This is a genomic window from Pseudomonas sp. GW822-FHT02G04, from assembly GCF_058802085.1.
Window position 1 is genome coordinate 56,509 of the sequence record NZ_JBXANU010000015.1, and the last position, 98,636, is coordinate 155,144.

The following is a 98,636-nucleotide window of genomic DNA, read 5'->3' on the forward strand; positions in this document are numbered from 1 at the left end:
CCTGGGCTTCCTGCAACGCCTCGGCGCCCACCAGGCGTTCGGCTTGCAGGCGGCGTTCATTGCCGGTGTCGCTGATGCGGGCGATCTGAGTCATTGCGAATCTCCGTACGGGCTGGCCACCCGTCTTGGGTTGCAGCCGATCGACTTTCTTTATGCAGCCGTGTTGTGCAAAGTCAGGCTATGTAGCCCCGGTGTCATCGCCATGAAGCTTTGGTGATGCTTATATGACAGCCCACAAGGAGCCTCTTATGCCCTGGCAAACCCTGTTGAACCGCAGCGATCGCTTGCCCGCCGACCCAGACCTTGGCGAAGGCTTTGCGACCTTGCTGCACCGGTTGGGCACGGTCACGCCGTTCGAACTGGCGGTAGCCGGCGGACGGCTGATGGCGACACCGGGGTTGGCGTTTCTGGTGGGGTATCAAGCGGCGCTGCGGATGCTCTGGCCGAGCGCGCCGCTGAGCCTCGGTGCGTTGTGCGCAACCGAACAGCGCAGCTTGCGGGTGGCGGACATGCAGACCCGGCTGCGCGATTTGCGCTTGAGTGGGCGCAAGGATTTCGTCACAGCGGGCGATGCCGCCGACTGGCTGCTGGTGGCCGCTCGCAGTGAAGAGCCAGGCAGCGACCCGCGCCTGAGTCTGGCGGTGGTTTACCCCGGCGAACCGGGCGTGCGTCTGGAAAAACTCGCACCGATGCCGCTGATGCCGGACATCGGCCACGGCCGGTTGTTTCTCGACAACGCACTGTGCGAATTGCTGGCGGGGGATGGCTGGGATGCTTACGTCAAACCGTTCCGCACCCTGGAAGACATTTATGTGCTGAGCGCGATGACGGCGTGGCTGTTCGGCATTGGCCAGGACAACGACTGGCCGCACACCTTGCAACTGCGTTTGCTGGCCGGGTGCGCGGAAGTCAGCCGCCAGGCGCCGAACAATCCGGCCGGGCATGTGTTGCTGGGCGGGTTGTTTGCGCAGTTCGATGGACTCAAGGCTGAAGTGAATCAGGCCTTGGCCGATGGCCCGCCGCAATGGGCGGCGATGTGGCAACGCGATCAGGCCGTGATGGATCTGGCGGCAGGGGCGCGGGGCAAGCGGTTGGCCAAGGCGTTGGCGGGATCTTCGTTGGGGTGACGGGCCTCCCAAAACTGTCATCAACCTCGACTAGGCTCAGCAGGTTCATCCTCCGAGCGTCCCTCCATGTTCAAAGGCTTGTCCCTGACGTTCATCCTGCTGCTCAGCCTCACGGCCCAGGCCGAAAACTGGCCGGCCGAGCAGTGGCCAACTGGCCCGACAGTCACCGGCCCAGCCCTTCAAGCACTGGAGAACTACGCTTTCCCACCCCGCAACGACACCACCCGCGAGGGCATCCGCACCGATGCCTTGCTGGTGATCCATGACGGCCAACTTGTCTACGAGCGCTACGCCGACCCGACCCGCGCCGACACCCCGCACCTGACCTGGTCGATCAGCAAAAGCCTGATGGCCACGGTGCTCGGCGTAGCCTATGGCGAAGGCCTGTTCAACTTGCAGGACCCGGTGGTGCAGTTCTATCCGCCGCTGGAAAAACACCCCGCCATGACCATGGCCGACTTGCTGCACTGGGCCTCGGGCCTGGATTGGCAGGAAGACTATGAGTACGCACCGTTGAAGTCCTCGGTGGTGGCCATGCTCTACACCCGAGGTCATCGCGACATGGCCGCGTTTACCGCCGACCACGACGCGTACGCCAGACCCGGTCAGGCCTTCCGCTACTCCAGTGGCGACAGCAACCTGCTTTCCGCTGCGTTGAAAAACATCGTCGGTCCCGCCCGTTATCCGGATTATCCGTGGACCGCGCTGTTCGAACCCTTGGGGATTCGCGGCGCGGTTTGGGAAGCGGATGCCACGGGGACGTTTGTCGCATCGTCCTATACCTACCTCACCGCCCGGGACCTGGCGCGCGTCGGCCTGTTGATGGCGCGCGACGGTCGCTGGCGCGAGCGGCAACTGCTGCCCAAGGACTGGGTCGACTTCAGTCGTGAACCGTTCGCCCACTACCAAGCCAACCAGGATGAAGCGGTTCCCGGCGGCCATTGGTGGCTCAATCGCGCGGTGGACGGTGCGGCACAACCCTGGCCCGATGCGCCCGTCGACACCTTTGCTGCGCTGGGCCATTGGGGCCAGGCGATGTATGTGATTCCCAGCGAAAAACTGGTGATCGTTCGCTACGGTGATGATCGCGACGGAAGTTATCGGCACAACGAATTGCTCAAACTCGCGCTCAAGGCGTTTGCCATGAAGGTGCAACCATGAGCTGTCGCAGTTTTGTTCGCCGTCGGCCGTTCAGCACGCTGTTGCTGGTGCTGCTGATTGCTTTGCTCGGTTGGGGCTGGCAGGAACGCGTCGCGCTGTGGGCGTTCCCGGACATCATCAGCGCTTACACCGCCAAGGAGTACTGCTCGTGCCGCTATGTGATGAACCATCCGGCGGAGTATTGCCAGGGTTATGTGAAGCAGTATTTGCCCACCAGCGGGTTCGTCGATGATGCCGCGAGCAAGCGGGTGACGGTCGGAGGAATGGGGCGCAGCAACAGCGCACAGTGGATCGGCGAGCGCCAGGGCTGCCGCCTGCAACCCTGACAGTGGTCATGCTCTTTGTGGCGAGGGAGCTTGCTCCCGCTCGGCTGCGCAGCAGTCGTAGTGCCGACGGCTGAGATCTGACTGGAAGAACTCATTGTCTGATTTTGGGAGCGCTTCGCACTCCAGCGGGAGCAAGCTCCCTCGCCACAAAGGTTGGGGCGAAGCCACAGAAAGTTTGCAACCTGCTTCAGGACAGTTAAGGTTCGCTCAAGTTTATCTGCCCCCGAGTTTCTATGTTCAAGCGGTCCATCTTCAAACCCCTGGCTTTCCTGCTGGTGGCCGGTGTCACTATGTCGGCCCAGGCCAATTGGTACCTGGACGGCGAGTCCTCGCGGCTGTCGTTCATCAGCACCAAAAACGCCAACATCTCCGAAGTGCAGCGCTTTCTGGTGCTGCACGGCAAGGTCGACCCCAAGGGGCTGGCCGAGGTAGAAGTCGAGCTGGAGTCGGTCAACAGCGGCATTCCGCTGCGTGACGAACGCATGCGCAAGGAGCTGTTCGAGATCCAGACGTTTCCCGAAGCGCTGATCACCACGCAGATCGATTTGCGGCCAATCAACGACCTGGCGCCCGGTGCGCAACTGGAATTGCGCTTGCCGGTGACCGTCAACCTGCATGGCAAACAACACCAATACAACGCCGAACTGCTGGCGACCCGTCTCGATGACCGGCGCTTTCAAGTGGTGACCCTCGAACCGTTGGTGATCAACGCCGAGGATTTCGACCTGGCCCCGGGCCTGGAAAGCTTGCGCAAGCTCGCCGGTTTGTCGGCCATCAGTCTGTCGGTGCCGGTGGGTGCGGTGCTGATTTTCACGGCGCGCTGACATGCGTGGCGCAATTTTTCCGTGGCGCGACGGCAACCGCTTTGAATTGCTGATCGACGGCCCGCAGTTTTTCCCGCGCATGTTGGTGGCGATTGCCCGCGCCGAAGAACAAGTCGAACTGGAGCTGTATCTGGTGGAGGCGGGAGCCTGCGCCGAGGCGATGGTTCAGGCGCTGGTCCAGGCGGCCGAGCGCGGCGTGCGGGTGCGTTGTCTGTTCGATGACTATGGCAGCCTGGCGTTCACCCTGACCTTGCGTCAGCGCCTGATGGCCGCCGGTGTCGAGTTGCGTTTCTACAATCGCCTGAGCTGGCGGCGCTGGGTGGGCAACTTCTATCGCGATCACCGCAAGTTGCTGCTGGTGGATCAATCCCTCGCGGTCGTCGGCGGCACCGGGGTCACCGATGAGTTCTGGTCACCGGGTGAAGACACCTGCGAATGGCACGAAGTGATGGTGGAAATCACCGGCCCGTTGGTGATCGACTGGCAATTGCTGTTCGACCGCCAATGGATCGCCAACCGCTATCGGCGCGCCTGGAAACCCGTTTCGCACTTCGGTCTACCGCGTCTGCCGCGAGTGCCGGTGATGGGCGAGGGCATGGGCCGGGTCGCTTATGCCGACGCCCGTCAGCATCGGGACATTCTGCAATCGCTGGTTCGCGCACTGAACAGCGGCAAGCAGCGAATCTGGCTGGCCACGCCGTATTTCCTGCCAACCTGGAAAGTCCGCCGCTCGCTGCGTCGGGCGGCGAATCGCGGCGTTGACGTGCGTCTGCTGCTGACCGGGCCACGCACCGATCACCCGTCGGTGCGCTACGCCGGGCATCGTTACTACCCGCGACTGCTCAGGGCCGGGGTGAAGATCTTCGAATACCAGCCGTGTTTCCTGCACCTGAAAATGGTGTTGATCGACGATTGGGTGAGCATCGGCTCGTGCAACTTCGATCACTGGAATCTGCGTTTCAATCTGGAGGCCAACCTCGAAGCCCTGGACCCTGGGCTGACCCGGGCGGTGGCGGCGAGTTTCGAGAATGACTTTGCCCAGAGCCAGGAGGTCAGCCTCGAAGCGTGGAAGCGCCGACCGTTGTGGCGGCGGGTCAAGCAAAGGGTATGGGGATGGGTGGATCGGGTGGTGGTGAATCTGCTGGATCGGCGGGGCTGATCGTTCAGATCGTTCCCACGCTCTGCGTGGGAATGCAGCCCGTGACGCTCCGCGTCACTGGACGCGGAGCGTCCCTTGAGGCATTCCCACGCGGAGCGTGGGAACGATCAATTACAGCAATTCAAAGCTCTGCTGCGTCACGTCCTGGGAATCCAGGCCGATCTCCACGTTGAACTTGCCCGGTTCCGCAGCGTACTTGAGCTGGGCGTTGTAGAACTTCAGGTCATCCTCGGTGATGGTGAAGTGCACGACTTTCTGTTCGCCGGCCTTGAGCAGCACTTTCTGGAAGTTCTTCAATTCCTTGACTGGGCGGATCATCGAACCGGTCACGTCCTGGATGTACAACTGCACCACGGTTTCACCATCACGTTTGCCGGTGTTCTTCACCACGACGCTGGCATCGAGCTTGCCGGTCTTGTTCAGCGTGGTCGACGACAGCGCCATGTCAGTCAGGCTGAACTGGGTGTAGCTCAGGCCGTAGCCGAACGGGAACAGCGGCCCGGTGGTGTCTTCGAAATACTGCGAGGTGTAGTTGCCCGGTTTGCCGGGGGTGAACGGCCGGCCAATGCTCAGGTGGTTGTAGTAGGTCGGAATCTGACCCACCGAACGCGGAATGGTGATCGGCAGTTTGCCCGACGGGTTGTAGTCGCCGAACAGCACGTCAGCGATGGCGTTGCCGCCTTCGGTGCCGCTGAACCAGGTTTCCAGAATCGCGTCAGCCTGCTCTTTCTCTTCGAGAATCGACAGCGGACGGCCGTTCATCAATACCAGCACCAGCGGTTTGCCGGTGGCTTTCAACGCCCTGATCAGCTCGCGCTGGTTGCTCGGGATATTCAGATCGGTGCGGCTCGACGATTCGTGGGACATGCCACGGGATTCGCCCACCGCAGCCACTACCACATCAGCATCCTTGGCAGCTTTTACCGCTTCATCGATCAATACGTTGGCCGGGCGCGGATCATCCACCACTTCCGGTGCGTCGAAGTTGAGGAAGTTCAGGTAATCGAGGATTTTCTTGTCGTCGGTGATGTTCGCGCCACGGGCGTAGATCAGTGTCGATTGCGCGCCGAGGGCATGGGTCATGCCGTCGAACAGGGTGACCGATTGTGCAGGACGGCCAGCGGCGGCCCAGCTGCCCATCATGTCGATCGGCGCCTTGGCCAGTGGGCCGACCAGGGCGATTTTTGCGGCTTTCTTCAATGGCAGGGTGTCGCCCTGGTTCTTCAGCAGCACCAGGCTGCGGCGCGCGACATCACGGGCCTCGGCGCGGTGCAGGCGGCTTTCGGCGTAGGTGTCGGCCGGGTCATCCTCGGCCTTGCCGATGCGCAGGTACGGGTCCTTGAACAGGCCCATGTCGTACTTGGCGGCGAGCACTTCGCGCACGGCGTTGTCGATGTCTTTCTGTTCGATTTCACCGGCCTTGAGCAGCCCCGGCAGTTCTTTGCCGTAGAGCGTGTCGTTCATGCTCATGTCGATGCCGGCCTTGATCGCCAGCTTCGCTGCTTCACGACCGTCGCGGGCGACGCCGTGCTTGATCAGCTCGAAAATCGCCCCGTGGTCGCTGACCGCCAGGCCCTTGAAGCCCCATTCCTTGCGCAGCAGGTCGTTCATCAGCCAGGTGTTGGCGGTGGCCGGCACGCCGTTGATCGAGTTCAGCGCAACCATCACCCCGCCGGCACCGGCGTCGATGGCGGCGCGGTACGGCGGCAGGTAATCCTGGTACATCTTGACCGGGCTCATGTCGACGACGTTGTAGTCGCGACCGCCCTCGACCGCGCCGTACAAGGCAAAATGCTTGACGCTGGCCATGATGCTGTCGGCCGCGTTCGCACCGCTGCCCTGGAAGGCCTTGACCATCACACCGGCGATCCGTGAAACCAGGTAAGTGTCTTCACCAAAGCCTTCGGACGTGCGGCCCCAGCGCGGGTCGCGGGAGATGTCGACCATCGGCGCGAAAGTGATGTCGAGGCTGTCAGCTGCGGCTTCCTGGGCGGCGATGCGCCCGGACCGGCCAATGGCGTCCATGTCCCAGCTCGAGGCCAGGGCGAGGGGAATCGGGAAAATGGTCCGGTGACCGTGGATCACGTCGTAGGCGAAGAACATCGGGATCTTCAACCGGCTGCGCATGGCCGCGTCCTGCATCGGACGGTTTTCCGCGCGGGTGATCGAGTTGAAGGTGCCACCGATATTGCCGGCCGCGATTTCCTTGCGGATCAATTCCCGAGGCATTTCCGGGCCGATGCTGATCAGGCGCAACTGGCCGATCTTTTCATCGAGGGTCATCTGCTTCATCAGGTTGCTGATGAAGGCGTCCTTGTTCTCTATCGGTGCGGGCGTCGTGGCGGCCAATACGGTATGACTGGCCAGGCTGACGAACAGGCCCAGCAAACACAGCTTCTTCATGGATGTTTTTCTCAAAAGGCCCAAGCGGCAGTAAATACGCGCCGGTCAGCCAAAATTTTGGGAGCGACTATTGTTGTTCGGGTGTTGCCCAGAAAAATGCAGCACACTTCTCACTGTTTTTTCGCTGGGCATCTTTTAGCCCATTGGCTCGATGCAATCCAGTAGCGGCGCAGATTATGCCCCAAGAGCCGGGGTCAAAGTTCGCCGGTTGTTTTATCAACGTAGTGTGCAAGGGAGCATCAACCAGATGAATGTACGACACCCCTATCGGTCGAGCCTGCAGGTTGCAGCCTTGATGTTGCTGACCACACTGCTGGCCGGTTGCGGCATCAACACGATCCCGACCCTCGACGAACAGGCCAAGGCTGCCTGGGGCCAGGTACAGAACCAGTACCAGCGCCGTGCCGACTTGATCCCCAATCTGGTGGAAACCGTCAAGGGCTATGCCCAGCACGAACAGGAAACCCTGACGGCGGTGGTTGAAGCCCGGGCCAAGGCGACGTCGATTCAGGTGGATGCCAGCACGCTGGACAATCCGGAAAAGCTCAAACAGTTCCAGCAGGCGCAGGATCAGCTGACCGGCGCGCTGAGTCGGTTGATGGTGGTGTCCGAGCGTTATCCGGACCTCAAGGCCAACCAGAATTTCCTGGCGCTGCAATCGCAACTCGAAGGCACCGAGAACCGCATTGCCGTGGCGCGTCGCGACTTCATCCTCGCGGTGCAGAAATACAATACCGAGCTTCGCACCTTCCCCGGTCGCTTGTGGCACATCGTGATGTACAGCGATTTGTCGATCCGCGAAACTTTCGAGGCCACCAGCCCCGGTGCCGAGAAAGCGCCTGAAGTGAAGTTCCAGTAAGCGCCGGACCGGGTTTGAAGTGCCACCAAGGATGAGGTTGCCAATGCGTGTGTTGAAAGTGGGCCTGGTGCTGTTGTTCTGGGTGTTTACCCTGACGGCCCGGGCCGAGTTGAAGTTCCCGGAATTGACCGGGCGGGTAGTGGACAACGCCCAGATGATTGAGCCAGCGGTGCGCGAGCAGCTTGTTCAGCAGCTTAATACCCACGAAAAAACCACCGGCGAGCAGTTGGTGGTGGTCACGTTGCCGGACTTGCAGGGCGCCGACATCGCGGATTTCGGTTATCAGCTGGGACGCTACTGGGGCATTGGCCAGAAGAACAAGAACAACGGCGCGCTGCTGATTGTCGCGCGTGCCGAGCGAAAATTGCGGATAGAAGTCGGTTATGGCCTGGAAGATCGCCTGACCGATGCGCAGAGTTCGGTGATCATCAATCAGGTGATCACGCCCGCGTTCAAGGCTGGCAATTTCAGCAAGGGCATCAGCGATGGCGTCTCGGCAATGCTGGTGGTGCTGGGGGGCAATCCACTGGACGAGCCATCGACGGTGTATGGCGCGCGCGGTGATCAGGAAGGAGACTTTGTCTCGCGGCATCCGGGAGTTTTTGTGTTCCTGGTGCTGCTTTTCATCCTGACGATCTTCGTCGGCCAGATGTTCGGTATTCTGCCGAGCGGCGGCGGGGGAGGCCGGGGCCGTTCGGGAGGTTTCGGCGGTGGAGGTTTTGGCGGCGGTGGAGGCGGGGGCTTCAGTGGCGGCGGGGGCAGTTTCGGGGGCGGCGGTTCGTCGGGCGGCTGGTGATCACTCTGCAGGTAACACAACAACAATAGCGAGCAGGCACTCATAAACATGGCATTACTGACTGAACACGAACAACGCAAAGTCGCCGAGGCGATTGCCCGGGTCGAGCGCGACACCGACGCCGAACTGGTGACGGTGCTTGCGGCCCGCGCCGATGACTATGCGTATATCCCGCTACTCTGGGCCAGCCTGTTGGCGCTGGTGGTGCCGGGTATCGTGCATTACCTGACCGGTTGGCTGACCATGCACAGTCTGTTGCTGGTGCAATGGCTCAGCTTCATCGTGTTGTGCCTGGTGTTCCGTATTCCGAAAGTCACCACGCGCCTGATCCCGCGCTCGGTCCGTCACTGGCGCGCGTCGAACCTGGCGCGTCGGCAGTTCCTGGAGCAAAACCTGCACCACACCGTGGGCAGCACCGGCATGCTGATTTTCGTCTCCGAGGCCGAGCGCTATGTGGAGATTCTGGTGGATGAAGGGATTTCCCAACGGCTGGATAACAAGAACTGGGACGCGATTGTGGCGGCGTTTACGCAGCAGGTGAAACAGGGGCAGACGTTGCAGGGTTTTGTGACGTGCATCGAGGCGTGCGGCGAGTTGCTCAAGGTGCATGTGCCGGTAACCCATGTGCGCAATGAATTGCCGAATCGGTTGGTGGTGTTGAGCTAAAAAGATCGCAGCCTTCGGTAGCTTTTGTGGCGAGGGAGCTTGCTCCCGCTGGGCTGCGAAGCAGCCCCAAAACCGACAAACGCATTCTGTCAGCCAAACCTCGTTGTCTGCTTTGCGACTGCTACGCAGCCGAGCGGGAGCAAGCTCCCTCGCCACAGAATCTTTGCCGTTCAGCAAATAACCGCGTGTTCCTGAACTCCATCCCCCCTAAAATACCCGCCATTCCCCGATTCGCACCGCCCGAGGCCGTTTTTTCCATGTCTGTCACCGCCACTCCCGCCAGCCTCGCGCCGGATCACCACACCCAGTTCATCGACCTGCTGCAAACCAGCCTCGACGCCAACGCCTTCATCAAACTGGTGCTGGCCAAGTACGTCGGCGGCGAAGCGGACTTGCAGCGGCTGATCATCAAGCAGCTGACGGTCAAGGATCAGCCGTGCCTGTCCTTCGTCTATCGCTACAAGACCCGCGACATCACCAAGAACCTGCCGATTGCCGAAGGCGTGGCGACCATTGCCGCACTGTTGCCGGCGTCGTTCAAAAATGCGCATTTACTGTCATTGACCGACGAAGCCCAGCTCGAATACAGCAAAAAGGGCAAATCTTCGCTGTTCAAGAGCAAGCCTCAGCAATTGCGCGAAGTACCGTCCGCCGAGCACAACCGCGAGAAGAACCGCTTCCTCGACCTGAGCCGGCCGTTCCTCAAAGACCTCGGCGTGACCAACGCCCAGCATGAGCTGATCCCGGCGATGTCGCGCAAGTGGAAGCAGATCAACAAGTTCATCGAAGTCTTCAGCCATGCGCTGACCTCCTCGCCGCTGGCGCTGGACAAACCGGTGCGGGTGGCGGATTTCGGCTCGGGCAAGGGTTACCTGACGTTCGCGATCCATGACTACCTGCGCAACACCTTGAAAGCCGAGGGCGAGGTGACCGGCGTCGAGCTGCGCGAAGACATGGTCAAGCTGTGCAACAGCGCAGCGGCGAAGCTGGAGCATCCAGGGCTGGTGTTCAAATGCGGTGACGTGCGCAGCGTGGCGCCGAGCGAGCTGGACGTGATGATTGCGTTGCATGCCTGCGACATCGCCACCGACTATGCGATTCACACCGGCATTCGTTCCGGCGCTTCGATCATCATGTGCTCGCCGTGCTGCCACAAGCAGATCCGTCTGCAGATCCAGAGCCCGGCGCTGCTCAAGCCAATGCTGCAATACGGCCTGCACCTGGGGCAGCAGGCGGAAATGGTCACCGACAGTTTGCGTGCGTTGTTCCTGGAAGCCTGCGGCTACGAGACCAAGGTGTTCGAGTTCATCTCACTGGACCACACCAATAAGAACAAGATGATTCTGGCGGTCAAACGCGCCGAGCCGGTGGACCCGGCTCAGCTGTTGGTGAAGATCCAGGAACTGAAGGATTTCTACCACATCAGCGAGCATTGCCTGGAAACCCTGCTGCGGGCTGACGGGTTCCTGGTCACTAAGGCTTGAGCTGAACCCCCGCCGGTAACGTGCCCGGTTGCGCCGGGCGCACTGCTGTCTTGCGCCCCAACATCACCGTCACGATCACGCCGGCCGCAAACAGCCAGGTAATCGGTTCGACGTGCTCACCGAAGAACAACGCCGAAAACGCGATGGTGAAGAAGATCTGCAGCAGCTGGATCTGACTGACCCGGGCAATGCCGCCCATGGCCAGCCCGGCGTACCAGGCAAAGAACCCGATGAACTGCGAAAACAGCGAGACGTAACCGAAGGCCCACCAGGTCCTGGCCGAAATCTCGCCCTGATGTTGCAGCGCCAGGTACAGCACCGGCCCGATCAGTAGCGGCGTCGACAGTACCAGTGCCCAGCAGATCACCTGCCAGCCGCCCATCTCCTTGGCCAACCGGCCGCCTTCGGCATAACCCAACCCGCCCACAGCAATCGCCCCGAGCATCAGCAAGTCACCAGCCTGAATGCTGCCAGCGCCGCTGATCAGCGCATAACCGAGCACCAGCGCACTGCCCAGCGCGGCGCAGGCCCAGAAGGCCTTCGATGGACGCTCATGGGACAGCCACGCGGCATACAGCGCCACGCACAGCGGTTGCAGGCCGTTGACCAGTGCGCCGTGGGAGGCGGGCAACGTCTGCATGGCCCAGGCCGACAGCACCGGGAAGCCGAGGATGACGCCCGCTATCACCAGTGTCAGGCCTTTGATCTGTTTCCAGGTGGGCCATTTTTCCCGGCGCCACAGCAATAACAGCGCTGCCGGAATCGCCGCGAACAGCGCCCGGCCCAGGCCGTTGAGCAGCGGATGGAGTTCCTGCACGACGATCCGTGTGAAGGGCAGGGTCAGGCTGAAGATAACGACGCCGAGCAGGCCGAGGGCCATGCCGGTGTTTTCGCGCGAAGACATGATGGGTGACCAGAATTCAGGATGGCGGGAAGTTTCTTTATCTAGCCATAAACCGCAGGCGCTGCTCTGTTACAGATAGGCGCAGAGTTATCCGTACAGTTGAGCGCGGTCCCTGTGGCGAGGGAGCTTGCTCCCGTTCGGCTGCGCAGCAGTCGCAAGACCTGCTTGCACGATATGACTGGAAAAAATGCAGGGGGCCGCTTCGCAACCCAGCGGGGGCAAGCCCCCTCGCCACAAAAACCATTGTGTTCGTAGTAGTCGGTTATTACCCGACCCGCCGGATAAGGACTACCTTGAATACTCCTGCAGGCCCACGCATTTTCCAGAGGAGTCCTCCCCATGGCGGCTAAAAAAATTCTGATGCTGGTCGGCGATTACGTCGAAGACTACGAAGTGATGGTGCCCTTCCAGGCGCTGCTGATGGTCGGCCACACGGTGCATGCCGTTTGCCCGGACAAAACCGCCGGCCAGACCGTACGCACAGCGATCCATGACTTCGAAGGCGACCAGACCTACAGCGAAAAACCCGGTCACCTGTTTGCCCTGAACTTCGATTTTGCCAAGGTCGATGCGGCGGACTACGACGCGCTGCTGATCCCGGGTGGTCGTGCGCCGGAGTACCTGCGCCTGAACGAAAAAGTCCTGGCGCTGGTGCAAGCGTTCGACAAGGCTGGCAAACCGATCGCCGCCGTGTGTCACGGCGCGCAATTGCTGGCCGCCGCCGGGATTCTTGAAGGTCGCGAATGCAGCGCCTACCCGGCCTGTGCCCCGGAAGTGCGCCTGGCTGGCGGCACGTACATCGATATCCCGGTGACGGAAGGCCACGTTCAAGGCAATCTGGCCACAGCCCCGGCCTGGCCGGCGCACCCGAGCTGGCTGGCCGGTTTTCTCGGGTTGCTGGGCACCAAAATCACGTTGTAACGAGGGACCTGTCCATGTGCGAGCTCTACGTCAAGGCCGACCCGATTCTCTACGAGTCGCGCTCCCGCTCGCTGCGCATCTGCGGGGTGGTCACCACCCTGCGGCTGGAGAATCAGTTCTGGGACATCCTCAGCGAAATCGCCGAGGTCGACGGCATGACCACCAATCAGTTGATCGCCAAATTGTATGAAGAGGTGATGGACTACCGCGGCGAGGTGGTGAATTTCGCCTCGTTCTTGCGGGTCAGCTGCATGCGCTATTTGAGTCAGCGTCGGATGGCTGTGTCTCAGATGAGCGTGGTGCGCTCGGCCTGAACATCAAAAGATCGTCCGAACGCGGCCCGAGCCTTCGGACGATCTTTTGATCTTTTGATCTTGCGGTTGAGGTGGTCTTTACTCTGAAGCGCGAAACCTCTCAATCGCCAAGGAGAACAAGCATGTCTGGATGGTACGAAGTGAGCAAAACCAGCAATGGTCAGTTCAAGTTTGTGTTGAAAGCGGCTAACGCCGAAACCATTCTGGTCAGTGAGCACTACACCACGCGCGGTGCGGCCGATAGCGGTATCGCCTCGGTTCAGGCCAACAGCCCCCTGGACGAACGCTACGAGAAAAAAACCACCAAGGATGGCCATCCCTACTTCAACCTCAAGGCTGCCAACCATCAAATCATTGGCAGCAGCGAGTCTTACTCATCCGATGCCGCGAGGGAAAAAGGCATCGCCAGCGTCAAGGCCAACGGCCCGACCACGGTGATCAAGGACAAGACCTTGCCGGTGCTCTAAACACACCGCATACCCAATGTGGGAGCGAGCCTGCAGGCTCGCTCCCACTGTTGTTTTGTGTGTTCCCGACGATCAGCGCAACGCGTTCAACAAACCCTGCAACTGACTGCGGCCAGTCTCGCCGAGTGCAAACACCGGCAACCGCGGGTCGCCCGCTTCCAGCCCGGTCAGGCGCAAACCAGCCTTGATGGTCGCCGGCAGACCGCCCTTGAGGATGAAGTCCAGCAACGGCAACTGGCGGTAGAACAGTTCGCGAGCCTTGCTCAGATCATTGGCCAATACCGCTTCGTACAAGTCGAGATTGAGCTGCGGGATCAGGTTCGGCGCCGCTGTGCACCAGCCTTTGGCGCCGGCCGCAAACGCTTCCAGCGCCAAGGGATTGCAGCCGTTATAGAACGGCACCCGGCCTTCGCCCAGCAGTTGCAGTTTGTGCATGCGCTGAATATCGCCGGTGCTTTCCTTGACCATGGTGACGTTGTCGACCGCGTTGAAAATCCGCAGGATCAACTCCACCGACATGTCGGTGCCGCTGGTGGCCGGGTTGTTGTAGAGCATGATCGGCACGCCGATGCTCTCGCCGATGGCGCGGTAATGGGCGAGGATTTCCGCCTCGCTGAGTTTCCAGTACGACGCCGGCAGCACCATCACCACATCGGCACCGTGGGCCTCGGCGAAACGCGCACGGCGCACGGCTTTGGCGGTGGTCAGGTCGGACACGCTGACGATGGTCGGGACGCGTTTGGCGACGTGGCGGAGGCTGAATTCGCTGACTTGATCCCATTCCGCGTCGCTCAGGTAAGCGCCTTCGCCGGTGCTGCCCAATGGGGCGATGGCGTGGACACCGCTGTCGATCAGGCGGTCGATGGAACGCCCGAGCGCGTCGAGATCAACGCCTTCGCCCTGGGCGGTGAACGGGGTGATGGTGTAGCCGATGATGCCGTGAATGTTTACGGTCGACATGGCGTCTCTCCTTTCAAGAATGAGTGGGGTCAGTTCAGGCAATCGGCGTGTTGGCGCAGATTCTGCCGGGCGTAGTAGTTGAACGCGGCGGCGTGGCGCTTGGGCTTGGATATCCAGTCGTGGGCTTCACGGCCCAGCTCGGGAAGAATCGGTTTGATCGAACCCGCGGCCATGGCCAGCAACTGCAACTTCGCTGCTCGTTCGATCAATTGCGCAATGACACAGGCTTCTTCAATGGTCGCGCCGGTAGATAACTGGCCGTGGTGGGAAAGCAGGATCGCCCGCTTGTCGCCCAAGGCCCCGGCAATCAGTTCGCCTTCTTCATTGCCCACGGGCACCCCCGGCCAGCCTTCGAGAAACGCGCAGTCGTCGTAGAGCGGGCAGAGGTCCATGTGGGAAATCTGCAGCGGTACTTCCAGCATCGACAGCGCCGCGACGTGAGTCGGGTGCGTGTGAATGATGCAGTTCACGTCCGGCCGGGCGCGGTACACCCAGCTGTGGAAGCGGTTGGCCGGGTTGGGCATGCCGTGGCCTTCAAGCACTTCCAGGTCTTCGTTGACCAACAGCAGATTGCCTGCGGTGATCTCGTCGAAACCCAGGCCCAGTTGCTGTGTGTAATAAGTACCCGGCTGCGGGCCGCGGGCGGTGATTTGCCCGGCCAGGCCGGAGTCGTGGCCGTTTTCGAACAGAATGCGGCAGGTCAGGGCCAGCTTTTGCCGGTCGGTCCACGTATTATCCGCCAGGGTGTTTTGCATCTGTGTCAGCGCTTGCTTGACCAGTTGCTCTTTGGGTAGTGCTAATGTCTTGGCCATATCGGTGTCCTTTGGGTGGGGCATGCAAATGACACTAAAGAGGCTATATGACACTTTGTGTCATTGGCAAGGACAAATCGTTGCCTCCTTGATGGATTAATCGCTCTACATGTCTATCCGTTTGAAATTACTGAGAAAAAAACTCGGCGTGACGCTGGAGGCCCTGGCCGAAAAATCCGGCATGACCAAGAGCTATCTGTCGAAAGTCGAGCGCGGGTTGAATACCCCCTCGATCGCCGCTGCGTTGAAACTGGCCAAGGCGCTGAACGTGAAGGTCGAGGAATTGTTTTCCGAAGACAACGTCAGCCTCGACAGCTATAGCCTGGTGCGCAGCGACGAACGCCAGTCCCTGGCCGCCAACGACCAGAGCCCGGGTTATGCGGTGTTGGCCCATCAGGTCAGTGAGCGCAGCCTGTTGCCGTTCATCATTTACCCGCCGAGCGAGTTCACCGACAAAACCTTCAAGGAACACCTGGGGGAAGAGTTTCTGTTCGTCCACGAAGGGCAGGTGGAAGTGGACTTCATGAACGAGCGGGTGCTGCTCAACCGTGGCGACGCGCTGCACTTCAATGCGCAGAAACCGCATCGCCTCAGGTCAGTGGGCGAGGTGCAGGCGCAGTTGTTGGTGGTGGTGCATAGCAGCGAGGAATGAGGTTATCGGGCTTTTGTGGCGAGGGGGCTTGTCGGACCGCCGCACCGCCCCGTTCGGCTGCGCAGCAGTCGTAAAACCTGCCAATCTGGTTTCCCTGAAAGAATGCTGGGGCCGCTTCGCAGCCCAACGGGGGCAAGCCCCCTCGCCACAGGTCAGACTTCGACCGGTACGGTCAGCTTAGGGTTACCGAGCGCATGCGTCTTCGAATCAAAAAACCGCAACGCCACACCCGTCCCCTCGAACACCTTCGCGTAATGCCGCTTCTGATGCTGGATGAACGCCTTGCTGCGCGGGTAAATCGAGATCGCTACGACTTTCGGCTTTGCCTGGCGCAACGCATGAGCGATGTGACTGTCCTGCTCGCCAAGGGCATGCCCGAAGATGCACAACCCGTCGCCATGGCCGAGTAACTGGTCGTAGCAGAACGACAGGTAATCCGAACTGCGAATCGTCTTGAGTTTGTCTTGCGCCGGGCCTTCGTTGACGAACAGCGGCACGTCGTCGAGGGTCTTGATCGTATTGTTGATCGCGAAATTGCCGAGCAACGTCCCTTCGGTCGACATCAGTTTGCGTGCCGTGCCGTCCTGATTACGCACCAGATGCAAGCCACCGTGCAGGTACAGCAAGCGCGGCTTGTCGGAGGCGCTGGCGCTCAGATCGAAGCTCAGATCGGAGCCCGGCTCGGCACCCTGGAACAGATCGGTAACGACGTCCGGCCGATGCTGGATCGCCCAATAGCTGAGCAAGTCGTAGTTGGTGGTGAACACCGTCCGATAGCTGCCCAGTTCCTGATTGATCGTCGCCAGCGTCGAAGGCTTCACCAGCCGCCACGGGATGTGTACCGCGTGCACGGTGTTGATCAGCGCTTCCTTGATCGCGTAGTAGCGATTGCGCGGTGCTGCGGAGCTGACGGCCAGGGCCTTGTTGACCCGACTGGTGGTTTTCAGCGCGCCGAGAACCTGCTCGAAACTGCGCGTCTGCATCGCGTCGAACACGCTCAGCTCGGACTGGCTCAGCGGCTTTTCTTCGACGGTGCGGGCATTTTCGAACAGCGAGTCGTAGCCGAAGTCGTCCCACACGGCGCGGCTGGCGCCGTTACCCACCAGCAGGCCGCCGAACGAGGCGGTGGTGCGCAAGGCGTTCCAGTCTTCAAGTTGGGCATCGACATCCTGGAAATCGGTCATTGCGTTTGTCGTCTCGAAGCAAAAGGTCTGATGGACGGCGACTTTATCACGCCCGGGCGTTGAGCCAGATCAACATACCGCGTGACTGATCGGTCGACCCTGTGTGCACCCGCCGAATCGGCATTGCCGATTCGGTTTCAGCCAGGAGACTCGCGCATGAGCAGTACGTTTTTTATCCCCGCCGTGAACATCATGGGCACCGGTTGCCTCGACGAAGCCATGGACGCCATTGGCAAGTATGGTTTTCGCAAGGCGCTGATTGTCACTGACGCCGGGCTGGCCAAGGCTGGCGTGGCAACGAGGATTGCCGAGAAACTGGCGTTGCAGGACATCGACTCGGTGATCTTCGACGGCGCCAAGCCGAATCCGAGCATCGCCAACGTCGAGCGCGGCCTGGGCCTGCTCAAGGAAAGTCGCTGTGATTTCGTGGTGTCTCTGGGCGGCGGTTCGCCTCACGACTGCGCTAAGGGTATCGCCTTGTGCGCCACCAACGGTGGGACGATCCGTGACTACGAAGGTGTCGATCGGTCGGCCAAACCCCAGCTACCGCTGGTCGCAATCAACACCACCGCCGGCACTGCCAGCGAGATGACCCGTTTTTGCATCATCACGGATGAATCGCGCCACGTAAAAATGGCCATCGTCGACCGCAACGTTACGCCGCTGCTGTCAGTCAACGATCCGGAGCTGATGGTCGCCATGCCCAAGGGCCTGACCGCCGCCACGGGCATGGACGCATTGACCCATGCCGTCGAAGCCTACGTCTCCACGGCAGCCAACCCGATTACCGATGCCTGTGCGCTGAAAGCCGTCACGTTGATCAGCAACAACCTGCGCCAGGCCGTACAGGACGGCAGTGACATGAACGCGCGGGAAAACATGGCCTACGCGCAATTTATGGCGGGCATGGCGTTCAACAATGCGTCCCTTGGTTACGTTCACGCGATGGCCCACCAGTTAGGCGGGTTCTACGACTTGCCCCATGGTGTGTGCAACGCAGTGTTGCTGCCTCACGTGCAAAGCTTCAACGCGCTGGTTTGCTCCCCTCGCCTGACCGACGTTGCCCGCGCGATGGGGGCCGACATTCGCGGGCTCAGCCCGGAAGAGGGCGCGCAGGCGGCGATCGCGGCGATCCGCAGCCTGGCCAGGGATGTGGACATTCCCGCCGGTTTGCGTGAGCTTGGTGCCAGGCTCAATGACATCCCGGTCCTTGCCAGCAATGCCCTCAAAGACGCCTGCGGACTGACCAACCCACGGGCGGCGGATCAGCGGCAGATCGAGGAGATTTTCCGCAGCGCGTTCTAAGCGGTTCGACGGCCGGGCGCGAGCACTACGCAAAGCAACGCGCCCAAGGCCAGCAAGGTGCATAACAGCGACAACGGCCATGCCTGCTGGCTGGCTATCAGGCTGGCGATACCGCCGATAACGGCGGCCATCAGTTGATGAATGAAACCGCTCAACGCCATCGCATAAGCACCGCCGACCGGCGAACCGTGGTTGGCCAGGGACAGGCTGATCGGGTAAATCAGCGATTGGCCGAATACTGCAAAACAATAGGGCAACCAGAACAGCAGCGCGATAGACGTGCCTGCGAGGCTACCCAGCAACATGACCGCGCTGCCGGCCAGTATCAGCCCGACGCCCGCCGTCATCAGCCATCGCTGACCGGTACGCAGTACGAAGCGATTGACCGCCACGGCCCCGAGAAAGTACGCCGCGCTGATTGGCCAGCCCAACAAGCCGTATTCCACTGCCGACCACTTGAAGGCGCCTTGCAGAATCAGCGGCGCAGCGGTGTTGAACGCGACGATCACACCGTACCCCAAGCCACCGGCGAGGGCCGGTAACAGGAAGGCCCGATGACGCAGAATGTGCCCGTAGCTCGTCCAGGCGGATGATGGTGTGTTCTCTTCTGCCAGCATCGGGAACGTGACCCGCGCCACCACCAGCGCCATCAACAGGCTTGCACAGCCTAACAAGTAGAAAATCGCTGACCAGCCCAGTGTCACCTGGATGATCGACCCCAGGTATTGGCCGATGCCCAGCGCCACCACAAAGGAAATCGATATCCAGGACAACGCCTTGGCCAGCAGATCGCCGCGAAAACTGTCGCGGATCAGCACTCGGGCCATGACTGAAATCCCGCTGGCGCCAATCCCTTGAATCAGGCGAAAAACCAGGAATGATTCAAGCGTCTGGCCCAGGGGCAGGGCCAGGTTGCCCAGCCCATAGAGGCCGAGCGCCGCGAGCAACACCGGCTTGCGGCCAATGCGCTGGCCCAGGCTGCCCCAGAACAGCATCGGCAGCGCCATGCCGATCAGATACACCGCCAACCCCCATGAAACCTGTGAGGCATCGGCGGACAGATCCCGGGCAATATCCGGCAGCGCCGACAGATAAATGCTCATGCCCAATTGAGCGAGAAAAACCGTGCAGCAGGTGATGAGGAGGGTGGTGCTGCTCTTCATTTAATCTTCCCTGTTTTTTTCAACCGCCGATGTCCCGGCCGTGCGTGCGTAAAAGCTCGGTGATGAGTTCACAGAAATGGCGGATCAGCGTCGTCTCCATGTCGGCGCGCAGGGTGATTCTGATGGCTGCCTTGCCTTGTGCAACCACCGGGAAAAAGACTGCCGAGGTGAAAAATCCGTGATTGGCCAGTTCAATGGCGATGTTGTTGGCCAGCGATGCCTCACCGCAATTGACCAGTCGAATTGCCATGTTGCTGTTGTGTTGTCCGGTTCGTATGAGGCTGTCAAAGAGGCGGATATTAACCTGAAGCTTTTCCTGCAGCGCGGCGAATTCCAGGGTGTGGTGTAGCTGGATGGATGCCCGGCCCGCGCCAATGGCCGCACTGTTGAGGCTTTGCGACCAGTTGCTGGGGCCGCCGTAACGCGCAATGAGTTTCTTCTGCCGTTCACTGCCCAGCATCACCAGACCGCCGCTGGCGCCGAACGACTTGGCCAGCGAGGCGACGATGAGGCAGTCATCATCCAGGGTATGCAGCCTGGGACGCACAAGACCGGCGCCGAATGTTCCTACAGAGGAAAGCGCGTGGGAATCGTCCAGATAGAGAAACAGCCCATAGCGGTCCTTCAGATACAAAAGGCTGTCCATGTCCGCAACCCCGCCCATGCTGTAGGCGCCGTCGGCGACATACGCGACTCTGGTGTGCTGTTGACACAGCGTCTCGAGGAAATCCATGTCGTTATGCGGGCACGTCACGACCATGGTTTCATCGGCGCAGGCGGCTTTGAGGTGATTCATCGAGTAATGCGCCAACCGGTCGAAAGCCATCACGGGAGGGCGATTTTCCGTGAATACGCCGCTGGCCAGCAGCGGCAGAATCCCGGCACTCGCCGCGCTGCACGACAAAGTGCTCAGGCAACTGGCGCCGAACAACTCGGACAGTTCGGTTTCGTATTGGTCCAGAATCGCCAGCTTGCAGCGGTTCTTTGAATTGGCGATGCGAAGTGTGCCGGTTTCCCACAGCGTGGTCATGGCACCGTCAAGAATATCGGGGTGGTGATCCAGACCCAGGTATGACGTCGTACAGAAATGATGAAACGCTCTCCCGTACTGATCGAGCATGCGGTTGGCACTTTTTATATCAACGTTGAGCCCCGCGATTTTTCCGGTTTCGGCGGTCTCCCAATCATGGTCAGCCAATGAAACGAGTTTGCGGTAGTTGGTGAAGGTGTGCGCCGTGTACGGTATCTGGCTCATGTGTGAGTGACATTCCTTGAGTGAATCTATCCGTGGGTTTGTTGCAGTTTGTGTGTGTTGCCAGACTTTACAGAGAGTCCCGATAGGCTTTGAATCGGCTGTTTCCGGTAGTACTGAGAGTTGTAAGAGAATTAGTTGTAGGGCGATGCCCCGGAGTGCTGTGGGTAATTGGATGGCGGGCACGAATCTAATCCGGGCTATCCTGCCGACTCTCGAACCGAAATCATCGGTTCCATCAACATGCGCACCCATGCGCACCCATGCGCACCCAAGCGGCCGCGTGCAAGGGCGGCAAGGTGCTGAGGCTGCGGATTCATGTGCCGGGGTTCGACGCCATGTGCCGGATGGTCCAGGCCCAACTGGTGGGAATCAGGTGTGAACGGCTTGAGTCGGGGATAGGGCTCGGTTGATGTTCCACCCAGTGCTACCACGTAGTGGGTGGAAGACGCCGTGTATGGAAGACTCGTAGTACCTGTAAACGCCCTTGGCGAACTCGATAGGGAATCAGATAGGGCCGGTCTGGCAAGACCCATTCCCGAGTGCCCGGTAGTCGGCCTTCGCGGCCTGTAGCCGGGAAGCGAGCAAGGTGATCGACGGTGGTGAGAATGGCCCTGACGAAGTCTGCTGCAGCCTTTGGATTTTCCATCGCTATGTAGGTGGCTTCGTCATCCAGATTCTTTAATGCGGTACGCAACCACTCAACGCGCATTGGTTGTCCACTTGTCGGCGATTGCTTTCACTTCCTCTGGCGTTGCGAAGTCACCCGCGTCGGCTTCTTTCAGAGCTTTCTGAATCTCTTCGATTTGCCAGGCTTCCCGTGCCAGATATTCACGCAGCGCATCCACGGCCAGAAATGACTTACTGCGGCCTGTCGCTTTGGCAAGATGGGCTAGGGTATCGGCGATTTCGTCTGGCAAACGCAGCGACATGATGGACATGACAATCTCGATGTAGTGGTTTGTAATACAACATACTACAACGTAATAAGGGGGTAGAGACCAGCCCGTTCGTCTGTCGTAACAATTGATTGAGCGGTCAAAAGCCGCGTCAGGCTCACTCTGAGCAGGCATCGTTGCAAAAGCACTTATCGAGTACCAAACCCATGCTGACCGGCCTCAACCACCTGACCCTCGCTGTCACTGACCTGAACCGCAGCGTGGCGTTCTATCGCGATCTGCTGCAACTTCAGCTTGCAGCCACTTGGGACGCCGGCGCCTATCTCTCGTTACCGGGTCTGTGGCTGTGCCTTTCTCTCGATCCACTGCGCGAGTCCGCGCCCGCCGCCGACTACACCCATTACGCCTTCAGCCTCGAAGCTGCGGATTTCCTGCCGTTCGTCGAACGCCTGCGATCCGCCAAGGTGCGGGAATGGCGGGACAACCGCAGCGAAGGTGCGTCGTTCTATTTTCTCGACCCGGACGGGCACAAGCTCGAGGCGCATGTCGGGTCTCTGGCATCGCGGCTGGCGGCTTGTCGGCAGTTGCCCTATGCGGGGATGAAGTTCTTCGACGATCAGTGAGTCGATGTTCGGGGGCCTGAGATAGACTTGCGCCACTTCACCCGGCGTTCACAGGAATTCCCATGACTCCATCGCGACTAATGGCCGTTCTCGCCTCGGGCTTCATTTATGGCATCACGCCGGGACCGGGTGTGCTGGCAGTGTTCGGCATCGGTGCGGCGCGCGGACGGCGGGCGGGGGCGGGGTTTCTGTGCGGGCATTTGCTGGGCGACGTGGTCTGGTGCAGCACTGCACTGATCGCGATTGTCGGTGCGCGGGAAATCGGCAGCACTGCGTTCGATGTGCTGGGTGTGCTCAGCGGGCTTTATTTGTTCTGGCTGGGCCTGCGCGCGGTTCGCGCTCGTCGCGCCAGTGCCGAGGCGCCTCAGGGCCCGGCGCGGCAGCCGTTCTGGCACGGCATCCTGTTCGGCCTGACCAACCCCAAGGCATACCCGGTGGCGGTAGCGACGTTTACAGCGCTATTGTCCAGCCGTGCAGAGTTGCTGCATTGGTCAATGTTGCCCTGGTTGATCATCTTGAGCTTCATTGGTGGCCTTTTGGCCTACGCTATTCTCATTGGCATCGTCGGTGCGCGTCAGGTGCGCACGTTGTATCAGCGTCATGAACTGGCGATCACCCGCTTGTGCGGGGTCATGTTCATCGGTTTCGCCATCAATGCCCTGGTGCATGCGCTGCCGGGGCTGGTGACGAACAAGGCTTGAGGCTGAACGCAGGGAAGCGTCGGCTGCACAGTCATCGCTCGGGCGTATGACCGGTCAGGGAGGGTTGTTCAATGTTGCATTGTCCGGACATGCTCTCGGCATCATGGAAACCAGAAATTCCGCGCCACTGGCGAGCTACATCGACCTCTTGCTGGACGCCGTCTGTGCGGTGGACAAACAAGGTCGCTTCGTATTTGTCAGCGCGGCCTGCGAGCGTATTTTCGGGTACACCCCCGACGAACTGATCGGCCAGTCGATGATCGACCTGGTACATCCCGCCGACCGACAGCGTACTCTCGACGCCGCGCGCGAGATTATGGGGGGGGAACCCAAGCTCAACTTTGAAAATCGTTACCTGCGCAAGGACGGCCGGGTGGCACACATTCTCTGGTCGGCACGCTGGTCGGAAGTCGATCAGTTGCGTATCGCCGTGGCTCGCGACATCACCGAGCGCAAACAGGCCGAGTCCCGACAAGCGGCGCTGTATGCGATCTCCGAAGCGGCCCACGCGGCGGAGGATTTGCTGGCGCTGTTCAAACGCATCCATTCGATCATCGGCGAATGGCTGCCGGCGTTGAATTTCTCCGTGGCGCTGTATGACGAGCACTGTGCACAGCTGAATTTCCCCTATCACGTCGACGATCATGAGCCGCAACCCGAACAGCCCGGGACGGTTACCGGGCGTTTGTGCACCGAAGTAATTCGCAGTGGCTTGCCGATCCTGCTGACCCCGGATCAGGACAATCCGCCTGAGGGGTTTGCAGCGCTGGTCGAGGGCCAGGATTCACCCTGCTGGCTGGGCGTGCCATTGAATTCGCAGAACGGCACCATTGGCGCGCTGATCGTCAAAAGCATGCCGGGCGGCGAACGTTACACCGAGCAAGACAAGGAGTTGCTGCAGTATGTTTGCGCTCAGGTCGCGACCGCGATCGAGCGCAAGCAATTGCATACCCGGCTCCAGCGCATGGCCCAGTACGACCAACTGACTCAGTTGCCCAATCGCGAGTTGCTGCGCGAACGCCTGAAAGCCTCGCTGGCGCTGGCCCGGGCAGACTCCGGTCGAATGGCGTTGCTCTATGTCGACCTTGACCGCTTCAAGCAAGTCAATGACACCTTCGGTCATGCGGTCGGTGACATGCTGTTGCAAGCGGTCGCCAATCGGCTCAAGGGCTGCGTGCGCGAAACAGACACGGTGGCGCGCATTGGCGGCGATGAATTTGTCGTGTTGTTGCACAGCATTCACGCCGCCGAAGACGCCGAGAATGTGGCGGGGAAAATCCGCCAGGTGCTGGTTCAGCCCCTGCGTCTGGACGGGCACAACCTGACGATCCAGCCGAGCATCGGCGTCGCGCGATACCCCGAACATGGCACCGAAGAAAAGCAGCTGTTCAGGCATGCCGATGAGGCGATGTACGCCGCCAAGCGCCAGCACCATTCACGTCTCGGGGTCTGAAAATCCGTCACCGTTCGTCGCGGCGTTGCCAGGTTTTCTAAACCTTTTTGGGCATGGAAATTCATATCCTATGCGGGCGATTGCTCGCTGTGATCATCACCAAGAGGATGAGAACCATGCCTACTTCAAAGAATCCGAACCCGGGAGGCTTCGCCAACGATCGAACCAAGGCGTCTGAAGCGGGTCGCAAAGGTGGGAAAACCACCACGACGACCGTTGATAAAGACCCTGCGAAAGGCGGCATGGGCCGCAAGGGCGGTCAGAAGTCTCGGTAATAGGTGAAGGTGGTTTTGTTTAATAGACGGGGGCGCAAGCTCCCGTTTGAATTTCAAGAAGGAGGGCGCGACCATGAGCCGGATGGCCACCCGTTTACGCAATGCCGGTTTTGCCACGTTACTGGGCCTGTGCGCCAGCAGTGCCTTTGCCCAGTCTCCCGCCGAATTCGTCAATGAGGCGTCGGCCCAAGGCATGGCCGACATCGAAGCCAGCCGCCTGGCGCACCAGAAAACCGCATCCAAAGAGGTCAAGGATTACACCATCGTGGTGATCAACGATCGCACCACCGCCAACCAGCATCTGGCGAAAATTGCCAAGCAACTCGATTTACCGGTCGCACCACGCGAAGAGGTGGTCGACAAGGCCAAAGCCTTGATACCGGAGATTAAGGACGATACCTCTTTCGATCAGGCGTACGTCGACAGTCAGGTAAAAACCACCCAGGAAGCCATCGAGCAACTTCAACAACAAGCGCAGACCACGGACGTGCCGCAAATCAAAGCGTTCGCCGAAGAAACCCTGCCCAAGCTGCAAAACCATCTGCAAATGGCCAGGGCGCTGCAAGCCAGTCGTTAGTCAGCCTGTTGCGCGGGTGATCGGCTTTCGTAGGAGTCAGGCTTGCCGGCGAAGACGCACTTAAGGACGCCTTCGCCGGCAAGCCTGGCTCCTACAACTGACTGGCATTCGCCTCAAAGGCCTTTTTTGTGCAAATCCGTTCACGCCGACAGCGTCACCTCGGTCTTCCAGCTGAAGTAGCCGAGCGCTTCGCAGCGCTGGTTGATCAGCATGAAGCTCAGTTCGCAGGTTGCCACGCCCGTGCTCAGTTGTGAGCACTCCCAATAATGATCATCGGCGCTATGGCTGCCTGGTTGGGTCGGGTTGGCGGGGTCGGGTGCGGGGACGGTCTGGTCGCCGTGGACGATCAGTTTGGGCGGCGAAAGGATCCCGGCATCGTCCACCGTCATGTTGTGGAATACCACGGTGTGTTCGGCCAGCAAACTGACGGTCCTGCCGCGAAGATGAAAGATTTTTCCGTTGTTGGTGGTTAGCGCAATTTTGTTGTCATTTTTAACACTTTCTGCTGCCGTCGTAGCACTGATGGCGAAGATGAAGCCATTTTCAATCACCGTCGGCTTTTGCGGGTCAAGGCTGGGTTGCGGATAGCGGGAAAGCAGCGATTCGGCATCGACGATCAGCAGCACGCTATTGGCAGTCACGGTACTCGCCGAAGGGGGGGTAATCGGTTCGGAAGTCATCATGGATTCCTTTCATGATGTTGACGCAAAACGGTAGCCGCTTCGGTTTCAAGCAAGACATCCTGTTCCAGCCGAGGCGGCAACGAACTGGGGTGACCCCTTGTTGCCAAGGGGTCGATTCCATCATCAGTTATGGATGGAAATGAACGGGTCCCACGAGCAGCAGCCGATAATCTGGCAGTTGCGGTCGACGATCAGGAAGTTGAAGTGATAGGTCACACGACCACACGCCAGGGTTTCCGAGGACCAGTAATGGTTGTCGACTTTCTGGCAGCTAGGCACTGACGGATTGCTGGTGTTGGGTACCGCAACGCAAGCGGTAGCGCGGCGCGGTGAAGGTGGGGAGATCAGGTCGTTGCCTGCGTTGCCGATGAACTTGTAGAAAATTACGGCGGTTTCGAAACTCTGGGACAGGCTGGTTTCACGCCAGCGAATCAGATCGCCAACCTGGGCCTTGAGGTCCAGCTCGCCACCGGCCTGGCCGCTGACCACGTTATCCTGATTGGTGACCATGTAGACGTGCTTCCAGTCGATCAGAGTCGGCGAAGCAGGGTTTTTGCTGATGTTCGGGTAGTTTTTCAGAATGGTTTCAGTGTCGATGGAAACAAGTACATCCGTGACTCGAGACATAGTGAAGCTCCTTTTAACATAGTGATTGTCTGGCTACTTACCAGGCACGACAACGCTTGCTTGCCTTGCGGCCGTTGCGAACACACTACTGGGGAACCCACTCGATCTCGGGGGACGAGCTGGCCTTGCTCCTTGCCTTGAAATGACGGGTTGGGTTCCTTCCAACAGGCCGCGATAGGACTATAGATGCCATTTTTATACTGTCAAAAATGCTTTGGTTGTCGTCGACGAACGGTCATTTCGGTTATGGCTTCCAACGATTTGGCGATAAAAAAAGGCTCATCCAGATCCCCTGTGTTTTCCGATCGTCAAGTGATCCGGGTTCAGGCAATAGACAGACAAGACCTGTTAAAAAAGCAGTGAACCAGGCAGGAGCATGGTGGAAAAGGGGGCGTTTTTTTGCTGGTTCACTCGACTTGGCTTTCAGCCAGAGGAGGCGGCATGTTGTTACGTTACGTGGTGTTGCTGGCGGTGATGGTGGCCGCTGCAGGTTGTGTGCAGGAACGGGTCGTTCATGACCGGCGTCCGGTGCTGCGTGAATATGTCGAGGTCATCGCACCGCAGCCGCCACCGGAACGCGTTATTGAGGTAGAGCCAGCGGGGCGGCCGGGTTACCTCTGGTCCAGGGGGTACTGGCGTTGGGAAGGTGGGCGTTATGTCGCGGTTCGTGGCCATTGGGTCCCGGAACGACCGGGGTATCGTTATGTGCATCCACACTGGGAGCAACGTAACGATGGCTGGCATTGGCGGGTGGGGGCGTGGGTTAACTGACGCGGACGATGTATCGTAGCCAATCGGTTGTCTGCCCCTGGCGGCAACAATGCACCCGACAGGAGAGCGATATGAGTTGGTCCGCCAAACAATACGTTGCTTTTGAAGATGAGCGCACGCGCCCGGCGCGTGACTTGCTGGCCGCTATCCCCGCAGTGGACGTCCGTTCGGCCATCGACATCGGTTGTGGCCCCGGTAATTCGACCGAGTTGCTGGTGCAGCGTTTTCCCAATGCTGCGGTGCGTGGGTTGGACAGTTCGACCGATATGATCGAGGCCGCCCGCAAGCGTTTGCCCCAGGTACGTTTCGATACCGCTGACATTGATACCTGGAACGAGACCGGCCCGTTCGATGTGATTTTCGCCAATGCGGTGCTGCAGTGGGTGCCGGATCACGCCAGGTTGCTGCCATCACTGGTGAACAGGCTCACGCCCGGCGGCAGCCTGGCGATCCAGATGCCCGATAACCTCAACGAACCGTCGCACCGGTTGATGCGCGAGGTGGCAGCGAACGGTCCTTGGGCTGACAAGCTGGCAAGGGCTGCTGGCCAGCGAACGGAGATGGAGGGGGCAAGCGGCTACTACTCAATGCTGCGTGCTCACTGCACCCGTGTCGATGTATGGCGCACCACTTACTATCATCCGCTCGCGGACGGTACGTCAGGTGTGGTCGAGTGGTTCAAGGGCTCCGGTTTGCGGCCTTTTCTCGAACCACTGGATGATGCGGAGCGGGTGCACTATCTCAAGCAGTATCAGGCAGCAATCGAGCAGGCCTATCCGGTGCTGAGCGATGGTTCGGTGCTGTTGCCGTTTCCGCGGTTGTTCATGGTGGCAACGCGCTGACGAACAAAGGGACACGTTTGGTCGGTTGTCCCATTGGTGGGTTTCGTAAAAGCATTCAAATGCGAATACGTATCAAAGGCTAACGATACGGTATATCATGCGCCGAAAATTATTGGCACGTATGCCGTCCCATTTGGCCTCTCCACCAAGGTTCATCATCAATGCGTCGTACTCTGTTTTCTATCTGTGTGCTCCAGGCGTTTTCTCCGTCTGCATGGGCAGAGCAAGCCGCTACGGAAAACACCAGTCTGGAGTTGCAAGCGACTGACATCATCGGTACGACGGACTATGAAACGGCACAAGGGCCGGTGAAGGGGTATCACGCAACGCGGTCGGCCAGTGCGACACGAACCGACACTGCGATTCACGAAACGCCGCAGTCCATTAGCGTGGTGTCCAAGGATGTTGTAGAGGACCTCGGTGCAACTCGCCTTCAGGACGCACTCGATTATGCTGGCGGAGTGGGGCGGGCCAACAACTTCGGTGGTCAGGGGCTGACCACCTTTACGGTGCGTGGATTTACTACCGGAGAGTTTTATCGCAACGGTTTTCCGATCAACCGTGGTTATCCGAACATGCCTGACGCAAACACCATCGAGCGACTGGAGGTGCTGCGCGGCCCAGCGACCATGCTCTACGGTCGAGGCGACCCGGGCGGCACGTTTAACGTGGTCTCCAAACAGCCGCTGGCTGAGCGCTCTGTCACTCTGGGGAGTCAGCTCGACGACCAGGGTATGCAGCGCGGTACGCTGGATGCCTCAGGCCCGCTCGATGAAGAAGGTCGTCTGGCGTATCGCCTGAATGTGGTGGGCGAGGGCGGGGAAACCTTCCGTGATCATGTCGAAACCGAACGTTATGGAGTGACGCCGGTTCTTTCCTGGCAGGCCAACGACGACACCAAGGTGATTTTCGAGGGCGATTTCATGCGCAACAATCACCCTCTGGACCGCGGTCTGACGCGCTATCCGAATCAAATTGGCACAGCGTCCCGTGACACCTTCTTCGGTGAAAAAGACGCGGGCAAATTACACAACGACAACAACATGGCGCAGCTGCGGTTCGAGCACCTGCTAAGCGATAACTGGACATTGGGTGGTGGTTTTCAATGGCTCGATGGCACCTTGCAGGGCAACGCAATTGAAGCCAATGGCGTTGCCGCTGACGGGCGCACGTTGGGTCGTAATTTCAGCTACCGCAAGCTGGAATGGACGGACAAAGACACTCAACTGAACCTCACCGGGCATTTCTCCACGGGTGGCTTCGAGCACACGCTGTTGACCGGTGTCGAGTACGAGGATTATGACTACAAGTCCATCATCCAGCGCTCCAGCGGAGCGGTCGGCGCCTATTCGATCGACCTCTTCAATCCGGTGTACGGCCAGCCGCGTCCAGCCTTGACCCGTACCCCGACCAACGACAAGGAAAACCTCAAGACATACGCAGCCTTCGTTCAGGATCAGGTGGCGTTGACCGAGCGTTTAAAAGTCTTGGCGGGCGCCCGCTTCGAGCGCTTTGAGCACGACTACGAAACTTTTGTGCCGGGTGGCAGGAGCTGGGCGGCGAGCGACAATGCGGTGACGCCGCGTCTTGGGGTGATTTACGATCTTACCGATACTGTAGCGGTGTATGCCGATGCAGCGCGCTCCTTCAAGCCCAATACGGGGGCCAGCCGTCAGGGCGGAGGTTTTGACCCGGAAAAGGGCAAGTCTTATGAGATGGGTATCAAATGGGAAGCCCTGGATCGCCAATTGAGTGTTGACGCGGCGATCTACCAGATTGAAAAACGCAACGTCCTTACCACCGACCCTGTGGACTCAACATTCAGCGTAGCGGCCGGCGAGGTGCGCAGCCGTGGCTTTGATCTGAACGTGGCCGGCAATCTGACTCCGGAATGGCGAGTGATTGGCGGCTATGCCTATGTCGATGCCGAGGTCACCAAGGACAATGTGATCCAGTCGGGAACCCGGCTGATGAACATTCCGCAGAATAGCTTCAGCCTGCTCAACGTCTATGAGTTCCAGGATGGCATGTTCAAAGGGCTAGGCTTGGGCGTGGGTGGTAAGTACGTCGATGAGCGTGCGGGCCAGACTGCTAACACGGCGTTTTCTATGGGCAGTTACACCGTTGTCGACCTGCTCGGTTTCTACAAGGTCAATGACAAGGTCAGACTCAATCTCGATGTGAAGAACCTGTTCGACCGTGACTATGAAGAAGGCGCCTTTGGCAATGTCTATGCCTACCCTGGTGAGCCGAGAACCGTTCAGGTCGGTATTTCTTACACGCTCTAGCCGATCTTCACGGCATCCTTGCGAGCAACACGCGCTCCCCTTCAAGAGGAATGCCAGTCAGGCTGACTGGCATTTTTATTTCCAGGCGGATACTTCGGGGCGCTGCTAAAGCAACTGATCAATCAAAACCGCATTGCTATAGATCAAGCTGCCATCGCTCGCTCGATGCCCGACCAAATGGAACTGACCGCGCTCGTCATGCAAATAGACGCGCATTTGGCAGTCGGACAAGGGAGCGTATCCCTCAGGCAAGATCAACTCCATTGAGCTCATGTCGACATCGACCATTGCTTCTCGCTCATGGGTCTTCTGCAGGCGTTCTTCAGCATCCTCCAGGCGCAGATGGAGGGGGCCGTCGACGTAAAAATGGATCTCACCGATCGGAATGGACTTCTGGTCGGGTCTGGGCTTGCACCAGCCTTCGATCGTCAGGGTACTCATGACGAAACCTCCGTCGTGGACTGCTGGACTCTGTGGCTCTTGTCTCCCCTCAAGGCCATCACTTTTCTGACTACTACGCATGGGCAGGGTTGGTCTTTTGAGCCGCTTCTGGCCGATCTCTGCCGTCCGTAATCTGAAACTGAGTATAGCTGGCAACCGGGCCTCGCTTGCCCGCCTCACGGTACAGCCCGATCGCTCTATACTTCTTACTGACTTTGCCACCGGGATGGGTGGCAGATGTCTGCCCTGCTTGGACGTCAGTGGCGATGCTTTGGCATAACCAATGAGTAACAGGAACAGGATGAAGAGAACATGGCAATAGCAATTATCCTGATACTAATCGTTATTGCATCAGTACTCTTCCATATATTCGCGCCTTGGCATGCAACACCGGCAGCTTCCAACTGGGGATCCATAGACACCACCCTGTTCATCACGCTGATCATTAGTGGAATATTCTTCATCGCCATTACGGTATTCATGGCGGTAGCGGTGATGCGTTATCGTCACAAGGCGGGTTCCAGGGCGCACTACCAGCCAGAAAGTAAAAAGCTGGAACTATGGTTAATTATCGTTACCTCGGTAGGTATTGCCGCCATGCTGGCGCCAGGCCTGGTTGTTTACGATGATTTTATCCGGGTACCGAAAAATGCCTATGAACTTGAAGTGATCGCCCAGCAGTGGCAGTGGGCCTTTCGCTTCCCTGGCCAAGACGGGAAGTTGGGTAAGTCGGATATCAAGTTTGTTGATTCCACCAACCCCCTCGGCCTTGATCCCAATGATCCTGCCGGGCAGGACGATGTACTGATAAAAAGCAATGAAGTTCGTCTTCCACTCGATAAGCCGGTGAAAGTTTTACTGCGATCCAAAGATGTATTGCACGATTTCTATGTGCCGCAAATGCGCAGCAAGATGGACATGGTGCCAGGGATGGTTTCGTATTTTTGGTTTACGCCGACCAAAACCGGGAACTATGAAATCCTGTGCGCTGAATATTGTGGCGTAGGTCATTACAACATGCGCGGCCATATGATCGTGGAAGAACAGGACGTCTTCGATCAATGGTTAGCCAGCCAACCGACTTTTGCGCAGACATTAACGACAGCTGCCAAGCCCAGTCAGGACAGCGTGCTGGAAAAAGGCCGACTGTTGGTCGAAAAATACGGCTGCAAGGCCTGCCATAGCCAGGATGGCAGTGCCAGTCTCGGCCCGGGATGGAAGGGGTTGTATGGTCGTACGGAACAGCTTGCCGATGGCACCCGTGTGCAGGTCGATGAGGCTTACCTGAAAGAGTCGATTCTCGATCCGAAGGCCCGCCTGGTACAAGGCTACCCGCCGGTCATGGTGACCTATACTCTCAATGACGATGAACTGGGTGCGCTCGTCGCCCTGATCAAATCGCTGGGTGTCGCGCCCCAAGGCGATGAACGTTCTGCCGGCGAAGCGTCGGCCCCAGGTGACGACTTGGCGGCGCAGGGACAGCGGCTGGCCGAGTCGCTCGGCTGTCTGGCCTGCCACAGTGTCGATGGCAGCAAGGGCATTGGTCCCAGTTGGCAGGGCCTGTATGGCAAGACCGAAACCCTTGCCGATGGTACGAGCATCAAGGTCGATGAGGGTTATATAAAAGATTCGGTTCTTAATCCCGCTGCCAAAATCGTCAAGGGTTATGCAGCCGTCATGCCGGCCTTTGCTCCGAGTGACAAGGAGTTGAACGCACTGATCGCTTTTATCAAATCCAAAGCGAATGCCGACGCTGATGCGAGCAAGGCGCAGCCAGGGAAATAGCCGTAAGCAGCCAGCAATACACTGAAACTTCGACAGGAGGATGACGTGATGGCCTATGCGGAGCAAGCCGAAACAGAAGCACTGCACGAGCCTAAAAGCTTCCTGACCAAATATGTCTGGAGTCAGGACCACAAGGTCATAGCCATTCAATATTCGTTGACGGCTCTGTTCGTGGGGCTTATCGCCGTGGTGTTGTCCGGCTTGATGCGCATACAGATAGGTTTTCCCGGCAGTTTGGCGTTCATGGACGCCAATACTTACTATCAGGCGATGACCATGCACGGCATGATCATGGTCATTTATTTGCTGACGGCCCTGTTTCTGGGAGGTTTCGGTAACTATCTGATCCCACTGATGGTGGGCGCCCGCGACATGGTTTTCCCCTACGTCAATATGCTGAGTTACTGGTTCTACCTGGTGGCGGTACTGGTATTGCTCGCCGGTTTCTTTGTTCCTGGCGGCCCCACGGGTTCAGGCTGGACGCTCTATCCGCCACAGTCCATTTCTCAGGGGACACCGGGGGTCGAGTGGGGCATTGTCCTGATGCTCATCTCACTGGCGATTTTTATTGTCGCCGCCACCATGGGCGGGCTGAACTACGTCACCACGGTGTTGCAGGCGCGCACGCACGGCATGACATTGTTTCGCATGCCGCTCTCCGTATGGGGAATCTTCATGGCCTCGATCATGGCCTTGCTGGCCTTCCCGGCGCTGTTTGTCAGTGCGGTCATGATGCTGTTCGACAAGCTGTTGGGCACCAGCTTCTTTATGCCGGCGATGATCTCGCTGGGGCAGCAGCTCAATCATCAGGGCGGTAGCCCGATCTTGTTCCAGCACCTGTTCTGGTTCTTCGGCCACCCGGAGGTCTACATCGTTGCTCTCCCTGCGTTTGGCCTGGTCTCCGACTTGATCAGCACCCATGCGCGTAAAAATATCTTCGGCTACCGAATGATGGTGTGGGCGATTATTGCGATTGGCGTGCTCAGCTTTGTGGTCTGGGCGCACCATATGTATGTCAGCGGAATGAACCCGTACTTTGGCTTTTTCTTCGCCGTCACCACCTTGATCATCGCGGTGCCGACCGCACTGAAAGTCTATAACTGGGTGCTGACCCTGTGGCGGGGCGACATTCATCTGACCGTGCCGATGCTGTTTGCCCTGGCCTTTATCGTCACCTTCCTGGTGGGTGGTCTGACCGGGTTGTTTCTCGGCAATGTGATCGTGGACATTCCGCTCTCGGACACCTATTTCGTCGTCGCCCATTTCCATATGGTCATGGGCGTCGCACCGGTACTGGTGGTGTTCGGCGGCATTTATCATTGGTTTCCGAAAGTCACCGGGCGCATGTTTAACGACACCCTGGGCAAGTTGCATTTCTGGATCACCTTTCTGGGCACCTACGCCATCTTCTTCCCCATGCACTACCTGGGTTTCCAGGGCATGCCGCGCCGTTACTACGCCTATGAAAACTACGCGTTCATCCCACAGTCGGCGCAAGAGTTGAATGCCTTCATTACGGTGGTCGCATTGATTGTCGGCGTTTCCCAGTTGCTGTTCGTGTTCAACCTGGCCTGGAGTGTATTTAAAGGCAAACCCGCGGGCAGTAACCCTTGGGGGGCGGCCAGTCTGGAATGGCAAACGCCGAACACCCCGCCGATACACGGTAACTGGGGCGCGAAGCTGCCGGTGGTGCATCGCTGGGCCTATGACTACAGCGTGCCGGGGATAGAACAGGATTTCGTTCCGCAAACGGTCTCCGCCGAGGAACTGGAGCAAATGCGCCAACTCAGTGCCGGAACCAAGATAGCGGACGTTAAAACATGAACAGACTGCTATTGAGAAACGCCGAGGACGCTGACCCCGGCGGCAGTTGGAATCGCGATCCTGAAGGTATTCAGGCCGCCGCTGATAGAAGCCAAACGGCAAGGATAGGCCTGCGCTTGTTTCTGGCTGTGGTGAGTTCGTTATTCTTTCTCTTCCTGCTCGCCTTCATCGCCCGCTCACAAATGGCCGACTGGCTACCCCTGACAGACCCCTTGGCGCCATTAGCCAATCCATGGCCGCTGTGGGTGAATTCGGCTTTTCTGGTATTGAGTTGCATCGCACTGCAGTGGTCGCGCATGGCCGCCCGACAGGCTCGACTGGACGCAACGGTCATGGGTTTTGTAGTGGGGGGCGTATTTGCAATTGCCTTTCTGACGGGACAAATCTGGGTCTGGCAGCAGTTTGTCGCTTGGGGCTACTTTGTCGCCAGCAATCCGGCCAACAGTTTCTTCTACCTGTTGACCGGTGTGCATGGCCTCCATCTACTGGGCGGGTTGATTGCCTGGGGCATAACCGTCGCTAAATTCCTGCGTCACGTGCCGTTGCCGCAACTCAGCGCCAGCGTAGAGCTCTGTACCATCTATTGGCATTACTTATTGGGTCTTTGGTTCGTGCTCTTCGCGCTGCTGACCAGCACGCCGCAAACCTATGAAGCCATCGCCAGATTCTGCGGCCTGAGGTGAAAAGCCATGGCATCGCATCCACAAGCCCCAAGCGAGTCAAGTTCATCCAATCCGCCAGGCTCGCCACCTGCGCCCGGATGGCAGGGCATCGCCAGCGACTGGGCCTCGGATAGGGAGGCTTTCAGGCAGGTCCCTTGGGGCAAGGCGATGATGTGGATATTCCTGCTCAGCGATACGTTTATATTCACCTGCTTTTTAACCGGCTACATGTCGGTCCGCATGACCATCACCGCCCCTTGGCCGAACCCCAGTGAAGTGTTCGCATTGACGATCGGCGGCAGAGAAATCCCGCTTATTTTGATCGCCATCATGACCTTTGTGCTGATCAGCAGCAGCGGCACCATGGCCATGGCCGTTAACTTCGCCTATCGCCGTGATCGCGCGAAAACCACGGCCCTGATGCTGGCGACCGCTGCCTTGGGCGTGACCTTTGTCAGCATGCAGGCATTTGAATGGAGCAAGCTCATCGCCGAAGGCGTGCGTCCTTGGGGGAATCCCATGGGCGCGGCGCAATTCGGTGCCAGCTTTTTCATGATTACCGGTTTCCACGGACTGCATGTGTCAATTGGCGCCATCTACCTCAGCATTGTGGCGATGAAAGTCATGCGAGGAGATTATGAGCGCTCCGGAAACTATCAGAACGTGGAGATAGCCGGGCTTTACTGGCACTTCGTGGATCTGGTGTGGGTGTTTATTTTTGCTTTCTTCTATTTATGGTAGAGGAGCACGGGTGATGGCGCATGCTCAGGGTCAGCAACATCCGATTGGTTTGTATCTCAAAATCTGGGGGCTGTTATTCGTCCTCAGCACGATGTCGTATCTGGTCGACTATTTTCACTTCCATGGCTACCTTCGGTGGGCCCTGATTATCACGTTCATGTTGTTGAAGGCAGGCTTGATTGTCTCCATCTTCATGCACATGGCCTGGGAACGCTTGGCCTTGGTCTACGCCATACTGGTGCCACCGTTGTGTTTGCTGGTGCTCGTCGGGCTGATGGCCACCGAGGCGGATTATGTTTTCCTCAGCCGGGTCATTTTCTTCGGTCAATAAGCAGCTTCCGGATGGCCTCGAGCCTCCGGCGCTAACCCGCAATAGCAATAAATGGCGTTATATCGTTCGCTTGAACTGATGCCATTTGTGCAGCCAGGCGACTGTCCAGTGAGGGGATGCCGTACCCGTGCCGGCGATCTTCAGCTTTGGATGATGTTCGATGACCCGATCCAATACCGGTTCCTGATTCGGTTCAACATCCACGAAGAAGATATGTTTGCCTTCTTCTACCATCTGTTTAAAGCTGCGGAAGTGAGCGTTGGGCACCTGGATACCAAAGAAACCGCCTTCCCAGATGCAGAAGCCAAATATGACAATGGCAAGGAAGATAAAAGGCACCCAGCCTGCAGCGGATTCGGTCCAGCCCATCCAATAGGCGCCGCCAAGGACCAGTGCCGCGAGTGGCACACCAACCACCGCACCAATCTCGCCAGAGTGAACAACATCCTGCTTCATCAACGAGTTGACCTCGTGGAGGTGATGTTCTTCAACATCAGCCACTTGTTCACTGAGCACATGAATTTGTTCGGTATTGATGCCGTTGGCTTCCAGTTCATTTTCAACGGATTCGAGATCGTCGAGATTGTCACTGATGTAATAGTGTCGGTTCATGCCACACCTCCCATCTCGTGTTGGCTGCAGGCCTCCTCTGTCTTGCAGCCGTAAACTGAGATTTGCAGTCGGTATCTGCGCCCGTGGGGAACGTTGCACACTTCATGCAATTCGTAGGAAGTATAGCATTCGCTAGTATGCGGGGCGGGAGGCGTCAAGGACTGGGGGCGGTATGAGGGGCCGACGAATTCTGCATTGCAGCGCCACATCCAGACGTTCCCCTGTCAGCCATTCGTAGAGGAACCCCAAACGCTATGAAAATATTAACGCTTGATGAAATTTGATAATAGATCCGTGTTTTCCGAAAAAAACGCTAACGGACTTCAGGGTAGTCGCTAACGTCCCGAGAGCACTTACTCATCGATCAGCAGACAACGGAAGGTAGAGCAATTGTGGACGGTCAAGGCCAGATAGCGGGGACGACGGTCAAGCTAGCTGGGGCGTCAAGGTGCTCTGATTGCTGTGAGAACGCGGAAGAAGCTGATTAACTTGGTGATGGCTTTTGGCCTAGATGGCAGCTAGGATTTGGAGTTCTCTACCATCAAGGACGAATATGAAAAGTCTCATCGCAGTTATGGGCATTTGTTTGGCACTTGGCGGTTGCGCTACGTCGCACTTCACCGCAGGCCGGGATTTTCCGTCGGCCAGTGTGGCGAGTATCACCAAGGGTAAAACTACGACTACCGAGTTGAAGTCGCTGTTCGGTGAGCCTTACGCCAAGAGCGCAGTCAGCGAGACTGACGAGAAATGGGTATACACCTACACCAATGGCTCAGCCCACGCCCAAAGTTATGTTGTCACTATGAAGGTGACGACTACTGGCACTCAGAAAACGCTCGACGTCCTGATCCGCAATGACGTGGTTATCAACTACACGTTCAGCGAAGGCCCTGCGCCAGGCACCACCACCGCAACCAACTGAGACCGCCCCCAATGCCGCTGGGCGATCCGACGCGATCAGACGGATGATGATGGAGCACGCAAATTGGACAGAACGTATGCCTTCGTGGATGAGTCCGGGAATGCCGACTTGGACACATCAAAGACGGGGAGCTCAGGCTTCTTCATCGTGTGCTCCATCCTGGTCGCAGAGAAAAACTTCGATGCCGTCCATGCTCAAGCTGAAGTGATACGAAAGCGCAATTTTCAAACTGGCGAGATCAAGTCCAGCAAGCTGAAGGCTAAGGATTCAGATCGTCGCGCTCGGATTCTGAACGAATTAGCCGAACTGCCATTCAAGCTCTATTTCACCGTCGTTGATAAGTCGAGAATCCATAAAGATGGTGGGCTTCGCTTTAAAACTTCATTCATCAAATACGTGAATGGATTGCTCTACGAACGCCTCTTCAGCACCTGCCGCAATCTCCAGATGACCGTTGACGAGCATGGTGGCCATGAGTTCCAGCAGAGCCTCAAAAGCTACGTTGTAGATCGGTTTGTCGACGATCTGTTCGGTGATGAAAATGCTTTCCGGACGATGTCCAGCAAGGACAATGTGCTGATTCAGGTTGCGGATTTTTTTGCCGGATCGGTCGCACAGATCTATGAAGGGAAGGCTTCGGAAGATGCGGTGCTGGCCTATAAGAAAATCCTCGGAAAGCTGACTCTTGGCCTGCTGGAGTGGCCACCAAGGTATCAGTCGTTCCTACCGCCTCCGACAGATGAATCCGGATATGCAGACTACCAGGTGCATCAGGAAGCTCTCCGCCAGGCTGACCGTTTCAGCGAACGCGTTGGTCAGCATCCGGATGAGGATGAACGCCTGCAGCTAAGCATTTTGCGGTTCTTGAGGTTTCAGAGCGAATTCGTCACCAAAGACTACGTGCCAACCGCAGAAATCATTGCCCATCTAAAAGACAGGGGCTTTGGGGAGGTCAACGACCAGAGAGTTCGCTCCAGTGGCGTTGCCAAACTTCGCGATGCAGACGTCATCATTACGAGCGCGGCAAAGGGCTACAAGATTCCCCAGACACGTGCGGACATCAATGAGTTTCTCGAAAGGGCATCAGGGATAGTCGTCCCTCTCCTCGAGCGCGTTAAAAAAGCCCGAGAGGTTTATCGGCTGAGCAGTCGAGGAGAATATGACATCGTCACGGCGGCCAATCTCACCGACCTAGCCAAACTGCTCGCCTCTCTAGAGGGACTCTAGGATGGATGAAACAGAACTCCTGAAAATCTAATAGGACAAGCAATGGATCCACAACTCTTTGGCTACATTTCCGTTTCGGTGGAAAAGTGGCAAAAAATCGCGCCTCTCTTTGCGGTAGGGATGACCGTACTATATATAATTTATATTTGCACGGTCACAGAATCGCTCTCCATAATCAGAAACCGAATATCTGATCTAATTGGCAACAAACACTCATTTAATCATGACAAGCTAAAAAGACATCAACAACAAGAGCTAGACCTAGATTACTTCAATTTCAAATTTAAGTTGAATGTCAAAACACCTTATGCGATGGACAAATTAATCGCTTGGGCAGAACGATCCGGCATACGACTGAATGAGATCAAAAGAGCGCGCCCTTATTTCGATCCAACAGAGCAGATCTTTAAAATTTCGCAGCCGAAATTTGTAAAAACGTTCGTTGCAATAGTCCTGCTTTTTTCCGTTCTAATTTTTTTCGCCATTCACACCCCCAATGCTGCCTTATTTAAAGTAAATAAAACCGGCCAATGGTTTTGGGTTGCCAATAGCCATGCTTTCTCTTTCACCTCTTATCTTCCGCAATCATTTCATGTATCTGACTCCTGGAAAATGAGCGCAGGCAATTGCTTGCTGGATAATACGGCAGCGCCATTATCCGATGACTGGGATAAAAAAGTTATATGCTACCTTCTGCTCGACAACAAGAAAGGGCACGTGGAGAAAACCATCAGAGAGCAGAAAATTCTGGCATGGACCATTTCGCTCCCTTTGCTCCTCGTGCCTCTTGCTGTACTGCAGGGAAGTCGCAGGCGGCGATACGCAATAGAGTTTCAAAGACGCAGCCAGAAAAAGCTCCGCTTTGGTGATAGTCCTCTTCCAGAATATGCAAGGTATTATTACGACTAGGCCAAGTGCTTCAGGTGATAGTCATGCCTGACGGAACGAGAGCTCGCTATTGCCTGTTCACCGGCAGCGTATGGAGATGGGGGAAAAAGGTGACGGATTTATTTATCAGCAAACAGCTAAGTCGGTCACGACTCGACCAAATCCCAGGTACAAAAAAAACGGCTATCAAGGCCGTTTTTTCTAATCCATCCCAGCGCCTTATCCGGATTCGCCGAAAAATCCTTCCTCGCCTGCACCCATCTCTCGATCCTCAAACGCAGAACGCACGGCCTCCACGACTCGTTCCGCCATGCGCTCATCTTCAAGCTGCGGGTACCCTTTCTTTAGCTTGCCGGAAACCACCCAGCCGTTCTCCTTGATGGAGCGGATGATGCGGTTCGCATCCAGGTCAGGCATTTCCAGTACCTCTTTCAGCTGTTCCTGAGCTCGCTGAAAGATCACCAGTACTCTGGCTTCATCCGCCATTTCCTTTCGAATCGTGTGCTCGACGACACGTGCGGTGTACAGGACGTGTTCGGTCAGATCGGGATAGCGCCAGGCGAAACACGCGTCCTTGTATTCATCGAAGATGAAGTTGCTGCGAGTCCCGTCCTCGTAGGTCGCGAGTTCGCCGAACCGATAGGCCGCTGCGTAACGTCGCATGAACGGGCGTGAGAACACTTCGAGCGTGCGGTCGTAGCCGGCCCTGAAGTCGATCGAGCTCGTGATTGTGGCTGACACCGGCAGTATCACGCCGTCGGGCACTGCCTTATCCCGAATCAGGGTGTCGTTGATCAGGAAACGATGAATCCGGCCATTGCCATCGCGCATGGGATGGATGTACACGAAGCCAAAGGCCAACACAGCGGCACGTGCCAATGATTCCGCGCCACGCGTTGCAACTTCAAACTCGTTGAGTCCTGCCAATAGCTGAGCGAGATCCGCGAAATGTGGGGCAATGTAATGCACGATGTCCTCGCGCATCGTGGCTTGTCCCACAAACACCGGAGAGCGCCGCAGGCCCAGTCCAATGGCATCACGCCCCAGAATGCCGGCTTGCAGGGAGTGCAGGCTGTCGTTGCTCAACGGGTCTTTGATATGTCCGCAGTATTGGGCGATGACATGGGCAAACCGCTGGATGCGATCGGCCTGGTCGGCTTCCTTTTCGATGAGAAAGCTTGCGCGCGATTCCTTGAACGTCAGCCAACTGGCGGTACGCATCAGGATGTCGGGGCCAAAGGCCTGATCCAATTCATCCAATGCCTCGCGTAGATCGAATTGCAGGGCCTCCTGCACTGGCGCCGTACGGCGAACCAAGGGGCAGAATCCAGCCGTCCCCGGCAGGTTGTTATTGACTCGCCAACGCCGCGTTCGCAGTGCCTCGTGACGAGTCAGGTAATCCGTTGGCGAAAGTACATCAACATAGCCGCCATTGGTCACGTCTGGCACATCCAGACGTTGCCCTGTCAGCCATTCGTAGAGGAATCCCGTGCGACGGGCGTATTGGCCGAATGGCTCCCGTCGACACCAGTCTTCGACAGGCTGCGGACCTATGGCCGCAAACAGGCGGGCGAAGAACTCGAGATGGATCTCTTCGTACTTGAGGCCGAATTCGAAATGCCCTGCGAAATCGTCTGCGGGCCGATAGCTTGCCGGATACCGGTTCTCCACATTGCCGTCACTTTCGCGACTGACACGTACAGTGCCGATCATCGAGTCAACTCGTAGAGGCTGTGCCAGTGCGATGTCGTAACGGTTTGCGAGGGTCTTGAAACCGACTTGCATTGACGAAATCCTTTACTGGGGCAAGAAAAACGCTAACAGAACATCGATCATATGCGAAAACGCTAATTTCCGTAGATATGAAAATATTAACGCTTGATGAAATTCGATAATAAATCCGTCTTTTTCAAAAAAAACGCTAACGGATTTCAGGATAGTCGCTAACGCCCCGAGAGCACTTACTCATCGATCAGCGGACAACGGACGAAAAAGGGGAGATGCCTCAGAGCCCGATCCCACCAAATCCCAGGCACAAAAAAACCGGCCATCAAGGCCGGTTTTTTCTTTACCTGCATCCCCCGTCAAAAAACGACGTGAGACTGAAATCTGATTGGAGCGGGTGAAGGGAATCGAACCCTCGTTATCAGCTTGGGAAGCTGGAGTAATGCCATTATACGACACCCGCTCAGAGCGGCTGACTTTGTACCAGATGTGAGCGCGGATTTGAAGTTTTTCTTTATGCGCGATGGCTTTAGCGCCGGGTGAAACACACGCAGAGACCGCGTTACGGTCATTCGCGGGCAAGCCTCGCTCCTACAGGACTGGGCTTGCTCGCGATGACTCTGTTTCAGATTGCCAATGCATGGTGGTCCTGGACGTAGTGGTAACGCGGCCGGCTTTCGTGTTGCGCCGGTTTCAGGAAGCCCAGCAGTGCGTTGCGGCTGTCTTGGCAGGCAGTTTTATGTTCCATGTCGAGAAAGTGGCCGGTGGCCTGAAGGGTGGTGAAGGTGCTGTGCTGCACATGGCCGGCGAACAGCCTGGCATCGTCGGCAGCGGTGTACTCGTCCCACTCGCCGTTCATGAACAGCACCGGCACGTTGATTTTCTTTGCCGTGTTCAGATAGCAGTTGCGATCGCTGTTGAGCACGTCGCTGATGTGAAAGTGCATCTGCCCGTATTCATGTTCGGCCAACGAACTGACGTGACGGTGGTTGAAGCGCTTGAACAGCGAAGGCAGGTGCTTGCCGATGGTGCTGTTCACCAAGTGACCGACGCGGTCACCGTCCCGGTTGCCGAGGTAATCGACACCGCGCTGAAGGTAGTCGAGCATGTGCTCGTTGACCACCGGCGAGAACGAACTGATCACAGCCTTTTCGATACGCCGTGGCCGGTGGGCGAGGGCGACGAGCGTGGCGGCGCCACCAAAGGAAAACGACAGTACGTGTTCGGCGGCGAAGTGGTCGATCAACTCCAGGAGGATCTGCCCTTCGATTTCCTTGGTCAGCATTTTCTCATGCAGGTTGTGAGCCTTGGACTTGCCCGCGTAGGGCTGGTCGTAGCACACCACATTGAACTGCGGATAAAGGTTTTTCACGGTTTGGGCAAACGACGCAGTCGTGGACATCGAGCCGTTGACCAGAATGATGGTCTTTTCTGCGGCGTCTGCGCGATAGAACTCCGTGTAAACCCGATACTGACCCTGTATATCCAGCACAGCGATTTCTGGCCTCATGACATAAGACTCCTGGCAAGCGGGTATGCGCGCAAATCAGATTGCACGAGCTTTGTGACAGGTAGGCATACGCCTGGAATTTTTGAAGGCCCATGTCGATCCATTGCAGGCCGGTCGACGGGTATTGTTATAAGCGGGCAGTTTGCCGGGGGAAGGCGGAACCTGAGGGTTCTCTGCCGGCAAAAAGTTTCTTAGAGTAGTTTTGGTGACTCGTCGGTCACGTTTCGCGCCGACGTCCTGATTCAAGCAGGGGTCACGTCATCGCGCAAGTATCTTTCGAAAAATGTTCGACAACTTCTGCTGAGCGGTCGTCTGCTTAGATCAATCGGATCTCTTCGACGCTCAGCGGCCGGTATTCGCCGGGCTTCAACGCGTCGTCGAGCAGCAGCGGCCCCATGCGCTCGCGGTGCAGGCGCAACACCTTGTTGTCGAAGTGGCCGAACATCCGCTTTACCTGGTGATAACGGCCCTCGACGATGCTCAGACGCGCCGATTTTGCCCCGAGCAAGACCAGTTCGGCAGGTTGGGTGGTGAGGTCTTCGAAGGCGAAGTACAGGCCTTTGGCGAACGTGATCGCGTAGTCGGCAGTGATTTCCTGCTCTGTCTCGACGTAGTAGACCTTGGGCAGTTTGGTCTGCGGCTGGGTCAGGCGTCGCGACCAGGTGCCGTCGTTGGTGATCAGCATCAGGCCGGTGGTGTTGAAGTCCAGGCGACCGGCAATATGCAGGTCATCCTTGTCCGCTTCATGGATCAGGTCGAGCACCGTCGGGTGTTGCGGGTCGCGGGTGGCGCTGACGCAGCCGGGCGGTTTGTGCAGCATAAAGTAGCGGGCCGGTTTGCCGATTTGCAGCACTTCGTCGTCGACTTCCACGCGGCTGAACTCAAGCACCTCGGCGTGAGGGTCGCTGACGATAGTTCCGTCGACCCTGACGCGCTTTTCCACCAGCAACAGGCGTACCTGCTTGCGGTTGAAGCGGGGCAGGTTGCTGAGGAAACGGTCAACGCGCATGGCCAGGGATCGGTGGGAAAAGGGCTGCGTATCTTACGTGATCGACCAGGCGGCTGCTTGCAACTGCGTTTCGACCCGGGCGCAGGCCGGGCACAGGCAGGACTTGTCGCGCAGCTCGACGGGCAGGGCTTGGAGCACCGCCGGGTCAATGCTGACGCCGTAGCACCAGCAGGCACGATCGACAGTTCGCGGGTCAGCCAGGCTGCAGTCGTTGGAGGCGCCGCAGGCCGGGCAGAGGTCAGGCTTATTCATGAAAGGGGCATTCGGTAATGGCCGGTTTGCTTGGCCCGAGCTGCGCATGATCGTCCCGCAAGCCACCATGTGCAAGCTAACGCCTGCACATTCCTGAAGGAGTCTTGCCGGCGATCAGGCGATTAACCCAGGCTTTTCAAATACGCACGCCATCCGCCCAAATGACTGATCTCCACTGCCCCCTCCAGCCCATACGGCTCACAGATAAACCCGCTCTCCCAACGGCCATCTGCCAGTTGCACCTTGCCCAACCCCAACGGTGCAGGAATCCCGGTCAGGAACGAACCCAGCTCACTGCTCGGCAATTCCCATACTTCCACCGCAATCGCCACGCCGCCCTCTTTAACGCGGACCATACCGGGACGATACGGTGGGCCGCCGGCCAGGGCATACAGCTGATAGTCGGGAGAACTCTGGGTGATTTCGACCAGCCGGGCTCCGCGCTGCTTGAGCTGCCAGTTCAGCGCCAGCCCCTCCAGGTGCGCGCCGCAGACCACCAGCCGTGCCCGGTCATTGCGCGCGATGGCAGCCGGTACGGGTGAAGCCAGGCCCTGCTGACGTTGCAGGGCATCCGCCACGCTCAGCAGATACTGATCGGTAAACGCGCGACCAAACAAGGTCACGCCCCATGGCAAACCATTGCCCATCAATCCGCTGGGCACGGCGACGGCAGCGTAATCGAGCAGGTTCATGAAGTTGGTGTAGTAGCCCAGTTCCGAGTTACGCAGCACCGGTTCGGCGGCAAGTTCCGCCAGCGTCACCGGACGGCCGATGGTTGGCGTCAGCACGCAGTCCAGTCCCTCCAATGCTCTGTCGCACAGCGCCTTCAAGGCTTGCAGCCGGTAGTGGGCACGGAAGGTTTGTACGCCGGTCACCGCCGGGGCCTTGGCCAGCACGGCACGAATCACCGGCAGCACGGCTTGAGGATTTTGCTCCATCAATTCTCCGGCCACGCTGTAACGCTCGGCCACCCATGGCCCTTCGTAGAGCAACCGCGCCGCTTCAAGGAAGGGCGACAAATCCAGTTCGACCGCTTCACCGCCCATGGCTTTGAGCTGGTCGATGGCATCACCGAACAACAACGGGCCTTCAGGACAGCCGAAGAACGCCAGGTCCTGCGCACGGGGCACACCGAAACGAAACGCGCGCGGCGTACCGAAGGCCGAGCCGTCATTCCACAGCGGGTTGCTGCGGCTGTATTCGTCCCGTGGATCGAGATGAGCTGTGAGTGCCAACAACTGACTGGCTTCCCGGGCCGTGGCCGTAAAGGTCGTGACGCAATCGAGCGTGCGACAGGCCGGAACCACCCCGGCCGTGGAGATCAGCCCTTTGGTGGCTTTCAAACCGACCAGATTGTTCAGTGCCGCCGGTACGCGCCCGGAACCTGCGGTGTCCGTGCCTAGGGCAAAACTCGCCACGCCGAGCGCCACCGCCAGTGAAGACCCAGCGCTGGAACCGCCCGACGGATACTCCGGCAACACGCTGTTCGGGCAAGCGCCATACGGCGAGCGGCTGCCGTTGAGGCCGGTGGCGAACTGGTCGAGATTGGTCTTGCCCAGCGGGATCGCGCCCAGCGCCAGCAGTTGCTCGACGATGGTCGCCGAACGTTCCGGCACATAGGCAAACGCCGGGCACGCCGCCGTGGTCGGAATGCCTGCCAGATCGATATTGTCCTTGATCGCGAACGGCACGCCGTACAGCGGCAGACTGCCTGGGTCACGACCGTCGAGGGCGGCGAGGTACGGTTCCAGTTCCTCGATGCTGAGTAAATGGATGAACAGGTGATAGTCCGGGTTCAGCGCTGCGGCTTTTTTCCGCAGGTTCGGCAGCAGTTGCCGAGGCGTTGTGTGGCCGTCACGGTAAGCACTGCGCAGGGCGTCGAGTTGCAGATTGATGTTCATGGTTCAGATCCTTGTTGAAATGGCTTCAGTCGAGTTCCAGCACCACGACGCGCTGTCCGGCGCGCACTGCCGAGCCCGGTTGCACACGAATCTCGCGCACCACACCGGCCATGGGCGCGAGCAGCGGGATTTCCATCTTCATCGACTCCAGAATCACCAGCACATCACCGGCGACCACTTGGCTGCCGACCTCCACCTGAACCTGCCAGAGGTTGCCGGCGATGTGGCTGTCGATGCTCTGCTGACCGTCGGCCAACAGCGCCTCTTCGGTCACTTGCGGCGCCGGTTCTTCACTGTCGAAATGCGCCTGGCCGCTGGCGATCCAGCGTTCGCGTTCGGCGTTGAATGCACCTTTTTGCTGATCCCGAAACGCGGCAATGCTGTTGGCTTCCTTCGCCAGAAACGCCTGGTAATCCGCCAGGTTCAATTGACTGTGCTCGATGTTCAGAGCGAAGCGCCCGAGCGGGAAATCCCGTCGAATGCGCAGCAGTTCATCGGCGCTTACCGGGTAGAAGCGGATCTGATCGAAGAACCGCAGCAGCCACGGTTTGCCATCGAACGCGGCGACCTCGCGGTAGCGATTCCACATCTGCAGGGTGCGGCCGACGAACTGATAACCACCGGGGCCTTCCATGCCGTACACGCACATATAGGCGCCACCGATGCCCACCGAGTTTTCGGCGGTCCAGGTGCGGGCCGGGTTGTATTTGGTGGTGACCAGACGATGCCGTGGGTCGAGCGGGGTGGCGACCGGAGCGCCGAGGTAGACATCGCCCAGCCCCATCACCAGATAGCTGGCGTCGAACACCGTGCGCTGCACTTTGTCGAGGTTCGGCAGGTCGTTGATGCGGCGGATGAACTCCAGGTTGCTCGGGCACCATGGGGCGTCCTTGCGCACGGTGGTCATGTATTTCTCGATGGCCAACTGGCAAGCCGGGTCATCCCAGGACAGCGGCAGGTGCACGATGCGCGAGGGAACCTGCAAGTCTTTGGCGGCGCACACAGCGTCCCACTCACCGGCGACGATGCCCAGCAGATCGGCAAGCGGCAGTTGCTCCGGTTGGTAATGCACCTGCAGCGAACGGATGCCCGGCGTCAGGTCGATCACACCGTGCAGGTGTTTGCTTTCCAATGCCTGCATCAGCGCGTGGGCGCGAAAGCGCAGGACCAGGTCCAGCTCCGGTGCGCCGATTTCCAGTAACAGGTGAGTATCCCCCGACAACCGGGCGACCAACCGTGTATCTCCCCGGCCGATATCCAGCATCACAGGCGACACAACCCCCTGTGGGCTTGCCTGCGATGAAGTTGATGCGGTGTCTGATCGGGCCTCATCGCAGGCAAGCCAGCTCCCACAGGAATCCCATTTCAAGGCGAGGTTACGGGCGGTCTCGAGATCGACCGGTTGGAACTGCACCTTGTCTCCAGCCTTCAGTTGCCCGAGCTGCCAAAGATCCGCTTCGATCACCGTCACCGGGCAGACAAACCCACCGAGGCTCGGACCATCGGGACCGAGGATCACCGGCATATCACCGGTGAAATCCACCGCGCCAATGGCGTACGGGTTGTCGTGAATGTTCGACGGATGCAACCCGGCTTCCCCCCCATCGGCCCGCACCCATTCCGGCTTCGGCCCGATCAGGCGCACACCGGTGCGGCTGGAGTTGAAATGCACTTCCCATTGGGTGGCGAAGAAGGTGCCGATGTAGTGTTCGGTGAAGTATTCCGGCGCGCCATGCGGGCCGTAGATCACTCGGATTTGCCGCACCGCCGGTAACTCGGTGACCTGTTCGTCAGGCAATTGAATACCCGCGCTACGGTCGATCAAGGCTGGTGCATGCAACACGTCCCCGGCACGCAACGCACGACCGCCATGGCCACCGAACTGACCGAGGGTGAAGGTGCTTTTGCTGCCCAGATAATCCGGCACTTGCAGGCCGCCGCGCAGGCACAGATAGCTGCGAGCGCCTGCACCGGCGATTGTGCCGAGATGCACTGTGGCACCGGCCGGAATCAGCAGCGCGGTGTTCATCGGTGCCGCTTCGCCGTTCAGCGTCAATGGAATCTGCGCACCGGTCACCGCCACAACCGCATCACAATTGAAGCGCAGCATCGGCCCGCTCATGGTGATTTCCAGGGCCGCTGCGCCTTTATCGTTACCCAGTAAAAGATTACCCAAACGCAATGCACGACTGTCCATCGGCCCCGACGGCGGCACGCCGACCGCCCAGTAACCGAGACGCCCCGGATAATCCTGAACGCTGGTCTGGGTGCCGGCGCTGATCACCTCAAAGGTATTGGCCCGATAGACCAAGCCTTCCAGGCAACGGGTCCACGGCTGGCCGCTGGTAAAGGGTACATCGAGCAGAATCTGCCGCAGGTAATCGCGGTTGGTTTCCACCCCGTACAGCAGGCTGTCGCCCAAGGTTTGAAGCAGATCGGCGCGGGCTTCTTCGCGAGTCGGCGCCCAGCGGATGACCTTGGCAATCATCGGGTCGAAGTACGGCGGGATCTCGCAACCGGCCTCGACCCACGTGTCGATGCGCAGGTGTTTGCCATCGGCGACGGGGAAATTTACCGCCGTCAGCAGGCCGGGGCTCGGTTGAAAATCCCGCCCCGGATCTTCGGCGTAGAGCCTTGCCTGGATCGCGTGGCCGTCGGCTTTCAAGCCTTGGCTCAATGCGTTCAATGGCGGTAAATCTCCGGCCGCCAGTTCCACCATCCAGCGCACCAGGTCCACGCCCCACACTTGCTCGGTGACACCGTGCTCTACCTGTAAACGGGTGTTCACTTCAAGAAAATAGAAACGCTGGGCGTCACTGTCGAAGACGAACTCCACGGTGCCGGCGCTGCGGTAATTCACTGCCTTGGCGAGTTTGATCGCAGCAAGGCAGAGCGCTTCGGCCATGCCGTCGGGCAGGTTGGGTGCCGGGGTTTCTTCGAGGACTTTCTGGTTGCGCCGCTGTACCGAGCAGTCGCGCACGCCGAGGGCAATCACCTCGCCCTGGCCATCGCCGAACACCTGCACTTCCAGATGCCGGGCGCGCTGGATGTACTTCTCGATGAACACTCCGGCGTCGCTGAAGTTGTTCTGACCGAGGCGTTTGACGGCGTCGAAGGATTCGCTCAATTCGGCGGCGCTGCGGCACGCGCGCATACCGATGCCGCCACCGCCGGCGGTGCTTTTGAGCATCACTGGGTAGCCGACCTGTTCGCCGGCGATCAATGCTGCATCAAGGCTGTCGAGCAGTTCGGTGCCTTCGAGCATCGGCACGCCGTGTTGTTTTGCCAGGGCGCGGGCGGTGTGTTTGAGGCCAAACACGCGCAGTTGTTCGGGCGTGGGGCCGATGAAGGCGATATCGGCGGCTTCGCAGGCCTCGGCGAACGCGGCGTTTTCCGAGAGGAAACCGTAGCCGGGATGGATCGCTGTAGCGCCGGTGGATTTGGCGATGGCGAGGATTTTGTCCACGGCAAGATAAGTGCCGGCCGCCGCGCCTTCGCCCAAGCTATGGGCTTCATCGGCTTGCAGGATATGCAGGCTGGCGGCATCGGCTTCGGAGTAAACGGCGACGCCCTTGACCTGCAACTCTCGCAGGGTACGCAGGATGCGGCAGGCAATGGCGCCACGGTTGGCGATGAGGACTTTTTCGAACATGGCATAACCCCTGGAGGCGATAGCGCATCAGCCTCGACCTGGGATGCGGGCCGTCCCGCAGTTTTTCGAGATGCACCCGGGCCGTCCCGGATGAACAAAATTCACGCTTTTTTGTGGCGAGGGAGCTTGTCGGATCGCCGCACCGTCCCGCTCGGCTGCGCAGCAGTCGCAAAACCTGCTGCTGTGGTCCGTCAGACATAGCGCGATAGCAGGGTTTGGGGCCGCTTCGCGACCCAGCGGGAGCAAGCTCCCTCGCCACAGGGATCAGCGTTGTTTGAGGCACTGGCCGGAGCGGGCCTGACACAAGGCAAACAACCACCGCCGCAAACTCGCGAGTTTCAGTTCCATACCAAAAGCTCCGCAGGCGTGGGGTTGTAGGCGTTGCACGGGTTATTCAGTTGCGGGCAGTTGGAGATCAGCACGATCACGTCCATCTCGGCGCGCAGGTCGACGTATTTGCCGGGCGCTGAAATTCCGTCTTCAAACGTCAGCCCGCCATCGGCCGTCACCGGCACATTCATGAAGAAATTGATGTTCGGCCCGATGTCGCCCTTGCCCAGTCGTCCGTCATGCACGCAGGCGCGCAGGTAGTTGTCGCGGCAGCTGTGCATGTAGCGTTTCTCCAGCGCGTAACGCACGGTGTTGCTCTCTTGCGCACAGGCACCGCCGAGGGTGTCGTGACGCCCGCAGGTGTCTTCGACGATGGTCAGCATTGGCTTGCCGAGGTTGGAATAGAGCACGCTGCCGGTGCTCAGGTAGACGCTGTTCTGCCGACGCAACGTGCGCTGCACGTCATAGCGTTCCTTGGGATTGGCAAGGCTGTAAAACAGAGTGTCGACCGCCTGATTGCCTTCCAGGTCGAGGATACGCAGGGTCTGGCCAGCCTTGACCTCCATCAGCCAGGGTTCGCCGGCCGGGATAGTGGCGCGGTAGACCGCAGCTTCTGGTTGCCTGCTTGTGGTAATAGCAGCAGTAGAGATAGCAAGTGACATGGCAGCGATCCTCAGGCGAACAGACGGTCGGTGTTGATGAAGCCGCGCTCGTTTTCCGGGCGCGAGGTGCGGCAGTGTTCGGCGACACTGGCATCTGCGTTCATCCAGCTCAGCTTCAGCGGTTTCGGTGCGTATGCCGGCGACGGATCCATCGGGTGTTGCAGCGCGGTGAGTACCACCAGGGTGTCCATCGGCGCGTACAGCTCGATGTAATCGCCAGCCTTGGAGTTGCCTTCGACGAAGTGGAAACGCCCAGCCTCATCGACGTTCACCCGGCTGAACAGGTTGAGCGTCATCAGCAGGTCGGACAGGCCCAAACCCCACTTGCCCAGCTCCACCAACAAGTTGTCGGTGCCGTTGCGGAAGAAGCCGTTGCGCAGTTCCTGATAGCGGCCCTGGCCATATTTTTGTGCGACTTCTTCAGCGCAGAGCACACCGCCGAGGCTGTCGCTCCAGCCACAGGTGTCGGCGGTGATGGCCGCCAGCACGCGGCCCATGTCCGAGTACAGGCAGTGGCCGCTGGTGAGCTTGGCGGTGTGTTGGCATTTGAGGCTGTCGGGCAGGTTCAGGCGTTCGGTTTTTTCGTTGGCGTTGAGCAGCGTCAGGCTGACGTTGGCACCGCCGCGCAGGTCGGTCAGGCGCAGTAATTGGCCGCGTTTCAGGACGAATGAACGATGGCCGCCGCCGGGGAGCATTTCTTCAGCGAACGGCGGGAACAGTTGGGTCGAGTCAGTCATGTGCAAATTCCTCTAAGCGATGCGAAGCGTGCCTGCCAACTGAGCCGGCAGGGCGTCGACGGCGGCACGGTTGGCGCGGCGGTCGCTGTTCAAAGGGATGTCGTAGGTGATGCGCGCGCCATAGGCGCCGGGGGCGTGCGGGTCGACGCGGACCTTGTCGAACACCAGCAAACGGGTGCCGAGACTGAAACCTTCGGACAGGTCGTGAGTGACCATGAACACCGTCAGTTGCGTCTCGCGCCACAGCTCCAGCAGCAGGCCGTGCATGTCTTTGCGGATGCCCGGATCGAGGGCGCCGAACGGTTCGTCGAGGAGCAAGACCCGCGGCTTCATGATCAATGCCTGGGCAATCGCCAGCCGTTGCTGCATGCCACCGGAGAGTTGCGCCGGGTACTTGTCCAGCGAGTGACCGAGACCGACTTTGTGCAGCAACACTGAGGCGTGTTCGCGTGCCTCTTTTTTAGCGCTGCCGAACAACCGCCCGAGTAAAGGCGAGCGCGGCAGTTCGAGGCCGAGGGCGACGTTGTCCAGCACGGTCAGGTGCGGGAACACCGAGTAGCGCTGGAACACCACGCCACGGCTCGAATCCGGTTCGCCAGCCAGCGCCTGACCGTCCAACAGAATCTCGCCGCGACTGGTGCGTTCCTGGCCGAGCAATAGCCGCAGGAAGGTCGACTTGCCGCAACCCGACGCGCCGACCAAGGTGCAGAACTCACCTTCGTTGACGCTCAGGTTCAGCCCTTCAAGCACCACTTGATCGGCGTATTGCTGCCAGACGTTTTTCACTGTGATGAAGCTCATGCCCGCGCCCCTTCATAACTCATTTGGAGGCACCGTGGTGCCAGGGAAAGGCCCGTTGGGTCAGGCGCTTGAGGCCCCAGTCCATCAGCCAGGCGAGCAGGGTGATCCACACCACGTAGGGCAGAATCACGTCCATCGCCAGGTAGCGGCGCACCAGGAAGATCCGATAACCCAAACCGTCCGTGGAGGCGATGGCTTCTGCGGCGATCAAAAACAACCACGCCGAGCCGAGCATCAATCGCAACGAGATCAGCAGGCGCGGCAGCAATTGCGGCAGCACCACACGCAACATCAAGGTCCAGGTCGAGGCACCAAGCGTCTGCGCCTTGATCAGCAATTCCACAGGAATTTCCCGGGCGCGCTGTTCCAGGTCACGGGCCAGGCACGGGGTGATGCCGATCACGATCAGCATCACTTTCGACAACTCCCCCAACCCGAACACGATGAACAGAATCGGCAGGATCGCCAGCGGCGGCACCATCGACAGCACCGTCAGCACGGGCGACAACGGTGCGCCAAACAGCGGCAGCGTACCGGCGGCGATGCCCAGGCACAGCCCGGCCAACGCACTGATGCCGAGGCCGATGGCCAACCGCCGCAGGCTGGAGGCGGTGTCTTGCCAGAGCAGGTATTCACCGGTGCGGGTGTCGGCGGTGAAGGCCAGGCGCTTCACCGCGTCGGTCATCTGCACGGCACTGGGCAGCAGTTTGTCGTTGGGGTTGTCCATCAGCCGTTCGGCCGAGCCCATGAAGTAGGCGAACAGCACCAGGGCGAACGGCAGGATCACCAACAGCAGGCGACTCGGGCGATCCGGGTGGCGATTGATCAGGCGCATGGCCAGCTCCTCCTGTCTTACAGCTTGGCGTCGGCGGCCATCTGCACGTAAGTCGGGTCGAAGCGCAGCTTGAGGTTGCCTTTATCGCCGCTGGTCACGCCATTGGCGAAGGCCATGCCGATGGCGCTGGTGTCTTTGGCGCCTTCACCCAGCAAGCCGTGCTGGAACGAGAACTCGGCGACCTTGCGCATGGTGTCGGGCAGTTGCTTGCTGGTGGAGAACGCCAGGGCTTCTTTGGGCGTGGCGAACAGTTTGGTGGTGTCGAGTTGCGCCTGGAAACCCGCCAGGTCAGTGCCCGAGGCTTTGGCCATGTGTTCGAGCGCGGCTTGGCTGGCGGCGTTTTTCGCGTTCATCAACTCGACCACTTCGAACCAGGCGCCGGTCAGGGCTTTACCCAGGGCCGGGTTGTCTTTGAGGGTGGTGCTGTTGACCACCATCATGTCCATGATTTCGCCGGGGATCTGGCTGGAATTGAACACTTCGGTCACCGCAGGCTTGGCCTTGATGTCCGAGAGCATCGGGTTCCAGGTGGTGACGGCATTGACCTGTTCGGTGTTGAACGCGGCGGAGATGTCGGCGTCGGAGGTGTTGACCACTTTCAGGTCTTTCTCGGTGAGGTCTACCGAGTCCAGAGCGCGGGCCAACAGGTAATGGGAAACAGACAGCTCAACCAGATTGACGTCCATGCCTTTGAGGTCAGCGACTTTCTTGCCTTCGCCTTTAAGCACGATGCCGTCGTTGCCGTTGGAGAAGTCGCTGACGATCAGCGCCGTGCTGTCGACGCCACCGGCCGCCGGAATGGTCAGAGCGTCCATGTTGGTCATGGTGCAGCCGTCGAACTGGCCTGCGGTGTATTGGTTGATGGATTCGACGTAGTCGTTGAGCTGCACCACATCAATCTTGATGCCGTACTTTTTCGCCCATTTGTCGACGATGCCCTGGCTGCCGGCATATTCCCAGGGCATCCAGCCGGCGTAGATAGTCCAGCAGACGCTGAAATGATCTTTCTGTGCGGCGTGGGACGAGACGCTCACGAGGGCTGCAAAAGCAGCGGCGAGCAGGGCGGGTAAACGAAGTCGGGACATGGGATGGTTCTCCAGTTGATCAAGGGCGGACAGGAAGGCAGCGGCACCGCGAACGGTGGCTTGTCTCCCGGGCTTTTGTCCCGCCGTGTAACCTCAACTGGAGGTCGCCAACTCTCGGACCAGCCACTCGCGATTGCGAGCCGGAACCCTAGTCAGCCATTGCAAATTGTGGTGCCGCGAACCTGTGATGACTCCTGCACGCCTTTGGTTAAGCGAGAGCCGTGCCAAGTTGGCTTGAGTGCTCTGGCTGGGGCATGGAAGGGTGGGGGAGATCAATGGGACAGGGCGCTTTGCCTTGTCATGGTGCGTTGCGCATGGGCATGCACCGTAGAAGGACGGCTAGCCGCTGATCTGAAGGTCGATGCGGTCTGGCACTCGGTGTCGGTTTTAAAGTCAAAACAGGTGTGACTCGACTGCCGTTGCAGGTCTTTCAGGAGGCCTCCATGTTCTGTCAGAAAAAGCTCCGCCAAATACTGCTCAGTGTGTTTCTTGGTTTGGGTCTGTCCGGGTGTTACTACTACGTAGGTCCTGCCGATGTTTATTCGGCGCCTTATTACTACCCTGGGTATTACTCGCCTTACTATTACGGCGGCTATTACGGGCCGCGTGTTTACGGTGGCTATCGCTATTATTACTACGGTGGACACGGACCGGGTCATTACGGCGGTGGATACAATCGCTGGCACCATTAATCAGCTCATGAATATAACGGCGCGTCCGGCTTGCGGAGGCGCCGTTTTCTTTTGCGCAGGATGAAAAACCTTTCATCGGCTACTTGTTTCAACGTGTTGCAGAAACGCACCAGATCCCGATTTCACTGTCTGATCTTTCGACAGTCGCCGAACAATTGACTGTCGCCTGCCAGCGTCGCTGGTATGGCTCACTCGCGGTCCAGGAGGCCGCCATGCTCTGTCGAAAACAACTCCGCCAAATTCTGCTGATTGTTCTATCGGGATTGTCTCTTGGTGCGTGCGTGCCCTATTCCGATGGAGGAGACAGCTACTACCGTTCCGAGGTCTACACGTCCCCAGCACCGTATTATTCCGGTGGCGGGTCTTACTACTCCGATGGTGGTTACTACTCAGCCCCGCGCAGGTATTACTCACCGCCTGCACGGTATTACCAGCTATCGCCGCGTTATTACTACCAGCCGCGGGTTTATCAACCGGCACCGCGCTATTACGACTACCGCGGCAACCAGAATCGCGGATGGGACCGTCATGACCGCGGTGGTTGGGATGGTCGTCGCGACGGTTGGGGCGGCCATAGTCGCGGCAACTGGAACGATGATTCTCGTGGCCACAGTGGGCGGGATCACCGTGGCGGAAGAGGCGATCATGGTGACAACGATGGCCGAGGCGGCCGTCGCTAATTCCTCAATAAAAAGCGGCGCATGAAGCGCCGCTTTTTTGTGCCCGGATTTCAGTATTCCGACAGATCGGCCAGAGGGTGCCGACCTTCCCAGACCTTGTGAAAATGCGCTTCTACCGCCGCCTCCGGCACCGTGTTGATATCCGGCCAGTGCCAGTGAGGTTTCTGGTCCTTGTCGATCAACCGCGCACGCACGCCCTCGCTGAACTCCGGATGACGGCAGCAATTGAGGCTCATGGTGTATTCCATCTGAAAGACTTGAGCCAGCGACAGGTGCCGGGCGCGAGCGATCTGTTCCCATACCAGATGAGCGGTCAGGGGCGAGCCTTCAGTCATGGTCCTGGCAGCACGGCTGAGCAGCAAGTCGGGGTGATCGCGTAACAGGCTGATGGCCTTCCAGGCACAATGGACATCGCTGACATCCAGCAGCTCGTCGATGTGCTGGCGTCGTGGCAACCATTGCGCTTCGGGCATTTTTACCAGCGCTTCCTGCTGCAAGGCCTTGAGCAGACTGTTGAGCTGCATGGCGGTCTGTTCCTGCCAGTTCAATTGCAGCAAGCCTTCGATCAGCTCTTGCTGTTGTTCATCGAGCAAAAAGCGATCGGCGAGGTCCAGATCGATCGCATCGCGACCGTTCATCTGGGCGCCGGTCAGGCCGAGAAACAACCCGAGCTTGCCGGGCAATCGCGACAGAAACCAACTGGCGCCGACGTCCGGGTACAAGCCGATGCCAATCTCCGGCATCGCCAACCGGCTGCTCGGTGTGACAATCCGGATGCTTGCCCCTTGCAGCAGCCCCATGCCGCCGCCCAGCACGTAACCATGCCCCCAGCAGATTAACGGTTTCGGGTAGGTGTGCAGATTGAAGTCGAGGCGATATTCTGCCGCAAAGAAGTGTGCAGCCAGCGGCGGCACTTCTCCGGGATGGGCGCGACACGCCTCCACCAGACTGCGTACTTCACCGCCGGCGCAAAAAGCCTTGGCGCCATTGCCGCGCAGCAGCACGCACACGATCTGTGGTTCCTTGGCCCAGACGTCCAGTTGATCGCGCAAGGCGTTGATCATCGGCAAGGAGAGGGCGTTGAGGGACTTCTCGGCATCCAGGCTGGCGATGCCGATGCGTGCGCCGTCGGTGCCGGTGAGTTCTTCGAAGTGCAGATTCATCGTGACCTCGATCGGGAATTTGAGCGTTCAGTATGATCGCTCTATAGGAAAGTGCCGGATCTGTGTCAGATCAATTGACAAGCGTGATGGGCTTTCCTAGGGTTCGCCCCATTGTTTTTGCCGGATGTAACCATGACTGCTGACGACCGTATCAAACTCGAACCGAGCTGGAAGGAGGCCCTGCGTGCCGAATTCGACCAGCCTTACATGGCAGAGTTGCGCACATTCCTGCAACAGGAGCGCGCGGCGGGCAAGGAGATCTATCCGCCGGGACCGTTGATTTTCAACGCGCTCAATTCCACGCCGCTGGACAAGGTCAAGGTGGTCATCCTCGGACAGGATCCATACCACGGCCCCGGCCAGGCCCATGGGTTGTGCTTCTCGGTGCAGCCGGGCGTACCGGCGCCGCCGTCGCTGGTGAACATCTATAAAGAATTGAAACGTGACCTGAACATCGACATCCCCAACCATGGCTACCTGCAGAGTTGGGCGGAGCAGGGCGTGTTGATGCTCAACACCACCATGACCGTGGAGCGGGCGAATGCCAACGCCCATGCGGGCAAGGGCTGGCAGTATTTTACCGACCGGATTATCGAAGTGGTCAGCGAACACCAGCCACATCTGGTGTTCCTGCTGTGGGGCGCGCATGCCCAGAGCAAGCAGAAACTCATCGATGCCACCAAACACCTGGTGCTGACCTCGGTCCACCCGTCGCCGCTGTCCGCCTATCGCGGTTTCCTCGGCTGCGGGCATTTCAGTCGGGCGAACAAGTTTCTGGAACAGAATGGCGAGACGCCGATTGAGTGGCGCTTGCCGCCGGTCTGAAGATTGTGGCGAGGGGGCTGATCGTTCCCACGCTCTGCGTGGGAATGCAGCCAGGGACGCTCCGCGTCCCATCAAAAGCCGAACGCGGAGCGTCCGTTGAGGCATCCCCACGCAGAGCGTGGGAACGATACGGTGTCAGGGCTGCTCAGGTTTCTGGTTCCAATACCTGAACAACGGCTCCGCCAAAAACAATACGAACAACAGCCGCATCACCTGCATCGCCGTCACCAGCGGTACCGATAGTTGCAGGGTCTCAGCCGTCAAACTCATCTCGACAATCCCGCCGGGCATCATGCCCAGTGTCAGCGAACGCAGATCCAGATGGGTCAATGCACTCAACCCCAGCGCCGCCAGCGTGGCGATCAACATGGTCAATACTGTGCCGATCAGGGTCCGGCCCATGAAGGACGGTGCTCGGCGGAAGAACTGTCGATTGAAATGGCAACCCAATCCGCTGCCGATCAGCCACTGGCCGATCTGACTGCCGCCGTTGGGCAGGCCGATGTGCAGGTCCCAACCAATGCTCACCGCCGCACTCACCAGCAACGGCCCGAACAGCCAGGGGTTGGGTTGACGCAGGCGCTCCCAGATCCAGGCGGCCAGGGCGCCCGCCGGGAACAGAAAGGCCAGCCACCACCAGTTGACGGTCGCTGCATGCAAGACCGGCGCACCGCCGCCCAACAGATACTTGAACGCCGCCGGCACACACAGCACCACCACCAGCACCCGCAAGCTTTGCCCCGCCGCGACACGGCTTAGCACCGCGCCGTTGCGAGCGCCGAGGTTGACCATCTCCCCGGAGCCGCCGGGCATGCTGGAAAAGAACGCGGTGGCGCGATCTTCACCGGTACGCCGCATCAACCAGACCCCGACCACCGCGGACAGGCTGGTGACCAACGCACCGAAGAAGATCAGACCGAAGTGGCTCAGCACCTGCTCCATCACCACCGGGGTGAAGTGCAGGCCGATGCCGATACCGACGACCCACTGGCCGCATTTACGGCCGCCAGGGATTTCCGCCAATTGCCAGGGTGTCAGGCAGCGCACCAGGATGATCGCCAGCAACGAGCCGACCATCCACGGTAGCGGCCAGCCGATCTGGCTGGCGAGGTAACCGCCCAGCAGACCGACCAGCGGTGTTCCCCACCAGGCTTTGAAAGGTGTTCGGTCAGACATCGGCGATAGCGCGCCGGGCGACCGAACGTTTGCGCCAGATGCGCAGCAGTGGCATCAGCAACATGATTGCAGTCAGCACCCAGCAACCGAACGTGATCGGGCTCGACCAGAGGATTTCCAGAGCACCGTTGGAAATCGACAGCGCGCGACGCAGGTTCTGCTCCATCAGACCGCCCAGGATGAAGCCCAGCAGCACTGGCGACAACGGGAAGTCCAGCTTGCGCAAGATGTAGCCGAAGATGCCGATGCCGATCATCAGGAACAGGTCGAAGGTTGTAGCGTGTACTGCGTAGACGCCGATCCCGGTGATGATCGCAATCACTGGCACCAGTGCCCAGTTCGGCACGGCGAGGATGCGGGTGAAGACGCGGATCATCGGGATGTTGAGGATCACCAGCATCACGTTGGCGATGAACAACGACGCGATCAGGCCCCAGACGATGTCTGGCTGCTGCTGGAACAACAGTGGACCCGGGGTGATGTTGTACAGCGACAGTGCGCCGATCATCACTGCCGTGGTACCCGAACCCGGAACACCGAGGGTCAGCATCGGCACCAGGGCACCGCAGGCTGCGCCACCGATGGCGGTTTCCGGAGCCGCGAGGCCACGCATGTCGCCTTGTCCGAAAGTGCCCTTGGCACCGGCGATACGTTTCTCGGTCATGTAGGCCACAGCGCTGGCCAGCGTCGCGCCGGCACCCGGCAACACGCCCATGATGAAGCCCAGCAAACCGCAACGGATGTTCACCACGAACACCGCCGAAGCTTCCTTGAAGTTGAACATCATGCGCCCGGTGGCTTTCACCGCTTCCTGGCCACGGTGGGTTTTTTCCAGCAGCAAGAGGATTTCGCTGATGGAGAACAGGCCCAATACCAGCACGACGAACTGAATGCCGTCTGTCAGATGAATGTTATCCCCGGTGAAACGGTATACGCCGCTGTTGGCATCGATCCCGACGCTCGACAGAAACAGACCGATCAGCGCAGCAATGAATGTCTTCAGCGGTCGGTCGCCGGCCATGCCGCCGAGACAGACAATCGCAAACACCATCAGCACGAAATACTCCGCTGGCCCGAAGGCAATCGCCCATTTCGCCAGCAACGGGGCGAACAGCACCATGCCGCAAGTCGCGATGAACGCGCCGATGAACGAACTCCACGCCGACAGCGACAGCGCCACACCCGCCAGGCCCTTGCGGGCCATCGGGTAGCCGTCGAGGGTGGTCATGACGGTGGAGGCTTCGCCCGGAATGTTCAGCAGGATCGAGCTGATCCGGCCGCCGTATTCGCAACCCAGGTACACCGCCGCCAGCAGAATCAACGCCGACTCCGGTGGCAGACCGAGGGCGAATGCGATCGGAATCAGCAACGCCACGCCGTTGATCGGCCCCAGCCCCGGCAGCAGCCCGACGACGGTGCCGATCAAGGTGCCGCACAGCGCGGTCACCAGGTTGTACGGGCTCAGCGCAACGCCGAAGCCCTGACCCAAATAGCCAAGAGTATCCATATCAGTTCTCCAGAACGTCGAGCACGCCCAACGGCAGTGGCACGTCCATCAACTTGTCGAACAGCAGATAAAGACCGATGGCCATCAGGCTGATGATCACCGCGCTGGGTAGCCAGCGGCCGCCATACAGGCGTGCCATCGGGACCCCGATCAGAATGCTGGCGACGATGAAACCAAGGGGTTCGAAGGCCCCGGCGAACACCAGCAACAGCAGCACGCAGATGCCGATTTTGGTCAGGGTTTCGCGGTCCAGTTTCGGGTCGTCATCGCTGTGCACGATCGGCGCCGGCCGAAACACCATGTACAGCAAAGCCAGGCCCATCAGGCCGAGCATCAGCAGGGGGAAGGCGCGAGGCCCGACCGGTTCGTAGGAAAAAGCCGCTTGATACGGCCACGCCATCAGCGCCAGGCCGACACAGACCAGCAACAGCACCGAAGCAAAAATGCGTTGTATGAGCATGGGGAACTCCTGGGCGACGACCCCGAGAACCGGGGCCGTAGCCACTAGACAGAGGCGATCACTGGATCAGGCCGAACTCTTTGGCCAGCACTTTGTAGTCCGCGACCTGCTTCTTCACGTAGGTGTCCAGCTCCGGGCCGGTCATGGCGAACGGGAACAGTTCACGCTGATCGCGCAACTTGGCAAAATCCTCGGAGGCCAGCAGTTTGTCGAAGGCGTTTTTCCACCAGGCGTAGTCTTCGTCGCTGACTTTTGGCCCGAGGTAGAAACCGCGAACCACCGGCCAGACGATGTTGTAGCCTTGCTCTTTAGCAGTCGGAATGTCTTTCATTTCCGGCTCGTCCAGACGCTTCTCGGAGAACACCGCCAGCAGACGCATGTCACCGCTCAGGATGTGTGGCATGGAGTCGGAGATGTCGGTGCTGCCGACCTGGATGTGACCGCCGAGCAGGGCGGTGGCGATTTCACCGCCGCCTTCGAGGGCGACGTAACGCAGGTCGCGCGGGTTGATCCCGGCCGCCTTGGCGATCAGGGCGGTTTGCATCCAGTCCTGGCTGCCGACGGTGCCGCCGGAGCCGATCACTACGGAGCTAGGGTCTTTCTTCAGGGCTTTGACCAGATCGTCCAGGGTCTTGTAAGGCGAATCGCTTTTCACCGCGATCGCGCCATAGCTGGTGCCAACCGCCGCCAGCCAGCGCACCGCGCTTTCATCAAAACGCCCGAATTTACCTTGCGCCAGGTTCAGCAGCGAACCGCTGGACCAGGCCACCAGCGTGCCGGCATCGGCCGGGCGCTGAGCGACCACCGCGTTGTACGCCACGGCGCCGACACCGCCGGGCATGTAGGTCACGCGCATCGGTTTGGTCAGCAGTTTTTCGTTGACCAGCGCGCTTTGCGCCAGTTTGCAGGTGAGGTCGAAACCGCCGCCCGGCGAGGCCGGGGCGATGCATTCCGGGCGTTTGGGTTCGGCCAGCAATTGGCCGGCGAACAGCATGATGCCGGTGGCCAGAGCAACTTTACGCAGTGATAGGTTCATTCAAGTCTCCTTAAGTTTTTGTTATGGACGTACTGAATTACCAAAGTGCAACGCTATAGCTCACCAGCAGACGCACTTCATCGGCATCGCGAGCGGAGTAGTTGGAACGGTAGGTGGCATTACGCAGGCGTACGGCAACGTCCTTGAGGGCGCCGCTTTGTACGACGTATTTGATCTCGGTGTTGCGTTCCCACTCTTTGCCTTCGTCGCCGTTCTTGAGTTTGATGTTGTCACCGCTCACGTAACGGCTCATGAAACTCAGGCCAGGAATGCCAAGTTTGGCGAAGTCGTAGTCGTAACGCGCCTGCCAGGAGTGTTCTTCGGCGCCGGCAAAGTCGTTGATTTGCACGAAGTTGACCAGGTACGGATCGCTGCCATCGACGTAGGGGAATGCACTGTCGCCGGACATGTGCTGATAGCCGGCGCTGAGTTTATGCCCGTTCAAGGCGTAGCTCACCAGCCCGTTCAAGGATTTATTGTCGATCTTGCCGCCACGGGCCGCTCCTTCGTCGTCACTGATGGCAAATCGCAGATCGGTACCGAAAGTACCGGGGCCGAACGGTTGCGAAGCGACAACACCGAGGAAGTGCTGATTGTAGACTTCATCGAGTTGGGCGAAGTGGTAGCTGCCGGTGATCTTGTCGGTGAACTTGTAGTCCACGCCGCCAAAGTCAAAATGCTTGCCGGCCACGGTGCCGGCGAAGCGGCTGTTCTTGTTGTTGAGGGCGATGTCTTCGAAGTCGGTGCTGTCGCGGTCCTTGGCTTTCTCCAGACGCCCGCCGGTGAAGGTCAGGTTCTTGATCTCTTTGGAGGTCAGCATCCCGCCTTCAAAGGTCTGCGGCAGAATGCGGCCGTCGTTGGGCTTGAGGATCGGCAGTTCCGGAATCAGGCTGCCGATTTTCAGTTCCGTGGCGGAGATCTTCACTTTGCCGGTCAGGCCGAGCTTGGAATACTCGTTCGCCGCGCGCCCGTCGTCATGGGTTGGCAGCAGGCCGGTACCGGTGCGGTCCGGACTCGAATCGAGTTTTACCCCTAGCATGCCCAGCGCATCGACACCGAACCCCACGGTGCCGTCGGTGTAACCCGATTGCAGATTGAGCATGAACCCCTGGGCCCATTCGTCCCGCTTGGATTGCTGGGCGCTGGTGCCGCTGCGAAAGTCGCGGTTGAAATACATGTTGCGGGTTTCGAAGGTTGCCTTACTGTCTTCGAAGAAGGCAGCCTGGCTCAACGGCGAAAAGCCGGCGAGGGCGGCGGCACTGACAAGGGCGGTTTGGCTGAGGCGGGAAAAACGAACAGGCGGGCGAGCCTGAAGCTGCATGGACAGCATGGTGACATACTCCGTTTATTGTTCTTATTTGGCGAAAACGCTTCGAGGCGTTTTTCGTACGCTATGTGCGGTAGCGACGGCAGTCGAAACTGTCCGTGGCTGGACTCTAACCGGCTTACCTTTCGCTAACCTTTCAGCTGACTTTCACGGTTTTCGGGCTTCACAGCGACGGATGCGGCTGTAAACTCCGCGCCAAAGAATGGCGTCGACCATCCCTGAATGAGGTAAAGATCCATGCGTGTTCTGCTCGTCGAAGACCATCTGCAGCTTGCCGAAAGTGTCGCCCAGGCGCTCAAAAGCACCGGGCTGACCGTGGATGTGCTGCACGACGGCGTGGCGGCCGACCTGGCCTTGAGCAGCGAGGAATACGCCATGGCGATCCTCGATGTCGGCCTGCCGCGCATGGATGGTTTCGAAGTGCTGGCGCGCTTGCGGGCCCGGGGCAAGAACCTGCCGGTGCTGATGCTGACCGCCCGCAGCGACGTCAAGGACCGGGTTCATGGCCTGAACCTGGGGGCCGACGATTACCTGGCAAAACCTTTCGAACTGACCGAACTCGAAGCCCGGGTCAAAGCCTTGCTGCGCCGCAGTGTGCTCGGCGGTGAACGCCAGCAGCGCTGTGGCGTGCTGGCCTATGATCTGGACACCCGGCGCTTCACCCTCGGCGAAGAATTGCTGACCCTGACCTCCCGCGAGCAGGCAGTGCTCGAAGCCCTGATCGCCCGTCCCGGCCGGGTGATGAGCAAGGAGCAATTGGCGGCTCAGGTCTTCGGCCTGGACGAGGAGGCCAGTCCCGATGCCATCGAGATCTACGTCCACCGCTTGCGCAAAAAACTCGACGGCCAACCGGTGGCCATCGTGACCTTCCGTGGCCTTGGCTATTTGCTGGAAAGCCGCGATGCATAAGCTCAGCAGCCTGCGTTGGCGGTTGCTGTGGAACCTCGCGCTGCTGCTGGTGGTGTTGATGATCGCCAGTGGTTTGAGTGCGTACTGGAACGGTCGCGAAGCCGCCGACACCGCGTATGACCGGACCTTGCTGGCCTCGGCGCGGACCATCGCCGCCGGCCTGTCCCAGCGCGACGGCAGCCTCAGCGCCAACGTGCCCTACGTGGCCCTCGATACATTTGCCTACGACAGCGCCGGGCGGATTTTTTACCTGGTCAACGACATCAATCAGAAGCTGATTTCGGGTTATGAAAACCTGCCGGCACCGCCGCCGGGAACACCGCGCACCGATGACTATCCGGCGCTGGCGCGTTTCTACAATGCCACTTATCAAGGGCAGAATGTGCGGGTGGTCAGCCTGCTCAAAGCGGTCAGCGAGCCGAACATGAACGGCATGGCGGAAATCCGCGTGGCGGAAACCGATGAAGCGCGGGTCCGCATGGCTCGCAGCCTGATGGCCGACACCTTGTTGCGGCTGGGCATGCTGGCGATCGGTGCGCTGTTGCTGGTGTGGTTTGCGGTCAGTGCGGCGCTGCGTCCGCTGGAGCGCTTGCGCAACGCGGTGGAAGAGCGTCAGCCCGACGACTTGCGGCCCTTGCCGCTGGTGGAAGTGCAGCACGAACTGGGGCCGCTGGTGCGCGCGCTTAATCACTTTACCGAGCGGTTGCGTGGGCAGTTCGAGCGCCAGGCGCAATTCATCGCCGATGCCGCCCATGAACTGCGCACACCGTTGGCGGCGCTCAAGGCACGACTCGAACTGGGCTTGCGCTCAAATGAGCCCGAAACCTGGCGCAGCACCCTGGAAACCGCCGCCCAGGGTACGGATCGTCTGACTCATCTGGCCAATCAATTGCTCTCGCTGGCACGGGTCGAGAATGGCGCCCGGGCCATCGCCGAGGGTGGTGCGCAGTTGCTCGACCTCAGTCAGTTGGCCCGTGAACTGGGCATGGCCATGGCGCCGCTGGCCCATGCACGTGGCGTAGCACTGGCGCTGGAAGCTGACGAACCGGTGTGGATGCGCGGTGAGCCGACGCTGCTGAACGAGCTGTTGAGCAATCTGGTGGACAACGCACTGGCCCATACCCCACCGGGCGGCAATGTGATTCTGCGGGTCACGGCACCGGCGGTGCTGGAGGTCGAGGATGATGGCCCGGGGATTCCCCTTGAAGAGCGGGAACGGGTGTTCGAGCGTTTTTACCGGCGCAACCAGCAGGTGGCGGGATCGGGATTGGGGCTGGCGATTGTCGGCGAGATCTGCCGCGCCCACCTGGCGCAGGTCAGCCTGCACGATGGCGAACTGGCGGGGCTGAAGGTGCGGGTGAGTTTTATTGCGGGAGAGTGAGCACACACCTGTGGTGAGGGAGCAAGCTCCCTCGCCACAGAAATCAGTAAAACATCGACCGTGACTCTTCCAGATCCTTGCACATCGCCTCGTTCTCCGGATCGATCCCCAGCTTCTTGAAGGCCGGCACACTGAACGGGTCGATACGGGCCAGGGGATGATCGGTGTCCTTGTGGCAATACAGGCTGGCCACTTGCACCAGATCGACATAGTCGACCCGCGCCGATTGCCGCTTGAAATCCAGATACAGCCCCGGCAATTGCACCAGCATTTCCGGAAAATCCCAGACCCTGAGCAATTTATCGCCGAGCAGCGGATGGATGCGTTCGATCACATGGTTGAGGCTGACCGGGTCCGACAACAATTCATAGTGATCTTCGGCGTAGGTCAGGATCGGCAGCACGCCAATCTGATGCACCAGCCCGCCGAGCGCCGCTTGATCAGGCTTGAGTTGTGTGTAGCTGCGGCACAGCGCATAGCTGACGCCGGCGATTTCCAGGCTTTTGCGCCAGACCTCGCGCATTTTCTGTTCCACCACTTCGGAACGGGCATTGAAGATCTGTTCCATCACCAGGCCGATGGCCAGGTTGCTGCTGTAATTGACACCCAGCCGGGTGATGGCCGTGTGCAAGTCAGTCACTTCCTGGGTCGCGCGCAGCAACGGGCTATTGACCACTTTGATCAGACGCGCCGACAGCGCCGTGTCGCGGCCAATCACTTTGCTCAGGGTGCTGACACTGATTTCCGGGTCTTCGGCGGCCTTGCGAATCTGCAGGGCCACTTCCGGTAATGTTGGCAGAACCAGGTCATCATTATCGATGGCCTCAACCAAATCCTGTTGGACCTTATCCGCCAGCTCACTCATTTCTTTTCTCTAGGGTATTGCGACAAGTGCTGCTGTTAACGCTGGATTTCGCGATCACGATCCAGTTGGTAAGGCAGGTCGAGCAGATGCAGGCCCGGACCTTCGAGTGCGCCAAGGTGCAGGTTGCCATCTTCTGCAGCTTCGGCTTGCAGCACGGCCAGGAGTTCAATGTTTTGCTCGGTGCGAGCAGCGATCACCACTTCACCGATCGAACTGCCGTGAGTCGGGGAGAACAGTGGGGTGCCGGGTTCAGGCAGTTCACTACCTTCCAGTTGCAAGCGATACAGACGACGCTTGAGTTTGCCCAGGTATTGCATGCGCGCAACGATTTCCTGACCGGTGTAGCAACCCTTTTTGAAGCTCACGCCGCCGACGGCTTGCAGATTGAGCATCTGCGGGATGAACAGCTCGCGGGTGCTCGGCATGACCTGGCCGATCCCTGCGCGGATCTGGCCCAGCAGCCATTGATTCAGTTCGCCTTCGGCCAACAGGGCGGACAGCTTGCCCTTGATGGTGTCGGCTTGATCGGTGCCCACCCAGAGTTCAGCGCGCTCAGGAGAGACGCGAAGGGCGATCAGGCCGTCATTACGCACAACGCTGTCGGTGTCTGCCGGTAGCGCCAGGCCCAGGCTGGCCAGTGCTGCATCGCCATGCTCAAGGCCAAAACGAACCCAACCGGCACTTTCGTCGGTCAGTTTCGATTTGGAGAACACTGCGTACTTTTTCAGGTCCGCCAGTTGCGGCTCCAGCAGTTCGCTGGCCATCGCCATGAGCACACCGTCGCCTTCCAGCAGAATGCGGAAGCTCGATTGCATCCGGCCTTTCTGCGTGCAGCGCGCGCCAAGGCTGGCCTGGGTGTCGCTCAGGTAATTGAGGTTGCAAGTCAATTGGCCTTGCAGGAATTTGCTGGCATCCGAGCCGCGTACCGCGAGAACGCCTTCGTGAGACAGTGTGCAGAAAAAAGCAGAATCGGCCATGGGTCATCGCAGGGTAAAGAGTCTGAGGGACATCATAAGGGGACGCCCTTGAAATGGGTAGTTCACAAAGGATCGTCAGTGCCGACCAAAGCCGACTGTTCGGCTCGCCTCGGGGCTGTATACTTGCGGCCTATTTGAGGAGCGCTCCATGGTCGATAACGTTGAACTGAACCGCCTCTTTTGGCACAGCCGTCGCGGCATGCTGGAACTTGACGTGCTTCTGGTGCCGTTCGTGAAAGAGGTTTACGCGAATCTGAACGAGGTAGATCGCGCGCTGTATGTCCGCCTGCTGGAGTGTGAGGATCAGGACATGTTCGGCTGGTTCATGGAGCGCAGCGAATCGGAAGATCCGGAGCTGCAGCGCATGGTTCGCATGATCCTGGATCGTGTCCAGCCCAAGTAACGCGTTCGAATGCCGCTGGCATGCCTCACGGCAGTTGCTGGCGGCCTATCTTCTCGCCCAGCTGTTCGCGCTGGGTTCGCTGTTTCTTCTCTCGATACCGCTCTGGGCCAGTCTGCTCGGCGTTGCGTTGTGCGTGACTCACAGCATGTGGGCATTGCCGCGACAGATTCTGCTGACACACCCACAAGCCTTTCGCGGCTTGCGTCGCGATGCCGATGGCTGGCAGTTGTGGAATCAGGCGCAAGGCTGGCAACCCGTCCAGCTACGGCCGGACAGCCTGGCGCTGCCGTTGGTCGTGGTGCTGCGCTTTCGTCTGCGGGGCGAGCGACGTATCAGAGCGATATGCGTGCCGCGGGATTCGCAGGCGGCGGATGTGCACCGACGCCTGCGGGTTCGGCTCAAGTTCAGTCGGCGTAGGTGGGCGGCACCAGAATAGTGTCCAGGGCGACCGGCAGCAGGTTCGGGTAGTCGAGGGTGTAATGCAGGCCGCGACTTTCCTTGCGTTCCATGGCCGACCGGATCATCAGGTCGGCTACCTGAGCCAGGTTCCTCAGCTCGATCAGGTCTCGGCTCACTTTATAGTTGCTATAGAACTCGTCGATTTCGTCCAGCAACAACTGCACTCGGTGCTGGGCCCGTTGCAGGCGCTTGTTGGTGCGCACGATGCCCACGTAGTCCCACATGAATCGCCGCAGTTCGTCCCAGTTGTGCGCGATGATCACGTCTTCGTCGGAGTCGGTGACCTGGCTCGCATCCCAGACGGGCAGGGCGGTCGGAATCGACACCTCTGGCAACTGCTCAAGAATGTCCGCCGCCGCCGAACGGGCATAAACGAAACATTCCAGCAGCGAGTTGCTGGCCATGCGGTTGGCGCCATGCAGGCCGGTGAAGCTGGTTTCACCAATCGCATACAGGCCCGGCACGTCGGTGCGGCCCCGCTGATCGACCATCACGCCGCCGCAGGTGTAGTGCGCCGCCGGCACCACCGGAATCGGTTGTTTGGTGATGTCGATGGAGAATTCCAGGCAGCGTTCATAGACCGTCGGGAAGTGCGTCTTGATGAAGTCTTCGGGCTTGTGGCTGATGTCCAGGTAAACGCAGTCGATACCCAGGCGCTTCATCTCATGGTCGATGGCGCGGGCGACGATGTCCCGTGGTGCCAGTTCGGCCCGTGGATCGAAGCGCTGCATGAAGCGTTCGCCGTTGGGCAGCTTCAGGTGTCCGCCTTCGCCGCGCAGGGCTTCGGTGATCAGGAAACTCTTGGCTTGCGGGTGATAAAGGCAGGTCGGGTGGAACTGGTTGAACTCCAGGTTCGCCACCCGGCAGCCGGAACGCCAGGCCATGGCGATGCCATCACCGCAGGCGCCATCAGGGTTGCTGGTATAGAGGTAGACCTTCGCCGCGCCGCCCGACGCAAGGATCACGAAGCGCGCGCCGTAAGTATCGACTTCACCAGTGCTGCGGTTGAGGACATAGGCGCCGAGGCAGCGGTCGCCTTCAAGGCCCAGGCGCTTTTCGGTGATCAGATCGATCGCGACCCGCTGCTCCAGCAGTTCGATGTTGGGTCGCTGTATGGCCTGGTCGAGCAGGGTTCTGAAGATCGCCGCGCCCGTCGCATCGGCGGCGTGGATGATGCGTCGATGGCTGTGACCGCCTTCGCGGGTCAGGTGAAACTCGAAACCGCCGTCTTCGGTGCCGGACTGTTCGTCGCGGGTAAAGGGTACGCCTTGGTCGATCAGCCATTGAATCGCTTCTCTGCTGTGCTCGACGGTAAAGCGCACGGCGTCTTTATGGCACAGGCCACCCCCGGCGTTGAGGGTGTCGTCGACGTGGGACTCGACAGTATCGGTGTCATCCAGAACGGCGGCGACACCGCCCTGGGCCCAGAAGGTCGAGCCATTGGCGAGGTCGCCTTTGCTCAATACGGCGATACGCAAATGACCGGGCAAGGTCAGCGCAAGACTCAAGCCGGCAGCGCCGCTGCCAATTACCAGAACATCGTGTTGAAACTGTTGGCTCATTTCAGGATTCCGCTCAAAGCGACCCGGGTCGGGGGTGGCGCAAGACAGCTGGATCGGCGAGTCAGGACAGCCACACAGCCCACTAGTATATAGAGGGGGGGAGCGGCACAATAGCCGGGCCCACATGGCATTGTGAAACTACTGTGACGGAAAAGACTGGACTCTTCGTCGGAAGTTTTTTTGACTGCTTTGGCGACAAGGCGACTGTATCGTGGATTTAACAGTCTTTTTCGCTTCACGGTTGCACAATGTCGGTTTCAGGCGGCTATAAATATGGAACTTTTGCCAAAGGCTCAAGATCAATAGACGGTTGCCTGAAACAAGGGACAGTGTCGGTTTCGGTGCGGGACTTGCGGTTGGGTCCCTGCTGACGAATCCGGCGACAAGATTATTCGCGCAGCCTGGGTTTCCCGCGCTGCGCTTTTCGTGCGTGCCAAATCAGAGCCCGCAGGAAACTTGCTTGGAGGGGGAGAACTTTTGCGAAAAGCCCGAGTCTATGTTTGCAAGTCTGGTCGTTCAGTAATGCAAGCCTCCTTCGAGCTTATCGAGGAGTGTTCATGCTAACCCAGGAAGAGGATCAGCAGCTGGTCGAGCGCGTTCAACGCGGCGACAAGCGAGCTTTCGATCTGCTAGTGCTGAAATACCAGCACAAAATTCTCGGGTTGATCGTGCGTTTCGTGCACGACACCCATGAAGCCCAGGATGTCGCACAGGAAGCCTTTATCAAGGCATACCGTGCACTTGGTAATTTTCGCGGAGACAGCGCGTTTTATACGTGGCTTTACCGTATCGCCATCAACACGGCGAAAAACTATCTGGTTTCACGCGGCCGTCGGCCGCCGGATAGCGATGTCAGTTCCGAGGATGCAGAGTTCTACGATGGCGATCATGGCCTCAAGGATCTCGAGTCGCCAGAACGTGCATTGCTGCGGGATGAGATCGAAGGCACCGTCCATCGAACCATTCAGCAACTGCCAGAAGATTTGCGTACGGCTTTAACTTTACGTGAATTCGATGGTCTGAGTTACGAGGACATTGCCAGCGTCATGCAGTGTCCGGTGGGTACCGTGCGCTCCCGGATTTTCCGCGCCCGGGAGGCCATCGATAAAGCCCTGCAGCCGTTGTTGCAGGAAAACTGAGACAGCGGCGACAGCCAAGAGAGGAACGCCATGAGTCGTGAAGCCCTGCAGGAATCGCTGTCCGCAGTGATGGATAACGAAGCGGACGAATTGGAATTGCGTCGGGTATTGAATGCCTTTGACGATGTTGAAACCCGCGAAACCTGGGCTCGTTACCAGATTGCTCGGGCGGTCATGCACAAGGACCTGCTGCTTCCTCGTCTGGACATCGCTGCGGCAGTCTCTGCTGCGCTGGCTGACGAAGCCGTACCGGCAAAAGCCTCCCGCGGTCCATGGCGCAGCCTGGGTCGTCTGGCAGTCGCTGCTTCGGTGACCATTGCCGTGCTGGCGGGTGTTCGTCTGTACAACCAGGACGAGATCGCTGGTGTCGAACTGGCTCAGCAATCCAGTCAACCGGGTCTGACCGCTCCTCAGGTCAAGGGCCCCGCTGTATTGGCAGGCTACAATGAGAGTTCGGAAGCCACTGGCCCTATGGCCAACGGCGTATTGCAAGGTCAGCCAGGCTGGCACGATCAGCGTCTGCCAGGTTACTTGCGCCAACATGCTCAACAGGCTGCACTGAAAGGTACTGAGAGCGCTCTGCCTTACGCTCGTGCAGCAAGCCTGGAAAACCGTTAAGGAGGATCATGCGCGCCATACCTCTACTTACGCTTCTGCTCAGTGGCTGGTTTATTGTTCCAGCCCACGCCGATGAAGCCCAGGACTGGCTGAAGCGTCTGGGACAGGCGGAGCAAACGCAGAGCTTTCACGGTACTTTCGTCTACGAGCGTAACGGTAGTTTTTCTACCCATAACATCTGGCATCGCGTCCAGGATGGCAAAGTCCAAGAGCGTTTACTCCAGCTCGACGGTTCGGCCCAGGAAGTCGTGCGCATTGATGGGCATACTCAATGCGTCAGCGGCACCCTGATAGCAGGACTGGGGGACTCACCCAACTCCGCCGCTCGTGCACTCGATCCACAAAAGCTAAAGAATTGGTATGACCTTGCCGTCATCGGCAAGTCGCGCGTGGCCGGGCGTTCGGCGGTGATCGTCTCGTTGACGCCTCGCGATCAGCACCGCTATGGTTTTGAGCTGCATCTGGACAAGGAAACCGGCTTGCCGTTGAAGTCATTGTTGCTCAATGACAAAGGGCAACTGTTGGAACGGTTCCAGTTCACCCGGCTGGATACTGCCGAGGTGCCTTCCGACAGCGATTTGCAGGCAGGTTCCGAGTGCAAGCCCATTAACCTCGACAGTGACAAGGCGTCCGCCGTCAAGACTGCGCAGGTCTGGCATTCGGACTGGTTGCCGCCAGGTTTCGAACTGACCAGCAGTACCTCTCACAAGGATCCGGATACCAAAGTCCAGGTCAGCAGTTTGATGTTCGACGACGGTCTGGCCCGCTTCTCGGTGTTCCTTGAGCCATTGAATGGGGCAACAGTCACCGACACTCGTACCCAGCTGGGGCCAACAGTCGCTGTGTCCCGTCGCTTGACCACTCCGCAAGGCGAAATAATGGTGACCGTGGTCGGTGAAATACCGATTGGCACCGCCGAACGGATTGCGCTGTCCATGCGCAACGATGCCGCGGCTACCAGCAAGCAGTGAGCTGATCAGCCATACTCATCAATCGGGGCCGGATGGTGCGCAAGGTCGCAATGCTGCTCCGTCGTTGAGGCCTCGAAATGTTTTGCCGAGCATTTTCATTTGCAAATATCCCGAAAATTTTTTATAGGTCAGAGCCCCTCGGCTCTGGCCTTGTTTGTTGTTCCCGGAACAAAAATACCGGCGTATCGTTTCCGGTGTTCCTTGCTCCATATCGCTTAACCATGCTCGTCGTAACGGGAGCCGTATGTCGATACCACGCTTGAAGTCTTATCTCTCTATTTTTGCCACCGTGCTGGTGCTCGGTCAGGCGGTCACTGCGCAAGCGGTCGAGTTGCCTGACTTTACGCAACTGGTCGAGCAGGCCTCGCCCGCGGTGGTGAACATCAGTACTACCCAGAAGTTGCCGGACCGCAAAGTGTCCAGCGAGCAAATGCCTGATCTTGAAGGCTTGCCGCCGATGCTGCGCGAGTTCTTCGAACGTGGCATGCCACAGCAGCCACGTTCGCCTCGTGGCGATCGCCAGCGCGAAGCGCAGTCCTTGGGGTCGGGTTTCATCATTTCGTCTGACGGCTACATCCTGACAAACAACCATGTGATTGCCGATGCCGACGAGATTCTCGTGCGCCTCGCCGATCGCAGTGAGTTGAAAGCCAAGTTGATTGGTACCGATCCGCGTTCCGACGTCGCCTTGCTGAAAATCGAAGGCAAGGACCTGCCGGTTCTGAAACTCGGCAAATCGCAAGACTTGAAAGCCGGTCAGTGGGTTGTGGCCATCGGCTCGCCATTCGGCTTTGATCACACTGTGACTCAAGGCATCGTCAGTGCCATCGGTCGCAGTTTGCCGAACGAAAACTATGTGCCGTTCATCCAGACCGACGTGCCGATCAACCCGGGTAACTCCGGTGGCCCGCTGTTCAACCTGGCTGGTGAAGTGGTCGGCATCAACTCGCAGATCTACACTCGCTCCGGCGGCTTCATGGGCGTGTCGTTCGCAATCCCTATCGATGTGGCGTTGGACGTTTCCAATCAACTGAAAAGCGGCGGTAAAGTCAGCCGTGGCTGGTTGGGTGTGGTGATCCAGGAGGTGAGCAAGGATCTGGCCGAGTCGTTCGGTCTCGAGAAGCCGGCCGGTGCGCTGGTAGCTCAGATCCAGGATGACGGTCCGGCTGCCAAGGGTGGTCTGCAAGTGGGCGACGTGATCCTGAGCATGAACGGTCAACCGATCATCATGTCCGCCGATCTGCCGCACTTGGTGGGCGCGCTGAAGGCCGGTTCGAAAGCCAATCTTGAAGTGATCCGCGAGGGCAAACGCAAGAACGTCGAGCTGACTGTCGGCGCTATCCCTGAAGAAGGCAAAGAGCTGGAAGCCCTGCCTAAATCCAGCGTCGAGCGCAGCAGCAATCGTCTGGGTGTTTCTGTTGCCGAGTTGACCGATGAGCAGAAGAAAACCTACGACCTCAAAGGTGGCGTGGTTATCAAGGAAGTGCAGGACGGTCCTGCTGCCCTGATCGGCTTGCAGCCTGGCGATGTGATCACTCACCTGAACAATCAGGCGATTGGCTCCACCAAGGAGTTCATGGACATCGCCAAGGCGTTGCCGAAGAACCGCTCGGTGTCGATGCGGGTTCTGCGCCAGGGTCGCGCCAGCTTCATCACCTTCAAACTGGCTGAATAAACCGGTTGTCGGCTGAATAAAAAACCGCCTCGAAAGAGGCGGTTTTTTTGTGCCTGAATTTTGACCTCGAAGCGGTCAGCCCATCATGTCCTTGACCATGCGTTCCTGCTCCATCAGCTCGCGTTGCCGTGCGTCGATCCGCGATGACAGCGGGAAGTTGCTGCCCGCCTTGCGCTTGGCGAAGTCCAGTTGCTGGATTGCCTGGCGATAATCGCCGATCAGTGCAAAATACTCCGCGCGTGCCTGATGCAGGCCGATGATGTTGCCAGACAGACCACGAGTCTCGGCCACCAGGTACCAGACGTCCGGATCTTCGGGACGGGTCTTGAGCAGGTTCTCCAGCGCTTTTTCCGCATCGGCTGCTCGATTCTGCTTGAGCAGCAGGTCAACACGCACCTGGTTCAGCGGGTAGTTGCCCGGATACTGCGTCAGCATCCGGTCAACCCGTGACTGAGCATCGGGCAGACGATTATTGGTGATGTCCAGATCGACCTGCGCCAGGTTGTAGATGATCTCGTTCGGCGATTTGGCCAGCAGCTGCTTGAGGTTCTCGCGAGCTTCATTCAGCTGGCCGCCCTTGATCTGGGCGATTGCCAGGCCATAACGCGCGACGTCGTTTTTCGGGTTTTCATCGAGTTGGGCGCGGAAGCGCTTGGCACCCAAGCCTGGGGTTTCTTCATAGATCAGCTGCACACGTGCACGAATCAGCTGATAACGCATACTGTCTTCGATACCGCCCGGTTTGGCCTGTTCGGCACGGTTGCGGGTGTCGGCGATACGCGATTCGGTCACCGGGTGAGTCAGCAGGAATTCCGGCGGCTTGGCATCGTAGCGGTACTGGCGCATCAGCCGTTCGAACATGGTCGGCATCGAGCGCGGATCGTAACCGGCCTTCTCCAGATTCATGATGCCGATACGGTCGGCTTCCTGTTCGTTCTGGCGCGAGAAACGTCGTTGTTCCTGCATCGCCGCCGCCTGTGTGCCGGCAATGGTTGCGATCCCGGCATCGCCTGCACCGGCAGCGGCAATCACGATCCCGGCCAGCAATGCAGCCATCATAGGCACTTGCATGCGTTGCGAGGCTTCGACACCACGGGCGAAGTGACGCTGCGACAAGTGGGCCAGTTCGTGGGCCAGGACCGAGGCATATTCGCCTTCGGTCTGGGCGTTGAGGAACAAGCCGCCGTTGACGCCGACGATCCCGCCCGGCGCGGCGAAAGCGTTGAGCTGTGGGCTGTTGATCAGGATGAACTCCAGGCGCCGGTCATTGACCTGGCTGGTTTCCACCAGCCGATAGACGCTGGACTCGACGTAATCCTTGAGTTGCGGATCGTTGAGTTGCGACACCTGGCTGCGCAGCATCGCCAGCCACGCACGGCCCAGTTGGTATTCCTGTTGCGGCGAGACGATGGCAGAACTGGCGTCACCGAGTGACGGCAAGTCGTCGGCGAAGCCCGGTGAGGCGAGCAGGCAAGCGAGCGTCAGCAGGGTAGGGCGCAAAAAAGTCATGCACAAAGCCTTAGTCGACAAAGACGTTACTGTAGCCGGACACTACGCTTGGGACCAGATATTCTAGACGGCTAAACCCCCAGCCCCGGAGTGATTCGATGACTGACGCTGTAACCCACGACGCCGAGCTGGACGCCAGCGGTCTGAATTGTCCGCTGCCGTTGCTCAAGGCCAAGATGGAACTCAACCGACTGGCCAGCGGAGCGGTGCTCAAGGTGATTGCCACGGATGCGGGCTCTCAGCGCGATTTTCGCACCTTTGCCCGATTGGCCGGTCATACGCTGCTTCGTGAAGAAGATGAAGCGGGCGTTTACCGCTATTGGTTGAAAAAAGCCTGAAACCTGCTGTGTTCGTTTTTAAGGATTATTGATGTTCAAAGTGTTACGCGACTGGATTCAGCGCTACTTCTCGGATGAAGAGGCCGTGGTGCTGGCGGTGCTGCTGTTTCTGGCATTTACCGCCGTGCTCACCTTGGGTGGAATGCTTGCGCCGGTATTGGCCGGAATGGTGCTGGCGTATCTGATGCAGGGGTTGGTGGTGATCCTCGAGCGTCTGCGTCTGCCGGGTGCCGCAGCGGTGGGGCTGGTCTTCGCGTTGTTCATGGGGGTGCTGCTGGTATTCATCATCGTCGTGGTGCCACTGCTCTGGCATCAGTTGATCACGCTGTTCAACGAATTGCCCGGCATGCTCGCCAAGTGGCAATCACTGCTGTTGCTGCTGCCCGAGCGTTATCCGCATCTGGTTTCAGACGAGCAAGTGCTGCAGGCGATCGAAGTGGCGCGGGGCGAGATCGGCAAATTCGGCCAGTGGGCGCTGACGTTCTCGCTGTCGAGCCTGCCGCTGCTGGTGAACATCATGATCTACCTGGTGCTGGTGCCGATCCTGGTGTTCTTCTTTCTCAAGGACCGGGAGATGATCGGCCAGTGGGTGCGCGGTTACCTGCCGCGGGAGCGAGCGCTGATCACTCGGGTCGCCCAGGAAATGAACCGGCAGATTGCCAATTACATCCGTGGCAAGGTCATCGAAATCTTCATTTGCGGGGGCGTGACGTACATCGCTTTCGTGGCGCTGGGGCTCAACTACGCGGCGCTGCTGGCGTTGTTGGTGGGTGTATCGGTGGTGGTGCCCTATGTCGGAGCGGTGGTCGTGACCGTGCCGGTGCTGCTGATTGCGCTGTTCCAATGGGGCTGGAGCGATCAGTTCATCTATTTGATGGCGGTTTACGGGATCATCCAGACGCTGGACGGTAACGTACTGGTGCCGCTGCTGTTCTCGGAAGCGGTCAACCTGCACCCGGTGGCGATCATCTGCGCGGTGCTGCTGTTTGGTGGGTTGTGGGGCTTCTGGGGCGTGTTCTTTGCGATTCCCCTGGCGACGCTGTTCAAAGCCGTGCTGGATGCCTGGCCGCGCAAGGAGCCGGAGGTGGCGCCGCTGCTTTGATCGTCGACTCGCTTCTACAGGGATCGTATGAACCCTGTAGAAGCGAGGCTTGCCCGCGAAGGCGTCCGAATAGACGCCAAAAGAATCAGGCCTTGTTCAGCGCCTGAGCAGCAGCCAAAACCGCATCCACATGCCCCGGCACCTTCACGCCGCGCCATTCCTGACGCAGCACGCCATCCTTGTCGATCAGGAACGTGCTGCGATCAACACCCATATATTCCTTGCCGTAGAGCTTTTTAAGCTTGATCACATCGAACAGCTGACAGATGGTTTCGTCCTTGTCGCTGATCAGCTCGAAGGGGAATTCCTGCTTGCACTTGAAGTTTTCGTGAGACTTCAGGCTGTCGCGAGATAGGCCGAACACCTCGGTGTTGGCCGCCTTGAACGCCGCGTACTGGTCGCGAAAACCCTGGCCTTCGGTGGTGCAGCCCGGCGTGCTGTCCTTCGGGTAGAAGTAAATCACCACTTGCTTGCCTTTGAGGGCCGCGAGGCTGACGGTCTGCCCGCTGGTGGCGGGTGCTTCGAAGTCGGCAACCGGTTGGTCGATGGCTACGGCCATGAAAGCTTCCTTACATTGGGTTTTGTGGGCGCCACGGTTCAATCAGTGCGTCCAGGTTCATGGCGTCGGCGAAATCCAGGAACTGGTCACGCAGCCAGCTGATCTGGGTGCCGGCCGGCAAGGTCACGGTGAACGTGGCGTTGAGCATGGTGCCGCCGGTCTGCGGAGCCTGATAGGTGTCGCAAGTCAGGTTCTCCAGCTCGACGTTGTGGTCCATGAAGAACTGGCACAGCTCGTTGATGATGTCCGGGCGGTAGGCCGAGCTGACGTAGGCGACGTACGGCAGGGCCTGGGGACGGTTCTCCAGGGCTGCGCTGCGTACCACGTTGACGGTGAAGGCGTGCCGTTTGGCCAGCACTGGCAGGCTGCCTTCGAGGCGCGCCAGGGCGTCCCAGCTACCGGAGATCTCGAGGATCAGCGCGCTGCATTCGCCATGACGCGTCAGGCGAGAGGTGACCACGGCGCAGCGGTTTTCATGGCTGGCGCGGCACAGGACGTTAGTCAGCTCCATGGGGTTGGCGCCGAGGGCACTGATGACAAGGAATTGTTCGCGAACTGTGGGGGTGGACATGCAGCATTCCTAAAGCGATGAGCGGTCGATACTGTTTATGGGCTTTTTTACCGGGGACGAGCCTGCGGATGCGAATTCACAAACCCCCAGCCGAAGGTTGCTACGTGCTCCAGTATGGCAAGAGCGAGGGGTGGCAACGCTGGATCGGGGCTTGTGATGCCGAAAATGGAGGCTGGAAACCGGCGTACGAGCTTATCAGTACCGATCAAAGTCTGAAGGGTAGCGAAAAGCAGCGCCAAGGGGAATGGCGGCAGCGCAGTACTTCGCTTGTACAAGCATCTTGGCGCCAGTACCATTACCGCTCTCTTTTTCCGGCAGGAGCGGTTGCATGATTGCGGGCAGTATGGTGGCACTGGTCACACCCATGGATGCACAGGGTCGTCTCGACTGGGACAGCCTGAGCAAACTGGTGGACTTCCACCTGCAAGAGGGCACCAACGCCATCGTGGCGGTCGGCACTACGGGTGAGTCGGCCACGCTTGACGTGAACGAGCACATCGAAGTGATTCGTCGCGTGGTTGCCCAGGTTGCAGGGCGTATTCCGGTGATCGCCGGTACGGGCGCCAATTCGACGCGTGAAGCGATCGAACTGACGACCAATGCGAAGAACGCTGGCGCCGACGCGTGCCTGCTGGTAACCCCTTATTACAACAAGCCGACGCAAGAAGGCTTGTACCTGCACTTCCGCGCCATCGCCGAAGCGGTCGATATCCCGCAGATTCTTTACAATGTGCCGGGCCGTACCGCGTGCGACATGCAGGCCGAGACGGTAATCCGCCTGTCGACCGTGAAGAACATCATCGGCATCAAGGAAGCCACGGGCGACCTGCAGCGCGCCAAGGACATCCTGGCCGGCGTGAGCAGCGACTTCCTGGTCTATTCCGGTGACGATGCGACCGCGGTCGAGCTGATGCTGCTTGGCGGCAAGGGCAATATTTCGGTGACCGCCAACGTTGCACCGCGCGCCATGAGCGAACTGTGCGCCGCTGCGATGGCCGGTGATGCCGTCAAAGCCCGGGCGATCCACGAAAAGCTGATGCCGCTCAATAAAACCCTGTTTATCGAATCCAACCCTATCCCCGTGAAATGGGCGCTGCATGAAATGGGCCTGATGCCGGACGGTATCCGTCTGCCGCTCACCTGGCTCAGTGCTGCCTGTCACGAACCGCTGCGGCAGGCCATGCGCCAGTCCGGCGTCCTGGTTTAATTGAGGAAGTACTACGCATGAAGCGAATGGCCGGACTTTCCGCACTTGCCTTGATTATCTCCAGCACCAGTGGCTGCGGATGGATCTGGGGCCCGGAAGGTTACTTCCGTGACCGTGGTAGCGATTACCTGGAAGCGCAACAGACTGCACCGATGCAACTGCCACCGAACGTCAGCACCTCCAAGCGTCTGGATCCACTGTTGCCGATCCCGCGTAACGTGGCTGACGATACGGCCAAGGGCGAATATGTCGTGCCGCGTCCGCAGCCGCTGTCGGCAGCGGCTGATATCAGCGCCTACTCCTTGCAGAAGAGCGGCGATTCGCGTTGGATCATGGCTCAGAACCCACCAGCCGAAGTCTGGCCAGTGGCCGTGCAGTTCTTCCAGGACAACGGTTTCCGTCTGGACGAACAGCGCCCGCAAACCGGTGAATTCACTACCACCTGGCAGCATTCCGACGAGCTGTCCGCAGCCATGGCCAAGCGCCTGAGCGCGGCCGGTGTCGGCGCCGACAGCGAAACCCGCGTGCGGGTTCGTATCGAGCCAGGTGTGCAGCGCAACACCAGTGAAGTCTACGTGGTCAGCGCCGAGCGTCCTGCCGGCAGCACCGCCAACGTCGATTTCACCAATCGTTCGGTCAACACCGGCCTGGACGCAGCATTGGTCGACGACATGCTCGCGAGCATGAGCCGCACTTCGGAGAAGGGCGGTTCGGTCTCCATGCTGGCTTCGCGTGATTTCGATACGCCAAGCCGTGTCAGCCTGACCGAGGACGGCAGCGGCAACCCGGTGCTCAACGTCGGTACCGACCTGGATCGTGCCTGGTCGAGCGTCGGTCGTGCGCTGGAACAGGGCGAATGGCGCGTTGAAGACATCAACCGCAGCCTGGGCCTGTACTACATCAACCTCGCCGAAAAAGCCGAGAAAAAGGACGAGAAGCCAGGTTTCTTCGGCAGTCTGTTCGGCAGCAAGCCGAACAAGGAAGAAGTTGAAGCCCGCGCCGAGCGTTATCAGGTTCGCCTGAGCAAGGTCGGCGAGAACGTACAAGTCACCGTCGAGAAAAACATCAACACCGTGGCGCCAGCAGACGTGGCGCGCAAAGTGTTGACCGTGATTCAGGACAACCTGGGCTGATCACATGCGTTTTGCCGTTCTCGGCAGCGGTAGCCAAGGGAACGGCACGCTGGTAGCCAGCGATGACACGTATGTGCTGGTGGATTGTGGTTTCTCCCTGCGGGAAACCGAAAAACGCCTGCTGCGCCTTGGGGTAAACCCTGCGCAGTTGAGCGCGATACTTGTGACCCACGAGCATGCCGACCACGTGCATGGCGTGGGTTTGCTGTCTCGGCGTTACAATCTGCCTGTCTACCTCAGTCGCGGGACCTTGCGCGGGATGCGCAAACCGATTGAACCCGCAGGCCTTCTGGCTGGCGGCGAGCAACTGCAAATCGGCCCTTTGAGCATCGGCGTCATTGCCGTGGCCCATGATGCACAGGAGCCGACGCAGTATGTCTTCAGCGACGGTCAGCGGCGTTTCGGCCTGTTGACCGACCTGGGCTCATACTGCAACAAGGTGCTGGACGGTTATCGGGACCTCGATGCGTTGATGATCGAGGCCAACCATTGCCGTGACATGCTGGCTCGCGGTCACTACCCGTACTTTCTCAAGCAACGGGTGGGCGGTGAATTGGGACATTTGAACAACCATCAGGCGGCATTCCTGGTGGCCGAGTTGGGCTGGCAAGGCCTGCAACACCTGGTCCTGGCCCATCTGAGCAGCAAGAACAACCTGCCGCAGCTGGCCCGGCAATGTTTTGTCGACACCCTCGGGTGCGACCCGGACTGGCTGCAACTGGCCGATCAAGATTCAGGGCTCGACTGGCGACACATCGCCTAGCCCACCTACTTAGCAAGCGGAGCCCATCATGGAAAAACGTGAAGAACTCTACCGCGGCAAAGCCAAATCGGTTTACAAGACCGACGACGCTGACCGCTTGATCCTGCTGTTTCGCAACGACACCTCGGCGTTCGACGGCAAGCGTATCGAGCAGCTCGACCGCAAAGGCATGGTGAACAACAAGTTCAACGCCTTCATCATGCAGAAACTCGAAGCAGCCGGCGTGCCGACTCAATTCGACAAACTGCTGGGCGACAACGAATGCCTGGTGAAAAAGCTCGACATGATCCCGGTCGAGTGCGTCGTGCGTAACTACGCCGCCGGCAGCCTGGTTAAGCGCCTGGGCGTTGAAGAGGGCATGAAGCTCAACCCTTACACCTTCGAACTGTTCCTGAAGGACGACGCCAAGGGCGACCCGTTCATCAACGAATCTCACGTCGTGGCATTCGGTTGGGGCACCGCCGAGCAGCTGGTTCGCATGAAAGAACTGTCGCTCAAGGTCAACGAAGTGCTGAGCAAACTGTTCGACGACGCCGGCCTGCTGCTGGTCGACTTCAAACTCGAATTCGGCGTGTTCTCCGACGGCTCCATCGTTCTGGGCGACGAATTCAGCCCGGACGGCTGCCGTCTGTGGGACAAGGCCACCGGCAAGAAAATGGACAAGGACCGCTTCCGTCAGGGCCTCGGTGACGTCATCGAAGCCTACGAAGAAGTTGCCAACCGTCTGGGCGTACCGCTTTAATCGACGCAAGCATCTGATAGCACGGAAAAAAATCGCAAAGGGGGTTCGCTTCCGGCGATTGTGCTGTTATGATGCGCGCCGTTGGAGAGATGCCAGAGTGGCCGAATGGGACGGATTCGAAATCCGTTGTACCTTCACCGGTACCTAGGGTTCGAATCCCTATCTCTCCGCCATATATAGAAAGCCCCGTAGATGAAAATCTACGGGGCTTTTTCGTTTGCGCAGCTTTTTCCATCGGGCCACTTTCGTATCCGTCCTGCTTTTCCTCCGGTTTTTTGGTGTCGGAAAAATCAGCACAACAGCGTAAGAAAGATATGTCCGTCCCCAGGAAAAGTTACTCCGCCGAGTCGTTCCAATTACCGCCCCCTGTATTCATTGATCGCGTCGGCAATCAAGGTTTTTCCTTCGAAATATCCCCTGACATTGAAAGACGTTACCGCAAAAAAACCTCATCTACTCTGGTTTCGCAGGTCACTGATCTGTCGTAATCAGCCATCGCAAGGAGCGATCAATGTACTTTGAGATTTACAGGCAAACCCGTGGCACCTCACAGACCGGCAAGGGCCAATGGCGCTGGCGTTTGCGGGCGGGGAATCATGAAACGATTGCCAGTGGGGAGGCTTACGTCAACAAGTCTGATTGCGTGCATGCCATCGGTTTGATCAAAGGGACTCAAGAGCAGACACCGGTCAAGGAAATATAGGTTCCAGGCGGTGAAGCTGCTCAGTCAGAGCAGCTTCGTTTCAGCCGGGCGCTCTTGTGTTGTGAGTGCTCCCGGTTTTTATGGATCGGGTCGTTTGCCAACCTGCATAGACGCCGATCGCGACACCTCCCTAAACTGTCACCCAGTCTTGGGGGCCGGGGTGCAACGGATGAATCGCAACGAACTACGCAAGGCCGACATCAACCTGATGGTGGTGTTTGAGACATTGATGCTCGAACGCAACGTCACGCGGGTGGCGGAGAAGCTGTTCCTCGGTCAGCCGACCATCAGTGCGGCGCTGAACCGCTTGCGGACGATGTTCAACGATCCGCTGTTCATTAGGGTCGGCCATCGCATGGAGCCGACAGCGCGGGCCGAGGAGATCATTCAGCACCTGTCGCCGGCACTGGATTCGCTGTCGGTGGCCTTGAGCCTGACCCACGATTTCGATCCGCTCACCAGCACCATGACGTTTCGCATCGGGCTGTCGGACGATGTCGAATTCGGCCTGTTGCCACCGTTGTTGCGCACCTTGCGCCAGGAGGCGCCGAAGGTGGTGTTCGTGGTCCAGCATGTCGACTACTGGCGCATTCCCGACTTGCTGGCGTCTGGCGATATCACCGTTGGTATCAGCCAGACCCGCGGCCTGCCGGCCAACGCCAAGCGCAAATTGTTGCGACATATCCAGCCCAGTATTTTGCGTGCAGATGCGTCGGACACGCCGTTGACCCTCGATGAATATTGCGCGCGGCCGCACGTGCTGGTGTCCCACACCGCTAACGTCAGTGGCTACGCCGATGAATGGCTGGCAGAGATCGGCCGTACGCGCCACGTCGTGCTGTCCGTTCCGCAATACAGCTCATTGCCGGCCTTGCTCGCCGGCACTGATCTGATCGCCAGCCTGCCGGATTACACGGCGGAGGCGATGGCCGCGTCAGGCCAACTGTTCAAGGAGCCGTTTCCGTTCAAGACGCCGACCCTGGACCTGTCCATGGTCTGGCTCAGCCATGTCGACAGCGATCCGGCTGAACGCTGGCTGCGCTCGCGTCTGGAGGCGTTCATGAGTGAGCGTCCTATCCTTCCGCTGTCCAGTGAGTAGGGCGGCTCTGTGTTATATCTACGACCTTTCTGCCAATCCTCAGGAACCCCGTCATGCCCCACCTGCACATGGAATACACCGCCAACCTGTCCGAACTGAATGCCGATGTGGCGTTGCTGCGACTCAACAACGCGCTGGTCGCTTCGGGGCAGTTTGAAGAGTTCGACATCAAGGCCCGTGCGGTGAAGGTCGAGACTTTCAGGGTGGGTACTGCACCGGGCGAGCGGGCGTTCGTGCATGTAAAACTGGCGCTGTTGAGCGGTCGCTCGCCGCAGATCAAGAAGCAGTTATCAGAAAGCCTGCTGGCGGTGGTGCAGGATGTGTGTGAATGGCCGGTCGGCGTTGAGGCCCAGCTGTGTGTGGAAATCATCGACATCGATCGAGAGTCCTACACCAAGACTGCCATCGGCCACTGAGTTTCAGGCCATTTCCTGCTCGGCGCAGGCCTTGATCACTTGCTCGCGCAGCCAGGTGTTGGCGCTGTCCTGGTCGACACTTTGACTCCATTGCATGTCCAGGGTGAAGCCCGGCAAACCATTGGGCGCTTCGCAGTGATTGAAGATCGCCTCGTTGGCCAGCAATTGCTGGATGCGCCGGGGCAAGGTCAGGATGAAGTCGGTGCCGGTGATCATCTTCAGCGCCGCGCTGTAGCTGTTGGAGCGCGCAACAATCTGGCGTTTGTGGGCCTGTTGAGCCAGCCAGCCGTCAACCATGTTGGTGGTGGACGTCCAGGGCGTCGGGAACACATGCCGACGTTCAGTGAACGCTTGCAGGCTCAAGCGCGGTTCCAGCGGCGTGGCGCGTTTGTCGAAGACGCAGACCAGATCGTCTTCCAGTAGCCGCCTGGAGTTGAAGTCGGTGTGGCTTCGATGAAAGTTTGGGCCGAAACAGATCACCAGGTCGAGGCTGCCGTCGCGCAGCTCTTCGGCCGGGATGTCGGTTTCGAACTTGTGCATGTTGACCATCACCGGCAGGTCGGCGAAATCGAAGCTCTTCAACAGGCGCGGCAAGATCAGCTGCTCGAAGTATTCCGGCGCGCAGATATTGAAGGTGACCGGTTGCAAGGTCGGATCGAACGTCGGTGTTCCGGCGTGACACAGGTTGATGCTTTCGAGAATCTTCAGCACATGGGCATACATGGTGCTGGCTTTGTAGGTGGGGCGCATACCCGTGCGGGTATTGATGAATAACTCGTCTTCGAAACTGGTGCGCAGTTTCTTCAGGCAGTAACTCACGGTGGACTGGCTGACGCAAAGTGCCTCCGACACACCGGTGACGCTGCTTTGCTCATACACGGCAACAAACACCATGAGGTCCTGCATATCGAGCTTTCTAAGCAAGTTACTGTTCAGCATCCGTTCTGTCTCGCTGTGCTCCTTGCGCTGACCGTGCGCAAACGTGTGCGAATGATCTTAGCGGAACGATAGTACCAAGAGAATGCCTTGTAGGATGTTTCATGGTCAGTTGTGGGACAGATAGTGTTATGAACACGACCTGTGAATTCAATCCCCCGAAACATGGCCAGAGGCCTTCAGCGCTGATTGCTGTGCAGGCATCGCATCGCGGCTGGATATTAACAGCGCCAACATGCCGACGCCCACCAGCAACGCGCCGATGATTTCCAGGGCGCGTGGCGACTGGCGTAGCCACAGCCAGTGGAACAGTGTGATGAACAGGGTGCTCAGGTAGATGTAGGAAATGACTGAGGAAGGGGCGATCACGCTAATGGCTCGATGCAGTAGCCAGAAAGTCGCCAGGGTGGCGAACAGTGCCAGGTAGATCAACCACCAGAGATCGCTTGCGCTCAGCAACAATGCCGAACGCCAGCCGCCGCTGAACCCACAGAACGCCAATAGAAACAGCGCGCCGAACAGCATGTTCCAGAAGGTCATGCCCACCGGGCCGCGCCCCTTGAGGCTGTTGGCCTTGAACCGTTGACTCAGGGGCGAGTAGAGCGCCATTGCCAGGCAACCGACCCCATACACCGATACCGCATACAACGACGGCAGTTCGCCGGGGCCTGCGCCTTTCAATACCAGCAACACGGCGCCGGCCGCGGCAACCAGCATGGGCAACACGCGTTGTTTCAGGCGGCTGTCGGGTGTCAGGATGGCTTCGAACAGCAGCGTCAGCAACGGCACCAGAGTGAACATCGTCCCAGTGTTCACCGCCGAGGTGTAACGCAGTGCTTCGAACAGCGAGCCGAAGTACAGCGCCAGCAGCATGCCAAGCACGGCATGACCGAGGAGGCCGCGGGCGGTCATGGCGGTATCGCCCTTGAACAGCAGCAGGGGCAAAAACACCAGGGCGCAACACAACAGGCGCAGCCCGGTCAGCAGAATCGGGTCGATGGCCTGGCTGACCTGGGCTGCCGCGGAAAACGAGACGGCAATCAACAGCGCCCAGAGCAACATGCCGACGTGAGCGGCAGCAAAACCTGTGCGTTTCATGATGAGGGTTCCGGGTTAATGAATGTGTTTGGCGTAATGCCGCGGATCGAAGCGCAGGACCATCAGGATCATCAACGCCATGACGCCCATCAGTGACCACCAGGCCCATTCGAAACTGCCCAGTTGATCGCGAATCATCCCGGCGATCAGTGGTGAGAGGCCGGCGATCAGGTAACCGATGCCTTGCACGAAGGCGGTCAACCCGCCCGCGCGTTGGGGATTGTCCAGATGATCCAGCGACACGATCAGGCTCATCGGGAACAGCCCGCCGATGCCCAGTCCCAGCAGGCACGGCCACAGCAGGCTCAGGTGTTGCGGGCTCAGAATCAGCCCGCAGAAACCGGCCATGATCAGTGCCAGTAACACCACCAGCACCAAGCGCCGGTCACGGCTGCGGTTGGCGATGGCGGGTGTCAGCAACCCCGACAACACTTCCATGGCCGTCAAAAAGCCCAGTAACAAGCCGGCCTGTTGTTCGCTCCAGCCTTTTTCCACGTAGTACGGTGCCAGCCAGGCCAGGACACAGGTGTAGGACGCCGTGCCCAGGCCGAAGAAGATTGCGAGTAACCAGGCGCGGGAATTGCCGGAAAAGGATTCTTTGCGGGACGACTTTTCCCCCATTGTCGGCATTCCCGAGCGTTGAGCGCACCAGAACAGCAATGCCGCCAGCGCCAGTGCAGCCCAGATCGCCAACCCCACTCGCCAACTGCTGGTGCGGGTCATCACCAACGGCGCGAATGACGCCGCGATTGCCGCGCCAGCCATGATCGACGTCACATAGAGACCCATGCACACGGAAACGTTGTCGCTGAAACGGGACTTGATCAGGGCTGGCATCAACGCCTGAATCAGCGCAATGCCGACGCCGGCCAACACGGCGCTCAGGATCAGCTCCGCCGCTGAATCGAGGAGCAGCCGCGACACCGTGGCCAGGCCGATGATCAGCAGCGACAGCACCACGGTGCGCTGCTCGCCCAGGCGCTGACTGATGCCGATACCAAAGAACATCGCCAGTCCCATGGCCATGACTGGCAGCATGGTCAACAGCGAGGCCAGGCTGAAATTCAGCGGGATGTCACCGCGAATGGCTGACAGCAAAGGGCCGACAGCGGCCATGGACGGACGCAGATTCAGGGCGACAAGAATGATGCTGAACATCAGCCAGAGGGCAGGGCGGGAGGTTGCGCGAACGTTTTCCATAATCGGACCTTCAGGAACAAGGAGCCGATTAGGCGCGCGAGCCCTGGAGGCGGCAAATCAGAAAGTCCGGAACAGTATTTAGAAATTAAATAACTGTACCGCCCGCCTAATCCCCCGGTCGCGAATAGTCAATTGTTTAGCCAATCCACACCCAAGGTTCTTCAAATCCCGATTTAACGGCTTAACCGCCCGTGTGACGCTGCTGTTCATCTGTTTGCTGCGGTCTTCTCTATGGACAGTTGTCCAGTCGCACTCCCTTCCGAACTCGCCTTCTGGGCCCTGTGGCACTGCCGTCACGCGCGCCCGCCGGATTCCTGCATCTCCCGCTGATTGTTCTGACAGGTCCCGCGCTGTGCGCCGGGATCAAACCGGCGGCGCCTGTGCGTTTGCCTGACGCGGATAGACGAGAATTCCCATGAGCTGTGCCACGACATCCTTTGCTACGAAAGAACAAGCCATGACGTTTCTTGAACAGAACCCGGATATCGAGATGTTCGAGCTGTTCATCCTCGACAACAACGGTGTGCCACGAGGCAAATTGCTGCATCGCGATGAGCTGCTGGCAGTGTACGAAAGCGGTCGGCCGCTGCCGAGTACCATCCTCGGCCTGACCATCAATGGCGATGACGTGGAAAACTCCGGGCTGGTCTGGGACGTCGGTGATATCGATTGTCGCGCTTATCCCGTCAGCGGCAGTTTGCAGCGCATGCCGTGGCGATTGATTCCCACGGCGGCGGTGCAGGTCAGCATGCATCCGCAAGAGGGCATGCCCGCGACCATCGCCGACCCACGGCACCTGCTGGCCAAGGTCATCGAAGGCTTGCAGGCCGACGGTTATTATCCGGTGATGGCAGCGGAGCTGGAGTTTTATCTGCTGGATCAGCAGCGCGACAGCAACGGTCGGCCGCAGCCGGCACGGGATGTCGATGGCGGGCGGCCACGCGGGACTCAAGTCTACGGCTTGCGTGAACTGGAACAGATCGAGCCGTTTCTAGCCGACCTCTACAGCGCCTGCAAACTCCAGGGCATCCCGGCGCGCACGGCGATTTCCGAATACGCGCCGGGGCAGGTGGAAATCACCCTCGAACACCGCATCGACGCTTTGCAGGCGATGGACGAAGCCGTGCGCTACAAGCGGCTGGTCAAGGGCGTGGCGCACAAGCACGGGATGACGGCTTGTTTCATGGCCAAGCCGTTCGATGACCTGGCCGGCACTGGCATGCACATGCACGTCAGCCTGGCGGATAAGGAGGGCAATAACCTGTTCGCCAGTGACGCCCCGGCCGGCACGCCGCTGCTCAAGCACGCGGTCGGCGGGATGCTCGCCACATTGCTCGATGCGTTGCTGTTGTTCTGTCCGAACGCCAACTCGTACCGTCGTTTCCAGACCAACAGCTACGCACCCCTGGCGGCCACTTGGGGCGTGGACAACCGCACCGTGAGTTTGCGAGTGCCGGGCGGGCCGGCATTCTCCAGGCATATTGAGCATCGCATCTGTGGTGCCGACGCTAACCCGTATCTGGCAGCGGCGGCGATCCTGGCCGGTATTCATCGCGGCATCCGCGAGCAACTTGACCCCGGAGCTCCGGTGGAGGGCAACGGTTACGCCCAGGCCGCGCAATTGTTGCCGACCGACTGGTTGACCACGTTGCGCGCGCTGGAAGGTTCGAATTGGGCCCGGGAAGCATTCGGCAGTGAGTTTCTTGGCGTCTATCTGGCAGTGAAAAGAGCCGAATACCGGCAATTCATGGGCGAAGTCGGTGAGCAGGACTGGCGCTGGTATCTGCATCAGGCCTGAAACGGGTCGCCAGTGTTGAAAGTTTTGGCCAAATGCCAAAAGCCAACTATTCGTTGGCTTCTTTTTCACGAAATATTGATGGTTGACTGCTTAAGATTTGTGGCGTCTCGGTCAATGAAATTTTCACATTTGCCGCGGGCACTTCTTTTCAGGAACAACCGATCACATGTTGAAGTTCAAAGCCGTGCGCCCCGAGTGGGTGACGTTGGTTTCCAGTGCTTTTCTATTGGCAGGGTTCAATTTAGTTCTCTGGCAACACCTCTTCGATATCACCGCAGCAGACGGTCAAGGCATCGTCATGCGTGTCGCGTTCGGGCTGATGATCCTGGCGGCCTTCAACATTGTGCTGACCTTGCTGGCATTCCGGCCCGTGATGAAACCCGTGTTGACGCTGATCTTTCTGATCAGTGCCGGTGTGGCCTACTTCATGAGCCAATATGGCGTGCTGATCGACGCCGGTATGTTGCGTAACTTCGCCGAAACCAATGCCACGGAAGTACGCGACTTACTCTCGCTAAAACTGTTTGTTTATATCGTACTGCTCGGCGTCTTGCCGTCGTGGTTGTTGTGGAAAATCCCGGTTAATTACCGTCGCTGGCACCGTGAGTTATTAAGTAAAGTGCTGGTGAGTGTCGCGTCGGTTGCGGTGATCGGCGGTGTCGCATTGGTCAACTATCAAGGCCTGTCGTCGTTGTTTCGCAATCACCATGAATTGCGCCTGATGGTGGTGCCGAGCAACTACATCGGTGCCTCGTTCGGTTATCTGCGTGAGCAAGTGGTGTCTGCACGGCAACCTTTCGCCAAACTGGGTGAAGATGCCCAGAAAAACCCGGCCTGGCAGGCCCACGACCGTAAATCCCTGACGGTACTGGTGGTGGGCGAAAGTGCCCGGGCCGAGAACTTCGGTATCCTGGGTTATGACCGCGACACCACGCCGAAACTGAATAAGGAATCCGGCCTGATTGCCTTCACCGATGTGCATTCGTGCGGCACGGAAACGGCTGTGTCGGTGCCCTGCATGTTCTCCAACATGGGCCGCAAGGATTACGACGCCAGCAAGGCGAAGAACCAGGAAGGCCTGCTGGACGTGCTCAAGCATGCCGGTCTCCAGGTGATCTGGCGCGATAACCAGTCGGGCTGCAAAGGCACCTGCGATCGGGTCACTGTCGATGACGTGAGTGACCTGAAAGACCCGGTGCTGTGCGCCAACAGTGAGTGCCGCGATGAAATTCTCCTGCAAGGTCTGCAGCACTTCATCGACACGCTGGATAAAGACACGGTGCTGGTGCTGCACCAAATGGGCAGTCACGGTCCGGAATACTTCAAGCGCTACCCGAAAGAATACGAACACTTCACACCTGTGTGTGAAAGCAATGCGCTGAACAATTGCAGCCGCGAAAGCATCGTCAATGGCTACGACAATACGCTGGTATATACCGATCACGTGCTGTCGACCCTGATTGATCTGTTGCGCAGCAACCAGGGCAAAGTCGATACCGCGATGCTGTATCTGTCGGATCACGGCGAGTCGCTGGGCGAATACAACCTGTTCTTGCATGGCACGCCTTACATGCTCGCACCGGAACAACAGAAACATGTAGCGATGCTGGCGTGGTTCTCCGACAGCTATCAAAAGTCGTTCTCGGTGGACACCGATTGCCTGCAACAGAATCGTGAAAAGCCCTTGAGCCAGGACAACCTGTTCCATTCGATGCTCGGTTTGCTGGAGGTCAACAGCACGGTCTACAACCCGGGGCTGGATATGTTCGCCGGATGCCGCGGCGCAATGGTCGACGGTGTGCTGGCCAAAAAATGAGCGACTCGACCTTTTTTTCACGTAACGACCGCTAATCTGCGGCGCCTGGAACATCCAACAAGAGCCATTACACATGTCCGCGCAGCCCCCATCCGCCTTCGAGCTTGAGTTCGCCCGGCGCTACGATCAGGAACACGCCCGCGTCTGCCATCAGCCGCGACCGCGTGGCCTGGTGGGGCGTTTGACGTTCTGGCGCGAAGAGCAATTGGTGCGTAATGCGCTTCAGGTCGCTGGCGAGCCGGGATTGATTCTTGATGTGGCCTGCGGGGTCGGGCGTTTCTGGCCGGTGCTGGCCGAGCATGCGAACCGGGTGATTCTCGCGACCGATCCATCTCAGGACATGCTCGATCACGCTAGCACCCACCATCCGCAGAACCTGCTGAAACGGATCAAGACCTTTCAGAGTTCAGCCTTCACCATCGGCTTGTCGGCGAATGCGGTTGACTGCATTTTTTGCCTGCAACTGTTTCAACGCATCGCCTGTCCCGAGCATCGATTGGCCATGTTGCGCGAGTTCCACCGGGTCAGTCGCGATACGGTGATTGTGGCGGTGCGGGTTGATGGGCGTTTCAAGCTCGAGCGTTCGGACGTGGAGGACGCACAGGCCCAGCCACAGGCCAGCAAGGCCGAGCTTGAGGCCGAGTTCAGGCAAGCGGGTTTCTGCTTGCTCAGTCATCAGGACTTGGTGCCGGGTTGCACGCGGATGCGTGTCTACGTGTTGCGTAAGGACAGCTAGTCTCCAACTGTCAGACAATTCTTGCTGTCCGGCAGGTATTTTCGCTAAAGCTCTTGTTCAGTGGATGCGCGGAAATCGCCGGGGGCGATATATACTGCGCGCCATTCTTCAAGGGAGAGCCGTGTGGCCATCGATATTCACTGGATTCGCGACAACGATAGCCTCGGTCAGTTTTGCACCGAGTGGCAGCAGCTGCCATTCGTTGCCCTCGACACCGAATTCATGCGGGTCGACACCTTTTACCCGATCGCAGGCCTGCTGCAGATCGGCGATGGCGTACGCGCTTACCTGATTGACCCACTGACCATCGACAACTGGCAGCCTCTGGCCGCGTTGCTGGAAAACCCGGCCGTGGTCAAGGTCGTGCATGCGTGCAGCGAAGACCTCGAAGTCCTGCTGCGCCTGACCGGCAGCCTGCCGGCGCCGCTGTTCGACACCCAACTGGCCGCCGCTTATCTGAACCTGGGTTTCTCCATGGGCTATTCGCGGCTGGTGCAGGACGTGCTCGGCATCGACCTGCCCAAGGGCGAGACCCGTTCCGACTGGCTGCAACGTCCACTGTCCGACACCCAGATCAGCTACGCCGCCGAAGATGCCGTGCATCTGGCGGAGGTTTTCGTACAGCTGCGTCCGAAGCTTTCTGATGAAAAATACGCCTGGGTCCTGGAAGACGGCGCAGAGCTGGTCGCCAATCTGCGGCGTGAGGTCGACCCGTACGAGGTCTATCGCGACGCCAAACTGGCCTGGAAACTGTCCCGAGCCCAACTCGCCGTGTTGCGTGAGCTCTGCGCCTGGCGCGAGCGTGAAGCCCGCGCCCGTGATCTGCCGCGCAACCGCATCGTCCGTGAGCATTCCCTTTGGCCGCTGGCGCGCACCCAACCGGACAACCTCGGCGCTCTGGCGAAAATCGAAGACATGCACCCGCGCACCGTGCGTCAGGACGGCGAATTTCTGCTTGATCTGATCAAGCGCTCTGGCAGTGTGTCGCCTGATCAGTGGCCGCCAGCGGTGCCGGAGCCATTGCCGGTGGAAGCCGCCGCGCTGGTCAAACAGCTGCGCGCCATTGGCCAGGCCGAAGCCGAGCGCCTGAACATCGCGCCGGAACTGATGCTGCGCAAGAAAACCCTGGAAGCGCTGCTCAAGAGCGGCTTCCCCAATGGTCCTTACCAATTGCCTGATTCGCTGCGTGGCTGGCGCCGCGAATTGATGGGCCAGGTGCTGCTCGACAGCCTGGCCACCGCCGGAGAACAGCCTTGAAACGTATTTGTTCCATTTATCGAAGCTCGAAGAAAAGCGGGATGTACCTCTATGTGCTCAAAAGCGATGCACTGGAGCGTGTGCCTGAACCCCTGATGGCGGCTTTCGGCAAAGCCATCCACGCTTTCGACCTGGTGTTGACCCCCGAGCGCAAGCTGTCGCGCGAAGATATTGCTGTAGTACTGGAGAACCTCGACAAGCAGGGCTACCACCTGCAAATGCCGCCGGCCGAGGATGAATACATCGAACACTTGCCGGAAGAATTGCTGCGCCGCAACGACCCGATGTAATCGGCAGACAGGCTCTGTTCAGAGCCTTATGAAACACTGGAATGATTTTGGCGATGGCCGTGACGATGGAGTGATCCTCCGTCGGCGGTCGTCTGCACTGTTTTTGAAAGGTTTGAAACATGCGCGTTCTGATTGCTGAACACGACCACCCTGTGTATGCCCAACTGTTGCGTCAGGCAGCGCCTGATCTGGAAGTATTGACCAGCGGCGACTCCGCCGAACTGGCCCGTCAGGCCGCCGACTGCCAGGTCTGGCTCGGTCAGCCGGACCTGCTGGCAACGCTGTTGCGTCAGGGCCACACGCCTGGATGGCTGCAGTCGACCTGGGCCGGTATCACGCCGCTGCTGGCCGATGGCTTGCCACGGCATTATCGGCTGACTCGCGCAGTAGGGATTTTCGGTCAGGTCATGGCTGAATACGTGCTGACTTACATGCTCGGCCACGAACGCGAAGTACTACCGCGGCTGGTCAGCCAGGTCGAGCGCAAATGGGACAATCGCCAGGGTCAAAGCCTGGCAGGACGCAAGGTGCTGATCGTCGGCACCGGTGACATCGGTCAGACAGTGGCGCAGTTTCTGCTGCCGTTTGGCGTTGAGTTATACGGCATCGCCAGCACTGCCCGGGAGCAGGCGCCCTTTGTCGAAGTCGGCGCGCTGAACGATTTGCCGCGTCTGGTCGGTGAGGCGGATTACGTGATCAATCTGCTGCCGAATACCCCCAATACGCACGACCTGTATGACGCTGCCCTGTTCAAGCAGTTCAAGGCGACCGGGTTGTTCATCAACGTCGGGCGCGGTGTTGCGGTGGTCGATGCGGACCTGGTGGAAGCCTTGAAGGAAGGGCATCTGGCGGGGGCCGTGATCGACGTCTGCCGTCAGGAGCCGCTGCCGCAACGTCATCCGTTCTGGACCGCGTGGGGCCTGCTGCTGACCGGCCATAGCTCGGCACCGACTTCGCCTCCGGCGATGGTGAAGCTGTTTGTCGAGAACCTTCGGGCGTATCAGGCAGGTGAAGCATTGCGTGGGGAAGTGGATTTCGCGCGCGGGTATTAAATTTACCCAGCTGATCGTTCCCACGCTCTGCGTGGGAATGCATCCCGTGACGCTCTGCGTCACATCCGAAGCGGAACGCGGAGCGTCCCTGGCGGCATTCCCACGCGGAGCGTGGGAATGATCAGGTCCGGCGCGCTTAGAGGGTGAAATTACCTTCAGCCGCCAACTCGCTCAGCGGACGACGCGGGCTTGGCTCTTCACGCGCTTGCAGGTACTCGGCCAGCGTTGCCTTGTCGCCCAGCTTGCCGATCGCCACGGCGGCGTGCAGCGCATAGCCTTCAGGAATGTTCAGCTCCTTGCGGGTCAGCTCCTGATCGAAACCGGCCATGCCGTGGGTGTGCCAGCCGCTGATGCTCGCTTGCAGCGCCAGGTGGCCCCAGGCGGAACCGGTGTCGAAGGTGTGCCACAGCGCCGGGGTTTCTTCGCTGGCGCCAGGTGCCACGAAGGTGGTTTTCGAGATCACGATCACCAGCGCCGAGGCGTGCTGCGCCCAGCTGCGGTTGAACTCGTTCAGCAGGCCCAGGTAACGTTCCCAGTTCGGCGTGTCGCGACGCGCATAGAGAAACCGCCAAGGCTGCGAGTTGTACGCCGATGGCGCCCAGCGGGCGGCTTCGAAGAAGCTCAGCAGGGTCTCTTCGGGGATGGTTTCGCCGGTGAAGGCGCGGGGCGACCAGCGATCGGTGAACTGAGGGTGAATGGCATAGTCGGCAACGCGTGGATTAGCACTCATCAAGAGATTCCTTTACGTTTTAAAATGAGGGTCGTCGAAAAACCGGTGGCTGCAGTTGAGCTGAGCGCCAGGTTTTTTTTGAGCCGGCAGTTCACCTGAATGCAACGCGGTTGAGCGTTAATGGCACTTGGGTAGGGCTCCTTGCGACTGGCAAAGCTACTGGGTGGCGCAAGAACTGACAAGTGCCGTTGTACCGGTAGTCGCCAATGCTTGGCCCGCCGGTGCCTTGGCACTAGACTGGCGGCCTTTTCACCACCTGATGTTGATGCTTGAGCCATGGCCGCCAAAGTCGAACCGTTCTGGATACGCAAAACCCTCGATCAACTCGATCAAGAGGAATGGGAATCGCTGTGCGACGGCTGTGGCCTGTGCTGCCTGCAAAAGCTCGAGGACGAAGACGACAACGCCGTCTACTACACGCGCATCGCCTGCAAACTGCTGGACCTCAAAACCTGTCAGTGCACCGATTACCCCAACCGTCGCGACTTTGTCCCCGATTGCATCCAGCTCACACCGGGCAAGGCCGATGAGTTCAAATGGTTGCCACCGACCTGCGGTTATCGACTGGTCAGCGAAGGCAAGGACCTGCCGCTCTGGCATCACCTGGTGTGCGGTGATCGTGATGCGGTGCATCACGAACGTATCTCCCAGTCCGGGCGCATGCTCGCCGAAGGCAGCGTGGCCGAAGACGATTGGGAAGATCATCTGATTTTTCGCGCGGGTTAATTCCCGATGCCATTTAGTCTGTGGCGAGGGAGCTTGCTCCCGCTTGACCGGGCTGGCGCTCCAGTGCGTAGCACTCACAAAATCGGCGGTGATCACAAGAATTTTGGGCCGCTACGCAGCCCAGCGCGAGCAAGCGCGCTCGCCACAATAGGAGTGTGTATGGCGGTGGGAGTGCTGCGGGCGTTGGCTGTCGGGCTGCTGGCCCTGAGTTCGCCCGTATGGGCGGCGAAGAAAGTCGATCTGGATTATCACGTACGCCTGTTGCCGCAAAGCGATCAGGCCGAAGTGCGGCTGACCCTGGCCCAAGGCTCGGCGGTGCGCAGTCTGGATTTCGATTTGGGCGATGGCAGTCACTACAGCGATTTCAAGGCCGACGGCCAATGGCAGCTCACACCGGGCACGCAGGCCCGTGGTGTCTGGCGCCCGGCCGCCGACAAGGCCAGCCTGACCTACCGCGTGCGCATCAGCCATGGGCGCAAAAGCGGCAGCTTCGACACGCGCATGACGCCAGCGTGGGCGCTGATGCGTGGTGATGACCTGGTGCCCGCGGCCAAACTCGATCAGCAGGACGGTATCGAGCTGGTGTCACGCCTGGAATTCGAATTGCCCACCGGTTGGAAAAGCGTCGAAACCGCCTGGCCGCGGATCGGCAAAAACAAGTTCCGCATCGATAACGTCTCGCGCCTGTTCGACCGTCCTACCGGTTGGATGCTCGCCGGTAACCTCGGTAGCCGTCGCACGCGACTGGGGGAAACCGAAGTCACCGTGGCCTCGCCCCAAGGCCAGGGGATGCGCCGCATGGATGTGCTGACGCTGCTGACGTTCGTCTGGCCGCAAGTGCAGGAAGTTTTTCCGCGTCACCCCAGCAAACTGCTGATCGTCGGCGCCAATGACCCGATGTGGCGTGGCAGCCTGGCCGCGCGGGAATCGATCTATCTCAATAGCCGCCTGCCGCTGGTCAGCGAAAGCGGCACCAGTGCCTTGATGCGTGAAGTGGCTCAGCTGTTCGGGCGGATCAACGACAGCCAGCGCAGCGACTGGATCCGTGAAGGGTTTGCCGAGTATTACGCCATCGAACTGGTGCGCCGCGCGGGCGGCATGAGTGATGAGCGGTATGAGAGCCTGCAGAGCAAATTGGCCAAGGACAGCCAGAAGGTCACCACCTTGCGCGGAGAGCAGATCAACCCGGCGCAGGTGGCCAAAGCGGTGGTGTTGCTGCAGGAACTGGATCGCGAGATTCGCCTGAAGACCCGCAACAAGCGTTCGCTGGATGATGTGCTGCGTGGGGCGATGCGTTTGGAGAGTGTCGATACCAAGGAATTCGTTCAGCTCAGTGAGAGCGTTATTGGCGAGTCTTCCAAGGTGCTTGATACCGGGTTGTTGCAATAGAAAATCAAAAGATCGCAGCCTTCGGCAGCGCCCACAGGCGCGTAGGAGCTGCCGAAGGTTGCGATCTTTTGATCTTAAACCCCGGCTTTCGGCGACTTCAAAGAATCATTGCCCGTCACGGTCGCAGTTTTGGTCGCCGCCTCGGCATTCGCCTTCAACCGACTCAACTCTTCCCCGGCACGCTCAATCTTTGCCCGAACGTTATTCATGTCCTGACGGCTTTTTTCCAGAAAGCTTTTCGCCGAACTGTGCCCGGTAATACCCCGCGCCAGCGCCACGCCGCCAATCGCCACTTGAATCAACCCGAACACGCCACCGCGCCGCAGGCCCTTGCCGACCATCACCACGCCGCCGGCCAGGGAACCGATACGCTCCCAACCCTGGACGTTCTGCGCGGGCTGAGTCTGGAACGGGGTGGATTCGATGCGCTCTACGCGTTTGAGGTCGCTCATGATCTGTCTCCAGGCTTCAAGAATGGATAATTAAGCTGACTGTCGAGGCGGTCGGCTCGTTCCATCGGATATGCAGTGATTCAGCGGAATTTCGGGCCAGAGCGGGTGTTGTTGCCCTTGGCCATGCGGTCGTACAGCACCACGTTGACCGTGGCCGCCAGGTTCATGCAGCCGGTGGTCGGGATGTAGACCACGTCTTCGCACCAGTCGCGGATCTCTTTATCCAGCGAGCCGTCTTCGGGGCCGAAGATGTAGAGGGCGCGATCCGGGTGCGTGTATTCCGGCAGCGAACGGGCTCCGTCGACCAGTTCCACGGCAACCGGTACACAACCCAGCGGCAGGATTTTCTTCAGGTCATCAATGCCGATCAGCGGAATGTCGTAGTGGACTTTCTTGGTGTCGGTGACGAAATCAGCGGCGCGTTCATAGCGCTTGCCGGTGTAAAACACCGACGCCACGCCATAGCAACCGGCGGCGCGCATCACCGAACCGACGTTCTCCGGTGATTTGGGGTTATACAAACCAATGCAGCTGTACCGTTTGTCTGCCACGAGCGGGGTGCCTTCGGGAAAAAAGCGCGATTATACGGGGATTGGGGGAGGGGTGTTCAGTTTGGAGATGATCGTACCCACGCTCTGCGTGGGAATGCCTCAACGGACGCTCCGCGTTCGGCTTTGGGAGGGACGCGGAGCGTCCCGGGCTGCATTCCCACGCAGAGCGTCACTAGTGTCCGGTAAAAACTAAAGGGGGAGCTTGCTCCCCCTTGCTGTGCCTGCTTC

101 protein-coding genes, 2 tRNA genes, 1 pseudogene and 1 riboswitch (1 of these 105 running past the window's edge) are annotated in these 98,636 nt (G+C 59.1%); of the genes and pseudogenes, 60 read left to right on the forward strand and 44 right to left on the reverse strand.

Going from position 1 to position 98,636, the window contains the following annotated elements:
* Positions 1 to 94 carry the 5' end (the start) of an L-ornithine N(alpha)-acyltransferase gene (gene olsB / locus AC1RO5_RS18895; RefSeq protein WP_007935781.1) on the reverse strand. 662 nt of this gene lie to the left of the window's left edge, so 94 of the gene's 756 nt are visible here — the first part of the coding sequence; its start codon is at positions 92 to 94; its stop codon lies beyond the left edge, outside the window.
* 154 nt (positions 95 to 248) lie between these two features.
* On the opposite strand from olsB, the gene AC1RO5_RS18900 reads away from it, so the two are divergent.
* From AC1RO5_RS18900 to AC1RO5_RS18920, 5 genes are all read left to right on the forward strand, one after another.
* Entirely contained in the window at positions 249 to 1,127 is an 879-nt protein-coding gene (locus AC1RO5_RS18900) for an acyl-CoA dehydrogenase middle domain-containing protein (RefSeq protein ID WP_493176899.1), read from the forward strand.
* 66 nt (positions 1,128 to 1,193) lie between these two features.
* On the forward strand, positions 1,194 to 2,288 hold the full coding sequence (locus tag AC1RO5_RS18905) for a serine hydrolase domain-containing protein (protein ID WP_493176901.1): 1,095 nt from the start codon (positions 1,194 to 1,196) through the stop codon (positions 2,286 to 2,288).
* Entirely contained in the window at positions 2,285 to 2,614 is a 330-nt protein-coding gene (locus tag AC1RO5_RS18910; protein ID WP_493176903.1) for an amidase, read from the forward strand. The genes AC1RO5_RS18905 and AC1RO5_RS18910 overlap by 4 nt, the downstream gene beginning before the upstream one ends.
* A gap of 233 nt (positions 2,615 to 2,847) precedes the next feature.
* Positions 2,848 to 3,438, forward strand: a complete 591-nt coding sequence (locus AC1RO5_RS18915; RefSeq protein WP_493176904.1) for a YceI family protein — start codon at positions 2,848 to 2,850, stop codon at positions 3,436 to 3,438.
* A 1-nt stretch (position 3,439) separates the two neighbouring features.
* Positions 3,440 to 4,597: a phospholipase D-like domain-containing protein gene (locus AC1RO5_RS18920; RefSeq protein ID WP_493176906.1), complete on the forward strand. Its 1,158-nt coding sequence runs from the start codon at positions 3,440 to 3,442 to the stop codon at positions 4,595 to 4,597.
* A gap of 111 nt (positions 4,598 to 4,708) precedes the next feature.
* Here AC1RO5_RS18920 and bglX read toward each other — a convergent pair whose 3' ends face one another.
* Positions 4,709 to 7,000 (reverse strand): beta-glucosidase BglX, encoded by a 2,292-nt coding sequence (gene bglX / locus AC1RO5_RS18925; RefSeq protein ID WP_493176908.1) that lies wholly within the window; start codon positions 6,998 to 7,000, stop codon positions 4,709 to 4,711.
* Between the two features lie 247 nt (positions 7,001 to 7,247).
* On the opposite strand from bglX, the gene AC1RO5_RS18930 reads away from it, so the two are divergent.
* The 4 genes from AC1RO5_RS18930 (at position 7,248) to AC1RO5_RS18945 (ending at position 10,805) form a co-directional block, all read left to right on the forward strand.
* The gene (locus AC1RO5_RS18930; protein WP_493176909.1) at positions 7,248 to 7,859 is read left to right on the forward strand and encodes a LemA family protein; all 612 of its coding nucleotides are present in this window, start codon (positions 7,248 to 7,250) and stop codon (positions 7,857 to 7,859) included.
* A 43-nt stretch (positions 7,860 to 7,902) separates the two neighbouring features.
* The gene (locus AC1RO5_RS18935) at positions 7,903 to 8,655 is read left to right on the forward strand and encodes a TPM domain-containing protein (RefSeq protein ID WP_493176910.1); all 753 of its coding nucleotides are present in this window, start codon (positions 7,903 to 7,905) and stop codon (positions 8,653 to 8,655) included.
* A 48-nt stretch (positions 8,656 to 8,703) separates the two neighbouring features.
* Positions 8,704 to 9,321 carry a TPM domain-containing protein gene (locus AC1RO5_RS18940; RefSeq protein WP_493176912.1) on the forward strand — a complete coding sequence of 206 codons (618 nt, stop codon included), beginning with the start codon at positions 8,704 to 8,706 and terminating at the stop codon, positions 9,319 to 9,321.
* 257 nt (positions 9,322 to 9,578) lie between these two features.
* A complete protein-coding gene (locus AC1RO5_RS18945) occupies positions 9,579 to 10,805 on the forward strand; it encodes a class I SAM-dependent methyltransferase (RefSeq protein WP_493176913.1) in 1,227 nt (408 codons plus the stop codon).
* Here the strand turns inward: AC1RO5_RS18945 and AC1RO5_RS18950 are convergent.
* Entirely contained in the window at positions 10,795 to 11,709 is a 915-nt protein-coding gene (locus AC1RO5_RS18950; RefSeq protein ID WP_493176915.1) for a DMT family transporter, read from the reverse strand. The genes AC1RO5_RS18945 and AC1RO5_RS18950 overlap by 11 nt on opposite strands.
* 339 nt (positions 11,710 to 12,048) lie before the next feature.
* Between AC1RO5_RS18950 and AC1RO5_RS18955 the strand changes: the two genes are divergently transcribed.
* From AC1RO5_RS18955 to AC1RO5_RS18965, 3 genes are all read left to right on the forward strand, one after another.
* Positions 12,049 to 12,630, forward strand: a complete 582-nt coding sequence (locus AC1RO5_RS18955) for a DJ-1/PfpI family protein (RefSeq protein ID WP_007935757.1) — start codon at positions 12,049 to 12,051, stop codon at positions 12,628 to 12,630.
* 14 nt (positions 12,631 to 12,644) lie between these two features.
* Positions 12,645 to 12,944, forward strand: a complete 300-nt coding sequence (locus tag AC1RO5_RS18960; protein WP_493176917.1) for a ribbon-helix-helix domain-containing protein — start codon at positions 12,645 to 12,647, stop codon at positions 12,942 to 12,944.
* 122 nt (positions 12,945 to 13,066) lie between these two features.
* On the forward strand, positions 13,067 to 13,411 hold the full coding sequence (locus tag AC1RO5_RS18965; RefSeq protein WP_493176918.1) for a YegP family protein: 345 nt from the start codon (positions 13,067 to 13,069) through the stop codon (positions 13,409 to 13,411).
* A 72-nt stretch (positions 13,412 to 13,483) separates the two neighbouring features.
* Here the strand turns inward: AC1RO5_RS18965 and AC1RO5_RS18970 are convergent, their stop codons facing one another.
* Positions 13,484 to 14,371: a dihydrodipicolinate synthase family protein gene (locus AC1RO5_RS18970; RefSeq protein ID WP_493176920.1), complete on the reverse strand. Its 888-nt coding sequence runs from the start codon at positions 14,369 to 14,371 to the stop codon at positions 13,484 to 13,486.
* Between the two features lie 29 nt (positions 14,372 to 14,400).
* A complete protein-coding gene (locus AC1RO5_RS18975; protein ID WP_413697731.1) occupies positions 14,401 to 15,183 on the reverse strand; it encodes an aldolase in 783 nt (260 codons plus the stop codon).
* Between the two features lie 109 nt (positions 15,184 to 15,292).
* Here AC1RO5_RS18975 and AC1RO5_RS18980 point away from each other — a divergent pair, with 109 nt between their 5' ends.
* A complete protein-coding gene (locus AC1RO5_RS18980; RefSeq protein WP_493176924.1) occupies positions 15,293 to 15,835 on the forward strand; it encodes a helix-turn-helix domain-containing protein in 543 nt (180 codons plus the stop codon).
* A 152-nt stretch (positions 15,836 to 15,987) separates the two neighbouring features.
* Here the strand turns inward: AC1RO5_RS18980 and AC1RO5_RS18985 are convergent, their stop codons facing one another.
* The gene (locus AC1RO5_RS18985) at positions 15,988 to 17,019 is read right to left on the reverse strand and encodes a DUF4917 family protein (RefSeq protein WP_493176925.1); all 1,032 of its coding nucleotides are present in this window, start codon (positions 17,017 to 17,019) and stop codon (positions 15,988 to 15,990) included.
* A gap of 156 nt (positions 17,020 to 17,175) precedes the next feature.
* On the opposite strand from AC1RO5_RS18985, the gene yiaY reads away from it, so the two are divergent.
* A complete protein-coding gene (yiaY, locus tag AC1RO5_RS18990; RefSeq protein WP_493176927.1) occupies positions 17,176 to 18,324 on the forward strand; it encodes an L-threonine dehydrogenase in 1,149 nt (382 codons plus the stop codon).
* Here the strand turns inward: yiaY and AC1RO5_RS18995 are convergent.
* Together AC1RO5_RS18995 and AC1RO5_RS19000 are read right to left on the reverse strand one after the other, a co-directional pair.
* On the reverse strand, positions 18,321 to 19,487 hold the full coding sequence (locus AC1RO5_RS18995; RefSeq protein ID WP_493176928.1) for an MFS transporter: 1,167 nt from the start codon (positions 19,485 to 19,487) through the stop codon (positions 18,321 to 18,323). The genes yiaY and AC1RO5_RS18995 overlap by 4 nt on opposite strands.
* A gap of 19 nt (positions 19,488 to 19,506) precedes the next feature.
* Entirely contained in the window at positions 19,507 to 20,742 is a 1,236-nt protein-coding gene (locus AC1RO5_RS19000) for an aminotransferase class I/II-fold pyridoxal phosphate-dependent enzyme (RefSeq protein WP_493177015.1), read from the reverse strand.
* Positions 20,743 to 20,999: 257 nt separating this feature from the next.
* Here AC1RO5_RS19000 and AC1RO5_RS19005 point away from each other — a divergent pair.
* Positions 21,000 to 21,113: pseudogene (locus tag AC1RO5_RS19005) on the forward strand (LysR family transcriptional regulator); the annotation flags it as partial.
* Positions 21,114 to 21,166: 53 nt separating this feature from the next.
* Here the strand turns inward: AC1RO5_RS19005 and AC1RO5_RS19010 are convergent.
* Both AC1RO5_RS19010 and relB read right to left on the reverse strand, forming a co-directional pair.
* Complete coding sequence (locus AC1RO5_RS19010) at positions 21,167 to 21,451, reverse strand: type II toxin-antitoxin system RelE/ParE family toxin (RefSeq protein ID WP_493176929.1); 285 nt, start codon at positions 21,449 to 21,451, stop codon at positions 21,167 to 21,169.
* Complete coding sequence (gene relB / locus AC1RO5_RS19015) at positions 21,441 to 21,680, reverse strand: type II toxin-antitoxin system RelB family antitoxin (protein WP_019647939.1); 240 nt, start codon at positions 21,678 to 21,680, stop codon at positions 21,441 to 21,443. The genes AC1RO5_RS19010 and relB overlap by 11 nt, the downstream gene beginning before the upstream one ends.
* Positions 21,681 to 21,844: 164 nt before the next feature.
* Here relB and fos point away from each other — a divergent pair, with 164 nt between their 5' ends.
* The 5 genes from fos (at position 21,845) to AC1RO5_RS19040 (ending at position 25,267) form a co-directional block, all read left to right on the forward strand.
* Positions 21,845 to 22,261, forward strand: a complete 417-nt coding sequence (fos, locus tag AC1RO5_RS19020; protein ID WP_493177017.1) for a fosfomycin resistance glutathione transferase — start codon at positions 21,845 to 21,847, stop codon at positions 22,259 to 22,261.
* 62 nt (positions 22,262 to 22,323) lie between these two features.
* Complete coding sequence (locus tag AC1RO5_RS19025; protein ID WP_493176931.1) at positions 22,324 to 22,962, forward strand: LysE family translocator; 639 nt, start codon at positions 22,324 to 22,326, stop codon at positions 22,960 to 22,962.
* A 103-nt stretch (positions 22,963 to 23,065) separates the two neighbouring features.
* Positions 23,066 to 24,415, forward strand: a complete 1,350-nt coding sequence (locus AC1RO5_RS19030) for a sensor domain-containing protein (protein WP_493176933.1) — start codon at positions 23,066 to 23,068, stop codon at positions 24,413 to 24,415.
* A gap of 116 nt (positions 24,416 to 24,531) precedes the next feature.
* Entirely contained in the window at positions 24,532 to 24,690 is a 159-nt protein-coding gene (locus AC1RO5_RS19035; protein ID WP_493176934.1) for a KGG domain-containing protein, read from the forward strand.
* 73 nt (positions 24,691 to 24,763) lie between these two features.
* Positions 24,764 to 25,267, forward strand: a complete 504-nt coding sequence (locus AC1RO5_RS19040; RefSeq protein ID WP_086944815.1) for a DUF4142 domain-containing protein — start codon at positions 24,764 to 24,766, stop codon at positions 25,265 to 25,267.
* A 140-nt stretch (positions 25,268 to 25,407) separates the two neighbouring features.
* On the opposite strand, the gene AC1RO5_RS19045 is transcribed toward AC1RO5_RS19040, so the two are convergent.
* Together AC1RO5_RS19045 and AC1RO5_RS19050 are read right to left on the reverse strand one after the other, a co-directional pair.
* Positions 25,408 to 25,947 (reverse strand): AidA/PixA family protein, encoded by a 540-nt coding sequence (locus AC1RO5_RS19045; protein WP_493177019.1) that lies wholly within the window; start codon positions 25,945 to 25,947, stop codon positions 25,408 to 25,410.
* Between the two features lie 126 nt (positions 25,948 to 26,073).
* Positions 26,074 to 26,577, reverse strand: coding sequence for an inclusion body family protein (locus tag AC1RO5_RS19050; RefSeq protein ID WP_493176936.1), 504 nt, complete (start codon positions 26,575 to 26,577; stop codon positions 26,074 to 26,076).
* 441 nt (positions 26,578 to 27,018) lie between these two features.
* On the opposite strand from AC1RO5_RS19050, the gene AC1RO5_RS19055 reads away from it, so the two are divergent.
* The 3 genes from AC1RO5_RS19055 to AC1RO5_RS19065 all read left to right on the forward strand — a co-directional run bounded on the left by AC1RO5_RS19055 (position 27,019) and on the right by AC1RO5_RS19065 (position 30,478).
* On the forward strand, positions 27,019 to 27,348 hold the full coding sequence (locus tag AC1RO5_RS19055) for a YXWGXW repeat-containing protein (protein ID WP_493176938.1): 330 nt from the start codon (positions 27,019 to 27,021) through the stop codon (positions 27,346 to 27,348).
* Between the two features lie 71 nt (positions 27,349 to 27,419).
* Positions 27,420 to 28,190 carry a trans-aconitate 2-methyltransferase gene (gene tam / locus AC1RO5_RS19060; RefSeq protein ID WP_493176940.1) on the forward strand — a complete coding sequence of 257 codons (771 nt, stop codon included), beginning with the start codon at positions 27,420 to 27,422 and terminating at the stop codon, positions 28,188 to 28,190.
* Positions 28,191 to 28,351: 161 nt separating this feature from the next.
* The gene (locus AC1RO5_RS19065; RefSeq protein ID WP_493176941.1) at positions 28,352 to 30,478 is read left to right on the forward strand and encodes a TonB-dependent siderophore receptor; all 2,127 of its coding nucleotides are present in this window, start codon (positions 28,352 to 28,354) and stop codon (positions 30,476 to 30,478) included.
* 105 nt (positions 30,479 to 30,583) lie between these two features.
* Here the strand turns inward: AC1RO5_RS19065 and AC1RO5_RS19070 are convergent, their stop codons facing one another.
* Complete coding sequence (locus tag AC1RO5_RS19070) at positions 30,584 to 30,919, reverse strand: hypothetical protein (RefSeq protein WP_019647955.1); 336 nt, start codon at positions 30,917 to 30,919, stop codon at positions 30,584 to 30,586.
* A 312-nt stretch (positions 30,920 to 31,231) separates the two neighbouring features.
* Here AC1RO5_RS19070 and AC1RO5_RS19075 point away from each other — a divergent pair, with 312 nt between their 5' ends.
* The 5 genes from AC1RO5_RS19075 to AC1RO5_RS19095 are packed head-to-tail and all read left to right on the forward strand — an operon-like array spanning position 31,232 to position 36,262.
* Entirely contained in the window at positions 31,232 to 32,704 is a 1,473-nt protein-coding gene (locus AC1RO5_RS19075; protein WP_493176943.1) for a c-type cytochrome, read from the forward strand.
* A 48-nt stretch (positions 32,705 to 32,752) separates the two neighbouring features.
* Positions 32,753 to 34,528, forward strand: coding sequence for a cytochrome c oxidase subunit I (ctaD, locus tag AC1RO5_RS19080; RefSeq protein ID WP_493177021.1), 1,776 nt, complete (start codon positions 32,753 to 32,755; stop codon positions 34,526 to 34,528).
* Complete coding sequence (locus AC1RO5_RS19085) at positions 34,525 to 35,211, forward strand: cytochrome c oxidase subunit 3 (RefSeq protein ID WP_493176944.1); 687 nt, start codon at positions 34,525 to 34,527, stop codon at positions 35,209 to 35,211. The genes ctaD and AC1RO5_RS19085 overlap by 4 nt, the downstream gene beginning before the upstream one ends.
* A gap of 6 nt (positions 35,212 to 35,217) precedes the next feature.
* The gene (locus AC1RO5_RS19090; RefSeq protein WP_428632878.1) at positions 35,218 to 35,931 is read left to right on the forward strand and encodes a heme-copper oxidase subunit III family protein; all 714 of its coding nucleotides are present in this window, start codon (positions 35,218 to 35,220) and stop codon (positions 35,929 to 35,931) included.
* Positions 35,932 to 35,944: 13 nt separating this feature from the next.
* Entirely contained in the window at positions 35,945 to 36,262 is a 318-nt protein-coding gene (locus AC1RO5_RS19095) for a cytochrome C oxidase subunit IV family protein (RefSeq protein ID WP_493176946.1), read from the forward strand.
* Between the two features lie 57 nt (positions 36,263 to 36,319).
* Here the strand turns inward: AC1RO5_RS19095 and AC1RO5_RS19100 are convergent, their stop codons facing one another.
* Positions 36,320 to 36,874, reverse strand: coding sequence for a magnesium transporter (locus AC1RO5_RS19100; protein WP_493176947.1), 555 nt, complete (start codon positions 36,872 to 36,874; stop codon positions 36,320 to 36,322).
* Positions 36,875 to 37,427: 553 nt separating this feature from the next.
* On the opposite strand from AC1RO5_RS19100, the gene AC1RO5_RS19105 reads away from it, so the two are divergent.
* The 3 genes from AC1RO5_RS19105 (at position 37,428) to AC1RO5_RS19115 (ending at position 39,932) form a co-directional block, all read left to right on the forward strand.
* Positions 37,428 to 37,796, forward strand: a complete 369-nt coding sequence (locus AC1RO5_RS19105; RefSeq protein ID WP_476214914.1) for a hypothetical protein — start codon at positions 37,428 to 37,430, stop codon at positions 37,794 to 37,796.
* Between the two features lie 63 nt (positions 37,797 to 37,859).
* A complete protein-coding gene (locus tag AC1RO5_RS19110; protein ID WP_493176949.1) occupies positions 37,860 to 39,023 on the forward strand; it encodes a DUF3800 domain-containing protein in 1,164 nt (387 codons plus the stop codon).
* A 42-nt stretch (positions 39,024 to 39,065) separates the two neighbouring features.
* Positions 39,066 to 39,932, forward strand: a complete 867-nt coding sequence (locus AC1RO5_RS19115; RefSeq protein ID WP_493176951.1) for a DUF6216 family protein — start codon at positions 39,066 to 39,068, stop codon at positions 39,930 to 39,932.
* Between the two features lie 198 nt (positions 39,933 to 40,130).
* On the opposite strand, the gene AC1RO5_RS19120 is transcribed toward AC1RO5_RS19115, so the two are convergent.
* From AC1RO5_RS19120 to AC1RO5_RS19175, 12 genes are all read right to left on the reverse strand, one after another.
* The gene (locus AC1RO5_RS19120; protein WP_493176952.1) at positions 40,131 to 41,696 is read right to left on the reverse strand and encodes a Fic family protein; all 1,566 of its coding nucleotides are present in this window, start codon (positions 41,694 to 41,696) and stop codon (positions 40,131 to 40,133) included.
* 329 nt (positions 41,697 to 42,025) lie between these two features.
* Positions 42,026 to 42,099, reverse strand: a tRNA-Gly gene (locus AC1RO5_RS19125).
* Between the two features lie 162 nt (positions 42,100 to 42,261).
* Entirely contained in the window at positions 42,262 to 43,146 is an 885-nt protein-coding gene (locus tag AC1RO5_RS19130) for an alpha/beta fold hydrolase (protein WP_413696402.1), read from the reverse strand.
* Positions 43,147 to 43,462: 316 nt separating this feature from the next.
* On the reverse strand, positions 43,463 to 44,155 hold the full coding sequence (locus AC1RO5_RS19135; RefSeq protein ID WP_493176953.1) for a pseudouridine synthase: 693 nt from the start codon (positions 44,153 to 44,155) through the stop codon (positions 43,463 to 43,465).
* A gap of 33 nt (positions 44,156 to 44,188) precedes the next feature.
* Complete coding sequence (locus tag AC1RO5_RS19140) at positions 44,189 to 44,407, reverse strand: cysteine-rich CWC family protein (protein WP_026345689.1); 219 nt, start codon at positions 44,405 to 44,407, stop codon at positions 44,189 to 44,191.
* Positions 44,408 to 44,529: 122 nt separating this feature from the next.
* Positions 44,530 to 46,308 carry an allophanate hydrolase gene (atzF, locus tag AC1RO5_RS19145; RefSeq protein WP_493176954.1) on the reverse strand — a complete coding sequence of 593 codons (1,779 nt, stop codon included), beginning with the start codon at positions 46,306 to 46,308 and terminating at the stop codon, positions 44,530 to 44,532.
* Positions 46,309 to 46,333: 25 nt separating this feature from the next.
* Positions 46,334 to 49,960: an urea carboxylase gene (gene uca, locus AC1RO5_RS19150; protein ID WP_493176955.1), complete on the reverse strand. Its 3,627-nt coding sequence runs from the start codon at positions 49,958 to 49,960 to the stop codon at positions 46,334 to 46,336.
* Between the two features lie 338 nt (positions 49,961 to 50,298).
* On the reverse strand, positions 50,299 to 50,952 hold the full coding sequence (locus AC1RO5_RS19155; RefSeq protein ID WP_493176957.1) for an urea amidolyase associated protein UAAP2: 654 nt from the start codon (positions 50,950 to 50,952) through the stop codon (positions 50,299 to 50,301).
* 11 nt (positions 50,953 to 50,963) lie between these two features.
* A complete protein-coding gene (locus AC1RO5_RS19160) occupies positions 50,964 to 51,689 on the reverse strand; it encodes an urea amidolyase associated protein UAAP1 (RefSeq protein ID WP_493176959.1) in 726 nt (241 codons plus the stop codon).
* Positions 51,690 to 51,701: 12 nt separating this feature from the next.
* Complete coding sequence (locus tag AC1RO5_RS19165; RefSeq protein ID WP_493176961.1) at positions 51,702 to 52,490, reverse strand: ABC transporter ATP-binding protein; 789 nt, start codon at positions 52,488 to 52,490, stop codon at positions 51,702 to 51,704.
* A gap of 19 nt (positions 52,491 to 52,509) precedes the next feature.
* Positions 52,510 to 53,325: an ABC transporter permease gene (locus tag AC1RO5_RS19170; protein WP_493176963.1), complete on the reverse strand. Its 816-nt coding sequence runs from the start codon at positions 53,323 to 53,325 to the stop codon at positions 52,510 to 52,512.
* A gap of 17 nt (positions 53,326 to 53,342) precedes the next feature.
* On the reverse strand, positions 53,343 to 54,410 hold the full coding sequence (locus AC1RO5_RS19175; RefSeq protein WP_493176965.1) for a putative urea ABC transporter substrate-binding protein: 1,068 nt from the start codon (positions 54,408 to 54,410) through the stop codon (positions 53,343 to 53,345).
* A gap of 62 nt (positions 54,411 to 54,472) precedes the next feature.
* Positions 54,473 to 54,573, reverse strand: a riboswitch (guanidine-I (ykkC/yxkD leader).
* A gap of 280 nt (positions 54,574 to 54,853) precedes the next feature.
* Here AC1RO5_RS19175 and AC1RO5_RS19180 point away from each other — a divergent pair.
* Together AC1RO5_RS19180 and AC1RO5_RS19185 are read left to right on the forward strand one after the other, a co-directional pair.
* The gene (locus AC1RO5_RS19180; RefSeq protein ID WP_007941422.1) at positions 54,854 to 55,102 is read left to right on the forward strand and encodes a hypothetical protein; all 249 of its coding nucleotides are present in this window, start codon (positions 54,854 to 54,856) and stop codon (positions 55,100 to 55,102) included.
* A 212-nt stretch (positions 55,103 to 55,314) separates the two neighbouring features.
* Positions 55,315 to 55,782: a hypothetical protein gene (locus AC1RO5_RS19185; protein WP_493176967.1), complete on the forward strand. Its 468-nt coding sequence runs from the start codon at positions 55,315 to 55,317 to the stop codon at positions 55,780 to 55,782.
* 50 nt (positions 55,783 to 55,832) lie between these two features.
* Here the strand turns inward: AC1RO5_RS19185 and dspII are convergent, their stop codons facing one another.
* Entirely contained in the window at positions 55,833 to 56,945 is a 1,113-nt protein-coding gene (gene dspII / locus AC1RO5_RS19190) for an enoyl-CoA hydratase/isomerase DspII (RefSeq protein ID WP_493176968.1), read from the reverse strand.
* Positions 56,946 to 57,077: 132 nt separating this feature from the next.
* Between dspII and ung the strand changes: the two genes are divergently transcribed.
* Positions 57,078 to 57,770: a uracil-DNA glycosylase gene (gene ung, locus AC1RO5_RS19195; RefSeq protein ID WP_007941426.1), complete on the forward strand. Its 693-nt coding sequence runs from the start codon at positions 57,078 to 57,080 to the stop codon at positions 57,768 to 57,770.
* 135 nt (positions 57,771 to 57,905) lie between these two features.
* Here the strand turns inward: ung and AC1RO5_RS19200 are convergent, their stop codons facing one another.
* Genes AC1RO5_RS19200 through AC1RO5_RS19220 form a run of 5 tightly spaced genes read right to left on the reverse strand, consistent with a single transcriptional unit; the run spans position 57,906 to position 63,279 of the window.
* Positions 57,906 to 58,946, reverse strand: coding sequence for an AbrB family transcriptional regulator (locus AC1RO5_RS19200; protein ID WP_493176970.1), 1,041 nt, complete (start codon positions 58,944 to 58,946; stop codon positions 57,906 to 57,908).
* Positions 58,939 to 60,453 carry a tripartite tricarboxylate transporter permease gene (locus AC1RO5_RS19205; RefSeq protein ID WP_007941428.1) on the reverse strand — a complete coding sequence of 505 codons (1,515 nt, stop codon included), beginning with the start codon at positions 60,451 to 60,453 and terminating at the stop codon, positions 58,939 to 58,941. Before AC1RO5_RS19205 ends, AC1RO5_RS19200 begins: the two co-directional genes overlap by 8 nt.
* Position 60,454: 1 nt before the next feature.
* Positions 60,455 to 60,913 carry a tripartite tricarboxylate transporter TctB family protein gene (locus AC1RO5_RS19210; RefSeq protein ID WP_007941429.1) on the reverse strand — a complete coding sequence of 153 codons (459 nt, stop codon included), beginning with the start codon at positions 60,911 to 60,913 and terminating at the stop codon, positions 60,455 to 60,457.
* 58 nt (positions 60,914 to 60,971) lie between these two features.
* Complete coding sequence (locus AC1RO5_RS19215; RefSeq protein ID WP_018926791.1) at positions 60,972 to 61,949, reverse strand: Bug family tripartite tricarboxylate transporter substrate binding protein; 978 nt, start codon at positions 61,947 to 61,949, stop codon at positions 60,972 to 60,974.
* Positions 61,950 to 61,986: 37 nt separating this feature from the next.
* Positions 61,987 to 63,279 carry an OprD family porin gene (locus AC1RO5_RS19220; protein WP_493176972.1) on the reverse strand — a complete coding sequence of 431 codons (1,293 nt, stop codon included), beginning with the start codon at positions 63,277 to 63,279 and terminating at the stop codon, positions 61,987 to 61,989.
* 234 nt (positions 63,280 to 63,513) lie between these two features.
* On the opposite strand from AC1RO5_RS19220, the gene AC1RO5_RS19225 reads away from it, so the two are divergent.
* Together AC1RO5_RS19225 and AC1RO5_RS19230 are read left to right on the forward strand one after the other, a co-directional pair.
* The gene (locus AC1RO5_RS19225; protein ID WP_007941432.1) at positions 63,514 to 64,185 is read left to right on the forward strand and encodes a response regulator; all 672 of its coding nucleotides are present in this window, start codon (positions 63,514 to 63,516) and stop codon (positions 64,183 to 64,185) included.
* Complete coding sequence (locus AC1RO5_RS19230) at positions 64,178 to 65,566, forward strand: sensor histidine kinase (RefSeq protein WP_493176974.1); 1,389 nt, start codon at positions 64,178 to 64,180, stop codon at positions 65,564 to 65,566. Before AC1RO5_RS19225 ends, AC1RO5_RS19230 begins: the two co-directional genes overlap by 8 nt.
* A 43-nt stretch (positions 65,567 to 65,609) precedes the next feature.
* Here AC1RO5_RS19230 and AC1RO5_RS19235 read toward each other — a convergent pair whose 3' ends face one another.
* Both AC1RO5_RS19235 and ygfZ read right to left on the reverse strand, forming a co-directional pair.
* Positions 65,610 to 66,431 (reverse strand): HDOD domain-containing protein, encoded by an 822-nt coding sequence (locus AC1RO5_RS19235; protein ID WP_018926787.1) that lies wholly within the window; start codon positions 66,429 to 66,431, stop codon positions 65,610 to 65,612.
* Positions 66,432 to 66,466: 35 nt separating this feature from the next.
* Positions 66,467 to 67,408 carry a CAF17-like 4Fe-4S cluster assembly/insertion protein YgfZ gene (ygfZ, locus tag AC1RO5_RS19240; protein WP_493176976.1) on the reverse strand — a complete coding sequence of 314 codons (942 nt, stop codon included), beginning with the start codon at positions 67,406 to 67,408 and terminating at the stop codon, positions 66,467 to 66,469.
* Positions 67,409 to 67,556: 148 nt separating this feature from the next.
* Between ygfZ and AC1RO5_RS19245 the strand changes: the two genes are divergently transcribed.
* Both AC1RO5_RS19245 and AC1RO5_RS19250 read left to right on the forward strand, forming a co-directional pair.
* Positions 67,557 to 67,811 (forward strand): FAD assembly factor SdhE, encoded by a 255-nt coding sequence (locus AC1RO5_RS19245; RefSeq protein ID WP_019647983.1) that lies wholly within the window; start codon positions 67,557 to 67,559, stop codon positions 67,809 to 67,811.
* Positions 67,795 to 68,247, forward strand: coding sequence for a protein YgfX (locus AC1RO5_RS19250; protein ID WP_493176979.1), 453 nt, complete (start codon positions 67,795 to 67,797; stop codon positions 68,245 to 68,247). Before AC1RO5_RS19245 ends, AC1RO5_RS19250 begins: the two co-directional genes overlap by 17 nt.
* Here AC1RO5_RS19250 and nadB read toward each other — a convergent pair.
* On the reverse strand, positions 68,216 to 69,832 hold the full coding sequence (nadB, locus tag AC1RO5_RS19255; RefSeq protein ID WP_007941437.1) for an L-aspartate oxidase: 1,617 nt from the start codon (positions 69,830 to 69,832) through the stop codon (positions 68,216 to 68,218). The two genes, AC1RO5_RS19250 and nadB, sit on opposite strands and share 32 nt — an antisense overlap.
* A gap of 557 nt (positions 69,833 to 70,389) precedes the next feature.
* Between nadB and rpoE the strand changes: the two genes are divergently transcribed.
* The 4 genes from rpoE to AC1RO5_RS19275 all read left to right on the forward strand — a co-directional run bounded on the left by rpoE (position 70,390) and on the right by AC1RO5_RS19275 (position 74,235).
* Positions 70,390 to 70,971, forward strand: coding sequence for an RNA polymerase sigma factor RpoE/AlgU (gene rpoE, locus AC1RO5_RS19260; protein ID WP_003172477.1), 582 nt, complete (start codon positions 70,390 to 70,392; stop codon positions 70,969 to 70,971).
* A gap of 30 nt (positions 70,972 to 71,001) precedes the next feature.
* On the forward strand, positions 71,002 to 71,589 hold the full coding sequence (locus AC1RO5_RS19265; protein WP_493176981.1) for a sigma-E factor negative regulatory protein: 588 nt from the start codon (positions 71,002 to 71,004) through the stop codon (positions 71,587 to 71,589).
* An 8-nt stretch (positions 71,590 to 71,597) separates the two neighbouring features.
* A complete protein-coding gene (locus tag AC1RO5_RS19270; protein WP_007941442.1) occupies positions 71,598 to 72,560 on the forward strand; it encodes a MucB/RseB C-terminal domain-containing protein in 963 nt (320 codons plus the stop codon).
* A gap of 244 nt (positions 72,561 to 72,804) precedes the next feature.
* Positions 72,805 to 74,235, forward strand: a complete 1,431-nt coding sequence (locus AC1RO5_RS19275) for a DegQ family serine endoprotease (RefSeq protein ID WP_493176983.1) — start codon at positions 72,805 to 72,807, stop codon at positions 74,233 to 74,235.
* 75 nt (positions 74,236 to 74,310) lie between these two features.
* Here AC1RO5_RS19275 and AC1RO5_RS19280 read toward each other — a convergent pair whose 3' ends face one another.
* Positions 74,311 to 75,744: a M48 family metalloprotease gene (locus tag AC1RO5_RS19280; RefSeq protein ID WP_007941444.1), complete on the reverse strand. Its 1,434-nt coding sequence runs from the start codon at positions 75,742 to 75,744 to the stop codon at positions 74,311 to 74,313.
* Between the two features lie 98 nt (positions 75,745 to 75,842).
* Here AC1RO5_RS19280 and AC1RO5_RS19285 point away from each other — a divergent pair, with 98 nt between their 5' ends.
* Both AC1RO5_RS19285 and AC1RO5_RS19290 read left to right on the forward strand, forming a co-directional pair.
* Positions 75,843 to 76,082: a sulfurtransferase TusA family protein gene (locus AC1RO5_RS19285; RefSeq protein ID WP_007941445.1), complete on the forward strand. Its 240-nt coding sequence runs from the start codon at positions 75,843 to 75,845 to the stop codon at positions 76,080 to 76,082.
* Positions 76,083 to 76,113: 31 nt separating this feature from the next.
* Positions 76,114 to 77,184 carry an AI-2E family transporter gene (locus AC1RO5_RS19290; RefSeq protein WP_493176985.1) on the forward strand — a complete coding sequence of 357 codons (1,071 nt, stop codon included), beginning with the start codon at positions 76,114 to 76,116 and terminating at the stop codon, positions 77,182 to 77,184.
* A gap of 85 nt (positions 77,185 to 77,269) precedes the next feature.
* Here AC1RO5_RS19290 and AC1RO5_RS19295 read toward each other — a convergent pair whose 3' ends face one another.
* Together AC1RO5_RS19295 and AC1RO5_RS19300 are read right to left on the reverse strand one after the other, a co-directional pair.
* Positions 77,270 to 77,743, reverse strand: a complete 474-nt coding sequence (locus tag AC1RO5_RS19295; RefSeq protein WP_493176987.1) for a peroxiredoxin — start codon at positions 77,741 to 77,743, stop codon at positions 77,270 to 77,272.
* A 10-nt stretch (positions 77,744 to 77,753) separates the two neighbouring features.
* Positions 77,754 to 78,314 carry a glycine cleavage system transcriptional repressor gene (locus tag AC1RO5_RS19300; protein ID WP_007898662.1) on the reverse strand — a complete coding sequence of 187 codons (561 nt, stop codon included), beginning with the start codon at positions 78,312 to 78,314 and terminating at the stop codon, positions 77,754 to 77,756.
* A 328-nt stretch (positions 78,315 to 78,642) separates the two neighbouring features.
* Here AC1RO5_RS19300 and dapA point away from each other — a divergent pair, with 328 nt between their 5' ends.
* The 8 genes from dapA to AC1RO5_RS19340 all read left to right on the forward strand — a co-directional run bounded on the left by dapA (position 78,643) and on the right by AC1RO5_RS19340 (position 84,377).
* Positions 78,643 to 79,521, forward strand: coding sequence for a 4-hydroxy-tetrahydrodipicolinate synthase (dapA, locus tag AC1RO5_RS19305; protein ID WP_007941448.1), 879 nt, complete (start codon positions 78,643 to 78,645; stop codon positions 79,519 to 79,521).
* 17 nt (positions 79,522 to 79,538) lie between these two features.
* Positions 79,539 to 80,654 carry an NlpB/DapX family lipoprotein gene (gene bamC / locus AC1RO5_RS19310; protein ID WP_493176990.1) on the forward strand — a complete coding sequence of 372 codons (1,116 nt, stop codon included), beginning with the start codon at positions 79,539 to 79,541 and terminating at the stop codon, positions 80,652 to 80,654.
* A gap of 4 nt (positions 80,655 to 80,658) precedes the next feature.
* On the forward strand, positions 80,659 to 81,417 hold the full coding sequence (locus AC1RO5_RS19315) for an MBL fold metallo-hydrolase (RefSeq protein WP_007941451.1): 759 nt from the start codon (positions 80,659 to 80,661) through the stop codon (positions 81,415 to 81,417).
* A 28-nt stretch (positions 81,418 to 81,445) separates the two neighbouring features.
* On the forward strand, positions 81,446 to 82,159 hold the full coding sequence (gene purC, locus AC1RO5_RS19320; protein ID WP_007898671.1) for a phosphoribosylaminoimidazolesuccinocarboxamide synthase: 714 nt from the start codon (positions 81,446 to 81,448) through the stop codon (positions 82,157 to 82,159).
* 83 nt (positions 82,160 to 82,242) lie between these two features.
* Positions 82,243 to 82,332: transfer RNA gene (locus tag AC1RO5_RS19325), tRNA-Ser, on the forward strand.
* A gap of 338 nt (positions 82,333 to 82,670) precedes the next feature.
* Complete coding sequence (locus AC1RO5_RS19330; protein ID WP_007941456.1) at positions 82,671 to 82,862, forward strand: YegP family protein; 192 nt, start codon at positions 82,671 to 82,673, stop codon at positions 82,860 to 82,862.
* Between the two features lie 169 nt (positions 82,863 to 83,031).
* The gene (locus tag AC1RO5_RS19335; protein ID WP_493176993.1) at positions 83,032 to 83,961 is read left to right on the forward strand and encodes a LysR substrate-binding domain-containing protein; all 930 of its coding nucleotides are present in this window, start codon (positions 83,032 to 83,034) and stop codon (positions 83,959 to 83,961) included.
* 53 nt (positions 83,962 to 84,014) lie between these two features.
* The gene (locus AC1RO5_RS19340; protein WP_007941460.1) at positions 84,015 to 84,377 is read left to right on the forward strand and encodes a 5-carboxymethyl-2-hydroxymuconate Delta-isomerase; all 363 of its coding nucleotides are present in this window, start codon (positions 84,015 to 84,017) and stop codon (positions 84,375 to 84,377) included.
* A gap of 3 nt (positions 84,378 to 84,380) precedes the next feature.
* On the opposite strand, the gene AC1RO5_RS19345 is transcribed toward AC1RO5_RS19340, so the two are convergent.
* From AC1RO5_RS19345 to AC1RO5_RS19355, 3 genes are all read right to left on the reverse strand, one after another.
* Entirely contained in the window at positions 84,381 to 85,316 is a 936-nt protein-coding gene (locus AC1RO5_RS19345; RefSeq protein WP_086944837.1) for a LysR family transcriptional regulator, read from the reverse strand.
* 147 nt (positions 85,317 to 85,463) lie between these two features.
* Positions 85,464 to 86,411: a DMT family transporter gene (locus AC1RO5_RS19350; RefSeq protein WP_493176995.1), complete on the reverse strand. Its 948-nt coding sequence runs from the start codon at positions 86,409 to 86,411 to the stop codon at positions 85,464 to 85,466.
* 15 nt (positions 86,412 to 86,426) lie between these two features.
* The gene (locus tag AC1RO5_RS19355; protein ID WP_493176997.1) at positions 86,427 to 87,611 is read right to left on the reverse strand and encodes a cyanate transporter; all 1,185 of its coding nucleotides are present in this window, start codon (positions 87,609 to 87,611) and stop codon (positions 86,427 to 86,429) included.
* Positions 87,612 to 88,068: 457 nt separating this feature from the next.
* On the opposite strand from AC1RO5_RS19355, the gene AC1RO5_RS19360 reads away from it, so the two are divergent.
* The 6 genes from AC1RO5_RS19360 (at position 88,069) to AC1RO5_RS19385 (ending at position 94,560) form a co-directional block, all read left to right on the forward strand.
* Complete coding sequence (locus AC1RO5_RS19360; protein ID WP_493176999.1) at positions 88,069 to 89,409, forward strand: glutamine synthetase family protein; 1,341 nt, start codon at positions 88,069 to 88,071, stop codon at positions 89,407 to 89,409.
* 166 nt (positions 89,410 to 89,575) lie between these two features.
* The gene (locus AC1RO5_RS19365) at positions 89,576 to 91,225 is read left to right on the forward strand and encodes a phosphoethanolamine transferase (protein WP_493177001.1); all 1,650 of its coding nucleotides are present in this window, start codon (positions 89,576 to 89,578) and stop codon (positions 91,223 to 91,225) included.
* Positions 91,226 to 91,298: 73 nt separating this feature from the next.
* Entirely contained in the window at positions 91,299 to 91,961 is a 663-nt protein-coding gene (locus AC1RO5_RS19370) for a class I SAM-dependent methyltransferase (protein WP_493177003.1), read from the forward strand.
* A 123-nt stretch (positions 91,962 to 92,084) separates the two neighbouring features.
* Positions 92,085 to 93,218, forward strand: coding sequence for a ribonuclease D (gene rnd / locus AC1RO5_RS19375; RefSeq protein WP_493177005.1), 1,134 nt, complete (start codon positions 92,085 to 92,087; stop codon positions 93,216 to 93,218).
* Entirely contained in the window at positions 93,215 to 93,508 is a 294-nt protein-coding gene (locus AC1RO5_RS19380; protein WP_019580824.1) for a YcgL domain-containing protein, read from the forward strand. Before rnd ends, AC1RO5_RS19380 begins: the two co-directional genes overlap by 4 nt.
* A gap of 119 nt (positions 93,509 to 93,627) precedes the next feature.
* Complete coding sequence (locus AC1RO5_RS19385) at positions 93,628 to 94,560, forward strand: D-2-hydroxyacid dehydrogenase (protein WP_493177007.1); 933 nt, start codon at positions 93,628 to 93,630, stop codon at positions 94,558 to 94,560.
* Positions 94,561 to 94,696: 136 nt separating this feature from the next.
* On the opposite strand, the gene AC1RO5_RS19390 is transcribed toward AC1RO5_RS19385, so the two are convergent.
* Positions 94,697 to 95,290 (reverse strand): nitroreductase family protein, encoded by a 594-nt coding sequence (locus tag AC1RO5_RS19390; RefSeq protein WP_007942200.1) that lies wholly within the window; start codon positions 95,288 to 95,290, stop codon positions 94,697 to 94,699.
* 276 nt (positions 95,291 to 95,566) lie between these two features.
* Here AC1RO5_RS19390 and AC1RO5_RS19395 point away from each other — a divergent pair, with 276 nt between their 5' ends.
* Positions 95,567 to 96,016, forward strand: a complete 450-nt coding sequence (locus AC1RO5_RS19395) for a YcgN family cysteine cluster protein (RefSeq protein WP_007942199.1) — start codon at positions 95,567 to 95,569, stop codon at positions 96,014 to 96,016.
* 159 nt (positions 96,017 to 96,175) lie between these two features.
* Entirely contained in the window at positions 96,176 to 97,405 is a 1,230-nt protein-coding gene (locus AC1RO5_RS19400; RefSeq protein WP_493177008.1) for a hypothetical protein, read from the forward strand.
* Positions 97,406 to 97,479: 74 nt separating this feature from the next.
* On the opposite strand, the gene AC1RO5_RS19405 is transcribed toward AC1RO5_RS19400, so the two are convergent.
* Together AC1RO5_RS19405 and AC1RO5_RS19410 are read right to left on the reverse strand one after the other, a co-directional pair.
* Positions 97,480 to 97,857: a YgaP family membrane protein gene (locus AC1RO5_RS19405; protein WP_493177010.1), complete on the reverse strand. Its 378-nt coding sequence runs from the start codon at positions 97,855 to 97,857 to the stop codon at positions 97,480 to 97,482.
* 80 nt (positions 97,858 to 97,937) lie between these two features.
* On the reverse strand, positions 97,938 to 98,408 hold the full coding sequence (locus tag AC1RO5_RS19410) for an RNA methyltransferase (protein WP_007942196.1): 471 nt from the start codon (positions 98,406 to 98,408) through the stop codon (positions 97,938 to 97,940).
* Positions 98,409 to 98,636 lie beyond the last annotated feature (228 nt).

What these genes read in the sequence shown, in the direction of transcription:
- AC1RO5_RS19065 (WP_493176941.1), top strand. Translation starts at nt 28,352, where the DNA reads ATGCGTCGTACTCTGTTTTCTATCTGTGTGCTCCAGGCGTTTTCTCCG.
- AC1RO5_RS18970 (WP_493176920.1), bottom strand. Translation starts at nt 14,371, where the DNA reads ATGTCGACCGTAAACATTCACGGCATCATCGGCTACACCATCACCCCG.
- bamC (WP_493176990.1), top strand. Translation starts at nt 79,539, where the DNA reads ATGAAGCGAATGGCCGGACTTTCCGCACTTGCCTTGATTATCTCCAGC.
- AC1RO5_RS19025 (WP_493176931.1), top strand. Translation starts at nt 22,324, where the DNA reads ATGACTCCATCGCGACTAATGGCCGTTCTCGCCTCGGGCTTCATTTAT.
- AC1RO5_RS19055 (WP_493176938.1), top strand. Translation starts at nt 27,019, where the DNA reads ATGTTGTTACGTTACGTGGTGTTGCTGGCGGTGATGGTGGCCGCTGCA.
- AC1RO5_RS19100 (WP_493176947.1), bottom strand. Translation starts at nt 36,874, where the DNA reads ATGAACCGACACTATTACATCAGTGACAATCTCGACGATCTCGAATCC.
- AC1RO5_RS19155 (WP_493176957.1), bottom strand. Translation starts at nt 50,952, where the DNA reads ATGTCACTTGCTATCTCTACTGCTGCTATTACCACAAGCAGGCAACCA.
- AC1RO5_RS18930 (WP_493176909.1), top strand. Translation starts at nt 7,248, where the DNA reads ATGAATGTACGACACCCCTATCGGTCGAGCCTGCAGGTTGCAGCCTTG.
- AC1RO5_RS19280 (WP_007941444.1), bottom strand. Translation starts at nt 75,744, where the DNA reads ATGACTTTTTTGCGCCCTACCCTGCTGACGCTCGCTTGCCTGCTCGCC.
- AC1RO5_RS19330 (WP_007941456.1), top strand. Translation starts at nt 82,671, where the DNA reads ATGTACTTTGAGATTTACAGGCAAACCCGTGGCACCTCACAGACCGGC.
- AC1RO5_RS18950 (WP_493176915.1), bottom strand. Translation starts at nt 11,709, where the DNA reads ATGTCTTCGCGCGAAAACACCGGCATGGCCCTCGGCCTGCTCGGCGTC.
- AC1RO5_RS19050 (WP_493176936.1), bottom strand. Translation starts at nt 26,577, where the DNA reads ATGTCTCGAGTCACGGATGTACTTGTTTCCATCGACACTGAAACCATT.
- AC1RO5_RS18980 (WP_493176924.1), top strand. Translation starts at nt 15,293, where the DNA reads ATGTCTATCCGTTTGAAATTACTGAGAAAAAAACTCGGCGTGACGCTG.
- relB (WP_019647939.1), bottom strand. Translation starts at nt 21,680, where the DNA reads ATGTCCATCATGTCGCTGCGTTTGCCAGACGAAATCGCCGATACCCTA.
- AC1RO5_RS18940 (WP_493176912.1), top strand. Translation starts at nt 8,704, where the DNA reads ATGGCATTACTGACTGAACACGAACAACGCAAAGTCGCCGAGGCGATT.
- dapA (WP_007941448.1), top strand. Translation starts at nt 78,643, where the DNA reads ATGATTGCGGGCAGTATGGTGGCACTGGTCACACCCATGGATGCACAG.
- AC1RO5_RS18985 (WP_493176925.1), bottom strand. Translation starts at nt 17,019, where the DNA reads ATGACCGATTTCCAGGATGTCGATGCCCAACTTGAAGACTGGAACGCC.
- AC1RO5_RS19185 (WP_493176967.1), top strand. Translation starts at nt 55,315, where the DNA reads ATGCTCTGTCGAAAACAACTCCGCCAAATTCTGCTGATTGTTCTATCG.
- nadB (WP_007941437.1), bottom strand. Translation starts at nt 69,832, where the DNA reads ATGAGCCAACAGTTTCAACACGATGTTCTGGTAATTGGCAGCGGCGCT.
- AC1RO5_RS19070 (WP_019647955.1), bottom strand. Translation starts at nt 30,919, where the DNA reads ATGAGTACCCTGACGATCGAAGGCTGGTGCAAGCCCAGACCCGACCAG.
- AC1RO5_RS19165 (WP_493176961.1), bottom strand. Translation starts at nt 52,490, where the DNA reads ATGAGCTTCATCACAGTGAAAAACGTCTGGCAGCAATACGCCGATCAA.
- AC1RO5_RS19090 (WP_428632878.1), top strand. Translation starts at nt 35,218, where the DNA reads ATGGCATCGCATCCACAAGCCCCAAGCGAGTCAAGTTCATCCAATCCG.
- tam (WP_493176940.1), top strand. Translation starts at nt 27,420, where the DNA reads ATGAGTTGGTCCGCCAAACAATACGTTGCTTTTGAAGATGAGCGCACG.
- AC1RO5_RS19290 (WP_493176985.1), top strand. Translation starts at nt 76,114, where the DNA reads ATGTTCAAAGTGTTACGCGACTGGATTCAGCGCTACTTCTCGGATGAA.
- AC1RO5_RS19105 (WP_476214914.1), top strand. Translation starts at nt 37,428, where the DNA reads ATGAAAAGTCTCATCGCAGTTATGGGCATTTGTTTGGCACTTGGCGGT.
- uca (WP_493176955.1), bottom strand. Translation starts at nt 49,960, where the DNA reads ATGTTCGAAAAAGTCCTCATCGCCAACCGTGGCGCCATTGCCTGCCGC.
- AC1RO5_RS18955 (WP_007935757.1), top strand. Translation starts at nt 12,049, where the DNA reads ATGGCGGCTAAAAAAATTCTGATGCTGGTCGGCGATTACGTCGAAGAC.
- AC1RO5_RS19180 (WP_007941422.1), top strand. Translation starts at nt 54,854, where the DNA reads ATGTTCTGTCAGAAAAAGCTCCGCCAAATACTGCTCAGTGTGTTTCTT.
- AC1RO5_RS19230 (WP_493176974.1), top strand. Translation starts at nt 64,178, where the DNA reads ATGCATAAGCTCAGCAGCCTGCGTTGGCGGTTGCTGTGGAACCTCGCG.
- AC1RO5_RS19045 (WP_493177019.1), bottom strand. Translation starts at nt 25,947, where the DNA reads ATGACTTCCGAACCGATTACCCCCCCTTCGGCGAGTACCGTGACTGCC.
- dspII (WP_493176968.1), bottom strand. Translation starts at nt 56,945, where the DNA reads ATGAATCTGCACTTCGAAGAACTCACCGGCACCGACGGCGCACGCATC.
- AC1RO5_RS18975 (WP_413697731.1), bottom strand. Translation starts at nt 15,183, where the DNA reads ATGGCCAAGACATTAGCACTACCCAAAGAGCAACTGGTCAAGCAAGCG.
- AC1RO5_RS18960 (WP_493176917.1), top strand. Translation starts at nt 12,645, where the DNA reads ATGTGCGAGCTCTACGTCAAGGCCGACCCGATTCTCTACGAGTCGCGC.
- AC1RO5_RS19345 (WP_086944837.1), bottom strand. Translation starts at nt 85,316, where the DNA reads ATGCTGAACAGTAACTTGCTTAGAAAGCTCGATATGCAGGACCTCATG.
- AC1RO5_RS19335 (WP_493176993.1), top strand. Translation starts at nt 83,032, where the DNA reads ATGAATCGCAACGAACTACGCAAGGCCGACATCAACCTGATGGTGGTG.
- fos (WP_493177017.1), top strand. Translation starts at nt 21,845, where the DNA reads ATGCTGACCGGCCTCAACCACCTGACCCTCGCTGTCACTGACCTGAAC.
- AC1RO5_RS19120 (WP_493176952.1), bottom strand. Translation starts at nt 41,696, where the DNA reads ATGCAAGTCGGTTTCAAGACCCTCGCAAACCGTTACGACATCGCACTG.
- AC1RO5_RS19000 (WP_493177015.1), bottom strand. Translation starts at nt 20,742, where the DNA reads ATGAGCCAGATACCGTACACGGCGCACACCTTCACCAACTACCGCAAA.
- yiaY (WP_493176927.1), top strand. Translation starts at nt 17,176, where the DNA reads ATGAGCAGTACGTTTTTTATCCCCGCCGTGAACATCATGGGCACCGGT.
- AC1RO5_RS19175 (WP_493176965.1), bottom strand. Translation starts at nt 54,410, where the DNA reads ATGTCCCGACTTCGTTTACCCGCCCTGCTCGCCGCTGCTTTTGCAGCC.
- AC1RO5_RS18935 (WP_493176910.1), top strand. Translation starts at nt 7,903, where the DNA reads ATGCGTGTGTTGAAAGTGGGCCTGGTGCTGTTGTTCTGGGTGTTTACC.
- AC1RO5_RS19210 (WP_007941429.1), bottom strand. Translation starts at nt 60,913, where the DNA reads ATGCTCATACAACGCATTTTTGCTTCGGTGCTGTTGCTGGTCTGTGTC.
- AC1RO5_RS19265 (WP_493176981.1), top strand. Translation starts at nt 71,002, where the DNA reads ATGAGTCGTGAAGCCCTGCAGGAATCGCTGTCCGCAGTGATGGATAAC.
- AC1RO5_RS19160 (WP_493176959.1), bottom strand. Translation starts at nt 51,689, where the DNA reads ATGACTGACTCGACCCAACTGTTCCCGCCGTTCGCTGAAGAAATGCTC.
- AC1RO5_RS18920 (WP_493176906.1), top strand. Translation starts at nt 3,440, where the DNA reads ATGCGTGGCGCAATTTTTCCGTGGCGCGACGGCAACCGCTTTGAATTG.
- ctaD (WP_493177021.1), top strand. Translation starts at nt 32,753, where the DNA reads ATGGCCTATGCGGAGCAAGCCGAAACAGAAGCACTGCACGAGCCTAAA.
- AC1RO5_RS19140 (WP_026345689.1), bottom strand. Translation starts at nt 44,407, where the DNA reads ATGAATAAGCCTGACCTCTGCCCGGCCTGCGGCGCCTCCAACGACTGC.
- atzF (WP_493176954.1), bottom strand. Translation starts at nt 46,308, where the DNA reads ATGAACATCAATCTGCAACTCGACGCCCTGCGCAGTGCTTACCGTGAC.
- AC1RO5_RS18915 (WP_493176904.1), top strand. Translation starts at nt 2,848, where the DNA reads ATGTTCAAGCGGTCCATCTTCAAACCCCTGGCTTTCCTGCTGGTGGCC.
- purC (WP_007898671.1), top strand. Translation starts at nt 81,446, where the DNA reads ATGGAAAAACGTGAAGAACTCTACCGCGGCAAAGCCAAATCGGTTTAC.
- AC1RO5_RS19285 (WP_007941445.1), top strand. Translation starts at nt 75,843, where the DNA reads ATGACTGACGCTGTAACCCACGACGCCGAGCTGGACGCCAGCGGTCTG.
- AC1RO5_RS19405 (WP_493177010.1), bottom strand. Translation starts at nt 97,857, where the DNA reads ATGAGCGACCTCAAACGCGTAGAGCGCATCGAATCCACCCCGTTCCAG.
- AC1RO5_RS18945 (WP_493176913.1), top strand. Translation starts at nt 9,579, where the DNA reads ATGTCTGTCACCGCCACTCCCGCCAGCCTCGCGCCGGATCACCACACC.
- AC1RO5_RS19340 (WP_007941460.1), top strand. Translation starts at nt 84,015, where the DNA reads ATGCCCCACCTGCACATGGAATACACCGCCAACCTGTCCGAACTGAAT.
- AC1RO5_RS19075 (WP_493176943.1), top strand. Translation starts at nt 31,232, where the DNA reads ATGGCAATAGCAATTATCCTGATACTAATCGTTATTGCATCAGTACTC.
- AC1RO5_RS19010 (WP_493176929.1), bottom strand. Translation starts at nt 21,451, where the DNA reads ATGCGCGTTGAGTGGTTGCGTACCGCATTAAAGAATCTGGATGACGAA.
- AC1RO5_RS19200 (WP_493176970.1), bottom strand. Translation starts at nt 58,946, where the DNA reads ATGTCTGACCGAACACCTTTCAAAGCCTGGTGGGGAACACCGCTGGTC.
- AC1RO5_RS19270 (WP_007941442.1), top strand. Translation starts at nt 71,598, where the DNA reads ATGCGCGCCATACCTCTACTTACGCTTCTGCTCAGTGGCTGGTTTATT.
- AC1RO5_RS19130 (WP_413696402.1), bottom strand. Translation starts at nt 43,146, where the DNA reads ATGAGGCCAGAAATCGCTGTGCTGGATATACAGGGTCAGTATCGGGTT.
- AC1RO5_RS19095 (WP_493176946.1), top strand. Translation starts at nt 35,945, where the DNA reads ATGGCGCATGCTCAGGGTCAGCAACATCCGATTGGTTTGTATCTCAAA.
- AC1RO5_RS19085 (WP_493176944.1), top strand. Translation starts at nt 34,525, where the DNA reads ATGAACAGACTGCTATTGAGAAACGCCGAGGACGCTGACCCCGGCGGC.
- AC1RO5_RS19315 (WP_007941451.1), top strand. Translation starts at nt 80,659, where the DNA reads ATGCGTTTTGCCGTTCTCGGCAGCGGTAGCCAAGGGAACGGCACGCTG.
- AC1RO5_RS18900 (WP_493176899.1), top strand. Translation starts at nt 249, where the DNA reads ATGCCCTGGCAAACCCTGTTGAACCGCAGCGATCGCTTGCCCGCCGAC.
- rpoE (WP_003172477.1), top strand. Translation starts at nt 70,390, where the DNA reads ATGCTAACCCAGGAAGAGGATCAGCAGCTGGTCGAGCGCGTTCAACGC.
- AC1RO5_RS19215 (WP_018926791.1), bottom strand. Translation starts at nt 61,949, where the DNA reads ATGAACCTATCACTGCGTAAAGTTGCTCTGGCCACCGGCATCATGCTG.
- AC1RO5_RS18905 (WP_493176901.1), top strand. Translation starts at nt 1,194, where the DNA reads ATGTTCAAAGGCTTGTCCCTGACGTTCATCCTGCTGCTCAGCCTCACG.
- AC1RO5_RS19365 (WP_493177001.1), top strand. Translation starts at nt 89,576, where the DNA reads ATGTTGAAGTTCAAAGCCGTGCGCCCCGAGTGGGTGACGTTGGTTTCC.
- AC1RO5_RS19040 (WP_086944815.1), top strand. Translation starts at nt 24,764, where the DNA reads ATGAGCCGGATGGCCACCCGTTTACGCAATGCCGGTTTTGCCACGTTA.
- AC1RO5_RS18965 (WP_493176918.1), top strand. Translation starts at nt 13,067, where the DNA reads ATGTCTGGATGGTACGAAGTGAGCAAAACCAGCAATGGTCAGTTCAAG.
- AC1RO5_RS19035 (WP_493176934.1), top strand. Translation starts at nt 24,532, where the DNA reads ATGCCTACTTCAAAGAATCCGAACCCGGGAGGCTTCGCCAACGATCGA.
- AC1RO5_RS19370 (WP_493177003.1), top strand. Translation starts at nt 91,299, where the DNA reads ATGTCCGCGCAGCCCCCATCCGCCTTCGAGCTTGAGTTCGCCCGGCGC.
- AC1RO5_RS19385 (WP_493177007.1), top strand. Translation starts at nt 93,628, where the DNA reads ATGCGCGTTCTGATTGCTGAACACGACCACCCTGTGTATGCCCAACTG.
- AC1RO5_RS19360 (WP_493176999.1), top strand. Translation starts at nt 88,069, where the DNA reads ATGACGTTTCTTGAACAGAACCCGGATATCGAGATGTTCGAGCTGTTC.
- AC1RO5_RS18995 (WP_493176928.1), bottom strand. Translation starts at nt 19,487, where the DNA reads ATGAAGAGCAGCACCACCCTCCTCATCACCTGCTGCACGGTTTTTCTC.
- AC1RO5_RS19400 (WP_493177008.1), top strand. Translation starts at nt 96,176, where the DNA reads ATGGCGGTGGGAGTGCTGCGGGCGTTGGCTGTCGGGCTGCTGGCCCTG.
- AC1RO5_RS19170 (WP_493176963.1), bottom strand. Translation starts at nt 53,325, where the DNA reads ATGCGCCTGATCAATCGCCACCCGGATCGCCCGAGTCGCCTGCTGTTG.
- AC1RO5_RS18910 (WP_493176903.1), top strand. Translation starts at nt 2,285, where the DNA reads ATGAGCTGTCGCAGTTTTGTTCGCCGTCGGCCGTTCAGCACGCTGTTG.
- ung (WP_007941426.1), top strand. Translation starts at nt 57,078, where the DNA reads ATGACTGCTGACGACCGTATCAAACTCGAACCGAGCTGGAAGGAGGCC.
- AC1RO5_RS19275 (WP_493176983.1), top strand. Translation starts at nt 72,805, where the DNA reads ATGTCGATACCACGCTTGAAGTCTTATCTCTCTATTTTTGCCACCGTG.
- AC1RO5_RS19135 (WP_493176953.1), bottom strand. Translation starts at nt 44,155, where the DNA reads ATGCGCGTTGACCGTTTCCTCAGCAACCTGCCCCGCTTCAACCGCAAG.
- AC1RO5_RS19295 (WP_493176987.1), bottom strand. Translation starts at nt 77,743, where the DNA reads ATGGCCGTAGCCATCGACCAACCGGTTGCCGACTTCGAAGCACCCGCC.
- AC1RO5_RS19395 (WP_007942199.1), top strand. Translation starts at nt 95,567, where the DNA reads ATGGCCGCCAAAGTCGAACCGTTCTGGATACGCAAAACCCTCGATCAA.
- AC1RO5_RS19245 (WP_019647983.1), top strand. Translation starts at nt 67,557, where the DNA reads ATGGTCGATAACGTTGAACTGAACCGCCTCTTTTGGCACAGCCGTCGC.
- AC1RO5_RS19030 (WP_493176933.1), top strand. Translation starts at nt 23,066, where the DNA reads ATGGAAACCAGAAATTCCGCGCCACTGGCGAGCTACATCGACCTCTTG.
- AC1RO5_RS19115 (WP_493176951.1), top strand. Translation starts at nt 39,066, where the DNA reads ATGGATCCACAACTCTTTGGCTACATTTCCGTTTCGGTGGAAAAGTGG.
- AC1RO5_RS19235 (WP_018926787.1), bottom strand. Translation starts at nt 66,431, where the DNA reads ATGAGTGAGCTGGCGGATAAGGTCCAACAGGATTTGGTTGAGGCCATC.
- AC1RO5_RS19300 (WP_007898662.1), bottom strand. Translation starts at nt 78,314, where the DNA reads ATGTCCACCCCCACAGTTCGCGAACAATTCCTTGTCATCAGTGCCCTC.
- bglX (WP_493176908.1), bottom strand. Translation starts at nt 7,000, where the DNA reads ATGAAGAAGCTGTGTTTGCTGGGCCTGTTCGTCAGCCTGGCCAGTCAT.
- ygfZ (WP_493176976.1), bottom strand. Translation starts at nt 67,408, where the DNA reads ATGGCCGATTCTGCTTTTTTCTGCACACTGTCTCACGAAGGCGTTCTC.
- AC1RO5_RS19390 (WP_007942200.1), bottom strand. Translation starts at nt 95,290, where the DNA reads ATGAGTGCTAATCCACGCGTTGCCGACTATGCCATTCACCCTCAGTTC.
- AC1RO5_RS19355 (WP_493176997.1), bottom strand. Translation starts at nt 87,611, where the DNA reads ATGGAAAACGTTCGCGCAACCTCCCGCCCTGCCCTCTGGCTGATGTTC.
- AC1RO5_RS19350 (WP_493176995.1), bottom strand. Translation starts at nt 86,411, where the DNA reads ATGAAACGCACAGGTTTTGCTGCCGCTCACGTCGGCATGTTGCTCTGG.
- AC1RO5_RS19205 (WP_007941428.1), bottom strand. Translation starts at nt 60,453, where the DNA reads ATGGATACTCTTGGCTATTTGGGTCAGGGCTTCGGCGTTGCGCTGAGC.
- AC1RO5_RS19220 (WP_493176972.1), bottom strand. Translation starts at nt 63,279, where the DNA reads ATGCTGTCCATGCAGCTTCAGGCTCGCCCGCCTGTTCGTTTTTCCCGC.
- AC1RO5_RS19225 (WP_007941432.1), top strand. Translation starts at nt 63,514, where the DNA reads ATGCGTGTTCTGCTCGTCGAAGACCATCTGCAGCTTGCCGAAAGTGTC.